The 115343-nt window shown below is 58.9% G+C and carries 94 protein-coding genes and 1 other annotated feature (1 of these 95 running past the window's edge); of the genes, 68 read left to right on the top strand and 26 right to left on the bottom strand.

The features are described 5' to 3' along the window. The 7 genes from RWS31_RS04480 to RWS31_RS04450 form a co-directional block, all read left to right on the top strand. A protein-coding gene (locus RWS31_RS04480) for a glycoside-pentoside-hexuronide (GPH):cation symporter (RefSeq protein WP_314596418.1) crosses the window boundary here: on the top strand, positions 1–1190 show its 3' portion. The gene continues 232 nt to the left of window position 1, outside the view; the window shows 1190 of its 1422 coding nt (coding positions 233–1422); its start codon lies beyond the left edge, outside the window; it ends in the stop codon at positions 1188–1190. A 113-nt stretch (positions 1191–1303) separates the two neighbouring features. After that, positions 1304–4420: a glycoside hydrolase family 2 TIM barrel-domain containing protein gene (locus RWS31_RS04475; protein ID WP_314596417.1), complete on the top strand. Its 3117-nt coding sequence runs from the start codon at positions 1304–1306 to the stop codon at positions 4418–4420. Between the two features lie 160 nt (positions 4421–4580). Further along, entirely contained in the window at positions 4581–5747 is a 1167-nt protein-coding gene (locus tag RWS31_RS04470; RefSeq protein WP_314596416.1) for a galactokinase, read from the top strand. 24 nt (positions 5748–5771) lie between these two features. Then, positions 5772–6761 (top strand): UDP-glucose 4-epimerase GalE, encoded by a 990-nt coding sequence (galE, locus tag RWS31_RS04465; RefSeq protein ID WP_006190744.1) that lies wholly within the window; start codon positions 5772–5774, stop codon positions 6759–6761. A 17-nt stretch (positions 6762–6778) separates the two neighbouring features. Continuing rightward, positions 6779–8284 carry a UDP-glucose--hexose-1-phosphate uridylyltransferase gene (locus RWS31_RS04460; RefSeq protein ID WP_314596415.1) on the top strand — a complete coding sequence of 502 codons (1506 nt, stop codon included), beginning with the start codon at positions 6779–6781 and terminating at the stop codon, positions 8282–8284. A 33-nt stretch (positions 8285–8317) separates the two neighbouring features. Then, the gene (locus RWS31_RS04455) at positions 8318–9337 is read left to right on the top strand and encodes a LacI family DNA-binding transcriptional regulator (RefSeq protein ID WP_314596414.1); all 1020 of its coding nucleotides are present in this window, start codon (positions 8318–8320) and stop codon (positions 9335–9337) included. A gap of 49 nt (positions 9338–9386) precedes the next feature. Beyond that, positions 9387–11612 (top strand): alpha-galactosidase, encoded by a 2226-nt coding sequence (locus RWS31_RS04450; protein ID WP_314596413.1) that lies wholly within the window; start codon positions 9387–9389, stop codon positions 11610–11612. Between the two features lie 247 nt (positions 11613–11859). Here the strand turns inward: RWS31_RS04450 and amrS are convergent, their stop codons facing one another. Both amrS and amrA read right to left on the bottom strand, forming a co-directional pair. Then, positions 11860–12729, bottom strand: coding sequence for an AmmeMemoRadiSam system radical SAM enzyme (gene amrS, locus RWS31_RS04445; protein ID WP_314596412.1), 870 nt, complete (start codon positions 12727–12729; stop codon positions 11860–11862). Next, a complete protein-coding gene (gene amrA, locus RWS31_RS04440; protein ID WP_314596411.1) occupies positions 12726–14111 on the bottom strand; it encodes an AmmeMemoRadiSam system protein A in 1386 nt (461 codons plus the stop codon). Before amrA ends, amrS begins: the two co-directional genes overlap by 4 nt. A 252-nt stretch (positions 14112–14363) precedes the next feature. Here amrA and RWS31_RS04435 point away from each other — a divergent pair, with 252 nt between their 5' ends. The 3 genes from RWS31_RS04435 to RWS31_RS04425 all read left to right on the top strand — a co-directional run bounded on the left by RWS31_RS04435 (position 14364) and on the right by RWS31_RS04425 (position 15969). Then, positions 14364–14552, top strand: coding sequence for a hypothetical protein (locus RWS31_RS04435; protein ID WP_314596410.1), 189 nt, complete (start codon positions 14364–14366; stop codon positions 14550–14552). A gap of 50 nt (positions 14553–14602) precedes the next feature. Further along, a complete protein-coding gene (locus RWS31_RS04430; RefSeq protein WP_314596409.1) occupies positions 14603–15454 on the top strand; it encodes an aldo/keto reductase in 852 nt (283 codons plus the stop codon). Between the two features lie 77 nt (positions 15455–15531). Next, positions 15532–15969, top strand: coding sequence for a cupin domain-containing protein (locus tag RWS31_RS04425; protein WP_314596408.1), 438 nt, complete (start codon positions 15532–15534; stop codon positions 15967–15969). 121 nt (positions 15970–16090) lie between these two features. Here RWS31_RS04425 and RWS31_RS04420 read toward each other — a convergent pair whose 3' ends face one another. After that, on the bottom strand, positions 16091–16951 hold the full coding sequence (locus RWS31_RS04420; RefSeq protein ID WP_314596407.1) for a LysR family transcriptional regulator: 861 nt from the start codon (positions 16949–16951) through the stop codon (positions 16091–16093). Positions 16952–17107: 156 nt separating this feature from the next. Here RWS31_RS04420 and RWS31_RS04415 point away from each other — a divergent pair, with 156 nt between their 5' ends. After that, on the top strand, positions 17108–18307 hold the full coding sequence (locus RWS31_RS04415) for a multidrug effflux MFS transporter (protein WP_314596406.1): 1200 nt from the start codon (positions 17108–17110) through the stop codon (positions 18305–18307). A 335-nt stretch (positions 18308–18642) separates the two neighbouring features. Further along, positions 18643–20034, top strand: a complete 1392-nt coding sequence (locus RWS31_RS04410) for an aspartate ammonia-lyase (protein ID WP_314596405.1) — start codon at positions 18643–18645, stop codon at positions 20032–20034. Between the two features lie 49 nt (positions 20035–20083). Here RWS31_RS04410 and RWS31_RS04405 read toward each other — a convergent pair whose 3' ends face one another. From RWS31_RS04405 to RWS31_RS04395, 3 genes are read right to left on the bottom strand one after another with little or no spacing between them, the layout of a single operon-like run. Then, positions 20084–21082, bottom strand: coding sequence for a radical SAM protein (locus RWS31_RS04405; RefSeq protein WP_314596404.1), 999 nt, complete (start codon positions 21080–21082; stop codon positions 20084–20086). Continuing rightward, the gene (locus RWS31_RS04400; RefSeq protein ID WP_314596403.1) at positions 21079–23091 is read right to left on the bottom strand and encodes a sulfatase-like hydrolase/transferase; all 2013 of its coding nucleotides are present in this window, start codon (positions 23089–23091) and stop codon (positions 21079–21081) included. Before RWS31_RS04400 ends, RWS31_RS04405 begins: the two co-directional genes overlap by 4 nt. A 22-nt stretch (positions 23092–23113) precedes the next feature. Continuing rightward, positions 23114–23890 (bottom strand): DeoR/GlpR family DNA-binding transcription regulator, encoded by a 777-nt coding sequence (locus tag RWS31_RS04395; RefSeq protein WP_314596402.1) that lies wholly within the window; start codon positions 23888–23890, stop codon positions 23114–23116. A gap of 231 nt (positions 23891–24121) precedes the next feature. Between RWS31_RS04395 and RWS31_RS04390 the strand changes: the two genes are divergently transcribed. The 6 genes from RWS31_RS04390 (at position 24122) to RWS31_RS04365 (ending at position 29323) form a co-directional block, all read left to right on the top strand. Further along, the gene (locus RWS31_RS04390; protein WP_314596401.1) at positions 24122–24658 is read left to right on the top strand and encodes a biotin transporter BioY; all 537 of its coding nucleotides are present in this window, start codon (positions 24122–24124) and stop codon (positions 24656–24658) included. Between the two features lie 42 nt (positions 24659–24700). Further along, positions 24701–25384: a dethiobiotin synthase gene (bioD, locus tag RWS31_RS04385; RefSeq protein ID WP_314596400.1), complete on the top strand. Its 684-nt coding sequence runs from the start codon at positions 24701–24703 to the stop codon at positions 25382–25384. A gap of 30 nt (positions 25385–25414) precedes the next feature. Next, positions 25415–26761, top strand: a complete 1347-nt coding sequence (gene bioA / locus RWS31_RS04380) for an adenosylmethionine--8-amino-7-oxononanoate transaminase (protein WP_314596399.1) — start codon at positions 25415–25417, stop codon at positions 26759–26761. A 158-nt stretch (positions 26762–26919) separates the two neighbouring features. After that, positions 26920–27333 carry a mannose/fructose/sorbose PTS transporter subunit IIA gene (locus tag RWS31_RS04375; RefSeq protein WP_314596398.1) on the top strand — a complete coding sequence of 138 codons (414 nt, stop codon included), beginning with the start codon at positions 26920–26922 and terminating at the stop codon, positions 27331–27333. 29 nt (positions 27334–27362) lie between these two features. After that, complete coding sequence (gene pfkA, locus RWS31_RS04370; RefSeq protein WP_314596397.1) at positions 27363–28322, top strand: 6-phosphofructokinase; 960 nt, start codon at positions 27363–27365, stop codon at positions 28320–28322. 20 nt (positions 28323–28342) lie between these two features. Further along, positions 28343–29323, top strand: coding sequence for a diaminopimelate dehydrogenase (locus tag RWS31_RS04365; RefSeq protein ID WP_314596396.1), 981 nt, complete (start codon positions 28343–28345; stop codon positions 29321–29323). Positions 29324–29599: 276 nt separating this feature from the next. Here RWS31_RS04365 and RWS31_RS04360 read toward each other — a convergent pair whose 3' ends face one another. Then, the gene (locus tag RWS31_RS04360) at positions 29600–30298 is read right to left on the bottom strand and encodes a hypothetical protein (RefSeq protein WP_314596395.1); all 699 of its coding nucleotides are present in this window, start codon (positions 30296–30298) and stop codon (positions 29600–29602) included. Positions 30299–30632: 334 nt separating this feature from the next. Further along, complete coding sequence (locus tag RWS31_RS04355; protein ID WP_314596394.1) at positions 30633–31892, bottom strand: diaminopimelate decarboxylase; 1260 nt, start codon at positions 31890–31892, stop codon at positions 30633–30635. Between the two features lie 283 nt (positions 31893–32175). Here RWS31_RS04355 and RWS31_RS04350 point away from each other — a divergent pair, with 283 nt between their 5' ends. The 6 genes from RWS31_RS04350 to RWS31_RS04325 all read left to right on the top strand — a co-directional run bounded on the left by RWS31_RS04350 (position 32176) and on the right by RWS31_RS04325 (position 41595). Continuing rightward, positions 32176–34407: a DNA topoisomerase 3 gene (locus RWS31_RS04350; RefSeq protein WP_314596393.1), complete on the top strand. Its 2232-nt coding sequence runs from the start codon at positions 32176–32178 to the stop codon at positions 34405–34407. A 43-nt stretch (positions 34408–34450) separates the two neighbouring features. Continuing rightward, positions 34451–35866 (top strand): hemolysin family protein, encoded by a 1416-nt coding sequence (locus RWS31_RS04345; protein ID WP_314596392.1) that lies wholly within the window; start codon positions 34451–34453, stop codon positions 35864–35866. Positions 35867–35952: 86 nt separating this feature from the next. Then, a complete protein-coding gene (locus RWS31_RS04340; RefSeq protein WP_314596391.1) occupies positions 35953–38181 on the top strand; it encodes a DEAD/DEAH box helicase family protein in 2229 nt (742 codons plus the stop codon). A gap of 9 nt (positions 38182–38190) precedes the next feature. Further along, positions 38191–38556, top strand: a complete 366-nt coding sequence (locus tag RWS31_RS04335) for a VOC family protein (protein WP_314596390.1) — start codon at positions 38191–38193, stop codon at positions 38554–38556. A gap of 256 nt (positions 38557–38812) precedes the next feature. Beyond that, positions 38813–40123: an NAD(P)/FAD-dependent oxidoreductase gene (locus tag RWS31_RS04330; RefSeq protein WP_314596389.1), complete on the top strand. Its 1311-nt coding sequence runs from the start codon at positions 38813–38815 to the stop codon at positions 40121–40123. 2 nt (positions 40124–40125) lie between these two features. Then, on the top strand, positions 40126–41595 hold the full coding sequence (locus RWS31_RS04325; protein ID WP_314596388.1) for a GDSL-type esterase/lipase family protein: 1470 nt from the start codon (positions 40126–40128) through the stop codon (positions 41593–41595). Positions 41596–41643: 48 nt separating this feature from the next. Here the strand turns inward: RWS31_RS04325 and RWS31_RS04320 are convergent, their stop codons facing one another. Further along, a complete protein-coding gene (locus RWS31_RS04320) occupies positions 41644–42285 on the bottom strand; it encodes a YigZ family protein (RefSeq protein WP_314596387.1) in 642 nt (213 codons plus the stop codon). A 268-nt stretch (positions 42286–42553) separates the two neighbouring features. Between RWS31_RS04320 and RWS31_RS04315 the strand changes: the two genes are divergently transcribed. Further along, positions 42554–43918, top strand: coding sequence for an amino acid permease (locus RWS31_RS04315; RefSeq protein ID WP_314596386.1), 1365 nt, complete (start codon positions 42554–42556; stop codon positions 43916–43918). A 56-nt stretch (positions 43919–43974) separates the two neighbouring features. On the opposite strand, the gene RWS31_RS04310 is transcribed toward RWS31_RS04315, so the two are convergent. Next, positions 43975–44631: a hypothetical protein gene (locus tag RWS31_RS04310; RefSeq protein WP_314596385.1), complete on the bottom strand. Its 657-nt coding sequence runs from the start codon at positions 44629–44631 to the stop codon at positions 43975–43977. Between the two features lie 149 nt (positions 44632–44780). On the opposite strand from RWS31_RS04310, the gene RWS31_RS04305 reads away from it, so the two are divergent. The 12 genes from RWS31_RS04305 to RWS31_RS04250 all read left to right on the top strand — a co-directional run bounded on the left by RWS31_RS04305 (position 44781) and on the right by RWS31_RS04250 (position 64149). Then, the gene (locus tag RWS31_RS04305) at positions 44781–46127 is read left to right on the top strand and encodes a methyltransferase domain-containing protein (protein WP_314596384.1); all 1347 of its coding nucleotides are present in this window, start codon (positions 44781–44783) and stop codon (positions 46125–46127) included. 10 nt (positions 46128–46137) lie between these two features. Then, complete coding sequence (locus RWS31_RS04300) at positions 46138–47853, top strand: ABC transporter ATP-binding protein/permease (protein ID WP_314596383.1); 1716 nt, start codon at positions 46138–46140, stop codon at positions 47851–47853. 51 nt (positions 47854–47904) lie between these two features. Continuing rightward, complete coding sequence (locus tag RWS31_RS04295) at positions 47905–48480, top strand: N-acetylmuramoyl-L-alanine amidase (RefSeq protein ID WP_314596382.1); 576 nt, start codon at positions 47905–47907, stop codon at positions 48478–48480. Between the two features lie 9 nt (positions 48481–48489). After that, positions 48490–48786, top strand: coding sequence for an antibiotic resistance protein MarC (locus RWS31_RS04290; protein ID WP_314596381.1), 297 nt, complete (start codon positions 48490–48492; stop codon positions 48784–48786). A gap of 244 nt (positions 48787–49030) precedes the next feature. Next, positions 49031–50185 carry a glucose-1-phosphate adenylyltransferase gene (locus RWS31_RS04285; RefSeq protein ID WP_314596380.1) on the top strand — a complete coding sequence of 385 codons (1155 nt, stop codon included), beginning with the start codon at positions 49031–49033 and terminating at the stop codon, positions 50183–50185. 40 nt (positions 50186–50225) lie between these two features. After that, positions 50226–51332, top strand: a complete 1107-nt coding sequence (gene glgD / locus RWS31_RS04280) for a glucose-1-phosphate adenylyltransferase subunit GlgD (RefSeq protein WP_314596379.1) — start codon at positions 50226–50228, stop codon at positions 51330–51332. Positions 51333–51574: 242 nt separating this feature from the next. After that, positions 51575–54016 carry a glycogen/starch/alpha-glucan phosphorylase gene (locus RWS31_RS04275; protein ID WP_314596378.1) on the top strand — a complete coding sequence of 814 codons (2442 nt, stop codon included), beginning with the start codon at positions 51575–51577 and terminating at the stop codon, positions 54014–54016. A 225-nt stretch (positions 54017–54241) separates the two neighbouring features. Next, positions 54242–56524 (top strand): 1,4-alpha-glucan branching protein GlgB, encoded by a 2283-nt coding sequence (gene glgB, locus RWS31_RS04270; protein ID WP_314596377.1) that lies wholly within the window; start codon positions 54242–54244, stop codon positions 56522–56524. A 134-nt stretch (positions 56525–56658) separates the two neighbouring features. Continuing rightward, a complete protein-coding gene (gene glgA, locus RWS31_RS04265; protein WP_314596376.1) occupies positions 56659–58095 on the top strand; it encodes a glycogen synthase GlgA in 1437 nt (478 codons plus the stop codon). A 181-nt stretch (positions 58096–58276) separates the two neighbouring features. Continuing rightward, positions 58277–61726, top strand: coding sequence for a 4-alpha-glucanotransferase (malQ, locus tag RWS31_RS04260; protein WP_314596375.1), 3450 nt, complete (start codon positions 58277–58279; stop codon positions 61724–61726). A 74-nt stretch (positions 61727–61800) separates the two neighbouring features. Continuing rightward, positions 61801–62523 carry a DUF2225 domain-containing protein gene (locus tag RWS31_RS04255; protein ID WP_314596374.1) on the top strand — a complete coding sequence of 241 codons (723 nt, stop codon included), beginning with the start codon at positions 61801–61803 and terminating at the stop codon, positions 62521–62523. A gap of 18 nt (positions 62524–62541) precedes the next feature. Next, a complete protein-coding gene (locus RWS31_RS04250; RefSeq protein WP_314596373.1) occupies positions 62542–64149 on the top strand; it encodes a DUF4127 family protein in 1608 nt (535 codons plus the stop codon). A gap of 70 nt (positions 64150–64219) precedes the next feature. Here the strand turns inward: RWS31_RS04250 and serC are convergent, their stop codons facing one another. Continuing rightward, the gene (gene serC / locus RWS31_RS04245) at positions 64220–65308 is read right to left on the bottom strand and encodes a 3-phosphoserine/phosphohydroxythreonine transaminase (RefSeq protein WP_314596372.1); all 1089 of its coding nucleotides are present in this window, start codon (positions 65306–65308) and stop codon (positions 64220–64222) included. Positions 65309–65511: 203 nt separating this feature from the next. On the opposite strand from serC, the gene serA reads away from it, so the two are divergent. The 3 genes from serA to RWS31_RS04230 all read left to right on the top strand — a co-directional run bounded on the left by serA (position 65512) and on the right by RWS31_RS04230 (position 69101). Beyond that, a complete protein-coding gene (gene serA / locus RWS31_RS04240) occupies positions 65512–67095 on the top strand; it encodes a phosphoglycerate dehydrogenase (protein WP_313972626.1) in 1584 nt (527 codons plus the stop codon). Between the two features lie 7 nt (positions 67096–67102). Beyond that, positions 67103–68326 carry a flagellin lysine-N-methylase gene (gene fliB, locus RWS31_RS04235; protein WP_314596371.1) on the top strand — a complete coding sequence of 408 codons (1224 nt, stop codon included), beginning with the start codon at positions 67103–67105 and terminating at the stop codon, positions 68324–68326. Positions 68327–68459: 133 nt separating this feature from the next. Further along, positions 68460–69101, top strand: a complete 642-nt coding sequence (locus RWS31_RS04230) for a flavodoxin (protein WP_314596370.1) — start codon at positions 68460–68462, stop codon at positions 69099–69101. 52 nt (positions 69102–69153) lie between these two features. On the opposite strand, the gene RWS31_RS04225 is transcribed toward RWS31_RS04230, so the two are convergent. The 4 genes from RWS31_RS04225 to RWS31_RS04210 are packed head-to-tail and all read right to left on the bottom strand — an operon-like array spanning position 69154 to position 73869. Then, complete coding sequence (locus RWS31_RS04225) at positions 69154–69927, bottom strand: ABC transporter ATP-binding protein (RefSeq protein WP_314596369.1); 774 nt, start codon at positions 69925–69927, stop codon at positions 69154–69156. Continuing rightward, complete coding sequence (locus RWS31_RS04220) at positions 69924–70685, bottom strand: ABC transporter permease (protein ID WP_314596368.1); 762 nt, start codon at positions 70683–70685, stop codon at positions 69924–69926. The genes RWS31_RS04225 and RWS31_RS04220 overlap by 4 nt, the downstream gene beginning before the upstream one ends. 14 nt (positions 70686–70699) lie before the next feature. Next, positions 70700–71659: an ABC transporter substrate-binding protein gene (locus RWS31_RS04215; protein ID WP_314596367.1), complete on the bottom strand. Its 960-nt coding sequence runs from the start codon at positions 71657–71659 to the stop codon at positions 70700–70702. Next, a complete protein-coding gene (locus RWS31_RS04210) occupies positions 71656–73869 on the bottom strand; it encodes a carbon monoxide dehydrogenase (protein ID WP_314596366.1) in 2214 nt (737 codons plus the stop codon). Before RWS31_RS04210 ends, RWS31_RS04215 begins: the two co-directional genes overlap by 4 nt. A gap of 202 nt (positions 73870–74071) precedes the next feature. Between RWS31_RS04210 and RWS31_RS04205 the strand changes: the two genes are divergently transcribed. The 17 genes from RWS31_RS04205 (at position 74072) to RWS31_RS04125 (ending at position 89761) form a co-directional block, all read left to right on the top strand. After that, positions 74072–75967, top strand: coding sequence for a sucrose-specific PTS transporter subunit IIBC (locus RWS31_RS04205; RefSeq protein WP_314596365.1), 1896 nt, complete (start codon positions 74072–74074; stop codon positions 75965–75967). Between the two features lie 4 nt (positions 75968–75971). Then, positions 75972–77441, top strand: a complete 1470-nt coding sequence (locus tag RWS31_RS04200; protein ID WP_314596364.1) for a glycoside hydrolase family 32 protein — start codon at positions 75972–75974, stop codon at positions 77439–77441. Then, on the top strand, positions 77426–78442 hold the full coding sequence (locus RWS31_RS04195) for a LacI family DNA-binding transcriptional regulator (protein WP_314596363.1): 1017 nt from the start codon (positions 77426–77428) through the stop codon (positions 78440–78442). Before RWS31_RS04200 ends, RWS31_RS04195 begins: the two co-directional genes overlap by 16 nt. Before the next feature lie 151 nt (positions 78443–78593). Further along, positions 78594–79223: a 4Fe-4S binding protein gene (locus tag RWS31_RS04190; protein ID WP_314596362.1), complete on the top strand. Its 630-nt coding sequence runs from the start codon at positions 78594–78596 to the stop codon at positions 79221–79223. Positions 79224–79239: 16 nt separating this feature from the next. Then, on the top strand, positions 79240–80790 hold the full coding sequence (locus RWS31_RS04185; protein WP_314596361.1) for a glycine betaine ABC transporter substrate-binding protein: 1551 nt from the start codon (positions 79240–79242) through the stop codon (positions 80788–80790). Next, complete coding sequence (locus RWS31_RS04180; RefSeq protein ID WP_314596360.1) at positions 80787–81515, top strand: ABC transporter ATP-binding protein; 729 nt, start codon at positions 80787–80789, stop codon at positions 81513–81515. Before RWS31_RS04185 ends, RWS31_RS04180 begins: the two co-directional genes overlap by 4 nt. 116 nt (positions 81516–81631) lie before the next feature. After that, positions 81632–82186, top strand: coding sequence for a hypothetical protein (locus tag RWS31_RS04175; protein ID WP_314596359.1), 555 nt, complete (start codon positions 81632–81634; stop codon positions 82184–82186). Beyond that, positions 82132–82512 (top strand): hypothetical protein, encoded by a 381-nt coding sequence (locus RWS31_RS04170; protein ID WP_314596358.1) that lies wholly within the window; start codon positions 82132–82134, stop codon positions 82510–82512. Before RWS31_RS04175 ends, RWS31_RS04170 begins: the two co-directional genes overlap by 55 nt. Continuing rightward, positions 82502–83413 (top strand): protein-ADP-ribose hydrolase, encoded by a 912-nt coding sequence (locus tag RWS31_RS04165; RefSeq protein ID WP_314596357.1) that lies wholly within the window; start codon positions 82502–82504, stop codon positions 83411–83413. Before RWS31_RS04170 ends, RWS31_RS04165 begins: the two co-directional genes overlap by 11 nt. A gap of 136 nt (positions 83414–83549) precedes the next feature. Continuing rightward, positions 83550–84350: an ADP-ribosylglycohydrolase family protein gene (locus RWS31_RS04160; RefSeq protein WP_314596356.1), complete on the top strand. Its 801-nt coding sequence runs from the start codon at positions 83550–83552 to the stop codon at positions 84348–84350. Positions 84351–84424: 74 nt separating this feature from the next. Further along, positions 84425–84895 (top strand): hypothetical protein, encoded by a 471-nt coding sequence (locus RWS31_RS04155; protein ID WP_314596355.1) that lies wholly within the window; start codon positions 84425–84427, stop codon positions 84893–84895. Between the two features lie 331 nt (positions 84896–85226). Beyond that, positions 85227–86093, top strand: coding sequence for an ABC transporter ATP-binding protein (locus RWS31_RS04150; RefSeq protein WP_314596354.1), 867 nt, complete (start codon positions 85227–85229; stop codon positions 86091–86093). After that, on the top strand, positions 86094–86831 hold the full coding sequence (locus RWS31_RS04145; protein WP_314596353.1) for an ABC transporter permease: 738 nt from the start codon (positions 86094–86096) through the stop codon (positions 86829–86831). A 54-nt stretch (positions 86832–86885) separates the two neighbouring features. Further along, positions 86886–87755, top strand: coding sequence for a metal ABC transporter ATP-binding protein (locus RWS31_RS04140; protein WP_314596352.1), 870 nt, complete (start codon positions 86886–86888; stop codon positions 87753–87755). Beyond that, positions 87755–88594: a metal ABC transporter permease gene (locus RWS31_RS04135; RefSeq protein WP_009646150.1), complete on the top strand. Its 840-nt coding sequence runs from the start codon at positions 87755–87757 to the stop codon at positions 88592–88594. Before RWS31_RS04140 ends, RWS31_RS04135 begins: the two co-directional genes overlap by 1 nt. 63 nt (positions 88595–88657) lie before the next feature. Then, positions 88658–89110: a DUF3290 domain-containing protein gene (locus RWS31_RS04130; protein ID WP_265070360.1), complete on the top strand. Its 453-nt coding sequence runs from the start codon at positions 88658–88660 to the stop codon at positions 89108–89110. A gap of 12 nt (positions 89111–89122) precedes the next feature. Then, positions 89123–89761, top strand: coding sequence for a DUF421 domain-containing protein (locus RWS31_RS04125; RefSeq protein WP_009646156.1), 639 nt, complete (start codon positions 89123–89125; stop codon positions 89759–89761). A gap of 341 nt (positions 89762–90102) precedes the next feature. Here the strand turns inward: RWS31_RS04125 and RWS31_RS04120 are convergent, their stop codons facing one another. The 11 genes from RWS31_RS04120 to pfkB all read right to left on the bottom strand — a co-directional run bounded on the left by RWS31_RS04120 (position 90103) and on the right by pfkB (position 100988). Next, positions 90103–90681 carry a hypothetical protein gene (locus RWS31_RS04120; protein ID WP_037370113.1) on the bottom strand — a complete coding sequence of 193 codons (579 nt, stop codon included), beginning with the start codon at positions 90679–90681 and terminating at the stop codon, positions 90103–90105. Between the two features lie 11 nt (positions 90682–90692). After that, positions 90693–91340: a CheB methylesterase domain-containing protein gene (locus tag RWS31_RS04115; RefSeq protein ID WP_314596351.1), complete on the bottom strand. Its 648-nt coding sequence runs from the start codon at positions 91338–91340 to the stop codon at positions 90693–90695. A gap of 49 nt (positions 91341–91389) precedes the next feature. After that, complete coding sequence (locus RWS31_RS04110) at positions 91390–91581, bottom strand: DUF951 domain-containing protein (RefSeq protein ID WP_009646157.1); 192 nt, start codon at positions 91579–91581, stop codon at positions 91390–91392. A 17-nt stretch (positions 91582–91598) separates the two neighbouring features. Further along, positions 91599–92981: an MFS transporter gene (locus RWS31_RS04105; protein WP_314596350.1), complete on the bottom strand. Its 1383-nt coding sequence runs from the start codon at positions 92979–92981 to the stop codon at positions 91599–91601. Between the two features lie 79 nt (positions 92982–93060). Then, on the bottom strand, positions 93061–94167 hold the full coding sequence (gene ychF, locus RWS31_RS04100) for a redox-regulated ATPase YchF (RefSeq protein ID WP_314596349.1): 1107 nt from the start codon (positions 94165–94167) through the stop codon (positions 93061–93063). Next, complete coding sequence (locus RWS31_RS04095; protein ID WP_314596348.1) at positions 94164–95894, bottom strand: IS1096 element passenger TnpR family protein; 1731 nt, start codon at positions 95892–95894, stop codon at positions 94164–94166. The genes ychF and RWS31_RS04095 overlap by 4 nt, the downstream gene beginning before the upstream one ends. Positions 95895–96053: 159 nt before the next feature. Beyond that, positions 96054–97040, bottom strand: coding sequence for an asparaginase (locus RWS31_RS04090; protein WP_314596346.1), 987 nt, complete (start codon positions 97038–97040; stop codon positions 96054–96056). A 25-nt stretch (positions 97041–97065) separates the two neighbouring features. Further along, positions 97066–97626, bottom strand: coding sequence for a hypothetical protein (locus RWS31_RS04085; RefSeq protein ID WP_314596345.1), 561 nt, complete (start codon positions 97624–97626; stop codon positions 97066–97068). Positions 97627–97695: 69 nt separating this feature from the next. Beyond that, positions 97696–98058 (bottom strand): helix-turn-helix transcriptional regulator, encoded by a 363-nt coding sequence (locus RWS31_RS04080; RefSeq protein WP_009646141.1) that lies wholly within the window; start codon positions 98056–98058, stop codon positions 97696–97698. Between the two features lie 54 nt (positions 98059–98112). Further along, positions 98113–100050 carry a fructose-specific PTS transporter subunit EIIC gene (locus RWS31_RS04075; protein WP_314596342.1) on the bottom strand — a complete coding sequence of 646 codons (1938 nt, stop codon included), beginning with the start codon at positions 100048–100050 and terminating at the stop codon, positions 98113–98115. Between the two features lie 29 nt (positions 100051–100079). After that, complete coding sequence (gene pfkB, locus RWS31_RS04070; RefSeq protein ID WP_314596341.1) at positions 100080–100988, bottom strand: 1-phosphofructokinase; 909 nt, start codon at positions 100986–100988, stop codon at positions 100080–100082. Between the two features lie 251 nt (positions 100989–101239). Between pfkB and RWS31_RS04065 the strand changes: the two genes are divergently transcribed. From RWS31_RS04065 to RWS31_RS04015, 11 genes are all read left to right on the top strand, one after another. Then, a complete protein-coding gene (locus RWS31_RS04065; RefSeq protein ID WP_314596339.1) occupies positions 101240–101791 on the top strand; it encodes a hypothetical protein in 552 nt (183 codons plus the stop codon). Positions 101792–101865: 74 nt separating this feature from the next. Then, a complete protein-coding gene (gene hslO, locus RWS31_RS04060) occupies positions 101866–102750 on the top strand; it encodes an Hsp33 family molecular chaperone HslO (RefSeq protein WP_314596336.1) in 885 nt (294 codons plus the stop codon). 60 nt (positions 102751–102810) lie between these two features. Further along, positions 102811–103055 (top strand) — a binding site (T-box leader). Positions 103056–103180: 125 nt separating this feature from the next. After that, positions 103181–105841 (top strand): valine--tRNA ligase, encoded by a 2661-nt coding sequence (locus RWS31_RS04055; protein ID WP_314596334.1) that lies wholly within the window; start codon positions 103181–103183, stop codon positions 105839–105841. A 13-nt stretch (positions 105842–105854) separates the two neighbouring features. Then, positions 105855–107150, top strand: a complete 1296-nt coding sequence (locus RWS31_RS04050; RefSeq protein WP_314596332.1) for a folylpolyglutamate synthase/dihydrofolate synthase family protein — start codon at positions 105855–105857, stop codon at positions 107148–107150. Then, positions 107140–108486, top strand: coding sequence for an O-antigen ligase family protein (locus RWS31_RS04045; protein WP_314596330.1), 1347 nt, complete (start codon positions 107140–107142; stop codon positions 108484–108486). The genes RWS31_RS04050 and RWS31_RS04045 overlap by 11 nt, the downstream gene beginning before the upstream one ends. Before the next feature lie 249 nt (positions 108487–108735). Further along, entirely contained in the window at positions 108736–110235 is a 1500-nt protein-coding gene (locus RWS31_RS04040; RefSeq protein WP_314596326.1) for an acetyl-CoA hydrolase/transferase family protein, read from the top strand. Positions 110236–110379: 144 nt separating this feature from the next. After that, entirely contained in the window at positions 110380–112029 is a 1650-nt protein-coding gene (locus RWS31_RS04035) for a methylmalonyl-CoA mutase family protein (RefSeq protein WP_314596325.1), read from the top strand. 89 nt (positions 112030–112118) lie between these two features. Beyond that, the gene (locus tag RWS31_RS04030; RefSeq protein ID WP_314596324.1) at positions 112119–112511 is read left to right on the top strand and encodes a cobalamin B12-binding domain-containing protein; all 393 of its coding nucleotides are present in this window, start codon (positions 112119–112121) and stop codon (positions 112509–112511) included. A 139-nt stretch (positions 112512–112650) separates the two neighbouring features. After that, positions 112651–113589, top strand: coding sequence for a methylmalonyl Co-A mutase-associated GTPase MeaB (gene meaB, locus RWS31_RS04025; protein WP_314596322.1), 939 nt, complete (start codon positions 112651–112653; stop codon positions 113587–113589). A gap of 34 nt (positions 113590–113623) precedes the next feature. After that, positions 113624–114046 carry a methylmalonyl-CoA epimerase gene (gene mce, locus RWS31_RS04020; protein ID WP_006193512.1) on the top strand — a complete coding sequence of 141 codons (423 nt, stop codon included), beginning with the start codon at positions 113624–113626 and terminating at the stop codon, positions 114044–114046. Positions 114047–114160: 114 nt separating this feature from the next. After that, on the top strand, positions 114161–115343 hold a 1183-nt coding region (locus RWS31_RS04015), incomplete at its 3' end, for a carboxyl transferase domain-containing protein (RefSeq protein WP_314596319.1).

The following is a 115343-nucleotide window of genomic DNA, read 5'->3' as shown; positions in this document are numbered from 1 at the left end:
TTGACAAGACGAAGACGCGCTGGGGCAAGTTCAAACCTTGGGTGATTGTGGGTGCGTTTGTCGCGGCGATTTCCCTTGCGATCCTCTTTACGGATATGGGCGGGCTGACAGTGTCGAATCCGATGCTCTACCTCGTCCTCTTCGCATTGCTCTATCTCATCATGGATGTGTTCTACTCGGCAAAGGACGTTGCGATCTGGTCGATGATTCCCGCCCTCTCGTTCGACTCGCGCGAGCGTGAGGTGACAGCGACTTATGCGCGTATCGGCTCGGTGTTCGGCGGTCAGTTGGTGACGGCTATCGTCATGCCCGTTGTCCTGTACTTCTCACTGAATGAAAATGGCGGCGCGGGAGACTCTGCGGGCTGGTTTGCGTTTGCCGTCATCGGCGGCGGCATCGCGACCCTCGGGGCGATCATCCTCGGCCTTGGCACGAAGGAAGAGGATTCCGCATTGCGCGAGAACAAGACGGAGACTTCGTTCAAGGACGTGTTCTCCGTGCTTATCAAGAACGATCAGCTGCTCTGGATCGCGATTGCGTATCTTGTTTTCGTTCTTGGGCAGAATATCATCAACAATTTCAACCTCTACTATTTCATCTATGTGCTTGGCGATGCAAAGCAGTTTTCGTTCCTCGGCGTGATCAACGTCATCATCGGTCTGCTCGCTGTGGCGCTTTTCCCGACGCTGACGGAGAAGTTCAGCCGTCGCAGGCTCTTCTTCGGCTCGGTCGCCGTGATGCTCGCCGGCATTGTTCTTTACGCGATGGCGGGCACGAGCGTCGTCATGACGCTCTTTGCCGCAGGTCTGTTCTCCCTGCCGCAGCCGCTGATCTTCCTCGTCGTGCTCATGACGATTACGGATACGGTCGAGTACGGGCAGCTGAAGCTCGGGCATCGCGACGAGGCGCTTGTTCTCTGCGTGCGTCCGCTGGTGGACAAGCTCGCAGGTGCGATTGCGAGCGGCATGATCGGCCTTACCGCGATCTGGGTCGGCATGACGAGCGGTGCGACAGCGGAGACGATTGCTCCGGAGAATCTCTTTCACTTCAAGCTCGTGATGTTCGCTGCGCCGTTTGCCCTCATCCTGCTCGGCACGATTCTCTACCGTGCGAAGGTGACGCTCACGGAGGCGGAGCACGCGCGCATCGTGGAAGAACTCGAAGAGAAATGGGATGAAATGAACAAGTGATTCTATTTTAGGAGATGGGAAAGCGGTCGGCGGCGGCCGCTTTCTTTCGGAAGCGCTGATAAGACGGGTGGCTGCATTTATCCGTGCTTCCTTTACAAGATCGGAGGTTTCACATGGCTGCATTCGACTTTGAGAAATTGAAAGATCCGTGCTACTTCGCAGAGAACCGTCTGCCTGCGCACAGCGACCACGTCTTCTATCGCGACGAAGCGGAGCTTGCGCGCGGCGTGTCCTCATTTTACCGCACGCTCGACGGCATTTGGCATTTCGCCTATGCGCGAAACACCGAGCACATCCCGCAGGGATTCGAGGCGGCGGATTATGACTGCCGCGATTGGGAGACGATCCGTGTGCCGGCGCATATCCAGATGGAGGGGTACGGAGCGCCGCATTACACGAATACGACGTACCCGTGGGACGGGCATGAGAGCATCGTGCCGGGCGAGATTCCCGTGCGCGATAATCCCGTCGGCTGCTATGTGAAGTATTTTGCCGTGCCCGAGGATTGGGAGCGCGTCTATATCTCCTTTGGCGGCGTGGATGCGGCGCTCGCACTCTTCCTCAACGGTCATTTCGTCGGCTACAGTGAAGACAGCTGCACGCCTGCAGACTTCGACCTGACGCCGTATCTCGTGACGGGGGAGAACAAGCTGGCAGCGATGGTCTTCCGCTATGCGAGCGCGAGCTGGCTTGAGGATCAGGACTTCTGGCGCTTTTCGGGCATCTATCGCGACGTCCTTCTCTACACGAAACCGCAGCATCACATCGAGGATGTTGCCGTTCGTGCCGTGCCGTTTGAGCGGGATGGCTATACGCACGGAAAGCTTGATGTGCACCTCACATTCGGCGATGCGGCAGAAAAGCATGTCGAGATCCTGCTCTGCGATCCGGAAGGAGATTGCGTAGAGGGGGAAAAGGCGGTCATCACGGCAAAGAGCCATGCGTGCTCGATGGAGGCTGCCTGCGTGCTTCTTTGGAGCGCGGAGCACCCATGGCTCTACCATCTTATGATCCGCGTGCGTGATGCGGCGGGGGTTTTGCAGGAGATCGTGCGCGTGCGCGTCGGTTTCCGTGAGTTCTGCATCCGGGACGGAGTCATGCAGATCAACGGCAAGCGCATCGTGTTCAAGGGAGTCAACCGTCACGAGTTTGACTCCGATCATGGGCGGGCGATGGATCCCGCGCTCTTCGAGCAGGATCTCATCGCGCTGAAGCGTGCGAACGTCAATGCGATTCGCACGTCGCACTATCCGAACAGCAGTCGTCTCTACGAGCTGGCAGATATTTATGGCTTTTATGTGATCGATGAGACGAACCTTGAGACGCACGGCACATGGATGAAGAACGGCGCGTGTGTGAAGGACGCGCATACCGTTCCCGGCGACAGCGAGGAGTGGCTGCCCGCCGTGCTCGACCGCGCGCAGTCGATGTACGAGCGCGACAAGAATCACCCGTGCATCCTCATCTGGTCGTGCGGCAACGAGTCCTGCGGCGGCCGCATCATCTACGAGATGAGCGAGTACTTCCGCCGCGTCGATCCCACGCGCCTCGTGCATTACGAGGGGATTTTCTGGGATCGCAGCTATCCGGCGACGAGCGATATGGAGAGTCAGATGTATACGAAGGCGGCGGACATCGAAGCGTTCCTCAAGGAGCACCGCGACAAGCCCTTCATTTGCTGCGAGTATACGCATGCGATGGGCAATAGCTGCGGCGGCATGCACAAGTACACGGAGCTGACGGAGCGCGAGCCGCTCTATCAGGGAGGCTTCATCTGGGATTTCGGCGATCAGGCGATCCGTAGGCGCGGGCGTTATGGCGAGGATGTATTCCTCTACGGCGGCGACTTCGGCGATCGTCCGTCGGACTACAACTTCAGCGGCAACGGCATCTTCTTTGCCGATCGTCGCCCGACGGCAAAGCTGCAGGAGGTGAAGTACAACTATCAGAATTTCACGCTCCGTCCTTCATGGAACGGCGTAGAGATTGAAAACAAGAGCCTCTTTTCGGATGCGGGCGACTATGATCTGTGGCTCTCGCTCCTCCTTGACGGGCGCGAGATCTGGCAGGCGTATGCAGGGGAGCATGATGTGCCGCCGGGAGAAACACGCTTCATCAAGAATAGGCTGCCTTACGCAGGCGAAGGCGAGTATGTGCTGACGGCATCGCTCCTTGTCAAAGAGGAGGAAATATGGGCGCCTGCAGGCCATGAGATCTCCTTCGGGCAAGCAGTCGTCGTGCCGCCTGAGGATGCAGGAACACGCCTTTTGGATGTCCTTGGCTTTGGCGTCGCCGCTCCTGCTTATATGCCGTTGGAGGCGTCGGGCAGCCTGCGCGTGGTGCAGGGAGATATCAACCTCGGCGTGCAGGGGGAGGGCTTTTCCCTCATGTTCTCAAGCGCGCAGGGCAATCTCGTCTCCTATCGCCATGGCGGACGGGAGCTGATCGAGGAGCTGCCGCAGCCGAGCTTCTGGCGTGCGCCGATCGACAATGACTACGGCAGCGGGCGCATGGCGAATACGGCGCAGTGGAAGCTCGCGAGCCTCTACCGCCGCTGCACGCGCATCGAGTACAGCGTGGACGGCGAAGATTTCGAGACGGTGAACGGTTTCTTCGGCAGACGTGATGAGCGGCATGCCAAGCGCGTCACCGTGCGCTTTACTTATGCGCTTGCCACGGAGCCTGCTGCTGCGTGCGTGGTCTCCTATACGGCGGAGGCGAGCGGGGAAGTTGGCGTCACGATGGAGTATGAGACGGCGGGGATGCCCGAGATGCCCGACTTTGCCATGATCTTTACGCTAGATGCGGACTATGATCGCATTCGCTTCTATGGCTATGGGCCGAAGGAAAACTACATCGACCGCTGTTACGGCGCACGTCTCGGCGTCTATGAGAGCACGGCGGCGGACGAGGTCGAGCCGTATCTGCGTCCGCAGGAGACGGGCAATCACTGCGGCGTGCGCTGGATCGAGGTCACGGATCATGGCGGTCACGGAATCCGTTTAGCGGCAGATGTGCCGTTTGAGGCATCGGCGCTCCCGTACAGTCCGCACGAATTGGAGAATGCGCGCCATGCGTACGATTTGCCGCGTCCGCAGCATACATATCTGCGTGCGTCGGCGGGCATGTGCGGCGTGGGCGGCGACGACAGCTGGGGCGCACCCGTGCTTGCGGAGTATACCTATCCGAATGGGAAGAGAAGGCTCTCGTTCACGATGAAGGGGATTTGACGGCGGGGGCATCCGTCTTTTGCTGAACCTATGAAAATTTCGGAAAACGCTTGCGTTTCTTTGCGAAAGAGGATAAAATAGGAAGCGGGAAAAGAAAACGTTTACTTTCATACGAGCCAAAATATAGACGGACAAATGAAGATATATGGAGGAGGAGCCAATGGCAATCTTGGATGAGATGAAAAAAGTATTTCGTGAGAAATTCGGTGCGGCTGAAACGCATGCGTATTTCTCGCCGGGGCGTGTGAATCTCATCGGCGAGCATACGGACTACAACGGCGGGCACGTCTTTCCGTGTGCGATCTCGCTCGGCACGTATGCGCTCGCTGCGCCGCGTGCGGATGATGTGTCGCGCCTCTACTCGATGAATGCAGAGGAGCAGGGCGTGGTGGAGTTCCCCATGCACGGTGCGGTGAAGAGCGCGGCCTATGGCTGGGCCAACTATCCCATCGGCGTCGTGCGCATGATGGAGGATGCGGGACATCCTGCAGCGCACGGTTTCGACATCCTCGTCTATGGGACGCTGCCCAATGGCGCGGGGCTTTCTTCTTCCGCTTCCATCGAGGTCTTGATGGGGGTCATTCTGAACGAGGAGCTTGGTCTCGGCATCGACATGGTGGAAATTGTAAAGCTCGCGCAAAAGGCGGAGAATGAATTCGTCGGCATGAACTGCGGCATCATGGATCAGTTTGCCGTCGGCATGGGCAAGAAGGACTGCGCGATCCTGCTCGATTGCAATACGCTTGAGTACCGCTACAGCAAGCTCGATCTCAAGGGGTGCAGCATCGTCATCACGAATACGAACAAGGCGCACAGCCTCGTTTCTTCTGCATACAACGAGCGGCGCATGCAGAGCGAGGCGGCGCTGAAAGCTCTGCAGAAGGTCAAGGCGATCAAAACGCTCGGCGAACTGACGAATGCAGAGTTCGATGAGAATGCCGCCGTCATCGAGGATGAGGTCGAGCGCAGACGTGCGCGCCACGCGGTTTACGAGAACCGCCGCACACTTGAGGCAGTGGAGGCGCTTGAGCAGAACGATGTGAAGCGGTTTGGCGCACTGATGAACGATTCCCACGTTTCCCTGCGCGACGATTACGAGGTGACGGGGCCCGAGCTGGATACGCTCGCGGAACTCGCGTGGCAGCAGGAGGGAGTGCTCGGCTCGCGCATGACGGGAGGCGGCTTTGCAGGCTGCACGGTCAGCATTGTGCGCGACGAGGCGATCCCTGCATTTGAGAAGAATGTTGCAGAGGCATATACGGCGAAGATCGGCTATGCGCCGAGCTTCTATGTGGCGAATATTGCGGACGGCGCACACCGTCTGTAAGAGCGGAGCGAAAGGAGAACTCACATGGCGATATTGGTATGCGGAGGCGCGGGCTACATTGGCTCTCATGCCGTGCACGCGCTCATCGAAAAGGGCGAGCAGGTTGTCATTGTCGACAATCTGCAGACGGGACACCGCGGCGCACTGAATCCGAAGGCGAAGTTTTATGAGGGCGACATTCGCGATGCTTCGGTTCTCGACAAGATTTTTACCGAAAACAAGGTCGAGGCGGTCATCCACTTTGCGGCGAATTCTCTCGTCGGCGAGAGCATGGAAAAGCCCCTGCTCTACTTCAACAACAATGTCTACGGGATGCAGGTGCTCCTTGAGGCGATGGTGCGTCATGGCGTCGACAAGATCGTATTCTCTTCGACGGCGGCGGTCTACGGCGAGCCGAAGCGCGTGCCGATTCACGAGGACGATGAGACATGCCCGACGAACACCTATGGCGAGACGAAGCTCACGATGGAGAAGATGATGAAGTGGGTGAGCCGCGCCAACGGCGTGCGCTATGTGTCTCTGCGCTACTTCAATGCGGCGGGGGCGCTGCCGGACGGCTCGATCGGCGAGGATCACGCGACGGAGACGCATCTCATTCCGCTGATCCTGCAAGTGCCGACGGGGCGGCGTGACCATATCACGGTGTTCGGAGATGATTATCCGACGCCGGATGGGACCTGCCTGCGCGACTACATCCACGTTGTCGATCTCGCGGACGCCCATGTGCTGGCGCTCGAATATCTGCGAAAGGGCGGTGCGAGCGACATCTTCAACCTCGGCAACGGGCAGGGCTTCTCGGTCAAGGAGATGATTGCGGCAGCGGAAAAGGCGACGGGACGCTCCATCAAGGTGGAGATTGGCGCACGGCGCGCGGGCGACCCGGCGCAGCTCATCGCGTCCAGTGAGAAGGCGCGTTCCGTGCTCGGCTGGAAACCGCAGTTCACAGATGTGGAGCAGGTCATCGGCACGGCGTGGCGCTGGCATGAACATCATCCGCATGGCTATGAGGACTAGGTGCAGGAGGGGTTATCATGTGTGATATGCAGCATGAAATATGCCGCCTCCTGCACTTTGCCCGTCAGAAGGGGCTGATTGCGCCGGAGGATGAAGTCTATGCCGCGAATCGTCTGCTCGACGTGCTCGGTGTGGAAGAATATGTTCCGGAGCAGGTGGATGAAACACTTGAGACGGCGACGCCCATCTTGGAGCGCATGCTCGATTATGCGGCGGGGAAGGGGCTGATCGAGGGCACGACGGATGAGCGCGATCTCTTTGATACGCGCATCATGGACTGCGTGATGCCGCGTCCGTCCGAGGTCGTGCGTCAGTTTCGCGCCCTTTATGCGGCATCGCCGCGTGAGGCGACGGATTACTATTATGACCTGAGCATCGCCTCGAACTACATCCGCAAGGCGCGCATCGACAAGAATATTGCGTGGCAGACGGCGACGGAGTACGGCGCTCTCGATGTGACGATCAATCTCTCGAAGCCGGAGAAGGATCCGCGCGACATCGCAAAGGCAAAACTCGCGCGGTCTTCCGCCTATCCGAAATGTCTGCTCTGCCGCGAGAATGAGGGCTACGCGGGGCGCGTGAATCACCCTGCGCGCGAGACGCATCGCCTCATTCCGCTCGATCTTGCGGGGCGTTCGTGGTTTTTGCAGTATTCGCCCTACACCTACTACAACGAGCACTGCATTGTGCTGAACAACGAGCATGTGCCGATGGTGATTTCGCGCGAGACGTTTGAAAATCTTGCGGCGTTCCTGGAGCTTTTTCCGCATTATTTCGCGGGCTCGAATGCTGATCTGCCGATCGTCGGCGGCTCGATCCTCTCGCACGACCACTACCAGGGCGGGCGCTATACGTTTGCCATGGAACGCGCGGCGGTGGAGCAGGAATACCGCTTTGCGAACTATCCGAATATCCGCGCGGGGCGCGTGAAATGGCCGATGTCGACCCTGCGCCTCACGTCATCCGACAAGGGAGCTCTCATCGACCTTGCAACGAAGATTCTCGCCGCGTGGCGCACATACAGCGACGCTTCGGTGGAGATTCTGGCGGAGACGGATGCGCCGCACAACACGATCACGCCGATTGCGCGGCGGCGCGGCAAGGATTTTGAGTTCGATCTCGTCTTCCGCAACAATCGCACGACGGAGGAGCATCCGCTCGGGTTGTTCCATCCGCATGCCGATGTGCACCACATCAAGAAGGAGAACATCGGCCTGATCGAGGTGCTGGGGCTGGCAATCCTGCCCGCGCGGCTTAAATCAGAGATGGAACAGGTGCGCACGGAACTCTTGAAGGGAACGGAGGACATCTCCGGCATCGCGGACATTGAAAAGCACGCGGACTGGTATCGCTCGGTACGCGCGTCGCATCCCGCAGTGACGGAGGCGAATGCAGATGAAATCCTGCGCGATGAGATCGGCGCCGTGTTTTTACGGGTGCTCACGAACGCGGGCGTTTTCAAGCGCGATGCGGCGGGGATGGCGGCGTTCGATCGCTGGATCGACAGGATAAAGGACGTTTGAAATCGGGAGTATGAGGGAGCAGAGGAGAATGAGATGAAGGCGACGATCATCGATGTGGCAAAGGAATCCGGCGTTTCGGTGGCGACGGTCTCGCGCGTGGTGAACGGAAATTATCCCGTGCGTGAAAAGACACGGCTCAAGGTGGAGGATGCCATCAAGAAACTGGAGTATGTGCCGAATTTGCAGGCACGTGAGCTGAACATGCAGCGCTCATCGAGCATCGGCGTCGTCGTACCGAGCTTTGACAATATGTTCTTTGTCGAGGTGCTCGACGGAATCGAGGAGCATCTGCGGCAGAGCTCGTACTCCCTGCTCCTCGCGTGTGCACAGAACGATGCGGCGCGCGAGGAAGAGTGCGTGAGGGATTTCATCACGCGCAATGTTTCGGGCGTCATCGATGTCAGTCCGAATACCGAGATGGCTGTGTCGGACTTCTACGAAAATACGGCGGCGCGTCTGCCTCTGGTCTTTGTCAACAGTGCGCGGGAGATCGCGGGCATATCATATGTAACGAGTGATCAGAGCGGCGGGACACGCGCGGCGCTGGAGCATCTCTTCCGCTACGGGCACGAACGCATCCTCTTCGTGCAGGGGGAAAACAGTGATTCCTACCGCATCAAGGAGAAAGTTTACCGTTCCGTCATGCAAGAGCGCGGGACATTCCATGAAGAGGATATTGTCAATATCGGCGAGGGCAATCGCATCGAGACCGTCGAGAACACGATGTTCATCCTGATGGACATGATGCTGGGGTTTGCGCCGACGGCAATCTTCTGCTGCAACGATCTCATGGCGATGGGGGCGCTGAATGCCTGTCAGCGCATGGGGCGGCGCGTGCCGCAGGATATCTCGTTGATCGGCTATGACAATACGGCACTCAGCCGATATACTGCGCCCAACCTTACGACCGTCGACCAGCACATGGGCGATCTCGGGCGGGAGGCGGCGCGCCTCATGCTGGCAAAGATCGAGGATGGCGTGACAGAGAACGTCGTGCTTGCCAATACTGTGGTTGAGCGCGGGACGACAGGGTTTCGCGTGGAAGAAAGTTGAAATGCGGGGGACTTGCATGGAAAAGGCTGCAAGTGAAGGGGGAAATTGCATGAACATCGTTTATCATGAGAAGGGCAAGGTTTTTCATCTCTTCAACGATTCCGTGAGTTACATCTTCATGGTGCTGCCCCATGGCGGGTTGGGTTCGCTCTATTACGGCAAGGCGCTTCGCGACCGTGAGGGTTTTGAGCACATCTTCGAGCGCGTGCACCGCGGCATGACGGCATGTGTCTTTGCGGATACGCGCAGTTACTCGCTGGATGCGATTCGCCAGGAATTGCCGACGTACGGCTCATCGGATTTCCGCCGCCCTGCGCTGAACGTTCTTCAGGAAAACGGCAGCCGTATCCTCGATCTGCAGTATGCAGGCTATCGCATCATGGACGGTAAGCCGAAACTCGCAGGGCTGCCCGCGACATATACGGAGGCGGAGACGGAGGCAAAGACGCTCATCGTCGAGGTGAAGGACGAATTGACGGGACTGCGTGCCGAGCTTCTCTATACCATATTTGCCGAGGGCGGTGCCATTGCGCGCAGTGTGCGTTACATCAATGAGGGCACGGAAGTGCTGCATTTGCAGAAGGTCATGAGCATGTCGATTGACTTGCCCGATACACAGTACGATTGGCTGGAACTGACGGGGGCTTGGTCACGCGAGCGTCATATTGAGATTCGTCCGCTCACAACGGGCATCACGGCGATTGGCAGCCGCCGCGGGCACTCTTCCGGGCAGTACAATCCTTTTGCAGCGCTCCTGCGCCGCGGGACGACGGAAACATGCGGTGAGGTGTTGGCGATGAGTCTCGTCTACAGCGGGAATTTCGAGATGCTTGCCGAGGCCGACAACCACGGCGTGACACGTCTGCAGGCGGGTATCCACAGCACGGATTTTGACTGGAAACTTGTGCCGGGCGCAGAGTTCCAGACGCCCGAGGCGGTTCTCGTCTGGACGGATGCGGGACTCAACGGCATGAGTCAGACGTATCACCGTCTCTATCAGAAGCGGTTGGCGCGCGGGCCGTGGCGCGAAAAGGTGCGTCCGATTCTCATCAACAACTGGGAAGCGACGTATTTTGACTTTACGGAGGAGAAGCTGCTCAAGATAGCGGACAAGGCGGCGGAGTGCGGCATCGAGCTCTTCGTTCTCGACGATGGCTGGTTCGGTGCGCGCACGTCCGACTATGCGGGGCTGGGTGACTGGACGGTAAACCGCGACCGTTTGCCGAACGGCATCGACGGACTTGCGGAGAAGATTGAGGCGCGCGGCATGAAGTTCGGCATCTGGGTCGAGCTTGAGATGGTCAATGAGGACTCTGACCTCTATCGTGCGCATCCCGACTGGGTGCTTTCCGTACCGGGACGGCGCAAGTCGCTCGGGCGCTCGCAGTGTGTGCTCGACTTCTCGCGCCAAGAAGTGGTCGACAACATCTATGGGCAGATGGAGGCGATTCTCGCAAGCGGAAAGGTCTCCTATGTGAAATGGGACATGAACCGCAGCATCACGGAATGCTGGTCGCACACGCTGCCCGCAGATCAGCAGGGCGAGGTGTTCCATCGCTATATCCTCGGCCTTTACGAGCTCTACGAACGCCTGATCGCGAAATTCCCGCATGTGCTCTTCGAGTCCTGCGCTTCGGGCGGCAGCCGCTTTGACCCTGGTATGCTTTACTATGCGCCGCAGGCGTGGACGAGCGATAATTCGGATGCCGCCGAGCGGCAGAAGATCCAGTACGGCACATCCATGTGCTATCCTGTGAGCAGTATGGGAAGCCATGTCTCCGTCGTGCCGAACCATCAGATGAACCGCATGACGCCGCTGCACACGCGTGCGAATACGGCATACTTCGGGACGTTCGGCTATGAGCTTGATTTGAACAAACTGACGGAAGAGGAGATTGCGGAGGTCAAAGAACAGGTTTCCTTTATGAAGGAGTATCGGGAAATCTTCCAGTACGGGACGTTCTATCGCCTGCAAAGCCCCTTTGAAAATAATGTCATGGCGTGGATGAGCGTGAGTGCGGATCGGAAGACGGCGATTGTCGGCTGGTATCGCACACTGAATCGCGTGAATTATCGCTTCGAGCGCGTGAAGCTTGCGGGACTCCTGCCGGATGTCCTCTATGAAAATCGCCGCAGCGGTGTGCGCTGCTACGGCGATGAGCTGATGAACTACGGGCTTATCACGACGGACGGCACGGCGGGCGAACCGATTGCGGAGAACGGATTGACAGTGGATTTTGAGTCGCGCATTTATGTGCTGAAGGCTGTCGAATAGATTTGTATTGCCGGAAGGCAGCGAGGGAAACCGGACTGCACCCCAAAATACGGACAAAAATCCCTCCTGTTGTAGAAGAACTACAACAGGAGGGATTCCCTATACTCGGGAAATAATATACAAAGTTGGTGTCCAAGATCGTGTCGGCGAGCGGCTGTGCGAGGTTCATTCTGTTATCGCTTTGCGCCGTATCTTGAAAGCACCGCGCAGCAGCTATTACGACGGGGAGCATCCGCCGTGGTTTTTGTCAGCAGTTCCCCTTGTGCACGAATCGAAGATGCTTCCCCGCGATGGCAGCGAGTCGCTCGATCGTCTCGATGGGCGTCGCGGGAGTATTCTCGTGCCAGCGCGGGAAGTAGCGGCTGATGTGAAGCGGCAGGTCGGGACTCAGCGAGGCGAGCCAGTGGAATTCCTCTTCCATATCGCCTGCACTGTCGTTCTGACCGGGGATGACGAGAGTCGTGACTTCGACGTGGCAGCTCTTCACAGCGCGGGCGATCGTATGCTTGACCGCAGCGAGGTCTCCGCCGAGGCGGCGGTAGAAGTCCGGCTGCCAGCCCTTGAGGTCGATGTTCATGGCATCGACGTGCGGGAGGAGCGCTTCCAAAGGCGCAGGCGCAATCATGCCGTTCGTCACGAGGACGACGAAGAGGCCGGCTTCGTGCAGCAGCGGCGCCGTGTCCATGATGAATTCATAGCTTAGAATCGGCTCGTTGTAGGTGAAGGCGACACCGATATTGCCGTGCGGGCGGCGGCTGAGGTCATGGGCGAGCGCGGCAAGCTCTGCGGGCGTGACGTCCTGTGTTTCGCTTTGCCCGTCCGCCATGGAAATCGCGTAATTCTGGCAGAAGGGACAGCGGAGGTTGCAGCCGAAGCTGCCGACGGAGAGGATGAAGCTGCCCGGGTGGAAGTGATAGAGCGGCTTCTTCTCGATGGGGTCGAGGGCGACGGAGGTCAGCCTGCCGTAGTTCTTGCAGCGGATGGCGCCGCCTTCGTTCGCGCGGGCGCGGCAGAAGCCCGTCTCGCCGTCGGCGAGGCGGCAGTGATGCGGACAGAGGGAGCAGACGATGCGTTCGTCTGCTCCCTCTGTCTTTGCGGTGCGGCTATCCGCGCTCAATGGTGACGCTCCACTTCGAAGCGCCAGATGCGCACATCGTCGTCGGCGCCGATGCCGCCCTTCTTGCGTGCGATCTTGAGCTGGTCCTCGATCGTGTCGACGCCTTCGAGGTCGGGCAGCAGAAGCCCCTTGCGGCCCCGCGCCTCGACGATGACGCCGTAGCGCTTCGGGTCGAGGTCCTTCGCGGCGTCATGAACCAGCTCAGGTTCTGTGAGCACGTCGACGCTGTAGACGATGTCGGGCAGTTCGTCTTCTTTGAGTGGCGAGAAGCGCGGATCGTGGAGGGCGGCGGAGACGGCGTTGTAGAGGATTTCTTCGGCGACGTCCTTCTGCGTGGGTTGGAAGGTGCCGATGCAGCCTCTGAGCTCGCCGTCCTTCTTGAGCGATACGAAGACGCCCGCACGCGCCTGCATTTCCTCGGGCAGATCGTCGGGAAGCGAGGCGTACTGTCCCGTCACGACGAATTTCTCCACGCTCTCGCGCGCGAGTTTCACATAGGCGTCTTCCGCCGCCTTGATGTCGTCGAGAGCGCGCCTTTGGGCAATCTCATAGCGCATGCCGAAGTTGCGCTTCAGGTCCTCGCGCTTGACGACGAAGGAAAGAAGCCCGTAGCCGACGCCGAAAGGCCCTTGGTAAGAAAGCTTCTTGATCTTCAGCGCCTGGCAGTCGAGCGCTCCCGCCATGATCCAGAAGGAGCGCAGGCCGCACTCCGCCGCCTTCTTGGCGAGTGCGGAATCCATCTGCAGAAGCTTCAGGAATGTGCCCTCTTCGAGGTACTTCATGCATGCCTTATCGAAGCGCGGCCCTTCGGCGGCGAAGCCGTAAGGCCCGTCAGGCGTGAGCTTGTGCGAGAGGTCGCCGCTCGCGATGAAGACGGTCTTTCGGTCAAGTTCCTCGGCGGTGCGAGCGATGCACATGCCGAAGCGATAGTGGTCGAGCGGCGTCAGCCCCGAAAGTCCGACGCGCACGAGACGGAAGTTCTCTGTGTGCGGCTGCAGGAAGCGCAGCGGGATCATCGTGCCGTGATCGAGCGCCGCATTGCGCCCGCCCAAAGGCCCTGCATCGAGTCCGGCTTCGCTTGCGACGGTCGCGAGCGTCTTGGCGAACGCCGTGTCGTACTCGGCGCGAACTTCGACATCGGGTGCGCCGAACTGCGCGAAGCTTCCTGCGCCTTCGTCGCCCGGCGAGATATGGAAGTAGTCGGCGTACATGACGGCGTGCGGACTCGCGACGACGACCGTATCCGGCTCGAAGGAAGCCGCCTCCTTCATCGCCCGTTCATAAGCGTTTATCGTCAGCTGAATCTTGCGCTCCTCGCCCTTGCCGATTTCCGGCAGAATGATCGGCGGATGCGGCACAGCATAAGCAGCTAGAATTGCCATGGGTAAGACCTCCTCGAAGTGCGGTGTTCATTAAAAGATGTATTCGATATGAGAAGGGAAAAGCCCTTTATTTGCAGGAAATTTTTGAAAGGCCATATTTTTTGCAGTGCTGCGGGGAAAAGCCGTGTCCGGGAGGATTTGCTATACGATTGTGATATAGCAGGTTGCATGATTGGCATTGTACAAAGCACGATATTTTGCGTAGAATAGGCTTATAGAGAGCAATGAGGTGTTTTGAAAGGGGCTTTCACTATGGAATATACGACACTCGCCAACGATTTGAAGATGCCGCTCCTAGGCATTGGCACTTTTATGATCAGCCCGGCGGATGCGGAGGTTTCCGTCTACAAGGCATTGAAGAACGGCTATCGCCTCATCGACACGGCGAATGCCCAACGAGGCGACGGAAGAAAAGTACGCCTCGATGCAGCTCGCGTTTGATGCTTGATTTCTGGGATATAATGAACGAAGGAATTTGATGGGAGGAAACGATGATGGAATTTGTCACTTTGAACAATGGCGTCAAGATGCCGCAGATCGGCTATGGTGTTTACCAAATGCCGCCGGTGGAGACGGAGCGCGCGGTCAATGATGCACTCTCGGCGGGCTATCGCCTCATTGATACGGCCGCCGCCTATATGAATGAAGAAGGCGTTGGTGCCGCAATCAAGAAGAGCGGCATCGCGCGCGAGGAACTTTTTGTCACGACGAAACTCTGGGTGCAGGATCACAGCTACGAGAATACCTTGAAGGCGATTGAGACTTCGATGAAGAAGCTCGGGCTTGACTATCTTGATCTCTACTTGATTCACAAGCCGTACGGTGACTACTATGGTGCCTGGCGCGCCATGGAACGGCTTTATAAGGAAGGGCGCATCAGGGCGATCGGCGTCACGAGCTTCTGGAACGAGCGTCTTGCCGACCTTTTCAACTGCAACGAGGTGAAGCCCGCCGTCAATCAGATCGAGACGAATGTCTGGCATCAGCAGTGGGCGGCAGGAGACTTCATGAAGAAGCACGGCATCACGCACGAGGCATGGGCGCCGTTCGCCGAGGGCAACAACGATGTTTTCCATAATGAAGTTCTGCAGTCGATTGCGGATAAGCACGGCAGGACGGTGGGGCAGGTCATGCTGCGCTGGCTCATCGAGCGCGGCGTCGTCGTCATCCCGAAGAGCGCGCACAAAGAGCGCATGGAGGAGAATATCAAGGTCTTTGACTTCGCACTCGATGCGGACGATATGGAAAAGATCAGGACGCTTGATACCAAAAAGAGCACGATCTACGACGAGATGGATCCAGAGATGGCGCTTGCCATCGGGCGGCATGCGATCCACGACTGAGGGGAATCTTTGGCGAACAGAAACAGGGCAAGCCGCAGCGGTTTGCTGCGGCTTGTCGCACAGAAAGGAATGATATCATGAAAGCGAAAAATATGGTGCACGAAGAAGAGCACGGTGGCGCTTTTGGTCTCGGCGTGCCGAACGATGCCTATGCGAAGTATTTCAGCGGACAGTCGTATCTGAATATCTTGACGCAGAAGGGGGCGGTCGTGTCGATTTACAACGTGACCTTCGAGCCGGGCTGCCGCAACAACTGGCACATCCATCATGCAAAGAAGGGCGGTGGTCAGATCCTCATCTGCGTCGCGGGCGAGGGATGGTATCAAGAGGAAGGCAAGGTGGCGAGGAGCCTTGCGGTCGGCGATGTCGTGGAGATTCCGGCGAACGTCAAGCATTGGCACGGCGCGAAGAAAGACAGCTGGTTCAGCCACCTCGCCGTCGAAGTGCCGGGCGAAGAGACGTCGAACGAATGGTGCGAACCTGTGACGGACGAGGCGTACGGGAAGCTCGAATAAAGCAGGCATGGCTTGCGATGGTTCGCGGTTCAGGGAGGAGCGAAAGAGTATAGAAAGCGCCCCTGCATCAGCTGGGGCGGAAGGGATGGAAAAGATATTTGATATTTGCATGGCGGCTTTTTCATGCGATCGTCTTTTCCGTCACTTTGTCGAACAGCCTGCGATACTTCGGCAGGTCTTCCTTTAGGCATACGAGCCAGTAGTCCGTGTGGCATTCGGGGTCGGCGAGCGGTACACAGATGCGGCCTTCGATTGCTTCGCCTCGCGCGATGAAGTAGCCGGACTGAAAAATCGGATAGGGGGAGTTTGCGGCGAGTTCGGTGAGCGTCGTGCGCTCTTCCTGCATGAGATAGCGCGTTTGCGGCGTCTTTTCGTGCACGGCTTTCATCCAGAAGCCGACGCGGTTGAGGAGCAGCAGCGTTTCGCCCTTGAGATGTTCGAGATGAAGGAGGGGATGAAAGGCGAGCGGGCTCATCGTGGGCAGCGAGAGAAAGAGATCCTCGTGCCCGCATTTTTTTGCATGGAAGACGTCCGCATCCTCGGGCGGCGTATGCGTGACGGCAAACTGATATGTACGGTCCTTGAGCTTCGCAAAGAAGTCGGTGTCGTCCTTCATGTCGGCGGAAAGCGTCATGCCCTCGAATACGTTGTTCAGAAGCGGTGTCAGAACAATCTGCGGCAGGGGCGAGCAGAAGGCGATGGAAATGGTGCGCAGACTGCGCTCGTAGGCGCGCAGGCGCTCCGTCATGTCGGCGGCCTCCTGCAGGATGCGGCGCGCATGGCGTACAGCGAGCTCGCCGACTTCGTTCAGCGCCAAATGGTTCTTGCTGCGTGCAAAAAGCGAAAGGCCAAGCTCTTCTTCGAGTTTCTTCATGGCGCGCGTTACGGCGGGCTGCGACGTATGCAGCTTCTCCGCTGCCGCCGACAGTGTGCCGCAGTCGGCGAAAGCGACGAGTTGGGCGAGCACAGACATTTCGATCATGTTGCACCTCCGGATCTTGACGTACACGTTTCACTATGCGCACAGCGGATAACAGATGTCGTTATTGGCATTGTACATGATTCCATAAAGGCTGTAAACTAGAACTTGTCAAACGACATACAGCGTTTTCAAGATTATAAGGGATGTGTATGGCAAATGGAAATGAAGAAACAGCTGTCTTTCATGATGATTCTGAGCGCGCTCATGGCATGCTCTTCCCTATCGACGGACATCTACCTGCCGGCGATGCCTGAGATGCAGATGGAGCTTGGCGGCAGGGTCGCCCTGACGATCACGAGTTTCCTCATCGGTTTTTCCGTCGCACAGCTTGTCTGGGGACCGATCAGCGACCGCATCGGGCGCTTGAAGCCGCTCGCCATCGGCATGGCGCTCTTCCTCGTCGGTTCGGTCGGCTGTGCGCTCGCTTCTTCGATGGAGGCGGTCATCTTCTGGCGCATCCTGCAAGCCGTTGGCGCCTGCACGGGGCCGATGCTGAGCCGCGCCATGATTCGCGACCTCTATACGAGCACGGAGGCGGCCGAGATGCTCTCGACCCTCATGGTCATCATGGCGGTCGCACCGATTGTCGGACCACTCGTCGGTGGTTATGCTTTGGGCGTCGGCTCATGGCGCACCATCTTCTGGCTGATGATGGCGATTGCCGCCGTGCTTCTCGTCTCCCTGCGCCTCTTGCCCGAGACGCTGCCGCAGGAGAAGCGCGCGAAGGAGTCCATGGGGGATGCACTTAAAAGCTACGCGCACTTGTTGAAGAATCCGGCATTCATGCGCAATACGCTGAGCGTCACCTTCTTTTATGTCGCCGTTTATGCGTTCATCACGGCTTCCCCCGAAGTCTATATCCGTCATTTCGATGTGGATCCGCAGCTTTACGGGCTGTTCTTCGGCGTGAACATCGCCGGCGTTTCCCTCGTGAGCTTCTTCAACCGCAGCTTTGTCAACCGCTTCTCGCTTTTGACGCTTCTCAAGACGGCGACGAGCATCGCCTTCATCTTTTCTCTCGTGGTTCTTTCAGACGGTCTCAGCGGTTTCGGCGGCAAATGGGGCATCGTTGTGCCGATGTTCTTTTTCTTCAGCACGAACGGCATCATCGCTGCCTGCTCCAATGCCGCAGCGCTTTCGAGCGTGCCGGATGACCTCATCGGCTCGGCGGCGGCGCTCATCGGTGCTTTGCAGTATGGCAGCGGCATGATCTCCTCGATTCTTCTCGCCGTTTTCTCCGATGGTTCGCCCGACGCCATGTGCGCGATCATCGCCGTCTTCGCCTTCCTCGCAGCCATCATGGCATTCAAGGCGAAAAAAATGCAGCGCAGAACGATTTCTGTAGCGCAGGAGTGATATATTCCAATAGAGAAAAAGCGCAGTACATCTTGATGCTGCGCTCTTTGCGTGCAATTGATTGTATGCTTTGAAAAGGATATAATTAGGGTATAGCTTATAGGAATCGCTGCTCCGGCTCCATGTGTTGTGTCACAACGCTTGGCGCATCTGTGCAAATCTGGGCGACCTCATTTTATCAGCGCTTCCATAAAGATGACGGTGTTCGCTTATGGAAACAAGACTTTTCCAAGACTTTCCATGCGATGTTTCTTTTCCGAGACAAAGTGACAGAAAAGTTGTATAATGTATACAAGAGATAGACGATTCGCACAAAAGGAAAGGATGGGATTGCAATGCGCAAGGAACATGATTTTCTCGGCGAACTTGAGGTGCTGGATGAAGCGTATTACGGGGTGCAGACACTGCGTGCCATAGAGAATTTCAGCATCACAGGCAATCGGCTCGACGTCGACTTCATTCAGGCGCTCGCCAAGGTGAAGAAGGCGGCGGCGCAGGCGAACATGGAGACGGGAAGGCTAGAAAAGCGCATCGGCAACGCGCTCGTCGAGGCGGCGGAGGAGATCATCGATGGAAAGTTCATCGACCAGTTCCCCGTCGACCCGATTCAGGGCGGCGCGGGCACATCGATCAACATGAACATGAACGAGGTCTTGTCGAACCGCGCACTTGAGATCCTCGGCGAGCCGAAGGGCAGCTATGACATCATCTCGCCGAACAATCATGCCAATATGGCGCAGTCGACGAACGACGCTTTTCCGACGGCGATCAAGGTCTGTCTGACGCACAAGGGACACAAGCTGACGGCGGCGCTCGACTATCTGGCGACGGAACTGGAAAAGAAGGCGGAGGAGTACAAGGACATCCTGAAGATGGCGCGCACGCACCTGCAGGATGCCGTGCCGATCACTCTGGGACAGGAAATGGGCTCCTATGCGTCCGCCGTGCGCCGCAGCATCAAGCGCGTCGGCTGGTCGATGGAGAGCATCCGCCTCATCAATATGGGCGGCACGGCGGTCGGCACGGGACTCAATGCCGAGCCAGCCTACATCAACGCGGTTGCACGCAAGCTGCGCGAGATTACGGGTGAGAATTTCGAGACGTCGACGAACATCATCGACGCGACGAATAATACGGACGGCTTCGTCGACGTGTCATCTGCGCTCAAGAACACGTCGCTCGTGCTCATCAAGATGGCGAACGACTTCCGTCTCATGGCATCGGGACCGCGCTGCGGACTCAACGAGCTGAACTTGCCGAAGCGCCAGCCCGGCTCCTCCATCATGCCGGGCAAGGTCAATCCCGTCATCGCAGAGGTACTCGACCAGGCGTGCTATCAGGTCATCGGCAACGATCTCGCCGTATCGTTCGGCGTCGAGAACGGGCAGTTCGAGCTGAACGTCATGGAGCCGATCATGGCGTACAACCTTTTCAACTCGATGAACTACCTGACAAATGCCGTGCGCACTTTCGTCGACAAGCTGCTCATCGGTCTTGAGCCGAATCGCGAGCAGTGTCAGCAGTGGGTCGACCGAAGCGTAGGCGTCGTCACGGCCCTTCTGCCGCACATCGGCTATGAGCAGTCGGCGATTCTCGCGAAGGAGGCCTATACGACGGGCAGGCCGATTCGCGAGGTCATCTTGGAAAAGCAGCTTTTGACGAAAGAGCAGCTCGACCACATCATGTCGCCCGAGCAGATGACGCATCCGGGCATCACGCATGAGTGAGGGAGGGGAGGCGCACAATGCCCACAGAGTGGACGTTTGTGCGTGTAGGTTACTGTTTTTCCACACCTTGTCCGTCGAAGTGCGGGACGAAGGAGGCGGAGACGGTGCCGCCTTGTTGGATGTAGCAGTTTTCGATGCCGAGACTGCGTGCGTGGTCGACGACACTCTCGTATTCGAAGGTCGTGAGACGGCGGTTGAGTTCGGGGACTTTTGAGAGGTCGCCTATAGGCGTGTATTGGTTCATGAGGCTAATGTAAATGGTATCAGAGAAGTTCTGCCAGAGCCAGTCGAGGATCTTCATGCTTTCCTTGCGCTGTCCCGGCAGAACGAGGTGGCGCACGAGGACGCCGCGCTGCATACGATTGGTATCATCGAAGATGGGACGGCCCGCGATCTCGCGCATACATCGTATGGCGGCGCTCGCCGTCTTGAAGTAGTCGGGGGCTGTGCTGTAGCGAAGAGCCGCCTCTTCCGCCATGTATTTGAGGTCGGGCAGGAAGATGTCGACGAGTCCCGCCAGGCTTTTAATGGTATCAACGGTCTCATAAGCGGAGGAGTTGTAAACGACGGGTATGGAAAGCCCCTGCGCTTTGGCGAGGTGAAGCGCGGCGGCGATCTGGGGTGCGAAGTGCGTCGGCGTCACGAGGTCGAGCGTCGCCGCGCCGCGCTCTTCCTGCTCTAGGAAGATGTCGGCAAGGCGATCCTCCGTGACGGTGATGCCGAAATTTTCGCGGCTGATTTCGTGGTTCTGGCAGAAGGCGCAGCGCATGTTGCAGCCGGAGAAAAATACCGTTCCCGCGCCCTTCTCGCCAGCGAGGCAAGGCTCTTCCCACGCATGAAGCGATACGAGGCCGACGCGCGCGTATCTGCCCGCGCCGCAGAAGCCGTGCGCATCGTGCAGGCGGTTCGCGCCGCAGCCGCGCGGACAGAGGCGGCAGGTGGCGAGCGGTGCGAGAGTGTTCTCTATGATTTTTGCCGTGCGGCTCTTTGATGCACGGCTTTTTGGCGCGTCAGCGTCGCTTTTCTTTTCGCGTTCCGTCGCCATCATTCGCGACCTTCAAGCTTCGCCTCGTCGAGCATGGGGCCGTACTTCGGACGCCACCATGAAAGGGCGCGTACGGCATTGATGTAGTCTTGCATCGCCTCTTCGTCGAGAGCGGCCGGGCGGTCTTTGATCGGTTCGGCGACGAGTGGAACGGTATCTGTCCTGCCGATGGCGCTGTGCGTGATCCAAAAGCCGTAGTTGACGCCCTGCCGGTTGCCGCGCGTGAGGCTTCTTCCTACGGCTTCGTAGCGAAAGCCCCGAGGCGCAATCAGCTCGATGAGTGTCGGCGCGATGTCGATCTGACTGCCCGCAGCTTCTGAGTCGAGCAGACACTTCTTTACGCCGTGTCCCGTGAGGATGAAGGGGATGGCGTAGCGCTCGTAGAGCGACGGCGTCTTCTCGATGTTGTAGCGGTCGGCATGGTCGCCGACGATGACGAAGAGAGATTCGGGAAATTTTTCCTTCGCTGCACGAATGAAGGCGGCGAGTTCCTGCGTCGCGTACCAGTAATGACCGAGTTCCTTGAGGAGGGCGTCATCTCCTTGCGCCTCCTGGGGGAGCGCGGCACGCACCTCTTCTGCGGGAAAGCCTTTGGCAGCGAGATCGACCGTGTACGGAGAATGGTTCGAGACATTGAGGAGCACATGAAGCCCGGGCTGTTCGGGATCGATGCGCGAGAGAACTTCCCCGTAGAGGACTTCATCGTCGACGCCCCAGACGCTTCCCTCGTCGGAGGAGAAGTCGCCGCGGCTGTAGAATTGCTCGAATCCCTGCGCGCGGCAGAACGGATCGATGCGCTCCCATGTCGCAGGGCCTGCATACCAGAAATCCGTGTGGTAGCCGAGGCGGGCGAAGGTGGGCGCGATGGCGGTCGGATAGGGCGCAGCGAAGGATTCGGGCATCGTCGTGAGGTAGAGGTTGGCGTCGGCGAATCCCGTGACGACGCCCGTGACGGCGGACACCGTGCTCGAACCGTTCGGCAGAAAGGTATCACAGTAAACGGTATCAGCTGCGTTCAGCAGTTCCTTCGTAGGGTCGGCGATGTGCAGGCTCGCATACTTTTCCAAGAGCGGCCAGTTGGCGTAGCTTTCGGAGATGATGAGGAAGATGTGGCGCGGCTTTTCGATCTGTGCGCCTTCGGCTTCACGCGTGAGGTAGGCGTCGAGGTCGCGCGTATCGGCAGGACGGCCTGCGTGGAGCGCGGCGAGGCGCTCGATCTCCTCGACGGTGAAATCGAGACCGTTGCACGCGAGGAAGCGGCTGTTCAGCACATAGGCGCGATAGAGCGCCTGGAAATTGTCGAGGATGGCTTCGTTCAGGAAGGCGTCGTTCGTGACGCCGGCATTCTCCCAGTTGACGGCGTCCTGCCAGCGCAGACTGCCGCCGAAGGCGCTCAATAGGGCGACGAGTGCGAGAATCAGGAGGAAGAGGGCGCGGCGAAGAGAGCGCCAGGGAAGCAGGCGCTCGGCGAGAGCGGAAAAATCGCACGCGAGCAGAAGGCACAGCGCACGATAGAGAAGGAAGGCGAGCAGGAGTGCGCCCGTGAGCCGTACGGGCAGGTAGAATTCCTGCACGAGCGAGATGAAGAGCGCGTAGATGTCCTCGTTCACCGTATTGAAGATGAGTTGATGAAAGCCCGTGTGATATTGGCGGTAGTAGGGAAAGCTCGCGGCGTAGAGGATGGAGAGCGCCGTGAGGGAAAGGGCGCTCGTCACGCGCCATGCGAATTTTTCAAGCGGTGCATGAAGAAGACGTGCGAGCGCGGCGGGCACGAGGGAAAAGAGCGTAAGAAGACCCGCCGTCTGAAAGCTCAGGCGCATGCCGCGCCAGAGTGCGAGCGCGATGTCCGCGCTGCCCGTTGCCGCCGCCATGTAGTCGTGCATCCAGAAGATGAAGAAGGCGCGGCAGAAAGAAAGGACTGCAAGGTAGAAAAGAAACACCTTGAGTCCTTTTATGGCAACGGAAGAGAACGCCTGCCAAGAAGGCAGGCGCAAAAAAGATGCGTTTTGCATGGAGCAGGGAGTCCTTCCTTTTTCAGTCGATTTGCGGCAGGATGATGTCCACGCCGTAGTCCTCTGCCGTCTGGCATATATCGGCGGCGGGGCGCGAGTCGGTGATGAGCCCCGAGAGCGTGTCGAGCGTCACATAGTTGTAGTTGCCGTCCGAGCTGAGCTTTCTCGCTTCGGCGACGACGTAAGCACGCTTGGAGACGCGGATGATCGCCGCCTTGTTGATGCCGTCCTCGATGTCGTAGGTCGATACACTGTTTTCCTTGACATCGACGCCGACGGCGCCGACGAAGGCGATGTCGGGCTTCAGGCGCGAGATGAGGTCAAGCGTCATGCCGCCCCAGAAGCCGTCGCGGCTCTTGTTGATGACGCCGCCGACGAAGACGACGCGGATCTTCGGGTTCTGGGCGAGGATTGAGAGGATGTCGATCATGTTCGTGACGACGGTCAGCTCACGCTCGTCGTGCACGAGAAGCTCGGCAATCGCGAGGTTGCTCGTCGAGATGTCGAGGAAGACCATGTCATGCTCGTGGATGAGATGCATGGCGGCGCGCGCGATGCGGCGCTTGGCCTCGACGTCGATGTTGCGGTGCTTGCTGACCTCGACGGTGTGGGGATTCTCGCGTCGGATGACGGCGCCGCCGTAAGTGCGCTTGAGCCGCCCCTGTTTTTCGAGCGCACCGAGATCCTTGCGTATGCAGTCCTCCGTCACATGAAAACGGTCACTGAGATCCTTGACGCGCACCTTGCCGTCGCGTGCAAGGATGTCAAGGATGGCATCATGGCGTTCTACAAGAAACATATTCTCGCCTCCGTTGCTATTGGTTTATCGTATTTTTTCCAATTTTACCCGAAAGGAAAAAGTTTTTCAAGCCCTAAATTTTCTTTATGCCAGCGCATCAAGGTAAACTTTTCAAAAATGTTAAGTTGACAATGATCATGTAAGGGCGTATGATAAGGAAGATTTATGGAACGATAGATATGAAGGGGCGCTGGCGGATTCAGCGCTTCCCAAAGGGAGGGGTCAAATTTCATGAAAGTGAGAGAAATCGTTCTCTGTGCGCTCTTCATCGCGCTCGTCGCCGTCGGCGCCTTTATCCGCATCCCCGTTGGCACGGATGTCTACACGCTGCAGTTCCTCTTCACGCTGTTGGCGGGCGTCCTGCTCGGGGCGCGGCTCGGGGCTGTGGCGGTCGGCGTCTATGTGCTCATGGGGCTTGTCGGCATCCCCGTCTTTGCGTCGGGCGGCGGGCCGAGCTACGTTCTGCAGCCGACCTTCGGCTATCTCGTCGGCTTCATCTGTCAGGCGTATCTCACAGGTGCGCTCGTGCGCGGCGGCGAGCCGACCTTCGGGCGCGTGCTCGGCGCGTGCCTCGCGGGCATGGCGGTCGTCTATCTGTTCGGCATTTCCTACTTCTACATCGCGTCGAACTACATCGTCGATGCGCCCATCACGCTGTGGCTCGCGCTCTGGTACTGCGGCATTTTGCAGGTCATGCCGGACTTTTTGCTGTGCCTCGCCGCCGCTTTCATTGGCATTCGCTGCCGCAAGGCGGGACTTTGGCTCTGAGATGCATCGCTCGATGCTGTCTTTGCAAAGGAGAAAATTTTCATGGGAAAAGCATTGTTCATCACGGGAACGGGAACGGACATCGGCAAGACGTATGTGACGGGACTCATCGTCAAGCGCCTGAGGGAGGCGGGACTTCGCGCGGGCTACTACAAGGCGGCGCTGTCGGGCGCTGAGACGAGCGCGGACGGCTCACTCCTGCCCGGCGATGCGCTTCATGTCGCACGCACGGCGGCTCTGGCAGAAGACGAGGCAATCGTTTCTTATATCTATCGGGATGCCGTATCGCCGCATCTCGCCGCGAGAATCGAAAATCGTCCGATCGACTTCGGCAAGGTCGAGCGTGATTTTCGCGCGGCGAAGGAGCGATTCGACTATCTGACGGTCGAGGGCAGCGGCGGCATCATCTGCCCTTTGCGCTGGGACGAGCATGAACACGTCGTGCTCGACGACCTCGCCGTGCGCCTCGGCCTTTCGGCTCTCGTCGTCGCTGATGCGGGACTCGGCACGATCAACGCCGCTGTCTTGACCGCCGAGCACTTGAAGATGCGAGCCATTCCCCTGAAAGGATTCATCTTCAACAACTGGCAGGCCGGAGACGTCATGCAGGAGGACAACAAGAAGATGGTCGAGGAGATGACGGGGGCGCCCGTCGTCGCGTGCGTCGCGAAGGGGGCAGAGGAATTGCCTCTCGCGGCGGCGGCGCTCGCCGCGCTGTACGACTGAACATCCGAAAGCATAGAGGGAGAGGATTTCATGCCAACGATTGAAGAACGCGACCTTCGCCATATCTGGCATCCGTGCGCCCAGATGAAGGACTACGAGGAGCTTGCTCCCATGGTCATCGACCATGCGAAGGGCGCATGGCTCTATGATGTGCACGGCAAGGCTTATCTCGACATCGTCAGCTCGTGGTGGGCGAACCTCTTGGGGCATGCGAACGAGAAGATCAATGTGCGCATCAAGGCGCAGCTCGACCGCCTGGAGCACGTCATCTTTGCGAACTTCTCGCACCGTCCCGCCATCGAGCTGGCGGAGCGTCTCGCTGCGCTCGTGCCGGCAGGTCTCACGAAGTTTCATTTCAACGACAACGGCTCGTCCGCCGTCGAAGCGGCGCTCAAGATGGCGTTTCAATACTGCCAGCAGACGGGACGCACGAAGAAGACGCGCTTCATGTGCCTTTCTGAGGGCTATCACGGCGAGACGATCGGTGCGCTCTCCGTCGGCTCGATGGATCTTTTCGCCGAGATGTACAAGCCCATGATGATGGACAACATCCACGTCGAAGCGCCCGATTGCTACCGATGTCCTTTTCAAAAGACGCGCGAGACGTGTGCGTGCGAGTGTTTTTCCTATGCGGCAAAGGCGTTTTCCGAGCACGCCGAAGAGTGTGCGGCGATGATCGTCGAGCCGCTTCTGCAGGGCAGCGCGGGCATGCGAATCTATCCTGAGCTTTACCTCAAGAAACTGCGTGCGCTCTGCGACGAGCATGACGTGCTCCTCATTGCCGATGAGATCGCGACGGGCTTCGGCCGGACAGGCAGGCTCTTCGCAACGGAGCGTGCGGGCATTACGCCCGACATCATGTGCCTCTCCAAGGGCTTGACGGGCGGCTACATGCCGATGTCCATCACCATCGTCAAAGAAAAGATCTATGACGCCTTCTACGCGGACTGGAGCGAAGGGAAGGCATTCATGCACAGCCACACCTACGCGGGCAATCCGCTCGGCTGCGCGACGGCGCTCGCCGTGCTCGACATCCTCGACGAGGAAAATGTCCTGGAGAAAGCGGAAGAGACAGCTCTTTGGCTGACTGCACGCATGGAGGAAGTCTTCGGTGCGCACCGAAATGTCGGCGAGATCCGTCATATCGGCTTGATTCATGCCGTAGAGCTTGTCGAGGACAAGCGGGAGAAGCGCCCGTTCGACGCGAGCCGCCGCCTCGGCTACGCCATCTACCGGGCGGCTCTTCGTAGCGGCCTCCTGCTGCGCCCTTTAGGCGACGTACTCTACTTCAACCCGCCGCTCAACATCGAGAAGGAAGAACTTGACACCGCGATCTGCCGCATGAAACAGGCGATGGACGAGGCCTTGGAAGCGTAGCGTGAAATCCACCGCAAATATTGGAAAGAAAAGCCGCCGTCGCAGAAGATGCGACAGGCGGCTTTTTTTACAGGACATATAGGAAAAAATTTGCTATAATAAGAATGATAAGCGCTGGATTTGATGCTTGGGCAAAAGCTCAGCTGGGGGGTATGGATATGTTTGCAATCATCGTTGGCACGCACGGCCGGCTGGCCGAAGAGCTGCTCTCTTCCGTCGAGATGATCTTCGGCGAGGTGCAGAACACGGCGGCGGTCACGTTCCTGCCGGGCGAAGGGCCGGCCGACATCACGGCGAAGTACGAAGCCGCCCTGGAAAAGCTCGATACGTCGGGCGGCGTGCTCTTCCTCGTCGACATCTTCGGCGGTACGCCGTACAATGCCGCCTGCCGCATCGTCATCAACAACGAGCAGTACGGCATCGTCACGGGCGTGAGCATGCCGATGCTCGTTGACATGGCGAACACGCAGGCGATGGACGAGGGGACGGACATCCGTACGCTGATGGAGAAGGCGGCGGGCGTGGGTCAGAAGGGCATACGGCTCTTCCACGCGAGCGCAGTCAACAGCTGAAAAAAGGCAATAGGATAGGAGAGAGATACATGATCAGTACGATTGGTGTTGTGACTTCGGGCGGTGACAGCCCGGGCATGAATGCGGCGGCGCGCGCCGTCGTGCGCACGGCTATTTCCGAGGGCGTAAGGATTTTCGGCGTCTACGGCGGCTATACGGGGCTTTTGGACGGCGACATCAAGGAGCTTTCGACGCGCAGCGTCAGCGACCTCATTCAGCGCGGCGGCACTTTCCTCGGCACGGGGCGTTCCAAGCGCTTCCATACGGAGGAGGGGCGCAAGGAGGCGATGGAAAAGCTCAAAGAGCATGGCATCGAAGGCCTTGTCGTCATCGGCGGCGACGGCAGCCTCACGGGCGCGGCGCATCTCTCACGCCACGGCATGCCGATCGTCGGTCTGCCGGCGACGATCGAGAACGACGTCTGGGGCACGGACTACACGATCGGCGCTGACACGGCGGCGAACACGGTTCTGGAGGCCATCAACAAGCTGCGCGACACGGCGTCGGCGCATCGGCGCATCATCCTCATCGAAGTCATGGGCAAGAAGTCGGGCTGGCTCGCGATGATGGCGGGTGTCGCGGGCGGCGCTGAATACGTTCTCGTGCCCGAAGTCAAATACGATCTCGACGCGATCTGCACGGAAATCATGGACGCTTATGAGGCTGGAAAGAAGTACAGCATCATCGTCGTGGCGCAAGGGGCAGGCTCTGCTGTCGAGATGGGTAAGTTCATCGGCGAGACGACGAAGATCGACACGCGCGTATCCGTCTTGGGCTACATCCAGCGCGGCGGCGCGCCGACGGTAGAGGATCGCATGAAGGCGTCGCTTCTCGGCGAGCGTGCAGCTCTCGCCCTGATGTCGGGCGCGAGCGACATCGTCTTCGGCTTTGACATGGGCAAGGTCGTGAGTATCAATCTGCACGACGCCGTGACGAACCGCAAGACGCTCGATCCCGAGATCGTGCGCCTCGCACGCGTTCTCGCCTGATTTGGGAGGAAGAGAGAAATATGAAAATTGCCATTCTCGGCTACGGAAACCTCGGGCGCGGTGTGGAGTGCGCCGTGCGCGAAAACAGCGATATGGAGCTTGTCGCCGTCTTTACGCGGCGCGATCCGAAAGATGTGAAGATCCAGACGGAGGGTGTGCCCGTCGTCCGCGTCGAGGACATCGAGGCATGGAAGGACAAAGTCGACGTGCTGATCCTCTGCGGGGGCAGCGCGACGGATCTGCCCAAGCAGACGCCGCAGTATGCGAAGTTCTTCCACGTCGTCGACAGTTTCGATACGCACGCGAAGATTCCTGCGCACTTTGCTGCTGTAGATCAGGCGGCAAAGGCGACGAATCATGTCGCCGTCATTTCCGTCGGCTGGGACCCTGGGCTTTTCTCGCTCGCGCGCGTCTATGCGAATGCCGTCCTGCCGAACGGCAAGGACTACACCTTTTGGGGGCGCGGCGTCAGTCAAGGACATTCCGATGCCATCCGCCGCATTGCAGGCGTGAAGGACGCGAAGCAGTATACTGTCCCTGTGGTCAAGGCGCTCGCCGCTGTGCGCCGCGGCGACAATCCCGAGCTTACGACGCGCGAGAAGCACACGCGCGAATGCTTCGTCGTCCTCGAAGAGGGCGCGGACGCTGCGAAGGTCGAGAAGGAAATCAAGGAGATGCCGAACTACTTCGCCGACTACGATACGACCGTGTACTTCATCACGGAAGAGGAGCTGAAGGCAAGCCACAGCGGCCTCGCGCACGGCGGCTTCGTCATCCGCACGGGCGTGACGGGGCTTCATGGCGAGCACAAGCACGCGATCGAGTACAGTCTGAAGCTCGACTCGAACCCAGAGTTCACAACGAGCGTCCTCCTCGCGTATGCAAGGGCGGCATACCGCCTCGCAAAGGAAGGCGCATCGGGCTGCAAGACCGTCCTCGACATCGCCCCCGCCTACCTCTCGCCGCTTTCGGCAGAGGAGCTTCGGGCGAAGCTTTTGTGAGAAGTGAATATATTGTGAATGATGTAGCGCATAGAAGAAGGGCGCCGTCGGCTGACGGCGCCCTTCTTCTATGCGCTACATGGCGTCACATGCGATCATCGCCCCAGTGACTGGCGATAGTTGGTTCTCCTCCAGGAGAGGAGGTGATGCGCGTGACGCTTTACAATGAAAGTCCAAGAGGTCAAATCCGAAGGACGCAGACCGATTGGCTAGGTTTCTGTAAGGAGGACGCACAATGTCCACAACGTGGATGTTTGTGCGTGTAGTTTACTGTGATTATTTTTCAGAATCCTCGCGGAGTAGTATGGAATCGAGAAGATAATGTTCATGGTTGTCGATGTTCTTGTCATTCGGGTCGTAGTTTATCTGAATGAACCAAGTTCCCTTTTCCGAAGAGATGACCAAGACATCAAAAACAGTGTCGGCTTCTTCGATATTGGCTCGCATGGTGAGGTGTCGAGTAGGATGTCCGTCCTGTATCGTTGGTTCGTTGACAAGGATCTTCAGGTTCTTTATACGAGAGTTTTTCTGATACGAATGGATAAAACCATCGACTGTCTCTTGCAGTCCTTGTTCGGCAGGAACGTTGGTCTTGGCGTTGGGCGGGATGCGAAGGATGAGAACGGACATCGGCAATTGTACGCCTGCATTCAAAAAATTCGCGTTGATGAATGTAGTGACTCCGGTGGCAAGTTCGTAGACCGCGAATGGCTCGCCAAGAGGCGGCAGCTCCATGATGAGTTGCTCGTCGTGGGTGCGCAGAGCAATGGGCTCTAGTTCGAGCATCGACTCCGGGGTGATGGTCTCCCCTTCGGAAAGCGTGGATAAATCCTTTGGCATTTTCATGATTTTCGGAGGCGGAGTCTGATTGCCCGACTCGGCATGTTCTGCTGCCTGTGTCGGTGCTGTATAGCCTTCCGTTAAGAGAAGCAGAGCGCAGATGAGGATGCGCATACGGGATTTTGGAATAAACATGGAATCCTCTTTTCTTGTAATGAAAACTTAAGATCTACAGAATTTATAGAATACGAACGGAAAGTGCAGCGAGTGCAAAGACGCATTCTTTCACAAGAACTTGCCGTAGACTCGCTGCAATAGATCGTCAAAGTACTGCCGTTCTAATGCATATGTACTGTGCAGATCCAACGGCTTATTGATGGCGTCAAATCGAATATGCGCACCTTGGGTCTGATGAGAAGGGATCTGCAGGTAAACATTTTGTAATACACTCACGCCCTAGAGAAAGCTGAAAAAGATATGAGCTATGCGATGATCTTTTCATATCTTCGCATAGCCCTGTTGTGATACTCTACTTCATTAAACCGCCGGGGATGTCAAGGGTGGCGAAGTAGTCGCTCAAGGTTTCGGCGCGGCGGATGAGTTCGACGCTGCCGTCTTCTCTCAAAAGCAGCTCCGCACTTCTGAGCTTGCCGTTGTAGTTGAATCCCATGGCGTGGCCGTGTGCGCCGGTGTCGTGGATGACGATGCGGTCGCCGATGTCGATCTTGGGCAGTTTGCGGTCGATGGCGAATTTATCGTTGTTCTCGCAGAGCGATCCTGTGACGTCGTAGATGTGATCGCAGAAGGCGTCTTCCTTGCCGACGACGGTGATATGGTGATAAGCGCCGTAGATGGCAGGGCGCATGAGGTTCGCCATGCAGGCGTCGAGTCCGATGTAGTCCTTGTACGTCTTCTTTTCATGCAGCGCCGTCGTGACGAGCCAGCCGTAGGGTCCCGTGATGTAGCGCCCCGATTCGGTCTTGATGGCGAGTCCAGCGAGACCTGCCGGCTCGATGATCTTCTTATAGAGCGCCTCGATGCCGCTTCCGACGCGTTCGACGTCGATGGCTTCTTCTTCGGGGCGATAGGGAATACCGAAGCCGCCGCCGAGGTTGACGAATTCGAGCGAGATGCCGAGGCGCTTCTTGATTTCTACGGCGAGGTTGAACATGAGCTCCGCCGTGAAGAGAAAAGCTTCATTTCTAAGCTCGCTCGATATGACCATGGTGTGCAGGCCGAAGCGCTTGACACCCTTTTCGTGCGCGATCTTGTAAGCGTCGAAGATCTGGTGGTGCGTGAGCCCGTATTTCGCCTCGGTCGGCTTGCCGATGATGTCGTTGCCTTCGATGAGCGGGCCGGGGTTGTAGCGGAAGGAGAGGCAGTCGGGGAAGCCCGCGCACTTTTCGAGGTAGTCTATGTGGCTGATGTCATCGAGGTTGATGATGGCGCCGAGTTCGCGCGCCTTCTGGAATTCCTCGGCGGGCGTGTCGTTCGAGGTCAGCATGATCTCTTCGCCCTTGACGCCGGCGGCCTCGGAGAGGAAGAGTTCGGCGATGGAGCTGCAGTCTGTGCCTGCACCCTCTTCGTGCAGGATCTGCAAGAGACGTGGGTTCGGTGCAGCCTTGACAGCGAAGTGCTCGGTGAAGTGCGGCGCCCACGAGAAGGCTCGCTTGAAACGGCGGAAGTTCTCGCGAATGGCCTTTTCGTCGTAGATGTGAAAGGGCGTCGGATATTGTTCGATAATTTCCTCAAGCCTCTCATGGCTTACGGGGAAAACTTTTTCTGTCATAAGGATGCCTCCCAAAATGTTTCTGATGGAGTGAAAAGCCGCCTGTGTGGCGGCGCTGATTCTTTCGCCATTATAACAATGCTGCGCAGGGCTGTCAATGAAGGCGATTTGTGGTATAATAAAAGAAAATATTTGATTTGCATGAGAAGATACACGCACAAATGTCCGCTTTGTGGACAAAAGTGCACCGCCCTTAAGGAAAGTTACCCAATCAGCCTGCGCCTTCGGCTTGGCTTCTTGGACTTTTATAAATCATCGCTGCGCGAGGAAAGGAGGAGAAGCCTTGCGGCTCTACATTGCGGAGAAACCAAGCATGGGGCGCGAGATTGCAAAGTGCCTCGAAGGCCCTGTACGCTCGCACGACGGCTGGCTGGAAACGGCGGAAGGCGCGGTGACGTGGGGCTTCGGTCATATTCTGCGTCAGAAGGAGCCGGAGGAGTACAGCGAGAAGTACAAGTTCTGGCGCACGGAGGATCTGCCCATCGTGCCTGCCGAGTGGCAGCTTGTCGTCGCTTCGTCGGCAGCGCGGCAGTTCCGCATCGTCAAGGATCTCATCGCGCGTGCCGATGAGATCGTCCATGCGGGCGACCCCGACCGCGAGGGGCAGCTTCTGATCGATGAGGTGCTCGACTTCGTCGGTAATAAAAAGCCCGTCAAGCGCATCCTTCTGAACGCGCTCGACGAGAAGAGCATCCGCGAGGCGAATGCGGATCTTCGCGAGAACAGCGACTTCTACGCGCTCAAGCAGTCGGCGCTGGCGCGTGCCCGCGCCGATTGGCTCATCGGCATGAACCTTTCGCGCGCCTATACGCTCGCGGCACGCCGTGCAGGGCACAAGAAACTCGTTCTGCCCGTGGGCAGGGTCAAGACGCCGACCTTGGCGCTCGTCGTGCGCCGCGAGCGCGAGATCGAGGGCTTCAAGCCCGTTGATTACTTCGAGATTCGCGCGAAGTTCCGCCATGCAGACGAGGATTTCACAGCCGTCTGGAAGCCGCGCGAGGAGGAGTCGGGGCTTGACCGCGAGGGAAGGCTCGTCGACGAGGCAGCGGCGAAGACGCGCCTTGCGGGTTTCGCTGAGCCGCCTGCAGACGGGCGCGTGACGGAAGTGAGCCGCGCGAAGAAAACGGAGGGGCAGAGGCTGCCATTTTCGCTGTCGTCGCTTCAGGTGCTCGCGGGTAGGAAGTACGGCTACGAGCCGCAGCTCGTGCTCGATACGGCGCAGAAGCTCTACGAGAAGAAGCTCACGACATACCCGCGCTCGGACTCGGAATATCTGCCGCTGAACCAGCGAAAGGATGCGCCTGCGATCCTCGCGTATCTCAGGGACGGCGACGATGCGGCTCTGTCGCATTGGGCGGGCGGCGCGGACGCGAAGATCAAGAGCCGCGCATGGAACGACAAGAAGGTGACGGCGCACCATGCGATCATTCCGACGCGCGTGCGTGCGCGGCTTGGGACGCTCACGGAGACGGAACAGAACATCTACCGCCTGATCGCGCAGGCGTTCATCGCGCAGTTCTATCCCGAGCATGTCTACGAAAAGACGCGTGCGGCTCTCGACTATCACGGCGAGGTATTCGCTGTGAATGGGCGGCGCGAGATTCAGGCGGGCTGGCGTGCCATTTACCGCACGACGAAGAAGGGCGCGGGCGAAGAAGCTGATGCGGACGATGTAGACGGCGAAGAAGACGGCGGCGTCCTGCCGCCCTTGAAGAAGGGCGACGTGGTCGCGTACGCAGGCGGCGCGCTCAAGAAGCGTGCGACGAAGCCGCCGCCGCGCTTCACGCCGGCGACGCTTCTACAGGGCATGAAGGAGATCCACAAGTACGTGCTTGACCCCGAGGCGAAGAAACGCCTGAAGGATGTCTACGGCATCGGCACGGAGGCGACGCGTGCGGCGATTATCGATGACCTCATCAAGCGGCGCTTCCTTTTGGCTAAGGGCAAGAAGAAGTTGCTTTATCCGACCGATACGGCTTACATCCTCGTCGATGCCCTGCCCGATGATCTCGTCTATCCCGACGCCACGGCGCTTTGGGAGGATAAGCTGCATTCGATGGCAGACGGTGAGGGCACGCTCGAAGAGTTTCTTTCGGCGCAGGTCGCTTTCACGCGCCGCCTTGTGGCGAAGGCGCTCGACGCGAAGATCGAGCGCGGGGGCGAGCATCCGTGCCCACGCTGCAAAAACGGCGTCCTCGTGAAGCGCAGCGGCAAAAATGGCGACTTCTGGGGCTGTTCGAACTACCCACGCTGCCGCATGAGCTGCGATGACAAGGAGGGAAAGCCCGATCTCGACTCGCGTGCGCCACGGGCAGCGTCGGCGAGGTCTGCACCGTCTCGCGCAGGTCAGAAGGATGTGCGCCCTGCCCGCAGTTTTGGTGCACCTGCGCTTTCGGAGGAGGAGATGGCGGCGTTCCTCGCTGAGTATGCGCCGCTGCCGTCTGCACAAGAGATGATGAATTCCCCTTCGGACGGCAAAAAGGGAGCAGGAAAAGCAAAAGCGGTTGTAGAATAAACGAAAGTAAGATATGTCAGTGCATTTTGATGGGGGAGAGTTCTTGGAAGATCCTTTTTTATTGTCTTTGAAAATTCTTGTCGTCTTTCTGCTGGTCTTCGGCAATGCGTTCTTCGTTGCGGCGGAGTTTTCCATCGTCAAGATGCGCAGTTCGCGGCTCGACGTACTCATCGCCGAGGGCAACCGCCGCGCATCGTATGCGAAGAAGCTGGCCGATCGACTTGACGTGGCGCTTTCTGTCACGCAGCTTGGCATCACCATCGTCTCCTTGGGCTTGGGCTGGCTCGGCGAGCCTGTCGTCGCTTCCTTGCTGCATCCGGCATTTTCGTGGTTCGGCGTGCCCGAGAGTGCGGTTGAAACCGTCTCTTTCGCCATTGCGTTCTTCCTCATCACCTCGCTGCACATCGTGGGCGGCGAGCTGATTCCGAAGAATGTCGCGATCCGCAAGGTCGAGAGTGTCGCGCTCACGGTCGCCTTGCCGCTCCTCGTCTTCCAGCGCATCATGTATCCTTTCGTCTGGCTGCTGAATCACGTCGCGAACTGGGCGGAGGAACGCATGGGCTTCTCCGTCGTGACGAAGGAGGAGGATGTGGCGCATACGGAAGAGGAGATCCGCGTCCTCATGGAGGAAAGTCATCGCCAAGGCTTCATCGATAAGACGGAATTGGAATTTGTCGACAACGTCTTTGACTTCGCCGATCTCTCCGTGCGCGAGATCATGATTCCGCGCACGGACATGGTCTGCCTCGATCTTGAGGACTCCTTGGAAGAGAGCATTGAGACGGCGATGGAGGAGAGGCTCACGCGCTATCCAATCTGCGACGGGGGCAAGGACAACGTCATCGGCTTTTTGCATATCAAGGACTTTTTACAAACGCTCTACAAGAAAGAAGCACCCGATCTTCGGAAGCTCGCGCGCCATGCGCTCATCGTGCCCGAGGCCATGGCCGTCAGCCGCCTTTTGCAGACGATGCAGCAGGAGCGCTCGCAGCTCGCCATTGTCGTCGATGAGTACGGCGGCACGGCGGGCATGGTCACGATCGAGGATGTCATCGAGGAAATCGTGGGAGATATTCAGGACGAGTTCGATACGGATCGCCCGCTGGTGGAAAAGAAGGGCGCGTGCCTTTACTCCGTCGACGCCAAGATGCTCTTGGAGGAGCTTGAGGACATCTTGGAGGTCGTGATTGACGAGGAGGAGATCGACAGCGTGGGCGGCTGGCTCTCGGCGCATGTCGACAACCCGCCTCGTATTGGGCAGAAGGCAGCGTTTGGTGATGCACAGTTCTTCGTCGAGGAAACAGAAGGCGTGCGCATCACGCGCGTCCTTTGCCGCCTCGGACACGAACCGCAGAAGGAGCATGATGAGATCGTCGATCTCACGCAGTCGCGCAAGACCGACGGCATAAGATATATGAGCGGGCGTCGCAGGGATGGAAAGGGCGTTCGCGCGAATTGAGATTCTCGTAAGTCTCGTAAGGGAAGCCGGGGCTGGCGCAGGAGATGATTGCGCAGCAGCTCGATTAGGGAAAGAACGGTGAGGACATGGCATCAAATTTTGATTTCCTGATGGTGCGAAAGGATTACAAGGCGATCGTGAAGACGGCGATGGAGGCGGAGCGGCGCTTTGGCACGTCATACCCGGAGTGTGCGATCTTGGCGGAGCGTGCAGTGAAGCTGGCGGTGCACTGGATGTTCACGCACGATGCAGGACTCGCACTGCCGTATCGCGAGGCGATCGCCCGCCTCATTCATGAACCGACGCTCAAAAAGCTCCGTCCGGCTGGAATGAATTATCTTGTGCATTACATCCTGCATCTCGGCAATGTCGTCGCTTATCGCGGCATGGACGTCTCACGTGAGGAGGCCTTGCTCGCGCTGCGCGGACTGCATGTAGCCCTTTCATGGTTGGCGGCGTGCTACGAGGAAGGTTTTTTGCCGACTCCTTTCAATGAGAGCCTTTTGCCAGCGGGCGGCAAGGAATACAATGCGAATCCTCTGAAACTCCTGGAGCTCTACAAGGAGCCGTTCGAAGGCGGCGCTCTGCTGCCGCGACGCAAGAAGAACCGCGAGGCTTCGGAGAAGTTTGCCGCTCTGCGGGAAAAAAACAGGAACGGCAGCGTCGTCAAGGTGTCCGCCGACCTCCTTGCCGAGACGCGCGGCCGCTACATCCTGGTGGATAGTGCGCAGGCGGGATGGACTTTGGGTGAGGACTTCTTCATGAACGCGCAGATCGAGGGCGCGGGGAAAAAGGCGCCGTCTGTCGACATCCTCTTTACCGATGCCGAGAAGAAACCGCTGGCTGTCATGGCGGTCAAGGCAGCGGAGCATTCCGCAGAAGACGGCGTCACTCAGGCAAAGGAATGGGCATCGCTCATGGAACAGAGGTACGGCGAGCGGCCTTATATTTTTCTTCTGCGCGAGGGAGGATACTGCTATCTGGATGAGGCGAGCGGCACATTGCGTCCGATTCATGGATGCTTTTCGCGTGCCGGTTTGGAGCGGCGCCTGTGCTTCCGCCGTCTTTACGATCCGGACGGACATCCCGACCTTGCCGGAGACATTGTGAACCGCCCGTATCAGCGGGAGGCCGTCTGGCGCATCTGCGAGGACGTGCATCGGGGCGTGCGTCGGCTTCTCGTTTCCACGCCGCCGGGCACAGGGAAGACGCGCATGGCGGCGGGCGCCATTGAGGCGCTGCTCCACCAGAAAGCCGTCGGCAAGGTACTCTACCTTGCTGATCGCGAGGAACTTGTGCATCAGGCCTACGAGCAGTTTCGCATGCTGCTTCCCGACGCGAAGCTCGTCGATCTCCTAGGCGATGTGCGCGAAGAGGCGCAGGCAGACATCGTTTTCGCGACGGCGACCATTATGATGGACGCTGTGAACGAGAGTCGGACAGAAACGGGAGCGCGTCTCTATGATCCGGCGCACTTCGATCTCGTCGTCATCGACGAATCACATCCGAGCATCTACGACGATCATCTTGTCATCCTCAACTACTTCGATGCGATCCTCTTGGGTTTCTCGTCGCTTCCACCGACAGCTCCGGGTGAAGCGGAGGTCTATCGCTTCTACGACCTTGCGCCGGGCAAGCCGACCTTTGCCTATAGTTTGGCAGAGGCGCTGCGCGATGGATGGCTCGTCGACTTCACGCTGCGCGACGAAGCGCCCGAGGGCATCATGGAGCCGCACCTTCGCTATGCCGATCTCACAGAGGAGCAGCGAACGATCGCGGAGATGGAGTATTCTGATACGGGCGTGATCGTGAGCAAGGATTTCGACGTGCCAGCCGTGAACAATTGGCTCTTCAGCGAGGAAACGATCCAGACGATGCTCGAAAACCTTTTGCAGCATGGTCTCAAGATGCCGGACGGCAAGCTCGGCAAGACGATCATCTTTGCGAAGAACAGTCTGCAGGCGAAGGCAATCGCCTTCATTTTCCAGCGTCTCCATCCCGAGTACGGTGCAGACTTCATCCGTGCGCTCGATGCCCGTACACCCGATCTTGCCGAAGCGGTGCAGGCTTTTTCACTGTCCGATGAGCAGTTGACGATTGCTGTTTCCGTCGATGTCTTGGACACGGGCTTTGACATTCCTTCTGTTGTGAATCTCGTCTTCTTCCGCAAGGTGCATTCACTGAGCAAGTTCAGCCAGATGCTTGGCAGGGGCATGCGCTTCTGCGCCGACTTGAACGGTGAGGGAAAGGACAAGGACAAGTTTCTCGTCATTGACTATTGCAAGAATTTTGCATTCTTCGATATGAAGAAGTGAGGGGAGTTTATGAAATTCAAGTTTTTACACAATAACCTCAATGTGCGTGATCTCGCGCGTTCGCTTGCCTTCTATGAGAAGGCGCTCGGACTCAAAGAAGTGCATCGCGTGGAAATGCCTGATTTTACGCTCGTCTACCTGGGCGATGGAGGCTCGACGCCACACGAACTTGAACTGACGTGGCTCAAGGATCGCGAGGCGCCCTACAATCTCGGTGACAATGAGTTCCACCTCGCCTTCGGCGTCGACGACTTCGCGGCAGCGCACAAGCTGCACGAAGAGATGGGCTGCATTTGCTATGAGAATGCGGAGATGGGTATCTACTTCATCAGCGACCCCGACGGCTATTGGCTTGAAGTCCTGCCGAAATGGTGATCGCGCAGTTCGAGCGGACTGCCGCATGGGGAAGGGGCACGCCAAGAATGCAGAATATGAGAGATAAGACGAACAGTCATAAGGGAACGAAAGCGGCGCGGACGGCATGAGCCTCCGCGCCGCTTTATCAATATATAAAATTTATATATTGATAAGTTTTTTGGCGCGAAACGAATGACGGCTGTCGAAGAGCCGATGCGCTTTCGCGCCGCTGCCAAGTCGGGAAGTTTCCCGCACCCAGGAAGGGAGAAAGAACATGAGCAAGAAAACACGCATCGTCGTTGTCGGCGCAGGATTCGGCGGAGTCAAGGTCGTACGCGAATTGGCAAAGGATAAGAGCCTTGACATCACGATCATCGACCGCCGCAACTTCCATCTTTTTCAGCCGCTGCTCTATCAGCTCGCGACGTCACTTCTTTCGACCGATGAGATCGCCTATCCGATCCGCGCGTTTTTCCGTCATAACAAAAACGTCGATCTCTTCATGGCGAAGCTTCGCGGTCTCGACAGGGAGCGCAAGGTCGTCATCACGAATCACGGCGAGATTCCCTACGATTATCTGGTTCTCGCGGCGGGCGCGACGACGAATTTCTTCGGCATGGAGAGCGTCGAGGAGCATTCCTTCCCGATGAAGACCTTGCAGGAGGCGCTGCACATCCGCAATCATGTCATCCATATGTTCGAACGCGCCAACAAGATCGAGCATAACGAGGAGGAGCGCCGCCGTATGCTGAGCTTCGTTGTCGTCGGCGGTGGCCCGACGGGCGTCGAACTCGCAGGCTCTCTGGCCGAGGTCATCAACCTCATCATGAAGGACGAGTATCACAATCTTTCGCCCGATGAGATCAGCGTCAAGCTCGTCGAGGCGACGGGCGGACTTCTGCCCATGATGCCGCCCGATCTGCAGCAGGAAACGGTGCGCGTCTTGGAGAAGAAAGGTATTGACGTCATGCTCAATACGCAGGTCGCAGGCTGCGACAAGAACAGCCTGATCTTGAAGGATGGCCGGGTCATTCCGACGAATACGGTCATTTGGGCGGCGGGCGTCAAGGCAGTGCCGATCATCAGTAAGCTCGGCTTCGCATGTGACCGCGCAGGACGCGTCATCGTCAACGAGAAACTGCAGGTCGAGGGCGAACGCGACATCTTCGCCATCGGCGACTGCGCCTCCTTCTGCCACGGCACGGAGCGTCCGTTGGCGACGGTCGCACCTGTCGCGACGCAGGGCGGCGTCGTTGCTGCGCGCAATATCAAGCGCCTGATCGCGGGCGACGAAAACCTGGAGACGTTCCATTACAAGGATCAGGGTGCGATGGCGACGATCGGCAGGACGGAGGCCGTCGTCAATATGAACGGCACGAAGATGAAGGGCTTCATCGCCTGGGTCGTCTGGATGTTCGTCCACCTCCTGCGTCTTGCGGGCGCACATACGAACACGACGGTGCTCTTGAAATGGACATGGAATCTCCTGTCGGGCACACGTCTTGGCCGCATCATCACGAATATGCAATACGACGAGTCGCGCGAGCTTCGGCCCATGCCGCTCGATCCAGAGGAGAAGGGTTAATCTTGCAAAAAATATATAGCTGTTTTTGGGAAAAAAGTGCCGCCGCTCTGGCGCTGTGCCTTGCGGCAGCGGCCCTTTCGCCGCAGGGAGCGGAGGCTGCAGCGACCTTGGGCGAAGCGCACATGACGGCGTATGCCGCGACGAAGGACCGTACGGTCGTGCTGGAACGCGATGCGGCGCGGAAGGAGGTGGGCGCTCCCATGGAAGAGGATGCGAATGCAAAGAATGAACGGATGGACGAGAGGATGGCGGCAGGCACGAGGCCGCCGATGCCTGTGAATCCTGAGGGGAAGGAAACGGTGCGCAAGCTGCCGAAGAAGCTGCGCTTCTTGTGGCAGCCTGTCGCCGACGCCGTGCGCTATGAGTTCGTCATCGAGGAGGGCGCGGGAGAGAAGGCGAAAGTCGTTTACCGTGACACGCATGTCTTCAACAACGGCGTGGAAATCGCGCTCGCAGGACGCGGCTGGCTCGATGCGAACCACTATTGGCGCGTGCGTGCGCTTGATTACGATGGCAATGCACGCTCAGCTTTCACGCCACCCGCTGCCGTCGAACTGGCCGAAAAGGATCCGGCAGCGCCACATCCGACGAGCGAGTTCCAGAAGATGGACTATGTGCCGCTCTATCCGACGTACTCGTGGATTCCTGTGCAGGGGGCTGCTGAGTACGAGGTCTCCGTCTGGAAGCGAGGCAGGACGGAGCCCGCGCTCCTACACATGCTTTACGCGACCGACCTCACCTGTTACGATACCTATGGTTTCACGACGCCCGGCATTTACTACTGGAAGGTTCGTGCCCTCGACACTGCACGCCAGCCCATCAGCGGCTGGTCGGAGAACGTGCCGTTCGAGGTCAAATCTCCCGTCGTCGTCGCCGCGCTCGGCGACAGCATCACGCACGGTGGCGGCGCCATCGTCTACGGCCCTGACCGCGCACTCTACGATTGGGAAACGTACGCGGCATTTCCCATCAAGAACCTTGGCTACTCGGGCGATACCGTTGAGGCGATGGAAGCGCGTTTCGAGCGCGACGTGCTGCCGTTCCGCCCGAAGATCCTCGTCATCATGGGCGGCGTGAACAACTATCGCGTGGGAGGCAGGGCGACGGATATCATCTCTGTGCTCGCACGCATCCGCGACAAGTGCACGGCGCACGGCATTACGCCGGTCTTCTCTACAGTCACTTCGCTCAACCCCGCGAAGATCGCGAAGCTGCAGTATGCGCAGAATCCGCCCGCCAACTGGAGCGACGAGCAGGCGGCGCTCAACCGCTGGATCTTGTCGCAGCCCTACTGCGTCGACATCACGACGGTTCTCTCCGATGAACGAGGGCAGCTTGAGGATATTTACACAACGGACGGCCTGCATCCCGACAGCGCGGCGAAGCGCTTCATCGGCGAGACGATCAGCAACTACCTGCGCGCACGGTTTCCGCAGGTGGTCGAGTCGATTTTACGCGAGCCGAAAGTGTGAAGAAGGGCTGTACAGAAGCCGATTTCAGCTTTTGTACAGCCCTTCTTTCTATTTTTCGCTTCCAAGCGGTACTCTGCCCCAGACCGTGCCGCGTTCCTCGAAGACGGCTCTGCCCGCAGTGAGGTCTGTCAGAGCCGTCTGAATGGGAGCGAGCTGCTGCTCTTCCAACAGCAACAGCAAGGTGACCTTTTCCTCGTAAATCGCATCTTCTGTGCGAAGATTCTCCTGCCGCACGAAGTTTTCGACGAGCGCGAGAAGCGTGTAGTCGAACGTCACGGCGAGACGCGCAAGCTGCAGGCAGCGCACGAGGGAGGAGGCTTCGAGCGCGAGGTGTGCGGCGTGGCCGTAGGCGCGGATGAGGCCGCCCGCGCCGAGTTTGATGCCGCCGAAGTAGCGCGTGACGACGACGACGGTATCGACGAGGCCGCGCTTCTTGATCGCTTCTAAGATGGGATTGCCCGAGGTGCCGCCCGGCTCGCCGTCGTCGTTTGACTTCTGCTTTTTGCCGCCCGCACCGAGCACCCAGGCGCTCGGGTTGTGGCGTGCGTCATAATACTTCTTCTTGCAGGAAAGCAGGAAGGCGCGCGCTTCCTCTTCCGTTGCCGCGTGAGCGGCTTCGGCGATGAAGCGCGATCGCTGAATCTCATATTCGGCTGTGCCGCCCGTTTCGATCGTCGTGAAATTTTCCATGTGCTTTCGGATCTTCCTTATGATTTAATTCCGCAATGTTCGTTGCGGATGCTTATGCATCTACTATATACTATATATAGTAACACATCTCCCAGTGAAAGACGAGAGGGATCAAAATTCTTGCGATTTCTCAGAAATATTCGCTTGGCATTTCCCCGCGTTTGGTGTAGTATTGTCCTTAAGCTGTATTCGTGCAGAGAGTTTCTCTAGGGGGTTTTAACTTCATCATACGGAAGGTTGTGTTATCAAGGCCATGAATGGGACACAGATGAACAGAGGGTTGAAGAACAGGCATGTGCAGATGATTTCGCTCGGTGGGGTCATCGGCAGCGGCTATTTTCTCGGCACGGGGTATGTGCTGGAAAAGGCAGGGCCGGCGGCGATCTTAGCGTATCTTTTGGGTGGAGTCATCGTGCTCTGCGTCATGCTCTCCTTGGCGGAGCTGGCGGTCGCCAAACCTGTTTCGGGGTCTTTTGTCGCCTATGCACGCGAGAATATCTCTTCGACGTGGGCGTGCGGCGTGGGCTGGGCATACTGGCTCAACTGGATGGCGTACGTGCCGTCCGAGATGATTGCCGCGGGCATCATCATGAACAATTTCGTGCCCGAAGTCAGCCAGCTGTGGTGGGCCGTGTTTTTCGGCCTCGTCGTGACCGTGCTGAACCTCTTTCGCGTCGACAAGTTCGGCGAGAGCGAGTTCTGGTTGTCCCTTGTGAAGATCCTGGCCTTGGTTGCCTTCAGCGTCGTGGCAGCGCTCATTTGTCTCGGACTTTTCGGTGGGGAGGGATTCATCGGCACGCGCATTCTCCTTTCGAGCGGCGGCTTCACGCCGAACGGCTGGTGGGCGATCGTCCTGACGATGGTCATCATCCTTGTGAATTTCCAAGGCACGGAGATCATCGGCCTCGCGGCGGGCGAGTGTAAAGAGCCAGAAAAGAGCATACCCATCGCCGTGCGCAACGTGACGTGGCGCATCATCGCGCTCTACATTGTCCCGATCTCCCTTCTGATCTCCATCCTGCCGTGGGAAGAGGCGAGCATCTCCGAAAGCGTCTTTGCGGCGGCACTCGCCGCGCATGGCCTTGATTCTTTGGCGGCCGCGCTCGCCTTCGTCGTTTTGACGGCCGCCGTGTCGTGTTCGAATTCGGGTCTCTATTCGAGTGCGCGGGCGCTCTATTCGCTTGCACGCATGGACATGGCGCCGGCCTTTCTCGCCCAGATCAACAGCAAGGGCGTGCCGCGCAATTCCATTCTCATGTCGGTTGCGGCATGCTGGCTCGTCATTCTGCTCTACACGTTCAATCCCGATTCGGCGGTCTATACGTATCTTCTCGCTGTATCGGGCTGCACGGGGGCGATCGCGTGGATCTCGATCTGCTGGAGTCAGTATCGCTTCCGCCGCCGCCTCATCGCCGAGGGATTGGAACATACCCTGCGCTACAAGACGCCGTTCTTTCCTTATGTAACGCTCTTCGGCATCTGGGCGCAGGTCTTCTGCCTCGTCGTGCTCGCTTTCACGCCCGACCTGCGGCAGGCCTTCTACATGGGCGTGCCGATGCTCGTTGTGCCGATGCTCTGGCATAGGCTGCGCAGCCTATACCGCGCACGCGTCGCAGCGGCGAGAAATGGCTGAATGAAATAAAATGGGGGCTTCGCATACGTCCTTGACGTATGCGAAGCCCCCATTTTTTATTCGTCCTTTTCCGAAGGAATCGTGAGATTTTCGCGCAGTGCGCTGATTTCTTCGGCGAGGAAGAGACCGGGGGGCGATTCGCGGATCATCGTGTCCTCCAGGATGCGGCTCTGCTCGACGGGGTCGCGCGTAAGGAGCTGCGCGGGGTCGGCGGCGTTCTTCGTGCGGCTGATTGCCTGCTGCTGCGCTTCGGCGTAAGCGAGCGTCTTCTGCCGCACGGCGGCGCAGAGATCGTAGTTGATGCCGCTGAGTGCGAGCGGCGGGATGTGTGCGTCGACGGCGTCACGCGTGTGTTTGGCATCTTCGGTGAGCTGTGTGAGACGCACGTAGGCTGTCTGGATGTCGATCGCGCCCTCCTTGAAACTCTCAAGGATGTTGTGGTACTGCTGCCAGTTGTAGTCGAGCTGCGTGATGTTCTTCTTGTGCTCGTCGTACCAGGCGGTGAAGATTTCTTGCTGCTGATGAATCTCGCTGCGCTCTTCCGCCGTCATCTTGGGCGTGGGCGGCGGCGGGAAGCTCCAGAACGCCGCCGCTCCCGCGAAGAGGAGCGTGAGGGAGAAAAGTGCCCAGATCTTTCGGTTGGGAAGCCAGCGGTAGAGCAGCACGAGGGATAGGAAGATGAGAGCGAGCAGGATGTATTTGTAAGAAGGCATAGGTTTCTTCCTTTCTCGGCGGGAGGAGCGGCAGATAAAACTTTCCTCCATTGTAGCACAAGGAAGTCCTTGCGTGAAGCGGCGAAAATCGTTATACTGAAAGATGGCGTGAAGTAATGAGAAAGATTCGCGCAGAAAGGTGGAAGCGCATGCTGACGATCGTTTTGCTTTTGACGGGGGACAGCCAGGAAGCTCGTATGGCGCAGACGTATCTGCGCGAAAATTATTCGGGAGAGGAATACGAGCGAATCCTTGTCTATTGCGGTGAGGATGCGGCGACTGCAGCGCTTCTGGATCAAGACGCTTCCAGTGTGCTTGTTGACGGCAGGGGGGCAGGCATAGCGGCTTCGTGTAATGCGGCTCTTCAATATGCGCATGGACGGGAGATTTTGTTTGCTGCAGCACCCTACATCCTTATGCGTCCGGCACTTCACTCCATGCAGCGGGCAGCGCGCGCCGTTGATGGTGTCTCGCTCGTTGTGCCGATGATGAAGAAGCCTTTGGGCTGGGATCAGGTGCAGAAGCTTCCCGCAGATCGTAGCTCTCTTTATCAAGATGCAGAGGGTTTGCGCCGCTTTTCCGAAGATTTATCCATGAATTTGGACGTTTTGCCTGCTTCGGTTTCCCTGGATTTCTGCTTCTTGACGCAGCGCCAAGCTCTGCTGGACATGGGAGGCTTCTCGGAGGAGTTTCGCACGACTCCGTTCCTCATGCTTGATTTTTGCCTGCGTTTTTGGCAGGCAGATCGGCCTTGCATTGCAGCGTGCGGGGCGTTTGTCCATGAAAATGCTTTTGAATTGTTCTATGATGCACAAGATGATGCGAGATTTACACAAAAGTATGGCTTGAGTTATCCGTATTCTTTCATACCGCGCACGGAACTTTTGGAGCATATGGACCTCCAAAAAGATGGACTCAATGTGCTTGAAGTTGGTTGTGCCTGCGGGGCAACGCTCCTTGCTATTCGCAATGCGAATCCTAAGGCGGAAGTCTATGGCATTGAATTTGATAAAAAAGCGGCGGAGATGGCACGCCACTTTGCCGTCGTTGAGGCGCTCAATGTGGAGAAGCTGGATCGACCTGCGTGGCATGAGAAGTTTGACTACATCATCTTGGGCGATGTTATTGAGCATCTGCGAGAACCTTGGCAGACGATGAAAAATCTTGCCGCAGTTTTGAAGCCCGGCGGATGTGTCATCATCAGTGTTCCAAATGTCATGCATTTCTCTGTCTTCCGCATGATGCTGAAAGGCCGCTGGCAGTACGAGGAAGCGGGAATCCTTGACCGCACGCATCTTCGCTTTTTCACGCGCACGGAGGTCGTTGCGCTTTTGCAGGAGGCTGGTCTTGAGCCGCAGGAGGTTTTTGATTCAAAGATTACAGAAAGTGAGCAGGATCAAGACTTTATTGCGCAGCTTGCCACCCTTTTGCCGCCAGATGTCGATGCGAAAGAGCTGCATGCTTTTCAATGGAAGGTCGTAGCAAAGAAGAGATAGGGGAGAGTTTGTGGAGAAGAAGAGCGTCTGGCGTATCTGCCGCGCAATCGTTCGCGGCTATTGGTTTTCCGAGGAGAAGTGGAAGGCGCGAGGCCTTCTTGCCGTCGTCATTGCGCTGAATTTCGTTGCGGTTGGCATGCTCGTTCTGATCAACGATTGGTACAACGAGTTCTACAACGCTTTGCAGGCTTACGAGTACGAGCTTTTTTGGCCGCTCGTCGGCAAGTTTGCATTCCTCGCCTTCGTGCATATCGCCGTCGCCGTCTACGCTATCTATCTGCGGCAGATGCTGCAGATCAAATGGCGCACATGGCTCACGGATCGCTACCTCGCACGCTGGATGGAGAATCGCGCCTATTACAAGCTCGAAACGCTTGCCGAGGGTACGGACAATCCCGACCAGCGCATATCGGAGGACATCGGGCAGTTCGTCGAGCTGACGCTCACGCTCTCCGTGGGATTCTTGAAGCAGCTGACGACGCTCGCGGCGTTTGCCGTCGTCTTGTGGAATCTGTCGGGAATTTTGACCGTTCCCATCGGCAGTTGGGAGTTCCACATCTACGGCTACATGCTGTGGTTCTCGCTCATCTACTCCGTCTTGGGAACACTTGGCGCGCACCGCGTCGGCAGGAAGCTCATCGGGCTGAACTTCGAGAAGCAGCGCTTCGAGGCGGATTTCCGCTTCAGCATGATGCGCGTGCGAGAAAACAGCGAGAGCGTCGCTTTCTACGGCGGCGAGACGCAGGAGGTGCGCGGCTTTTCCGAGCGCTTCGCGCGCGTCATCGGCAACTTCCGTGAACTCATGCGTCAGACGAAGATCCTGAACTTCTACATCAACGGTTACGCGCAGCTCGCGATCATCGTGCCGCTCGTCATGGCGGCGCCGCGCTACTTTGGTGGCGAGATGGCCCTGGGCGGACTCATGCAGACGATTTCGGCCTTTGGCAAGGTGCAGGACGCGCTTTCCTACTTCGTCGAGGCATACGGCTCGATCGCCGAGTATGCGGCTGTCGTGCGCCGACTGAGCGGCTTCACGGCGCATATGGAGGAGGTCGATGCCAAGGAGAGCGCGGTCACGCTTTCACCGTCTTCGGGAGGTCTCGACGTGGAAGGGCTTTGTGTCTCCCTGCCCGATGGTACGAAGCTTTTGCAAGGCTGCTCGTTTTCGCTCGCACCGGGCGAAGCTCTTCTCGTCACGGGCGCGTCAGGCGCAGGCAAGTCGACGCTCCTGCGCGCCCTTGCAGGACTTTGGCCGTTCGCGCATGGCCGCACGGCATTCCCCGCGAACGAAAAGCGGCTCTTCCTCTCACAGCGCCCCTATCTGCCGCTTGGCACGCTGGCACGTGCCGTCGCTTATCCTCTGACGGCGCAAGGCCCGCGCGAGGAGATGGAGCGTGCGCTGCGGCTCGTCGGCATGGAAGCCTTTCTCTCGCGGCTCGATGAAGTTGCCGATTGGAGCCACATCCTTTCGCTCGGCGAGCAGCAGCGCATCGCCTTTGCACGCATCTTGCTCGTGCGCCCCGCGTGGGCGTTCCTCGATGAGGCGACGAGTGCGCTTGACGAGGCGCGCGAGAAGGAACTTTATGAAATGCTCGCGCATGAGCTGCCCAAGATGGGCATCGTGAGCATCGGACATCGCTCGACGCTTCGAGAGCAGCACGGAAGAGAACTTCATCTCGACGGGACGGGCGGCTTTTCAACGTGCGTGCTTACAGAATCAGCATGAACCCAAAATGAACCAAGAGTGAACCAGAAACAGAAAGCGGGTATCTCCTATATGAATCGCAGAAATTTCCTCAAGAGCGCTGTCCTCCTTGCTGCGGGCGCCTATGTCGCACCGAGTCTCCTCGTGCCCGAGGAGGCGAAGGCAGCCATTTCGAATGGTGTACATGTCGTGGAGACGAATTTGACGTTCTTGGAGCTTGACAAGCGAAGCTTCACGGATAGTATCATTCTGCACCATATCGGCGACACAGATCGCGAGGTGTCGGCAGCGACGATTCACCAGTGGCATCTGCAGAACGGTTGGTCGGGCATCGGCTATCACTTCGTCGTACACAAGAACGGCATCATCGAGCGTGGACGTCCGCTCGACGCCGTTGGCGCGCATTGCTGGCACCACAACGCGACGTCGATCGGCATCAACCTTGTCGGCAATTTCGAGCAGGCGGAACCGACGACCGTGCAGCTTGATTCCGCCATGCGACTCATCGCGGAACTTTCGCATCGCTACAAGCTAAAGCCCGGCGCGGGTACGGTCTTTGGACATCGTGATTTCAACTCGACGCTCTGCCCGGGCAAGAACCTCTACGCGAAGCTCTCGGGGCTTTGCGCGAGCGCTTCGCGCCTGTAGGAGGACGACATGAGCGAATCGTATCATTATCGGCGAATCCCGAAGCCGCCGCCGGAGGCGAAGGCGCAGGAAAAGACGCGCGGACGAAACACGAAGCGCAACCTTACGCTCGTCATCCTCGGACTTGGCTACGCACTCTACACGCATGATGTGCCGCTTCTCATCGCTGCGGTCTCCATACTGCTCTTCTTCTTGCAGCCGCTCGCGGAAAAGTACCTCGGGAGCTTCGGCAAGGCGACATCAGGTTTCTTGCGCGGCATCGGCATAGCGCTCTTTATCGGGGCGATCGCCATGCTTTTCCTTTGACGGGCGGCGTGCGGCCGCCCTTTTTTATGTGATGCCTTCCGTGGACAAGCGTCTGAAAAATCGAGAAAAAAACATTTTCCGCGGCTATTACAGCAGGAAATCTCCGTGTTTTGTGGAATAGGTATAAAAACGTAAGAAAATGCGAAAGAGCAAGACATTTGTTTCCTCCGCATGGGCGGAAAAGCGCGATGGTTAGCAAGGTGAAATATGGGCGCGGCAAAGTGCGCCCCGAGGAGGGATTTTTATGAGAAAAACAGAGTATCTGGCCATGATCTTGGCGGGCGGGCAGGGAAGTCGACTGGGCGCCTTGACAAAGAAGATCGCAAAGCCCGCCGTGCCGTTTGGCGGTAAGTACCGCATCATTGATTTTCCCTTGAGCAACTGCGCCAATTCCGGCATCGACAAGGTCGGCGTCCTCACGCAGTACCGTCCGCTGGAGCTTCACAATTATCTCGGCACGGGAAGTGCGTGGGATCTTGACAAGAAAGACGGTGGTGTCTTCATCCTGCCGCCTTATGCGCGCGAGAAGGGCGCCGACTGGTATCAGGGTACGGCGGACGCCATCTATCAGAACATTAACTTCATCGACATCGTTGATCCCGACTATGTGCTGATCCTTTCGGGCGACCACATCTACACGATGGATTACTCGTGGATGCTTGAGGCACATAAGGGGCACAAGGCGGAGGCGACGATCGGCGTCATCGAGGTGCCGTGGGAAGAGGCGTCTCGCTTCGGCATCATGAACGCCGACAAGGATGGGCGCATCATCGAGTTCGAGGAGAAGCCGTCCGAGCCGAAGTCGAATCTCGCCTCGATGGGCATTTACATCTTCAACCGCAAGTTCCTGCAGCAGTACCTGGAAGAGGATGCGAAGGACACCATGTCGAGCCACGACTTCGGCAAGAACATCATTCCGAAGATGCTCGCCGACAAAGCTCGTCTCTTCACCTACGCTTTCGACGGCTATTGGAAGGACGTCGGCACGATCGAGAGTCTGTGGCAGGCGAACATGGACCTCTTGCAGGATGAGCCGCCCTTCGCTCTCGACGGCAATTGGCGCATCTATTCGTCCAATCCGTCACTGCCACCGCACTACATTGGCCGCGAGGCGCATGTGAGCCGCTCGATGGTGAGTGAAGGCTCGATGGTCTTTGGCGAGGTGAAGAACTCCGTGATCTTCCAGGGGGTTCGCATCGGCAAGGGCGCACGCGTCACGAATTCGGTCATCATGCCGTTCGCGAAGATCGAGGACGGCGCTGTTGTCGATCATGCAATTCTCGCACAGGGGGCGACGATTGCAGCCGGCGCGAAGGTTGAGGGCGAGGAAGGTGCGATCGCCGTCATTCCCGAGAATGAGGTCATAACGGCAGAGTCCGGAAGCAAGCAGGCGGGCTGAGACACTTGCAGCAAGATTTCGAGGAACGGAGTGAAGCATTGTGAACACGGTCATGGGACTCATCAACCTGCAGGAAGACAGCGGGCGCATCAAGGAGCTGACCGAGAGCCGGCCCATCGGCTCCATGCCGTTTGCGGGGCGCTACCGCGTCATTGACTTCGCGCTTTCGAGCATGGTCAACTCCGGTATCAGCCATGTCGGCATCGTGCTGCCTGAGCAGTCTCGTTCCGTCATGGATCACCTGCGCTCGGGCAAGGACTGGGATCTTGCGAGGCGTCATGAGGGCATGTTTTACCTGCCGCCCGCAAAGGGTGACAAGGACACGCGCCCCGGCGACCTCAAGACCTTCTATCAGAACATCGACTTCGTCGAGCACAGCGCACAAAAGTATGTGCTTCTCGCAAACGCGAGCTACATCTACAACATGAACTTCGCGCCCGTGCTGCGTTTCCATCAGAATACGAATGCGGACATTACAATGGTCTATAACATCGCGAAGGAGGAAGTGCCGGGCGAGAGCGTCGTCATTGAGACGGCGGAGAATGGCCTCGTCGAGGATATCGCCATGAAACCCGTCGTCTACCAGGGGTCGAAGGTGTCAAACGGAGTACTGCTCATGGAGAAGCGCATCTTCGTCGATATGGTGCGCTCGACGTACGAGCACGGCGGCACGGATCTGGTGCTCGACGGCATCATCCGCCGCGCTGACCGCTACACGATGTACGGTTGTATGCACGAGGGCTATACGGCATGTGTCGCTTCGACCGCCTCGTACTACCGTGCGAACATGGAGGCGCTCGAACCTGCGAATTGGGACGAACTCTTTATGCAGAACGGCTTCATCTTCACGAAGTCGAAGGATGGCGTACCCGTGCAGTACAAGGAATCCGCGCACGTACAGAACTCGCTCGTCGCCAACGGCTGCGTCGTCTACGGTGAGGTCGAGAACAGCATCCTCTTCCGCGGCGTGACGGTGGGCGAGGGCGTCAAGATCCGGAATTCCATCATCATGGAGAAGTGCGACCTTGAGGATGACGCGCTCGTCGAAAATGTGATCTGCGACAAGAACGTCGTGATCACGAAGGGGCGCTGGCTCAAGGGGGCGCCAAACTACCCGCTGATCGTCAGCAAAAATGCCGTAGTCTGATAGAAGGGTGCGCCAGCGGTGCGCCCGCAAGGAAGCCGCTCCTGGGCGCTTGCCTCGTGGAAAAGATGGGGCGCACGGGGCGGCTTTTCGTCAATGAAATCATGGAGCAAGAAAGCAGTCTGCATTTCGTCCGCGTCTCTGTGCGTCGAAGCGCTCGGGAGAGTTTCACTGCGCGGTGATCCGTTTTGTGAAAGGCGTGTAGATCCAAGTGGCTGCCAATGTAAGTTAGGAGGACTGATCTCATGGCAAACAAGAGGAATGAGCTGGGGCTGGCAAAGGAAGGTTTGAAACAAAGGTTTCTGGCTACGGCGCATATCCTGTGGGGCAGCGATTTCGCCGACCTCACGTCGCATGAGGTTTATGCGACCATTGCTGCCGTCGTGAAACAGTACATCAGCGAGAACTGGGTCAAGACGAATAAGGCGTACACGAAGCGCCGTGACAAGCAGATCTACTATTTTTCGATCGAATTCCTGCTCGGGCGGCTCATGCGCTCGAATCTCGTCAACTTGGGCGAGATGGAGCTTTTCTCCGATGCTTTGGAAGAACTCGGCGTCAACCTCGACGAGGTATTCCCCGAGGAGCCGGACGCGGGTCTCGGCAATGGCGGCCTTGGGCGTCTTGCAGCCTGCTTTATCGACTCGATGGCCTCTTTGGGGCTTCCCGGTCACGGCTGCAGCATACGCTACCAGTACGGACTCTTCGAGCAGAAGATCATCAAGGGCAACCAGGTCGAGATTCCCGACAATTGGCTTGGCAACGGCTTCGAGTGGGAGTATCGCAAGGCAGATAAGGCGGTCAACGTCAAGTTCAATGGCAATGCCTACATGAAGGAGGAGGAGGACGGCAGCCTCTCTCTTGTACACGAAGACTACATGACGGTCATGGCTATTCCTTACGACGTGCCGATCGTCGGCTTCCGCAACAATACGGTCAACACGCTGCGCCTGTGGAACGCCGAAGTCAACCGCGATTTTTCCGACTATGGAACAATGACGCACGAGCAGATTCAGGCGAAGAAGGAATACCGCAACTTCGTCGAGAGCATCACGGAGTACCTGTACCCCGACGACAGCTCCTACGAAGGCCGCCGCCTGCGCCTCATCCAGGAGTACTTCTTCGTGTCGGCGGGCGTGCAGAGCATCGTGCGCCACTACCTGCTCGCGGGCATGGATATCAAGGATTTCGCGAAGAAGATCGCCATCCACATCAACGACACGCATCCGGCGGTCGCCGTCGCCGAGCTCATGCGCATTCTTGTCGATGAGCAGAGGATGGGCTGGGACGAGGCGTGGGAGATCACGTGCGAGACGATGGCGTACACGAACCACACGATCATGCCGGAAGCTTTGGAGAAGTGGCCGATCGACATGTTCTGCCCTCTTCTGCCGCGCATCTATATGATCGTCGAGGAGATCAACCGCCGCCACCTTGAGGAGGTGCGCAGGCGCTTCCCGAACGACGAGCAGATGGTGCACGAGCTTTCCATCATCGAGGACGGGCAGGTGCACATGGCGCGGCTCGCCATCGTCGGCAGTCACAGTGTCAACGGCGTCGCGGCGATTCATACGGACATCCTGAAAAAAGACACGTTGAAGTTCTTCCATCGCTACTATCCGACGAAGTTCAACAATAAGACGAACGGCATCACGCATCGCCGCTGGCTCATCGGCGCGAATCCTGAGCTGACTGCGCTCATCGACGAGACGATCGGCGATGCATGGCAGAAGGCGCCCGATCAGCTCTCTCACCTCAACGATCATGTGACGGACAAAGCGTTTTTGACGGAACTTTCGAAGATCAAACGCCTCCGAAAGGTCGATCTTTCCGACTATATCCACACACACGGCGGCATCCTCGTCGATCCCGACATGATCTTCGATGTCCAGGTCAAGCGCATTCACTCGTACAAGCGCCAGATCATGAACATCCTGCATATCATGTACCTCTACCATGAGCTGAAGACGAACAAGCGCTTCCGCATCCCCCCGACGGCACGGTTCTTCGGTGGCAAGGCGGCGCCCGGCTACTACATCGCGAAGGAGACGATCCGCCTGATCAACGCCGTCGCTGACAAGGTCAACAACGACAAGGTGGTCAGCGACATGCTCAAGGTCGTCTTCATCGAGAACTTCGGCGTTTCTATCGGCGAGATCGTCTATCCGGCAGCCGACATCTCTGAGCAGATTTCGACGGCTTCGAAAGAAGCCTCAGGCACGGGCAATATGAAGTTCATGATGAACGGTGCTCTGACGCTCGGCACGCTCGACGGCGCGAACGTTGAGATCAGCCAGGCGGTCGGCCGCGAACACTGCGAGATCTTCGGCCTTCGTGCAGAGGAGGTTCTGAACTATTACGCGACGGGCAGTTACAAGGCGTGGGACGAGTACAACACGAACCCTGCCGTGCGCCTTGTCGTCTCGCAGCTCGTTGACGGCACCTATGGTGACTTCCACTCGCTGCGCGATTATCTGATTCAAGGCAACGATGAGTTCTTTGTGTTGAAGGATTTCGGCGCGTACGACAGGGCGCACAAGAACATGAACCGCAAGTACGAGGATCAGGCTGCGTGGCTCAAATCGTCGGCGATCAACATCGCCAACTCGGGCGTATTTTCTTCGGATCGCACGATCAAGGAGTATGCGGACGACATCTGGCATGTGAAGCCCGCGATCATCGTCTGACGGAAGGTCGGTTTGCTGCCCCTTACGCGAAGCCGCAGGGGCGGCGGTCGAATATCGCATCTGGTCAGTAATCTGCAAAGCAAAGCCGCAGGCCCGGACAGCGGGAGTGTCTTCCCGCATCGAAGCGAGGGCTGACGGAAGTGCGGAAGAATGCAGCGTCACATCTCGACACATGCGTGTTCTCTCCGCGTTTCCTAGAGTTTTTCTAAGCTGGGAGGAATTTTTGTGAACGTATCTGCTTTGAGTGAGTTCGATTTATTCTTATACCACCAAGGAACTAACTACCACGCTTACGAGATGCTCGGCGCCCACTTCATGGAGAAGGACGGCAGGAAGGGCGTGCGCTTTTCTGTTTGGGCGCCCCATGCGAAGTCTGTGAGTGTCGTCGGCGACTTCAATAATTGGGACACGCGCACGCACATGATGGAAAAGATCGGCGACGGCGAAATCTGGGTGACGTTCATCGAGGGACTCGAAGAAGGCGAGGTCTACAAGTATGCGATCGAGCCGCCGTGGGGCGGCCCGCACATCATGAAGGCCGATCCTTATGGCTTCTACGCGGAGAAAAAGCCTAAGACGGCGTCACGCCTCTACGACTTGAGCAAATATCAGTGGAACGATGCCGCTTGGCAGGAGCGCAAGAAGACGCATCCGTCTTACTCCAACCCCATGCTGACATACGAGGTTCATCTAGGCTCGTGGCGACGCACGCTTGAAGGCGGCTATCTGTCGTATCGCGAGCTTGCCGATCAGCTCGTCAGCTACGCGAAGAAGATGAACTATACGCACATCGAAATCATGCCGCTTTGCGAGCATCCGTTCGACGGATCGTGGGGCTATCAGGCAACAGGGTACTACGCGGTCACGAGCCGCTACGGCGAGCCGGATGACTTCCGATACTTTGTCGACACGGCGCACGCGAACGGCATCGCCGTCATCATGGACTGGGTGCCCGGACACTTCTGCAAGGACGAGCAGGGACTTCGCCACTTCGACGGCATGACGCTCTACGAATCGGACAACGAACAGCGTGCCGAGAACTGGGAGTGGGGCACGACGAACTTCGACTACGGTCGGACGGAGGTGCAGAGCTTCCTCATCTCGAACGCTATGTTCTGGTTCGAAGAGTACCACATCGACGGCCTGCGCATCGACGCCGTCGCCAACATGCTCTATCTGAACTATGGCAGGAAGGATGGCGAGTGGCAGCCGAACAAGTACGGCGACACGGGAAATCTGGAGGCCATGGATTTCATCAAGAAGCTCAACGAGGCGATCTTCAAGTTCCATCCCGACGCTCTGATGATCGCCGAAGAGTCGACGGCATGGCCTCTGATCTCGAAGCCCGTCTACATGGGCGGCATGGGATTCAACTACAAGTGGAACATGGGCTGGATGAACGATATGCTTTCGTACATGAGCCTCGATCCCATCTACCGCAAGTGGAATCAGGACAAGGTCACGTTCTCCTTTATGTATGCCTTCAGCGAAAACTTTGTGCTGCCCCTGTCGCATGACGAGGTCGTGCATGGTAAGTGCTCGCTCGTGAGCAAGATGCCTGGTGACTACTGGCAGAAGTTCGCGGGATTGCGCGGCTTCTTTGGCTATTGGATGGCGCATCCGGGCAAGAAGCTGCTCTTCATGGGTGGCGAGTTCGCGCAGTTCATCGAGTGGAATTACGACGACAGCCTCGATTGGCATCTCGTCGAGGAGTACCCGATGCACACGAAGATGCTCGAATACTCGCGTACCTTGAACAAGTTCTACAAGGAAAACCGTCCGTTCTGGGAAGTCGATTTCGATTGGAACGGTTTTGAGTGGATCGACTGCAACGACAGCGAGAACTCCATCATCACTTTCGTCCGGAAGGCCGACAATGACGCGGATTTCCTCGTTGTCCTCTGCAACTTCACGCCCGAGGTGCGGCACGATTACCGCATCGGCGTGCCGAAGAAGGGCGAATACCGCGAGGTCTTCAACAGTGACGCCGAGGAGTTCGGCGGCTCGGGCGTGAAAAACGAGGGTACTCTCCATACGGAGGACGTATCATGGCACGACCGCGAACAGTCGCTCGTCATCACGGTGCCGCCGATGGCCACGATCTATCTGAGACACAAGGATACGCTCCCTTTTGTCAAACGCTCCACGCCTGAAGAGGAGACGGAAGTCCTCGTCGTCAAGGGTGTGGAGAAGAAGAAGGAAAAAGAGCCGAAGAAGCCGGCGGCGAAGGTGAGCGATTCGGCGCAGAAAGAAGCGCTGAAGGTAGAGCAATCGCCCCGCGAAGCGGCAGAGGGGAAGAGGAAGAAAGCGCACGAAGAGAAGGCGGCGCCTTCCGAAACCGAAGCGGTGAAGAAGTCGTCCGCTGCCCCACAGAGAAAGCCGAAGGGCGGCGAGACGAAAAAGACTGCCGCCAAGGCTCGTCCGCGCAAGACGGAGACAACGAAGGGGACGAAGAAGTCGGCGAAACCGCCGAAGAAGAGCAGCAAGAAGAAAGCGGCTGCCCAATGATCGTGGGGAAATGACAGCTGCGTCTGCCTTGGGAAAGGCGTGAGCCTTCCGAGGAGGGCGCGGGCGATATAGAAACGATGGTGCGCTGCGGGGCAGGGGCTGGAAGCCTCGCAGAAGAGAAGGGGGTTCATATCATGCGGGTACTTTATGTTGCTGCTGAAGCGGTGCCGTTCGCCAAGACCGGGGGTCTGGCAGACGTCGCGGGATCTCTCCCAAAGGAACTCGTCAAGCAGGGCGTCGACATCCGCGTCGTCATGCCGAAGTTCGGCAAGATCTCCGCGGAATACATCGACAAGATGGAGCATCTTTATGACGGCACGCTGAATGTCGCGTGGCGTGACAAGTTCGTTGGCGTCGACCGACTCGTCATGGATGGCGTGACCTACTACTTCATCGACAATGAAGAATACTTCTACCGCGAGGGCTTTTACGGTTACGACGACGATGCGGAGCGATTCTCCTTCTTCGCGCGCGCCGTCCTAAACCTCTTGGAGGCGATGGATTTCTGGCCCGACATCATCCATGCGAATGACTGGCATGCCGGACTCGTTCCCGTGCTCTTGAAGCTTGAGCACATGGGGGATGCGCGCTACGAGAAGATCCGCACGATCTACACGATTCACAACCTCAAGTATCAGGGCGTCTTTCCGAAGAATGTCATGCAGGATGTCTTGGGACTCGATTGGAAGTATTTTACGAACGGCGATCTGGAGTTCTACGATGCCGTCAACTTCATGAAGGGCGGCTTGACCTACGCCGACTATATTTCGACGGTGTCGCGCACCTACGCGAAGGAAATCCAGTACGAATACTTCGGCGAGATGCTCGATGGGCTTCTTAGGAAGAGGAGCGCGGATATCTACGGCATCGTTAACGGACTCGACTACGAAGTTTACAATCCGGCGACGGACAAGGCGATCTACGAAACATTCGACATTACGTCCATCGATCGCAAGATCGATAACAAGGTCGCGTTGCAGAAACAGCTTGGACTGCCCGTAAATCGCCAGATTCCGATGGTCGCTCTCGTCTCGCGCCTCGTATCGCCCAAGGGTCTCGATCTCATCGTGCGCGTCATGGATGAGATTCTGCAGCACGAAGACATCCAGTTCGTCGTCCTCGGCACGGGCGATAAGGTCTATGAGGATTGGTTCAAGGGGCTCGCATGGCGTTTCCCGAGCAAGGTCTCGGCGAACATCCGCTTCTCGAACGAGCTGGCGCAGCGCATCTATGCGGGTGCGACCGTCTTCCTCATGCCGTCGAACTATGAGCCGTGCGGCATTGGCCAGCTCATCGCCATGCGTTACGGCACGATTCCCGTCGTGCGCGAGACGGGCGGACTCAAGGATACGGTCACCCAGTTCAGCAACAAGACGGGCGAGGGAACGGGCTACCTCTTTAGCAACTACAACGCGCACGAAATGATGTACGCCGTCAAACGTGCCATCCGCGAATGCAGCACGCTCGAAATCTGGCAGAAGATCGTCAAAAACGCCATGCAGGCGGACTTCAGCTGGAAGAAATCGGCGGGAGAGTACAAGGCGCTCTATGAGAAACTCTTGGCGAAGTGAGATTTGGCAAAGCCCAACGCTTGCGTTGGGCTTTCTTGCCTTTCTCGCCTATTAATTTTCTGCGAAGAAAAGACGAAACAAAGTAGAGAAGGGGACGAGGGAAGTGCGTTTTCTATCGGTGCTTTCCTAAGCTGCGGAAGTGGATTTCCCCGCTGTTTCGAAGAATTTAGGAGGCGATATTATGGCGCAGCGAGAAGCGGAGCACAACTCGCAAGATGTGTTTTACCGCTCGCCCGTGGGACCCGCCGAGGCATTATCCTCCGTCCAGCTCGGCATTCGCATCCGAACGCAGGACGAAGTGTCGAAGGTCATTCTGCGCCTTTGGCGAGAAGGCGCGGGGGAAAGACTCATCGAGCTGGAGGCAAAGTCGGCGGAAGGCGTCCAGGACCGCTTTTATGTCGCGCGCATCGATTTGCCTGATACCGGCTGCCTGCTATGGTATTATTTCATCGTTGCCACGAGTTCCGGCACATGGTATTACGGCAACAACAACGAGCATCTGGGCGGTATGGGCGACATCTACGACAATGCGCCGCCGTCTTTCCAGATCACCGTGTTCAATAAGGGCGCAAAGACTCCCGACTGGGCAAAGCACGCCGTCATGTACCAGATCTTCCCCGATCGCTTCTGCCGTGAGGGTGATGCGATCATCGAGAAGAAGGGCGCCGTCGTGCACGCACATTGGGGAGATCAGCCTTGCTACTACAAGGATGTCGATACCAAAGAAATCGTGCAGTACGATTTCTTCGGCGGCAATATCAAGGGGCTGAAGTCGAAGCTTCCCTACCTGAAGGAGCTTGGCATTTCCGTCATCTACCTCAATCCCGTTTTTGAGTCGCCGAGCAACCATCACTACGATACGGGCGACTACCACAAGATCGATCCGATTTTCGGCACGAATGAGGAGTTTCAAGATCTCGTGAAGGCGGCGAAGGCTGAGGGCATCCGCATCGTCCTCGATGGCGTATTCAGCCATACAGGAAGCGACAGCATCTACTTCAACCGCGAGGGCAGCTACGATAGTCTCGGCGCGTTCCAGTCGCAGGAGTCGCCCTACTACAGCTGGTACAATTTCCATAAGTATCCTTACGAATACGACAGCTGGTGGGGATTTTCCACGCTGCCGAACGTGACGGAGACGACGCCTTCCTATATGGACTTCGTGATCCGCGACGAGGACAGTGTGCTGCACCATTGGACGAAGACGGGCATCGGCGGCTGGCGTCTAGATGTCGTCGACGAACTGCCAGCGAAGTTCACGCAAGCTTTCTACCGCGAACTCAAGGCGACGAATCCTGACGCGATCCTCATCGGCGAGGTCTGGGAGGACGCGTCGAACAAGATCAGTTACGGCGTGCCGCGCGAGTATCTTTGCGGGCAGGAGATCGACTCGGCGATGAACTATCCGTTCCGCAAGACGGTTTTGGACTTCCTGCTCAACTACGTTGATGGACGCCAGGCGATGCGCCTTTTGGAGAGCCTCCGAGAGAACTATCCGAAGGAAAACTTTTATGTAATGATGAACCTCATCGGCAGCCACGATGTCGAGCGAGCGATCACGCTCTTGGGTGAGGCGCCGTTCTACGACGGCATGCCGGCGATCCATCAGTCGCGGTTCAAACTCGATGCCGAGCACTACAAGCTCGGAACGGATCGGCTGCGTCTCGCGGCGCTTCTGCAGATGACGTATCCAGGAATGCCGTGCATCTACTACGGCGATGAGATCGGCATGCAGGGATTTCGCGACCCGTACAACCGTAGTCCGTACGCATGGGAGAATCCTGACGTTTCTGTGCGCGACTGGTACCGGAAGCTCATCCGCCTGCGAAACGAGCATACGACGCTTCAAACGGGCGACCTCCTGCCGCTCGCGGGTGAGGGCAACATTCTCGCCTATGCGCGCACGATCCGAAGCGGCACGGACGAGTTCGGTGCACCAGCAAAGAACGAAGCCTTCGTTGTCGTCATCAACCGCAGTCGTACGCAGGAAGAGAAGGTCATGCTCAATGTCGGCGATTTTTTGCAGGGAACATTGCAGGAAGCTCTTGAAGGGGAGGAACGTGTGCAGGTTCAGCGCGGCGTCCTGACCGTGAAGATCCCGCCCCTTTCGGCTCGCATCTACGAGGCCGTGCAGGAGAAAAGGCGCTTCCCGCGCGAAGCGGGCGTCCTGCTTCATCCGACGTCCCTGCCGTCGAAGTACGGCATCGGCGATCTTGGCGGCGACGCTTATCGCTTCGTCGATTTCCTCGCCGCTGCCGGGCAGAAGGTCTGGCAGGTCTTGCCGCTGTGCCCCGTCAGCGATTTCGGCTATTCGCCTTATCAATCGCCGTCGGCGTTCGCGGGCAATCCCATGCTCATTTCGCTCGACATGCTCATCGACGACGGACTGCTCGCGGCGCGTGACGTGAAGGTGGCGGCCGACAGTACGACCGCTTTCATCGATTATGAGCGGGCATGGGCGTTCAAGAAGAAGCATTTGGAGCGTGCGTGGAAAAACTTCCAAAAACAGGAAGAAAACGACGCGTTCCGGGATTTTTGCGAAAGGGAGGCAGCCTGGCTTGATGACTACGCTCTCTTCGAGGCATTGAAGGCTGAGAACAAGAAAGCGCCGTGGTTCGAGTGGAAGCCCGAGCTGAAAGAGCGACAGAACGCCGCTCTTCATGCGGCGCGAGAGCGCCTGGCGGACGAGATCGGCTGCCAGAAGTTCTGGCAGTATCTGTTTGCCAAAGAGTGGAAACACCTGCACGAATACGCGCACAAAAAGGGCGTCAAAATCATGGGTGACATGCCCATCTTCGTCTCGCACGACAGCGTCGACGTCTGGGCGAACCAAAACTTGTTCTCGCTCAACGAGGATGGCACGGCGAAGACGGTTGCGGGCGTGCCGCCCGACTACTTCAGCGCGACGGGACAGCTGTGGGGCAACCCGCAGTACGACTGGACGGCGATGAAGGAGGACGGCTACGGCTGGTGGAAGGCTCGCTTCCGGAAGCTTTGCTCGTTCGTCGACATCGTGCGACTTGACCACTTTCGCGGCTTCGAGGCGTATTGGGAGATCGACGGCAAGGCGAAGACGGCGGTCAACGGCTGCTGGCGCAAGGGTCCCGGCAAGGCGTTCTTCGAAGAGATGGAGAAGTCAGTCGAGAACCTTTCCATCGTCGCCGAGGATCTTGGCATCATCACCGATGAAGTCGAGAGACTGCGTGACGACTGCGGCTATCCTGGCATGAAGGTTCTGCACTTCTGCCTGAACTTCAACGAGATGCGCCGCGTCGGAATCGCCGTGCCCGAAAACTCCATTGTCTACACGGGTACGCACGACAACAATACGACGGTTGGCTGGTTCACACAGGATCTCGATGCCCCTGAGCGGGCGGCGGTCGCGGAGCTTCTGAACGCACGTGCCGACCGGCCGAAGGACATCTGCGATAAGCTCGTCGAGTTCGCCTATGCGTCGAACGCGCGTCTCGTCATCATCCCCATGCAGGATGTACGCGCCCTTGACAGCCGCAGCCGCATGAATGTGCCCGGCACCGTCGGCATCAACTGGCGCTGGCGGCTCAAGGACTTCGCGCATGCCGAAGAGGACGCGAAGCGTCTTAGGGGCTTGTGCGAACTGTACGAAAGGTAGCGTATGCAATGGGCCGGCGGAAAAGATCCGCCGTCCTTGCAGATATATGATTACAGCAAAGGAGATCTGATACAATGGCTGAAACGGATTATCTCTATGTGGTGAAGAAGCCCTGCCCGATCTGCAGCATGGAAACGCGCGCGACGAAGGTGCGCTCGCGCCTCATTACCGAGACGGTCGACAACGACCTCTGCACGCACTACAAGGACATCAATCCTTATTACTACCGCATCTGGGTCTGTGAGCACTGCGGCTACGCCGAGGACGAGCGCCACTTCCTAAACGGCGTTGCACCGAAGGCGAAGAAGGAGATCCAGGAATTCCTCGCCGGGCATCATGGGACGAGTGAGTTCAAGGAGCAGCGCACGCGCGACGATGCCATCAAGGCGCTGAAGCTCGCGATCTTCTACACGAAGTTCACGACGGAGACATTCGCCCACAAGGCGGGACTGAACCTCACGCTCGCATGGATTTACCGTGAGGCAGGCGACAAGGAGAACGAGGAAAAGTTCCTAGCGGAAGCCGGCAAGCTCTACATCGAGTCACGCTCGCGCGAGGTTTTTCCGCAAGGGCAGATGACGGAGGCCGACTGTATCTACCTGATCGGTGCGATCCACTTCCGCCTCGGCGACTACGATACGGCTGGCCGATATCTATCGATGCTCATGCACAACAAGGAGCTTGAGACAAAGGAACGCGTGATCGTTGACCGTGCGAAAGATCTGTGGTCAGACATGCGCGATAAGATGAAGGAAGAGCGTGCTGGGACATCAGATGATGCGGCTCCCGTAGAGTGAAAAGAAAGGAAGTGCAAATTGCAGAAAACATACAAGATCTTAGCGCTTTTGCTCGCGCTCGCCTTCCTCGTTCTGCCTGCTGCTGAGGCTGGCAAGAAGGACAAGGCAGAGGAGATGTCGCGCCAGAAACGCATCATGTTCATTCCGCACGACAACCGTCCGATCTCGGACAAGCAAACGGCGGACGTCGTGCGCGAACTTGGCTATGAGGTCATCGTGCCGCCCGACGACATGCTCGGCAGCCGCACCGATCTCGGTCATCCCGAGGAGCTTTGGACTTGGGCGGAGGAAAATGCATCCAGGGTCAGTGCCGCCGTCATCTCGTCGGACTCTATGCTCTACGGCAGTCTCGTAGGATCAAGGAAGCACGACTGCACGCGCGGTGAGATCATGGCGCGTCTCAAGAACTTCGAGGACTTCCGCGCAGCGCATCCCGCGCTGCCGCTCTACGTCTTCGGTTCGATCATGCGTACGCCGCGTTCGGGTGAGGCGTCGGGATCGGAAGAGCCGGGCTACTACAAGAACTACGGCGCTGACATCTTTCGCTATACGCTCCTGACGGACAAGCAGGAAGTCGAAGGCCTGACCTCCAGGGAAAAGAAGGAATATGCCTTCTTGAAGGAGCTGATTCCTGAAAAGTCCATGGAAGACTGGATGAGCCGCCGCACGAAGAACTTCGCGGCGAACGAAAATCTCATCGACTATACGAAGAGCGGCGTTTTTGACTACTTCGTGCTCGGGCGCGACGACAATGCGCCGTATTCACAGACGCACATGGAAGGCCGGAAGCTTCTCGCCTATAGCGCGGGGCTGGGCTCCTCGAAGTTTCAGACGATGTCGGGCATCGACGAGGTGGGACTTCTCCTGCTCTCGCGCGCCGTCAACAACATCGAGCACAAGATGCCCTTCATTCATGTTCATTACAACAAGGGCACGGGCGGGCGCACCGTGCCCGCCTACTCCGACGAGCATATCCAGGACTCGGTGCGTGCCGCCGCCACAGCGGCGGGTGCCGTCCTCATCCAGCGCCCCGAGAAGTCGGAGTATGTCCTGCTCGTCAACACGAATCCAAATGGCAAGACGTATGAAGCGAATGACCGCACGAACGATGGCAAGGTGCGTGATGGCACGCAGTACTTCCTTGACCTGCTCAAGGACTATATCGCCAAAGGCTATCCCGTCGGCATCGCTGACGTCGCCTATGCGAATGGCGCGGACAACGCACTCATGGAAGGCTTGAAACGCGAGGATCTGCTGTTCAAGCTGCGCGCTTACGCCGGCTGGAATACGCCGACGAACAGCACGGGCTTTGCCGTTGCTGAGGGACTTCTTGCCGAGCGCATGACGGATGACGCGCGGGACAGTCTGCTTCTCACGCGTTACCTCGATGACTGGGCATATCAGGCGAATGTTCGCAATAAGATCGCGCGTCAGCTCGGCTGGCTGCGTGGCAGCGGTGTCTACATGAGCCTCGACGACAAGATCCTCGGCGTTCAGTACCGCGCCGACCGCATGATGCGCGAGTTCGCCGACAACAATCTGCCGCCCCTGCCCGCACTGCGCGAGATAAAGGTCAACTTCCCGTGGAATCGCATGTTCGAAGCCGACATCGTGACGGCACAGTGATGTAAGAAAAGCGTATAAAAGAGCCGCCCGAAGCTGGAATCCAGCTTCGGGCGGCTCTTTTGTATGTACTTTAGTTTTCCTTGCGGAACTTCTGCATGAAGTCGACGAGGGAGGCTACGCCTTCGTAGGGCATCGCGTTGTAGATCGATGCCCTCATGCCGCCAACGGAGCGGTGTCCCTTGACGCCGCCGAGTCCGTATTCTGCGGCTTCGGCGACGAATTTCTTCTCAAGCTCCTCACTCGGCAGGCGGAAGGTGACGTTCATGAAGGAGCGGCTGTCCTTGTCCGCATGCCCCTTGTAGAAGCCGTCGGAGCTGTCGATCGCATCGTAGAGCAGCGCCGCCTTCTTCTCGTTGTGCTTCGCCATCTCAGCGAGGCCGCCCTGCGCCTTGATCCATGCGGCGACCTTGCCGACCATGTAGATGCCGAAGGCGGGCGGCGTGTTGTAGAGGGAGTTCTTCTTGTAATGCGTCGAGTAGCGCAGCATTGTGGGAAGCGTCTCGGGGCTCTTTTCGAGCAGCGACTTCTTCGCGACGACGAGGCAGGTTCCGGCAGGGCCGAGGTTCTTCTGCACGCCTGCATAGATGAAGCTGAATTTCTTGAAGTCGAGGGGACGCGAGAGCATGTCGGACGACATGTCGGCAAAGAGCGGAACTTCGCCCGTCTCGGGAATGTAGTGATACTCCGTGCCGTAGATCGTGTTGTTGTAACACAGATGAAGATATGCTGCATTCGGATCGAGTTTGATTTCTTCCTGCGTCGGCACATGGCGGAAGCCGCTGTCCTTCGAGGAAGCCGCAATCTCGCCGACACCGAGGAGCGCGGCCTCGTCGTAAGCCTTCGTTGCGAAGCTGCCCGACAGCACATAGCTGCCCTTTTTCTCCTTCGTCGCATAGTTCATCGCGACCATGGCGAAAGCGAGGCTCGCGCCGCCCTGCACGAAGAGCACGTCGTAGTCGTCGCCGAGACCCATGAGCGAGAGGATGTCCGCCTTTGCCTGATTGTGCACCTCGTCGTACGCCTTGGCGCGGTGTGAGATCTCGAGGATCGACATGCCAGAGTTGCGGAAATTGAGAAACTCTGCCTGCGCTTCCTTGAGCACATCAAGCGGCAGAGTGGCAGGGCCGGGATTGAAATTGTAAATGCGATTCGCTTCCACAGAAAGACCTCCTGACAGAGTGAAAAAGTGACTCCTATACAAATATACACTCAATTCTACCCCCTTTTTCGTGTTTTCGTCAAGTGAATCTTTGTTTTCTCGGTAAGTATGCTTGCCGTACGATTGTCCACTGGATAAGTTGCTGAAAAAATGATATGATATTACCCGTGGAGTGAACATCTAGTCGTAGAGGAGCGATGGATATGAAAATTCTCGTAGCAGACGGCGTATCTCAGAAGGCGATTGACATCCTTTCCCCGAAGTTCGAGGTTGTCGAGAAGCCGAAGCTTTCGCATGAGGAGCTTCTGGACATCATCGGCGATTTCGAGGCCGTTATCGTGCGCTCGGCATCGAAAGTGACGAAGGACGTCATCGACAAGGCGGCGAAGCTCAAGATCATCGGCCGCGCGGGCGTCGGCGTCGACAACATTGACGTGGCGGCGGCGACGGCGCGCGGCATCATCGTCATCAATTCGCCGGGCGGCAATACGATCGCGGCGACGGAGCATACGATGGCGATGATGCTCGCGATGAGCCGCAACATCCCCATCGCCAACGAGACGATGCAGAAGGGCGAGTGGAATCGCAAGAAGTATGTCGGCGTCGAGCTGCGCGGCAAGACGCTCGGCGTCATCGGCATGGGGCGCATCGGCTCGGGCGTCGCCAAGCGCGCTCTCTCCTTCGATATGAACGTCATCGGCTACGATCCGTACATCAACGAGGAGCGCGCCAAGGCGATGGGCGTCGTCGTCGGTACACTCGATGAAGTGATCGAGAAGTCGGATTTCATCACGGTGCACATGCCGCTCAATCCCGATACGAAGGACATGCTCGACAAGAAAGCGATCGCACGCATGAAGAAGGGTGTGCGCCTCGTCAACTGTGCGCGCGGCGGCATCATCAACGAGCAGGATCTCGCTGACGCCGTGAAGGCGGGGCATGTCGCGGGCGCGGCGATCGACGTCTTCACGAGTGAGCCTTTGGAAGAAGGCAACCCGCTCGTCGGCGTGCCGGGCATCATCCTCACGCCGCATCTTGGCGCATCGACGGTCGAGGCGCAGATCGGCGTCGCCCTCGACGTGGCGGAGGGAATCCGCGCGGCTCTTTCGGGCGAGCCTGTCTTGACGGCGGTCAACATGGCGCCCGTCTCGGCGGACGTCATGCACGTCATCGCTCCTTATCTCGACCTCGCCGAGCGCCTTGGCTGTACGGTATGCTCGCTGGCTGACGGCGCAATCACGGAGCTTGCCGTCGAGTACAGCGGCGACATCACGGAGGTCAACACGCAGATGCTCACGACGGGCGTCATCAAGGGCATGCTGAATCCCGTCCTGGAGTTCAACGTCAACTACGTCAACGCACCGAGCCTCGCCAAGGAGCGCAGCATCAAGGTGCGCGAGGTAAAGCACAAGGAGTCGCAGGACTTCCAGAACCTCATCACCGTCTGCGTCAAGACGGCGAAGGGAGAGACGGTTGTCAAAGGCACGCTCTTCGGCACGGAAGGCCGCATCGTCTCGATCAACGGCTACCGCGTCGACGTCGATCCGCACGATCGCATCCTCATCTGCCCGCACATCAACCGCCCCGGCGTCATCGGTACGGTCGGCACGATGATGGGCGAGCGCGGCGTCAACATTTCGAGCATGCAGGTCGGCCGTACAGATAAGGAAGGAACGAACGTCATGGTGCTGACCGTCGATCACGACATCCCCGAAGATCTCTTGCAGAAGATCACCGCCGTCGACGGCATCTTCGGCGCACGCCTCGTGAACTTCCATGCCATCTGAGGAGCAGATGGTTTTCGATACCCTGCGTCCTGCCTGTGTGACAGAGTTTCGGTGCGACGGCAGCATTTGCGGCTCGAAGTGCTGTCATGGCTGGAGTGTTCCTGTAGATGAAGAGCATTATTCGCTCTATCAGAAAATCCCGAACACTAAAATTCGGCGGCGTGTTCTCTCTGCTGTCAAACGAAGCGAAAATGGTAAATATGTCATGAAACTGCGCGCTGAAGAGGGAAAAGCCTGCGCACTGATTGAGGACGATGGGCTTTGTTTCCTGCAAAAAAATCTGGGGGAGGAATACCTGTCGTCGACCTGTGCGCTTTATCCGCGAGTGGCGTATTTGCTTGGCAATATGGCGTCAGGCTCTTTGACGCTTACCTGCCCAATCGCGAGGAAACTTCTTTTGCTCGGCAAGAATCCTATGCGCCTGGAGCGCGTGCAGGCGCCGCTTTTACGCGATGCTTGCTGGGCGGTGCAGCCGAAGATGGACGCGGGCGCTTTTCGCATCGTGCAGGAGACGGCGCTTGCTCTCCTGCAGCAGCGCCGCTATGCGCTGGATGATCGCTTGGCTCTCTTGGGTTTCTTCATTGACCGTGTGGACGAGGCTCTCGGCGCGGGGACGGAGGAGCGGGAGCTGTCGGGCATCGCCGAGTTTTATCTGACGCCCTCTGCCGCAGAGCTTTTAACGTATGTGCCATTTGACAGTGCGGCGTATATGCGCTGGCTCTTCGGCTGGATGGATGAAGTCAAGAGGCGAGACTGGGATGCGCTCTTTTGGGGGCGTCGCGCAGGTATAGAGGAAGCCTCTTTCAATCAAGTGGCAGAGGTCTACGAACTGCAAGGAGAGAATAGCCTCACACGATTGGAGGCGCTTTATGCAGAATATCGGGCGCTTTATCGTGAGAAATTCTTGCCTGAACATGACCATGTTTTAGAGAACTACCTTGTCAATGAAATTTTCCTCATGGCTTTTCCGTGTAAATACGAGGGATCGCTTCTCGTCGACTGGCGGCTTCTCGTTGCGCGTTGGAAACTCTTGGAGTTTTTCCTCATCGCCTGGGTGAAGCGCTACGAGGGAGACGTTGGAGAGGAAGAGGTTTTGAGTCTCATTGAATGTGCAGAGCACAGCACAATGCACTTCCCACGCTATACAGAGGCATGGAATGCCTATATTCAAGCGGGTGAGCAGGAACTTCTCCCTTGGATGCGGCAGATGCTCGCCTGCGGCGAGTGCTGACGCACACTGCAGGTGTGATGAAAAGCAAGATGGGGAGAATATTCCTCAAAATGGAGGCGGCATAGGCATGTCGCCTCTTTTCTTGTGCCCTTATATCGTTTATAATGGAGGAGGAAAGAGAGAGGAGGCCATCATGAATTTGAGAAAAGCAATGCTGATCGGCGCTGTCTTGCTGACTGTCCTGGCTGCTGCGGCGTACAGTCTGCAAGGTTCCTTTGCCGGTTTCGGTTTTGGCGGCCCTAAGGTGCTTGTCGCGTATTTCTCTCGCGCGGGTGAGAATTATGCCGTCGGCCGCACCGAGAAGGGAAATACGGCGGCACTGGCGGAGATCATCGCCGACGAAACAGGCGGCGATCTTTTTGAGATCAAGACGAAGGAGGCGTATCCGGAGAAGCTCAAGGAGGTGCTTGAGGTCGCACGCCGTGAGCAGAAGGAGAACGCGCGGCCGGAGCTTGCGGAGAAGGTGAATCTCGCCGACTACGACATCATCTTCCTCGGCTACCCGAACTGGTGCAGCGATATGCCGATGGCGGTCTATACGTTCCTCGAAACGAATGATTTCGAGGGTAAGACGATCATTCCGTTTTCGACGTCCCTGACGGATTCTCTGACGGGAAATGAGAAGAACATTCCGCTTCATGCGAAGGGTGCGAAGGTTCTCGACGGTCTCGGCCTTGAAGGGAAGTTTGTCCACGATACGCCGAGGCTCGTGAAGCCGCTGGTCAAGGAATGGCTCGACAACCTCAAATGGAAAGAGGCTGCGAAAAGCGAATAGGGATGGGAAAGGGAAGAGGCGTCCTCTGCGCGCAGAGGATGTCTCTTCCCTTTTATATGTAGTATTCCGTCTTGTCGGCGGGCTTCAGGGAGAATTCCCGGAAGATGCGGTCACGGATGTGGAGAAAGTCGGGACTTGTGCGGTCACGTTTGCCGTGGAGGTCGACTTCGATGATGCTCTTGACCTTGCCGGGGTTCGGCGTCATGACGACGACGCGGTCGGCGAGCACGACGGCTTCGTCGATGTCGTGCGTGACGAAGATGATGGTCTTGCCCTGCTTGCGGCAGATGGCGGAAATCTCGTCCTGCAGGCTCATGCGCGTGATGGCGTCGAGGGCGGCAAACGGTTCATCCATGAAGATGATGTCGGGATCGACGGCGAGGGCGCGCGCGATGGCGACGCGCTGCTGCATGCCGCCCGAGAGTTCCGCGGGATGGTGCGAGGCGAAGCGCTCCAAGCCGACGAGGGCGAGGTAGCGGCGCGCGATCTTTGTGCGCTCTTCGGGCGCTGTGCCGAGGCTTTCAAGCCCCAGTTCGACGTTCTTTTCTACCGTGCGCCACGGCAGGAGGCCGTAGTTCTGGAAGATCGTGACGTTCTTGATGCTGGGCGAGGTGACCTCCTCGCCCGCGATGCGCACGCTGCCGCTCGATACGCGGTCAAAGCCCGCGAGCGCCGCGAGGAGCGTGCTCTTGCCGCAGCCCGAGGGGCCGAGGAGGCAGATGAATTCGCCGCGTTCGATGGCTAGGTCGACGTGGGAGAGCGCCGTGAAGCGTGTGCCCTTCTGCTCGTAGTGGCGGCAGACGTCTCGTATTTCGATGTAGCTCATGACTTCCCTCCTCGTATGCCCCAGACGCGGTAAAGCTGCCTCTCGGCAAGGCTCATGGCGCTGTCCAAGAGAAGTCCGAGAAGCCCGATTGTGAGGATTGCTGCCATCAGAAGGTCGGCTCTGAGGTTGTTTCGCGCATCGATGATGAGGAAGCCCAGCCCCGACTGGGCGCCGACCATCTCGCCGGCGACGAGGAAGACCCAGGCCGTGCCGAGGGCGAGGTGAAGCCCCGTGGCAATCTGCGGGAAGATGGCGGGCAGGATGATCTTTGTGAAGACGGCAGGCTCTTTGATGCCGAAGTTTTGCGCGACCTTCAGATAGACGGGGTCGAGCTTCTGCACGGCGGCGACAGTCGCGAGCAGCACGGGGAAGAACGCTGCGAGGAAGATGATGACGATGGCAGGCGCTTCGCCGATGCCGAAGAAGAGCACGATGAAGGGCAGCCAGGCGACGGGTGAGACGGGGCGAAGCACCTGCGCGATGGGGTTGAGGTACGCCCATAACTTGGAGTACCAGCCGAGAATGAGACCTGCAGCGAGCGCGAGGAGGACGGAGGCGAGGTAGCCGACGGCGAAGCGCACGAGGCTCGCCGCGACGTCCTCGAAGAGCACACCATCCTTGATGAGCTCGCCGAATCCCAGGAAGGCGGCGAGCGGTGAGGGGAAAAGCGCCTCGTGCCAGCCGCCAAACGCACAGATCGCCTGCCAAAAGAGGAGAGTAACGGCGGCCGCGCCGATAAGATGCCGGACGTTTTTCATAAATCACAAACCTTTCAGGGGAGAAGGCTTCGGTCGACGAAGGCTTCGTAGGGCGGCGCTTTCTGCAGCAGCCCCGCCGCTTTCATGCGTGCGGTCAATGCATCGTAGGCCTCTTCACTGATGGCGAGATCGTCGTAGGAGATCCAGCCGAAGGATTTTTCCAGCACGGCGGGCTTCGTCTTGAGAAAATGGCCAGCGATCTCCGCCTGGCTTTCGGGATGTTCGCCCAGATGTTCGCTCGCCTCCATGTATGCCTTGACCGTAGCGCGTGCAAGCTCCTCATTTTCGCGCACGAAGCCGCCGTTGAAAACGAGGGCGCAGCACGGGCTTTCGTTCCAGAGTTCGTTATCACGCGCGAAGAGCTTGCCCGCGCCGAGAGCGATGGCTTGCGAGCCGAAAGGCTCGGCGACGCAGTAGCCGGCGATTTGTTTCTGCGCGAGCGCGGCGGGCATTTCGGGCGGCGTCATCTCGACGACTTTCAGATCGCGTTCCGTCATGCCGTGGGCGGCAAGAAGCTCGTCGAGTAGCAGCTTGTGCGTCGATTGCTTGTGCGGGATGGCGAAGACTTTGCCCTTGAGGTCTTCGACGCGTTCGATCTCGGGCAGGGTGACGACGATGTTGCCGTCCTTATGCCCGAGAGTCGCCGCCTTGAGATCGATGCCCTGTTCGCGCGCTTTGACGGCAAGCTCGATGAGCACCGAGGCGCCGTCGACGCGCCCTGTGTTGAGCGCGTCCATAAGCTCGGGCCATGAACCGTACTTGATCAGCTCGATCCGGACAGGACCGTCGGGCGATTCCATTTCCTTTTCGGCAAAGAGCGGCAAGGCATGGGTGGTCGGCAGGTAGGCGAGGCGTACGGTGCGCATGTCTCGCGGCTCGGCTTCGCTTCGATAGCTGCCGAAGGCGGCGAGTGCGCCGACGATGACAAGGAGCGAAGCGAGGACGAGGATGCGCTTTCTTGCTGCTTGTTTCATGCGTTTGCCGCCTTCGCTGCCGGGATGGAATCCGTCTTGCCGCTCTCTTCCGGGGCGGAAAGCTGCAGCGGTGCGCACGCCTTCCAGCCGAGCGCCCGACGCGCTTCGTCGATGTCTTCGAGCATTTTCTTCGCGAGCGCCTTGGGATCGGTGATGACCGTCATGACGGCGCCGAGCGTTTCCTGCGTGTCCTTCTTGAGGAAGTTCTCGACGTTCGTCGAGCCCTGTACGGGCGGTTCGACGCAGTGGTAGGAGTTGATGCCGAAGAGACGGAAGGCGAGCGAGGCGTCAAGTCCCTTCTCGTTCGCCCACTCGGGACTCGCAAACGCGAACGGCATGTCCTTGATGTCCTTGCCTGCCGCTGCTGCCGTGCCGCCGAGGATCGTCGAGGCGCGCGTGTTGTCGACGCACTCGCCCATGTGCCATACGGGCGGCTGGTCGTCGCCGAGGAATTCGCGCAGATTCCTGCCCGTCTTGGCGAGCGCCGAGAGGCTGCAGTAGCCAAGCTTCAAGAGCGGGAACGAGGCGCAGCCATTGGTGAAGATGAGGACGTCGTTCTTTATCAGCTCCTCAGCGATGTCGATGATGGCGCGCTCGTAGACGACGCGCGGGTTGTTGCAGCCGACCATGTTGACGATGCCGCGGATCTTGCCGCTCTTCAGCGCTTCTGCAATCGCGCCGAATCCCTTGTAGCGCTCGCTGACGGATTCGGCGCTGAAGCCGATTTCCGCCGTGACCTCGTAGGCTGGGATGAAGACGGGCACATCGCGCCGCGCGGCGAAGCTCTCGATGGCGCGCGTGACGATCTTGCGTGCGATCTTCTCCGTGTCGGCGACGTTCGAGTGATGGTGGTCGTAGGCGTAGTGCTCCGCGCCAGGGAGACGAGCCGCATCGCTCGTCGTGACGACGGTCGTCTTGAAGCAGCGCGCCACGTCCATGATAGAAGGGAAGACATCCTGTACGTCGGCGACCCAGAGATCGAGCGCACCCGTGCCGAGCACGAGCTCTGCGCCGACGGCGTTCGAGAGCGGGATGACGCCTTCGTAGCGGTACATGGCGGCGAGGCACGAACAGCAGATGCCGTAGAACTGGATGCCCTCTGCGCCGTGCTTCTTCGCGAGGTCGATGAATTCCTGCGTACGGCCGATGCGCACGATCTCGCTGACGAGCGTCGGCAGGTGGCCGTGCACGGCGATGTTGACCCAGCCTTTCTTGAGTGCGCCGACGTTGACCTTCGAGGTCGCGCGATGACCGACGCCGAAGAGCGCGTCGGTCGCGATGTTGGCGGCGACGACGCCCGTGTAGCAGAAGGCGAGGCCGCAGCGCAGGAATTGCTTCATGACGCTCTGCCAATCGCCGTCCGTGCCGCAGCCCGTGCGGTGGAAGGCGTCGAAGACCTCGTTGTAGGCGCTGATCGGCAGGATGTCGAGCTTCTGCCAGACCTCTTTTCGTTCGGCGGGAGCGAGCGCAGCGATGGAGCGATATTCTTCGGGCAGGGCGCGCGAGAGGTCAGCGAGCAGCACGTCGGCGAGGCGGCTCGCGAGGCGGCGCGTGCTCTGACCGCGCGTATTGATGCCGAAGGCACGGCAGACCTCGCGGATGCGGTTTGCTCCGAGGAGCGGCAGTTTGAGCTTGCCTTCGGCGGCGAACTTCAGCGACAGCAGCACTTCGCGCGCGTGTGCGCCGTGCTGGGCGACGCCGCCCGCAGCGCTCCGAAGGAGGTTGCGCGAGACGATGAGATCAGCATCGGCGCCGCAGACGCCGCGCGGGCTCTTCGCCGTGATCTTGCACGGCCCCATGTTGCAGTTCTTGCAGCAGACGCCGGCGAGGCCGAAGGAACACTGCGGCTTCTGCTGATCGAAGCGGTCGAACGCCGTATCGCAGCCGATCTGTTCCATGTGCAGCAGCATCTCGCGCACAGCGGGATCGGGCGTCTTGTCGAGCACATCCTGCTTCGAGGCGAATGTCTTGCGGTAGGCGGAGACCGCCTGCATGTAGTCGTTGACGCCGCCGTGCGTGTGCGGATGCGCCGCGTCGTGCGTGTGCGGCTGCCAGGCAGGGTGCGCGTGGTCATGATCATGTGTGTGCTCATGGTCGTGCGTGTGGCCATGCGCTTGTTCGTGGTCATGACTATGGCTGTGGATATGGATATGGCTATGGCTATGGTCGTGGCTGTGCGTGTGCTCGTGGCTGTCAGTCATCTTCTTCATGTCGGCGCTCCTTTTTTGCAGAAGGTATTATTCATACATGTTTAGTATACAATAGACATAATATAACATACTGGATTACGTGTCAATGGGGGCGGAAAAATTCTTTTGCTGTGCATTCCTTCTAATCTATTGACAATGATTCTTGCGCGGGGTAAGATAAAAGTGGAGTTATGAAACCGATTTCATAGAAAGGGGAATGAGAATGGCGGACTTATTGTTGGAAAGCCCCTTGGAGGGCGAGCTTATCGCCCTCAAGGAGGTCAATGATCCTGCGTTCGCCAGTGAGGCCATGGGGCGCGGCGCGGCGGTCAAGAATCCGCAGGGCAAGGTTCGCGCGCCATTCGACGGCGAGGTCACGGTGCTCTTTCCGACGAAGCATGCAATCGGCCTTCATTCGACGGAGGGCGTCGACCTGCTCATTCACGTCGGACTCGACACGGTGAACCTTGAGGGCAAGCACTTCACGGCGCATGTGGAGCAGGGGGCGCAGATCAAGAAGGGCGATCTCCTCATCGAGTTCGACGAGGCGGCGATTCGCGCGGCCGGCTACGATACGACGACGCCCATCGTCGTGACGAATGCGGCGGACTACGGCACGATTACGCTCTCTTTGGGTGCACAGAAGGTCTCCTCGCCGGGCGAAGGCGAGGAAGAGGCAAGCGAGGCGGCAGCGCCTGCAGCGGCGGGAATACCTGCGGCGGCTGCAGCACCGGCAGGGCCGAATCCCGCCTACGCCTCGATGCCTGCTGAGGAGCGCGTGGCGCGAGAGATTCTCGACCACATCGGCGGCATGGCGAACATCCGCTCCGCCGAGCACTGCGCGACGCGTCTGCGGCTGATCTTGAACGACAAGGATAAGATCGAGGACAAGGCGGTCGAGAACATCGACGGCGTCAAGGGGCAGTTCTTCGCGGCTGCACAGTACCAGATCATTCTCGGCACGGGCTTCGTCAACAAGGTCTACGACGTGCTCGTCGGCATGAATCCCGCGCTCGCGGGCGGCTCCAACAAGGAAGCCGCCTATGAGCAGATGACGACGGCGCAGAAGATTTCGCGCACGTTCGGCGACGTCTTCGTGCCGATCATTCCCGTGCTCGTCGCTACCGGTCTTTTCATGGGTCTGCGCGGCATGCTGCAGAACCTCGGCGTCGAGATGAGCGACAACCTCGTGCGCATGAGCCAGATCCTGACGGATACGGCGTTCGCCTTCCTGCCGGCGCTCGTCTGCTGGTCGACGATGAAGAAGTTCGGCGGCACACCTGTCATCGGCATCGTCCTCGGACTCATGCTCGTTGCGCCGCAATTGCCGAATGCCTACGCGATCGCGGGCGGGGAAGCGCAGCCCATCTACATGAATCTCTTGGGGCTTTCGATTCCCGTCGTCGGTTACCAAGGATCGGTCTTGCCGGCGCTTGTCCTCGGCATCCTTGCCGCAAAGGTTGAAGCGGGACTCAAGAAGTTCATCCCCGATGTCGTCGATCTCATCTTCACGCCGTTCCTCACGCTCTTTTCGTGCATGATCGTCGGCCTTCTCATCGTCGGCCCCATCATGCACACGCTGGAACTCGCCGTGTTCGGCGCGGTGCGTGCGTTCCTTGAACTGCCGTTCGGCATCGGCGGCTTCATCGTCGGCGGACTGCATCAGGTCATTGTCGTCAGCGGCATCCACCATGTATTCAACGCGCTTGAGATTCAGCTCCTCGCCTCGACGGGGCGCGACGCCTTCAACGCGATCATCACGGGCGCGATCATCGCGCAGGGCGGCGCTGCCGTCGCCGTCGCGGCACGCACGAAGAATAAGAAGAAGCGCGCCCTCTACATCTCGTCGGCGATTCCGGCGTTCCTCGGCATCACGGAGCCGGCGATTTTCGGCATCAACCTGCGCTTCATGAAGCCCTTCCTCTACGCGCTCGCGGGCGGCGCCTGCGCGGGAGCGGCGTCGGGCATCATGCATCTCGCGGGCACGGGCATGGGCGTGACGGTTCTGCCGGGCACGCTGCTCTACATGGATCATCTCCTCGAATACCTGATCGTCAATGTCATCGGCTTTGGCATCGCTTTCGGCCTGACGTACACGCTCTTCGATCCGAAGGAGTGAGATCATGGCAAAAGAAGCGTTCGACAAGGCGTTTGACAAGGAAGCGATCGACGCGAAGGTGCGCGAGGGATTTCCCCTGCAGCACCGCTGGCACAACGACTTTCATCTCGAAATGCCGTTCGGCCTCGTCAACGATCCCAACGGGCTTTCGTGGTTTGAGGGAAAGTACCACATCTTCTTTCAGTGGAATCCCTTGGGCGTCGAGCACAAGCACAAGTGCTGGGGGCATGTGGAAACCGAGGATTTCGTGCATTACAGCCTGCCTGGGCTTGCGCTCTGGCCGAGCGACGTGCACGACAAGGACGGCTGTTACTCGGGCGCGGGCTTCGTCGAGGACGACGCCCTGCGCCTCGTCTACACGTGCAACCGCAAGGAGGACGGCGTGCGCACGCCTGCGCAGAGACTCGCCACGTGGCAGCCGGAAAAGGGGATCGCGCAGAAGGATGAAATCATCATCGAGCACGAGCCGAAAGGCTATACGGCGCATTTTCGCGATCCGAGCCGCTTCGTAAAGGACGGGCGCGAGTTCCTCGTGCTCGGCGCGCAGACGGCAGAAGAGAAGGGACGCGCCGTGCTCTACGAGAAAAAGGAGGGCGCGTGGCAGCTTGCGGGCGAGATTGAGACGGAGCTATCGGACTTCGGCTACATGTGGGAGTGCCCGACGCTCCTGCAGCTCGCGGAAGGCGATGTGCTGCTCTTCTCGCCGCAGGGGCTTCCCGTCGAGGACTATCGCTGGCAGAACCTCTACCAGTCGGGCTACGTCGCAGGAAAGCTCGACGTCGATGCGCTGAAACTGCAGCACGGCGCATTTCATGAGCTTGATCACGGGTTCGATTTTTATGCGCCGCAGGCGTTCGTGCACGAGGGGCGTGCGATTCTCTTCGGCTGGATGGGAATGCCCGAGCGCGAGGAAGAGTACCCGACGCGCGAAGAGGGCTGGCTCTTCTCGCTGACAATGCCGCGAGAGGTGCGACTTTCGGACGGCAGGCTCTTTTTTGCGCCGCTTGAAGAGATGAAGGCTCTTCGCAAGGGCGCGGCGCAGAAGTTCGGCGCTTGCCGGGCAGAAGAGTTGGGGCAGGATCTCGCGGAGAAGTCGGAAATCGAAATGGAACTTGCCTTCGGCGATGCGCAGGAGGTGCATGTCGATCTCGTTTATAGGGAGGCAGGCGAATATGTGCGGCTTTCCTATATGCGGCCGACCGCCGTCATGACGCTCGACCGTACGGGAATGCGGCTCGGCGGGCGCGGCGTGCGCCGCTTCCGGCTCGCTGTGCGCGATTCGCTGAAACTGCACATCTATCAGGACAAGACCGCCGTTGAAGTCTTCTTCCAAGACGGCGAGGAAGCTGCCTCCTTCTTCGTCTTTCCGACGAAGAAGGAGAAGCCGAAGCTCGTGATCTCGGCGGATAGGAAGCTCGAACGCATAGAGGGAAGTTTGTGGGAATTGGGGGAATTTACATGGAACGCAAGGTGACGATCCAGGATATCGCAGCGATTGCCGAGGTATCGAAGAGCACGGTTTCACGCTATTTGAACCATGGCTACGTGAGCGAGGAGAAGGCGGAGCGCATCCAGAAGGCGATCGCGGCGACGGGATTTTCCTCGAACGCCTTCGCGCGTCGGCTGAAGGCGAAGAAGAGCGGCGTGATCGGCATCGTCATGCCGCGCGTCGATTCGCCGACGGGCGGCAAGCTGCTCACGGGAATTGCGAAGGCGTTCGACGAGGTCGGCTGCCGGACATTGTTCGAATCCTCGTTTCTGGAAATGCCGCGTGAAATCAAGAATATCGAGCATCTCGCGCAGTTCGGCGTTGACGGCATCCTCGTATCTTCTCTCGGCATCACGGACGAGCATATCGCGCTTGTCAAGGAACTGAAAGAGCGGGACATACCTGTGCTCTTCATCGGACAGCAGCATGAGAAGGTGCGCTATATCAAGGCCGACGATTTCGGCGCGGGACGCCTGCTCGGCGACTACATCCGCCGCATGGGGCATGAGCGCGTCGTCTTCGTGGGCGTCACGGAGAAGGACAAGGCCGTCGGCGTCGCGCGCAAGGACGGCTTCGTCGAGGTCTTCTCGCGCGGCAACCGCAATGCGAGCGTGAATTTCGTGGAGACGGACTTCGGCTTTGACGACTCCTATAAGAAGAGCGAGGAGATTTTCGCCTATCGCCCCAGCGCCGTCATCTGCGCGACGGACGGACTGGCCATCGGCGTCATGCGTGCGCTGCATGAGAACGGCGTCGCCGTGCCCGGAGAAGTCTCCGTCGTGGGCTTCGGCGGCTACGAACTGGGCGCTGTGACGTATCCGCCGCTGACGACCGTCGCTTTCGACTACGAAGCGCTCGGCCGCCGCGCGGCGAAGATGCTGTTGAAGATGCTTGCAGGAGAAGTCGTCGAATCCGTCAGCGACTTCCCCGCCCAACTCATCGAGCGCGGCAGCGTCGGCAAGGTGCTTTGGGGCAGTGAGAGGTAAGCAAGATGAAGAAAACCCACCTACGATTGTGAGTCGAAGGCGGGTTTTCTGTTTTTCGAGTGACAATGGGGACGAAGCCGATAAGAGAAAAAATGTTTCGTATGGCGAGTTTTATGCTACAATGAATATATGAATGAAAGGAAGCGATAGCATGATGGGTGTTCAAGAGTATCTGGAAATCCTGCGCAATATCCGTGACTGCGCCTTTGCGACCGTCGATTGCACGGGAGCGCCCACCGTGCGCATCATCGACGTGATGCTGGTGGAAGAGGGGCGGCTTTACTTCTGCACGGCGCGCGGCAAGAATTTCTATGCCGAGCTTATGGCGAACCCTGCCGTCGCTGTTACGGGGCTTAACAAGGAATGGCAGACGGTACGTCTTACGGGACGCGCCGAAAGGCTTGCGGACAGCGAGCAGAAGGCGATGATCGACCGTATCTTTCATGAGAATCCCTCGATGGAGGGTGTCTATCCGGGCGAGGCGCGTTACATCCTCGAAGCCTTCGTCATCGCGGAGGGCAGACTCGAATTTTTCGACCTCGGCAAGAGTCCAATCTGTCGTGAGAGCAGTTCCTTCGGCCGTGCAGAGCGCGAGGAAAAGGGCTTTCGCATCACTGAGAACTGCATCGGCTGCGGCACCTGCGCGGCGGTCTGTCCGCAGCAGTGCATCGCGGAAGGTGAGCCGTACAAGATTGCGGCCGCACACTGCCTGCACTGCGGACTTTGTTTTGAAAGCTGTCCTGTGGAAGCGATCGAAAGGCTGGGCGGCGAGGCGCATTGACTGAGGAGGAATCCCCATGTTTGCAGAGATGATACGACTTTTCCATGAGCGCAGCGATTTTTTCCTGCAGCTTACCCTGGAGCATATTGCCATAGCGCTGGTGGCAATCGTCCTTGCCATCGTGATTGGCGGCGCGATGGGCATTTTGATCGCCGAGGTTGACCGCATGGCGCAGCCGACGCTTCTCGTTGTCAATTTTCTCTACACGATTCCGTCAATCGCGATGTTCGGCTTTCTCCTGCCTTTTTCGGGCATCGGCAACACGACGGCGATCATCGCCTTGACGCTCTACGCGCTCTTGCCGATGGTGAAGAATACGCATACGGGCTTGAAGAATGTCGATCCGCTCCTCATCGAGGCGGCGGTCGGCATGGGATCGACGCGCTTTCAGGTGCTCAGGCGCATCGCCCTGCCGCTCGCCATGCCCGTCATTCTCGCAGGCATCCGCAACATGACGACGATGACAATCGCGCTCGCGGGCATCGCGTCCTTCATCGGTGCGGGCGGCCTCGGCATCGCCATCTACCGCGGCATCACGACGAACAATGCGGCGCTCGCCTTCGACGGCTCGCTCCTCATCGCCTGTCTGGCACTCCTGGCTGATACCGTTCTTGCTCGCCTCGAAAAGCGTGTCTTTCTCCGCCGAAGCGATACGAGGGGGCGGAGGAGACGTTCGTGGCGGCGTCTAGCGGCGATTTCCCTCGCGCTCGTCGCAGCGGGCGGCGCTTATGCGTTCTTCCAGAGCACGAAGGCTACCGTCATCCGCATCGCGACGAAGCCGATGACGGAGCAGCTGATTCTCGGAGAAATGCTCAAACTCGTCATCGAGCAGAACAGCAGCTTGAAGGTCGCCCTGACACCGGGCGTCGGCGGCGGCACATCGAACATCATGCCGGCGATGGAGCACGGCGATTTCGACATCTATCCCGAGTATACGGGAACGGGCTGGCTGCAGGTCTTGAAACGCACGGACGCTTACGACGAATCGCGCTTTGCCGAGCTGCAGGAAGAGTATCGCAATCGTTATCACATGGAGTGGCTCGGCATGACGGGCTTCAACGATACCTTCGGCATCGCCGTGCGGCGTGATCTCGCCGAGCGGTATCAGCTCAGGACGTATTCCGACCTCGCACGCGTCGCAGACAAGATGAATTTTGGCGCCGAGTATGATTTCTTCGAGCGCGAGGACGGCTTCCCTGCGATGTGTCGCGCTTACGGCATGAACTTCGCTTCGACCGTCGATATCGACATCGGTCTCAAGTATCAGGCGCTCGACGAGGGCAAGCTCGATTCGATGATCGTCTTCACGACGGACGGGCGGCTTTCCAAGGTCAATGGAATCGTGCTTGAAGATGACAAGAAATTTTTTACTTCGTATGAATGCGGCATGGTCGTGCGCGAAGAGGCGCTCTCAGTACATCCTGAACTTCGCGCTTTGCTCGCGCATTTCGACGGGCTGATTTCGGAAGCGGAGATGGCAGAGATGAACGACGCGGTCGAGTCGGGCGGCGAGGAGCCGCGCGCGGTTGCACGCCGCTTCTTGGAAGAAAAGGGGGTGCTCCGATGAGCGCGGTCATCACGTTTCGCAATGTAAGTAAATCGTATGGAGGGGCGGAGGCCGTCCGTGACCTGAGTCTTTCCATCGAGACGGGCGAGTTCATCACGGTGCTCGGGGCATCGGGCGGCGGCAAGACGACGTTTCTCAAGATGATCAACGGACTCGTCGAACCGACTTCGGGCGAGATCACGGTGCTCGGCGAAAGCCTCAAGACAGCGGATCTCGTGCAGCTGCGCCGCAAGATCGGCTATGCGATTCAGGGCAGCGTGCTCTTCCCGCATCTGACGGTCGAGGAAAACATCGCCTATGTGCCGAACCTTTGGAACAAGAGCGACAAGGCACGCACGAAAAAGGCCGTGGCGAAGTGGATGGCGATCGTCGGCCTTGCCGCAGAGCTTGGCGAACGCTATCCCGCTGAGCTTTCGGGCGGGCAGCAGCAGCGCGTCGGTATCGCGCGCGCCTTGGCGGCATCGCCCGAGCTTCTGCTGATGGATGAGCCGTTCGGCGCAGTCGACGCTCTCCTTCGCCGCCAGCTGCAGGACGAGATACGCGCCATTCATGCGCGCGGCGGTCTCACGATCGTCTTCGTCACGCACGATGTCGAAGAAGCTCTGCGCCTTGGCACGCGCGTCCTCATTTTGAAGGATGGCTGCATCGAGCAGTTCGCCGCGCCCGAGGAGATCGAGGAGAGTCCTGCGACGGACTTCGTGCGGCAGCTTGTGGAAAAAGTGTAGGGCGTATAGGCAGGAAGCGCTGCCTGTGGTACGGCGGCGCTTTTGCGTCATGAGAATCTTATGACATCGCAATGAGGCGAGAAATGGTATCAGAACATCGAAATGAGGGAAAGTAAATGGCATCGAATCCTCCGATGGTTCAGCAGATCGAGCGCCTGCGGCAGGCGCTTTTTGAGGCGGAGGCGGTCGTTGTCGGTGCGGGCGCAGGGCTTTCGACGGCTGCCGGTTATCTGTACGACGGCGCGCGCTTTCAAAAGCATTTTGTCGACTTTATCGAGCGGTATCACTTCCGCAATATGTATGAGGGCGGCTTCTATCCGTTCCCGACGCTTGAAGAGAAGTGGGCGTATTGGAGCCGCTATATCTGGATCAACCGCTACGAGGAGCGACAGAATGCGCTCTATCAGCGTCTCCTTTCGTTGCTTTGCGGCAAGGTCTTTTTCGTCATCACGACGAATGTCGATCATTTTTTCAAGACAACGGCTTTCCGAAGGAACGGCTCTTTTATACGCAGGGCGACTACGGCCTTTGGCAGTGCTCCGTGCCCTGTCACGATGCGACGTATGACAACTATGATACGGTGCGCCGCATGGTCGCCGAGCAGGAGGCGATGCGCGTGCCGCGAGAGCTTGTGCCGCATTGCCCTCGCTGCGGCGAGCCGATGGGGATGAATCTGCGTGCTGACAGCACCTTTGTCGAGGATGCGGGCTGGCATGAGGCGGCGAAACGGTATCAAGAATTTTTGCGTGCGCATCAGACGGGGTGCGTGCTCTATTGGGAATTCGGCGTCGGTGCGAATACGCCGGGTATCATCAAGTATCCGTTCTGGGCGCTGACGAAGGAGAATCCCGCAGCTGTCTATTGCGTGATGAATCGGGGGGAAGCCGTCGCGCCGCAGGAGATCGCCGCGCAGAGTATCCTCGTCGACGAAGATATTGACATCTCCTTGAAGGCACTGCAGAAGGCGATGGAAAGGAGTGCAGGGCATGACGATTGAAGCGCAGGAAAGCGCGGAAGGCCGCAGGGAGAAGGTCGCGTTCCTCATCGAGCATCTTCTGACGGAGATGCCTGTCTATCGCGAGGAAGCCGCGCGTATTCCTCGCGATAGGCAGGCGCAGCGCGACTTCCTGCGCGCCTTGATGAACGTGCGTCCGCCGATTCCCTTGCAGGCGGAATTCTTGCGCGTGCAGGACGCTCTGCTCACCGAAGAGCGCGAGGCGCGAGGCGTCGTCAACGGCGCGGCTCTGCCGACGGTGGCGGAAGAGAGGCGCACGGCTATGGCACACGGCGCGGTGAGCGGTGCGAGTATGGAGGACAATGCGGATGAAAACTTCGTGCTCTGGCAGGGCGACATCACGCGCCTTGCCGTCGATGCCATTGTCAATGCGGCGAATTCCGCCCTGCGCGGCTGCTTCGTGCCGCTGCACCGTTGCATTGACAATGCGATCCACTCGGCGGCGGGACTCGCCCTTCGCGCTGTCTGCGATGAAATCATGCGGGAACAAGGGCATCCGGAGCCTGCCGGGCGCGCGAAGATCACGCCGGGATTCAATCTGCCCGCGCGTTATGTGCTTCATACGGTCGGCCCGATCATCGCGCCTGCGGGAAGTCATGTTCATGAGCAGGGAGTATTCGCGGGCGTCACGCACGAAGCACAGCAATGTCTCGCCTCGTGCTACCGCGCGTGCCTCGACCTCGCGGCGGAGCGAGGATTGGTCTCCGTCGCCTTCTGCTGCATCTCGACGGGCGAGTTTCACTACCCGCCGCAGGAAGCCGCCGAGACAGCCGTTGCAACCTGCCGCGCGTGGCTTCAGACGCATGATGCACCGATGCGCATCGTGTTCAATGTGTTCAAGGACGAGGATTTGGCGATTTATCGCAGGATCTTTCAGCTTTGATGTTTTGATGCTTTTTGAGAAATTCTGCGCGATCATCAAATTGCACGCACGAACGCCCGTGGTTTGTGCAGAAATATTGGACGTAAGACGATGAAAGTTGTTGGGACAAACGGGGAAGTGGAAAGGAGACCGTCTTATGTATGGAGCAATCTTAGGCGATATGATCGGTTCACCGTATGAATTTGATCGCGGCGGCAAGACGAAGGATTTTCCTCTGTTCAGTCAAGGCTCGCGCTTTACGGATGATACAGTGATGACGATCGCCGTGGCCGACGCCTTGTTGGAAGTGGGAGAAGAGGCGGACGAAGCGGCGGTTTGTGCGGCGATCGTTCGCTCGATGCAGCGCTGGGGCAGGAGGTATCCTCGCGCCGGCTACGGAGGACTCTTCCGCCGCTGGCTGGCAAGTGATGAGCCTGAGCCGTACGGCAGTTTCGGCAACGGCTCGGCGATGCGCGTCGCCGCTGCGGGCTGGCTCTACGATACGCTCGCAAGGACGCGCGAGGTAGCGAGGCAGACGGCGGTCGTTACGCACAACCATGAGGAGGGAATCAAGGGCGCGGAGGCGACGGCGAGCGCTATATTCCTCTCGCGTGGGGGAAAGTCGAAGGAAGGGATCAAGGATTATATCGTGCGGGAATTCGGCTACGATTTGTCGCGCACGCTCGATGAGATTCGCCCCTTTTACTCGATGGACGCTACGTGCCAAGGATCTGTGCCTGAGGCGATCCTCTCGTTCCTCGAAAGCATGGATTTTGAGGATACCGTGCGAAATGCCGTGTCGATCGGCGGTGATACGGACACGGTCGCCTGTATCGCGGGCAGTATTGCCGAAGCTTTCTACGGCGTGCCCGAAGAGCTGAAAGCGGAATGCCGCCGCCGTCTGCCGCAGGAAATGCTCGCGGTGCTCGCTGCGTTTGACGAGGCGCGGCAGAGGTGAGCGCGTCGGATGGGGGTGAAGAAGGTAGTGCTTCAGCAGACTGAAATCGATTTTTGAAAGGGAGAGTGAACCTCATGCGTAAGTTTTTTTCTGCAATCGCTGTGTTCGCATTGTTTTCGACGATGAGCGCGGCGTCCGCTTCCGTTCCCGATGAGGAAGTGTCGCTCGGCGGCATCCCTTATGGAGCGTCGGTGGATTATGTGCGCGGCATATACGGCGCACCGTCGAAGGTGTCGACGACGAGTCAGCATCCGCTTTGGCGGGGCTGGGTCGACACATATCATTATGGAGCGAGCGTGGATGTCATTTTTTGCAACGCCGCAATGGTGCACGCGGACTGCAAGGGAAATAACGGCTGGGCCACACCTGCGGGCATCACGGTCGGCATGACGAAGGAAACCGTGCTGCGCCTCTATGGCGAGCCGGACAGTCAAGGGAAAGGGAGCTTCTTTTATCAGAGCGAATCCAATGGCAATCTTGGCATCAAGTTCCTGTTTAACGGGGCAGGAAAGATCACGAGCATCCATGTAGGCGCTTTTGATTGAAAAAGTGCTGGAAGCACAATTGAAAAAGCCCTCGATGATTTTCGTCGAGGGCTTTTTCCTGTGAATTTTACTGGCTTGTGTTCCATGATATTTTTCGTACGGTACGAAAAAATATTTCTCGTGCTATCGTTCGCACGTAAATGGAACGAAAGAGTTTTTCGCATCATTTACGTGCGCACGAAAAATTTTTCTGTGCGATACGATTTTTGGCAGCGGACGTGGTACGAAGTACGGCAGGCGGTGATTTTTCTCCTCGCATGGTTGACGCGGCGTGCTTCCTGTAGTAATCTACCAACGAAGAGAAAAAGTTGCAGGCTGAGGAGGTGCTGTCTTGGTTCGCGTGGAAAATCTCGTCAAGGAGTTCCGTCATACCGACGCTGCGGGAAAGGCAGCGGTGAAGCGTGCGGTAGACGGGCTTTCGTTTGCCGTCGCACGCGGGGAAATCTTCGGGCTTCTAGGGCCGAACGGCGCGGGCAAGACGACGACGATCCGCATGCTGACGATGCTCACGCAGCCGACTTCGGGTACAATTTTCTACGAGGACAGACCGCTTGAGGGAAATGAAGCGGCGGTCAAGGAGCTGATCGGCGTCGTGCCGCAGCAGGTGAACTTCGACCAGGATTTGACGGCGGGCGAGAATCTTGAGCTGCACGCTCGCCTGCATCATATCGGGGCGGCGGAGCGCCGCGCACGCATCGCGGAGCTGCTCGCCTTCGTAGAGCTTGAAGGCGTGCGGCGCGATCCCGTGCGGCGTCTGTCGGGCGGCATGAAGCGCAGGCTTCTCATCGCGCGCGCCCTCGTGCACCGCCCGCGCATCCTCTTTCTCGACGAGCCGACGGTCGCGCTCGACCCGCAGGTGCGGCGGCGCATCTGGGAGCTGATCCGGCAAATGGCGCACGAGGGCGTGACAGTGCTGTTGACGACGCACTACATCGAGGAGGCGGAGAGTCTCTGTGCGCGCGTCGCCATCATGAATCGCGGCAAGCTCGCGGCGCTCGATGCGCCTGCCGCCCTGCGCGAACGGCTCGGCGATTTCGTCGTCGAGTGGGACGGCGAGGCGGGGCGTGAGTACCGCTACTTCGCAGGGCGCAAAGACGCCGCCGCGTTTGCCGCCGCGCTCGACGGCGCGGCGAGCATCCGCCGCTCGAATCTGGAGGACGCCTTCATCGAGCTGACGGGGCGAAAGGAGGGGCTGTGATTGCTCTATGATATATGGACGGTCTTCTGGCGCGATTGGATCGTCTTGAAGCGCCGCTTGGCGAAGTTCATCCTGAGCCGCATGGTCGCACCGCTCCTCTACCTCGTCGCCTTCGGCTGGGGTCTGGGCAGGAGCATATCGGTGTCTTCCGGCACCTATCTCGACTTCCTCGTGCCGGGCATCCTCGCGCTCAATTCCATGAACATCAGTTTCAACAGCGTGATTCCCGTGCATGCCGAGCGCATTTACCACAAGAGCCTTGAAGAGTACCTCGTCGCGCCAATCCGTCCGGCAGCCTTCGTCATCGGCAAGGTGCTTGCGGCCGTATTGCGCGGACTCATTTCCTCTGCCATCATCGTCGCGCTCGCCTGCCTTTTCGGCGCGAAGCTCTCTCTTTCCCCGCTCTTTCTCCTCGTGCTCGTGCTGAACTGCGTGATCTTTGCGGAGATCGGCTTCATCGCGGCGATGAAGATTGAGACGTACGAAGAGATGGGACAGGTCAATACATACATCCTGCTGCCGATGTCGTTCCTCTGCGGCACGTTCTTCTCGACGAAGGCCTTACCCGAGGTCGTGCGCGTCCTCATCGAGCTTCTGCCGCTCACGCATACGAGCGTGCTCCTGCGTGCACTCGCGGGCGGCGAGGCGGCGTCTGCGCTTTCTTTCGGTGCGCTCGTTTTCTACGCGCTCCTTTGCTTCTGGATTGCGAACCGGTCTTTCTCCCAGTTGACGCGCTAGGCGCTTTTGCGTTCCCGCATTTTTATCTATGCTTCCTTAGAAAGGGGCGTCTCCTTGTTCAAGAATATCTTGCATCACCGTGCGCGTTCCGCGGACGACTGCGGTCATCTCTGCTGCACGAAGATCGAAGACTTCGCCGTATCCTTTGGGCGCGTGGAAATCTTTTCGGGCGTGAACCTTCATGTCCACTGCGGACAGCTCACGGCGCTCATCGGGCCGAACGGCGCGGGAAAATCGACGCTCCTTCGCGCCATCCTCGGCGAAGTGCCGCACAAGGGGAGGCTTTCCTATGCGGACGCTGCGGGACGGCGCACGGGGCAGCCCGTCATCGGCTATGTGCCGCAGTACCTGCGCTTCGACGTCAGTTCGCCGACGAGCGTCATGGACATCTTCATGGCGTGCCTCTCGCGCCGCCCCGTCTGGCTTTTTCCCGCGAAGTCTTTGAGACCGCGCGTCTTGAAGAGCCTCGCTCGCGTTCATGCCGAGCATCTCATCGACCGGCGGCTCGGCGCACTGTCGGGCGGCGAACTGCAGCGCGTGCTTCTTGCGCTCGCGCTCGATCCCGTGCCCGACCTGCTGCTCCTCGATGAACCTGTCTCGGGCGTCGATCAGAACGGCTTGGAGCTTTTTTATAATATCGTTGCCGAGCTTCGCGCCCAAGAGGACATGGCGATCATTCTGATCTCGCACGATTTGAACCTCGTTGCAAAGTATGCCGACCAGGTCGTGCTGCTCGACCATAAAGTTGTCACGAGCGGCACGCCCGCCGAGGTCTTCGGCGATGCGCGGACGAAGAAGATCTTCGGCATGCTCGCGGGCGCAGCGCCGCAGAAAATGGAGACGGCGCCCGATGCGCTGCAGGATGAAGCTCTGATAAATGAGTCACTGCAGGTCGAGTCGGAGAAGGAAGGGGTGAGGCACTGATGGAAATCCTCTATACGCTTCTCGGCGCTCTGCCCTTCGATTGGCTGCAGCACGGCTTCATGAAGAACGCCTTTCTCGCCGTGCTGCTCGTGACGCCGCTCTTCGGGCTTCTGAGCACGATGGTCGTGTCGAACCGCATGGCGTTCTTCTCAGACTCTCTGGGACACGGCGCTTTCACGGGGCTTGCCGTCGGCGTGCTCTTGGGTTGGCTCTCGCCGCTCCTCTCGCTCGTCGCATTCTCCGTTGTCTTCGCGCTCCTCATCACCTACATCAAGAACCGCAGCAGCGCGTCGACGGACACGATCATCGGCGTCTTCTCGTCTACGGGCATCGCGCTCGGCCTCATGCTCATGAGCCGGGGCGGCGGCTTCAACAAATATTCCTCGTACCTGATCGGCGATCTTCTTTCCATCTCGCCCGAGGAAATCGGCTCGCTCTTCTTCGTCTTTCTCGCCGTCGTCCTCGTCTGGGCTCTCGTGTTCAACTCGCTTCTCGTGCTCTCGATCAACGCGTCGTTCGCCAGAAGCCGCGGCGTCGCCGCCTTCCTCACGGAGGGGCTTTTTGCTTCCGTGCTCGCCGTCGTCGTTGCCGTCAGCATCCAGTGGGTCGGGCTTCTCATCATCAACTCGCTGCTCGTGCTGCCCGCAGCCGCCGCGAGAAATATCGCGCAGGACGTCAAGAGCTACCATCTGCTCTCCGTTGCCATCGCGCTCCTTTCGGGCGTTGCGGGACTCTTGCTCGCTTACTACTGCAACATGGCGGCGGGCGCGAGCATCGTCGTCGTCGCCGCCGCCGTCTTTTTCCTCACATTGCTGTTGAAACCGTACTTTGTGCGCTGAGGCTGCGCTCTCGCGGCAGTTCTTTTTTTGCGGCGGCTCACCGCACTATGGGAGGTGCTTTTCTTGCAGTTCTATACCTATGCTTACATTGTGCAGCACAGTCAGATCAACGACGCTGTACGGTACGGCGTGTCTTTTCTCATGCTTTTCGCGCTGCTCGTTGCCATCATCAAGTATTTTCGCAACCGTCTCGTCACGCGCTATCGCGACCTCATCGTCATCCTCTTCCTCGCCGTCGCCTTCCTGGGCGGTGCACAGTGGAATAGCTTCAGCCAGACGAAGAGTGATCGCGAACAGACCTCGCGCATGGCGGGATTTTTGCACAATCTCGGCGAGGAGATGGAGGTGCCGCCCGAGGAGATTCGCACGAGTTCCACCCATCTCAAGCAGGGACTTCTCGTCGAAGCGGAGGGCAAGTATTACGAGATCACGTTCAACGGCGACTACACGTCCTTCAAGTACGAGGAAACGCATCTGATGACGCGTGACGTGAAGATCGTTGACAAGGATTCTTAGGAGGGACGCGCAATGCTCACATATTCGCTGGTCTTGGCAAAACTTGCGCTCGGGCTTCTGTGCCTCGTGCTGCAGATGAATCTCCTCGGCAAGGGAAATCTCGCGCCTAGCTCCGCGACCGATCAGGTGCAGAACTACGTTCTCGGCGGCATCATCGGCGGCGTCATATACAACGAGAATATTTCTTTCATGGACTTCATCCTCGTGCTCATCGCTTGGACAATGCTCGTCCTGCTCCTGAAATACATGAAGTCGAACAGCAGCGCCGTCAAATCCTTCGTCGACGGACATCCCGTGCGCATCATCGAGCGCGGCAAGCTCGACGTCGAAGAGTGCATGAGGCGGGGACTCCTCGCGCACGACATCCATCTGAAACTGCGCACGGCGGGCGTCTATTTCGTCAAGGACGTCAAGCGAGCCGTCCTTGAGCCGAACGGTCAGCTCACGGTCATCCAGTACGGCGAGCAGAACGCACGCTATCCCGTCGTCGTCGACGGACAGGCAGATGAGGAAGCCTTGGAACTTGCCGACAAGGATCGGATCTGGCTCGACGCGGCGCTTCGAGAGCAGGGATATGAACTCAAGGATGTCTACATCGGCGAGTACAAGGAGGGCGCACTCACGGTCTATCCGTACGAGGCGCGGGCGTGAAAAGGCACGAAGGAGGAATGTGACGGATATTCAGGGGGGAAATAAGGTGGGAAGAGCGTATTATTCCAGTGAAATCCAAGGTTTTCTTGCATGTGAAGCAGATCAGATTTTGCCTATCGGGTTCTTCTGACGAGAGCGAGACAGGGACTGGTCATTTTCATACCGCAAGGTGACTTAAGTGATGCTACGCGTAGACCAGAATATTATGATGGAACATATAATTATCTGCGCAGGATCGGGATTTGTGAGATATAAGGGATTTGTAGAGAAGAAAACGAGCTATTGTATGAAACGGGGAGATGTCTCATACAGTAGCTCGTTTTGGTTTACTCGGAAGGAGGCTATGGCTTAAAGATATGACCACAGCGCATGCAGATGAAGAGTTTTTCCCACTCCGCAAGACGGCGCGTATATTCTTCCATGGCCTGATCATATTCTTCTTTCCGTGCGCGATTTTTCTTGTTTGTAGTTCTGCGGTCGTTCCAGAGTTTCCAAATGACGAGTGCCGCAGCGATATAGGTCAAGGTATTTTCCAGACCCGAGAGCTTTGAAAATTTGTAGGCCACTAGGCTTATGACAAGCGACAGGATTGGTAGCAGGCAACCAAAAGAAACGCAGCCAACCGTCATAGTGTCATGTTCAAGTTGCTTGAGCTTTGGCTCGGGCGGCGGAGCGATCTCACGGGCAAGATCCGTGACCGTGTAAGTTGGGCGCGTGACATCGCCGTAGACGGCATGCCGGCCGGTCTCTTCTGTTTTTTTCGAGCCGTCTGAATAGGTGGTTGTCGTCGTTTCTACGTCGTAGCCGACGATTTCCTTATGCGTTGCCGTTCCCGTGGCGTGGCCTCTCTTGTACATGAGAGGAACGGATACTGTGTTTTCACTGCCGCAGTTGGGGCAGGCGAGGTTGCTGATTTCCATAAAAGTCCTTTCTATCGCCCGCGCACGGCCTGCGTGATCGCGCCGGCCATCATCGCGAGCGGCAGTTGGCGTTCGACTGCTCCCAACTCGAAGGCCGCGCGCGGCATGCCGTAGACGACGCATGAGGTTTCGTCCTGACCGAACGTCATGGCGCCCGCGCGGCGCATGGCGAAGAGTCCCTTCGCGCCGTCCGCGCCCATGCCCGTGAGGATGACGCCGAGCGCTGCGTCACCGACGAGTTCGGCGACGGTGAAGAAGAGGACGTCGGCGGACGGGCGCACCCAGTTCACGGGGTCGCCCTTCGTGCATGTGACGACGAGCCTGCCCGAGCGCCTTTCGAGCTTCATGTGCTGGCCTCCCGGCGCGATGTAGGCGGTCGAGTCCTTGATGGGCTCGCCGTCCTCGGCTTCCTTGACCGTGAGCTTCGATATGGCGTTGAGTCTGTGCGCGAAGTGGTTGCTGAAGATGGGCGGGATGTGCTGCACAATGACGATGGGAGGGAGCGGCGGCGCGAGGTTCTTGAGGATGGCGGCGATCGCTTCCGTGCCGCCCGTCGAGGCGCCGATGGCGATCAGCTGCTTTTCCTTCGTCGATGCCGGAGGCATGGCGACAGGAAAAAGGCTCGTCTTGCCACTCTTATCGCTCTTGCCGCTTTCCATGTCGCTTCTCCTCCTTTCATTCATGCTTTTATCACCCGAAGGAATGGCTTTAAGTGTCCGGTTTTTCCTTGACCTCGCGCACGAGGCGCAGGAATTTCTCGCGCCCGATCTGTACGAAGCGCCCGCAGCCTTCGCACTTGAGTCCGAAGTCCGTGCCTGTGCGCAGGATGCGCCAGAGGTCGCTGCCGCACGGGTGGCGCTTCTTCATGCGCACGATGTCGCCCGGTTCATAGCGCTGCATGGCTACACTCCTTTCCGTCAGTCATATCCGTTCGCGTCCTCTTCGGCTGTTTTCCTCCTGCCGCGCATGAGCGAGGCGACGACGCCGGCGGCGCATGAGACGGTCAGACAGAAGAAGATGAGGCGGATCGCCGCTGAAAGTTCCTCCGTCCAGTCGGCAGTTGCGGGAAGCGCCGCTTGTGCGAGCAGCAGGGTCACGACCGCCATGGAGACAGCCTGTCCCGAGAGGCGCATGACCGAGACCATGGAAGAGGCGACGCCGTAGAGTTTCTTGGAAACGGCGCCCATGATGGCATTATTGTTCGCCGGTGAGAAGAAGCCGAAACCAATGCCGATGATGACGCAGGCAGCTGCGATGAGGGGAAGCGGCGTCCCGGCATCGAAGAGCGAGCAGAAGAAGATGCCCGCGGTCGTCAGTGCCATGCCGAAGCTCGCGACGAGGCGCGGCTCGTGCTTGTCGGAGAGCGCTCCCGCGATGGGCGAGAGGATCGCCATCATCAAGGGCTGCAGGAGCAGGACGACGCCCGCTGTCGAAGCGTCGAGACCTCGCACGAGCTGCAGATAGAGCGAGAGCAAAAAGCCGATTGCATACGTCGCGCTGTAGTTCAAAAACGCGGCGAGGTTGCTCATGGCAAAGACCGTGTTTTTAAAGAGCGAGAGATGAAGGAGCGGCGTGCTCGCCCGCCTCTCTTGCCAAAGAAAGAGCGCAAGAAAGATGAGTCCCGCGAGAAGAACGAAGCGCATCCAAGGGAAAGCGGCAAGCGAGGAAAGCCCGTAGAGCGTCAGCGTGCTCGCCGCCGTGTAGAAGACGGCGCCGGGCAGATCGAAGCCGCCTTCCCGCTCGCCGTACCAATCTTCTTTGATTGTGCGCACGAGCAAGCTGCTCACGAGGATGACGATGGATGTGAGGACGAAGAGAAGCCGCCAGTCCAAGTGCTGCGTGACGAGACCGCCGATCACAGGCCCCAAGGACAGTCCGACGTAAGTGGCGGCGGCGGAGTAGCCGATGGCGCGCCCGCGCTGCTTCGCGGGATGTGCCGCCACGAGGAGCGCCATGCCGCTCGAAAAGACGAGCCCCAGGGACAGTCCCTGCAGGGCGCGCATGGCGATGAGGAAGGCGGCCGATGGGGAAAACGCCGCGATGAAGGAAACGGCGGCCATTGCCGCCGTGCCGATCGCATAGATGCGACATCGGCCGAGGATGTCCGCCATGCGGCCAAAGGGTAGGAGCAGGGCGACGGCGCCCAGGAGGAAAGCGGTCGCGAGCCACGAGAGATCCGTCGCGGGGCATGAGAACTCCACGGCGATCGTCGGGATGGCGATGTTGATGCAGCTGCCGAGAAACGGCCCCATGAAGGATGTGAGCAGGACTGCCGAAAAGATCCGCTTCTGTGCTGTCATGGCCGCCGCCTCCTATTGCGATAGAAATAGATCGGGGAAGTAGCGCACGCGCCCCGTCCTCGTTTCACGCGCTGCAAACTCACACGTTGAAGCGGAAGTACGTCACGTCGCCGTCCTGCATCACATAGTCCTTGCCTTCGAGGCGCACTTGCCCCTTTTCGCGGGCGGCCGCCGTGCTGCCCGCAGCGACGAGGTCGTCGTAGTTGACGATCTCCGCGCGGATGAAGCCGCGTTCGATGTCGGAGTGAATCTTGCCCGCCGCTTTGGGGGCTGTCGTGCCGCGCACGATCGTCCAGGCGCGGCACTCGTCCGGCCCTGCCGTCAAGAACGTCAAGAGTCCCAGAAGCTCGAACGCCGCCTTGATCAGACGGTCGAGTCCGCTCTCCGTAAGGCCGAGTTCTTCGAGGAAGGCCTTCGCGTCCTCTGCGTCGAGTTCGGCGATTTCCGACTCTACGCGCGCCGAGACGACGACGACTTCCGAGCCTTCCTTTGCCGCGTAGTCGCGCACGGCGGCGACGTGCGCATTTCCCGCGCCGTCTTTTGTCGCCTCGTCCTCGGCGACGTTGGCGACGTAGAGCATGGGTTTCAAGGTCAGGAAGTTCATCTCTTTGATAAGCGAGAGCTCGTCCTCCGTGAGGTCGAGGCTTCTGGCCGACTTGCCCTCTTCGAGGCAAGCCTTGATGCGGCGCAGCACCTCATCCTCCGCCTTCGCCTCCTTGCTGCCGCTCTTGGCAAGCTTGGCGAGCTTCATGATGCGCTTTTCGAGGACTTCGAGATCGGCGAGGCACAATTCCGTGAGGATCGTCTCGATGTCGCGCACGGGGTCGATCGTCGCCGCGACGTGCGTGATGTTCGTATCCTCGAAGCAGCGCACGACGTGGGCGATGGCGTCGACCTGCCGGATGTGCTCGAGGAACTTGTTGCCGAGTCCTTCGCCCTTCGACGCGCCAGCGACGAGGCCGGCGATGTCGACGAAGCGCACGGAGGCGGGCGTCGTCTTCTTCGACTGGTACATCTCGTGCAGCACCGCAAGGCGAGCGTCGGGCACGTCGACGACGCCGACGTTCGGCTCGATCGTGCAGAAGGGATAGTTCGCCGCTTCTGCGCCCGCCTTCGTGATCGCGTTGAAAAGGGTGCTCTTGCCGACATTCGGCAGACCTACGATACCTACGTCCAGATTGCTCAATGTGATTTCTCCTTGTTCCTGTCTTTCAAAAAAACGACCTTTTGGCGCGAGGCCTTCTTGCGCTCTTCCTTCTTGGCGCGGGCTGCCTGCTGCAGCTCCTTGATCTCGTTCGTCGTGAAGCCGCGGTTCGCGACGGAGCGCGTGCTGTCGTGCAGTCGGTTCAGCAGGCGGCGCAGGGTGACGTCCTGTTCCTTCGTCAGAGCGTCGAAATAGCCGTCGTCCTTAAGCATGTCGCGCACGAAGGAAACGGGAGCACCCGCGAGCAGCGTCCAATGGATGTGCCGCATGATTTCCACGGTTTCCTCCTCATCGTAGGAGAGCGTTTCGTGGAAGAAGAGACCAAGCGCCTGTTCGTCGTTCGGATCGGAGAGCGCAAGCCCCTGCGCGAAGAGAGGGATTTCTTCTGTGGCAGGGATGTAGAAGTCGCCGTCGCCCTGCGATTCCAGGATGACGCGGATCTCCTCTTCGTCCAGCCCTTCGGAGATGAAGACGTCGCCTCGCTGCCAGTAGCCGGCGATGAACTCGGGCGGAATCTTTTTCATTTCCTTTTTGAGTTCCGCAGGCTTCAGGTCGCCGATGCCGCCTTGGTTGTAGATGCGGCACAGGATGTCGAGCGGCGTCACGCTGTAGAGGACGTTCGCTGTGAGAATCGTGTTGATGAGCCAAGTGCGCCTTCTGCGCTTGTTGTAAAGCTCCTCTCCCATGTCCACGGCGAAGGGGATGAACCCTGCGGCGACGTCGCGCGAGATGACGAGTTCAAATTCGGGCGTTTCGGCGATGTAGCCCGCAGTCGAAAGGGTCTCGAAGTTGTGCTGCGGTTCTTCCTCGAAGTCGTCGGGGTTCGCGAGCAGCTGCTGCAGGGAAAGAACCTCTTCGTCGCTCAGGCAGAGGAAGTACTCTTCCATGACGCGAGGATCGAGCATCTGCTTCGTCAGCTGCTGGATGATGTCCTGCTTGCGCATGCCGTGGCGCACCTCGATGCCTTTTTGCTCGGCAATCGAGAGCAGCTCTTCCTTGGCGAAGCCTGCGAACATGTCGCGAAGCGTCGGCGGCACGCGCTCTTCGTCCTCCGTATCCTGCAGGCGCTGGTGAAAGACCGTGGAGAAGAAAGTCTTCTGCGCTTCCGGTGTGGCGTTCGCCCCCTCGATGGAGCGCATCTTGTACTTGTAGGCGGAAAAGCCGTATCTCCCCGCCTCCATATCCTCGTACAGCTTTGTCAGCGGGCGATCCTCGTAGCGCCGTCGGTCAAGGCGGCACCAAAGGGCGAGCTTCTCGTTCACGGCGTCCATATCGTAGCGGACGCTGTCTTCCGCATCTTTCGCGCCTTCGAGTACTGCTGCCGCCGTGCGCGCACCGCTCCATTCGAGCACCTGCGGCGCTCTGCCGCTCCACGGCTCGACAATCTTTTCCAGATGCACGTCGTGGCGCATTTCGCGCCGATTTGCGTAGAGGTAAAGAAAAGCGCCCGCACGTTCCAGATGGCAGCAGATTTGCACCACGGCAGCTTCTTTCAGGCGCTCGCCATGCGCCTGCTCTTCCGACAGTTCGGTGATGACCATCTTCTTGTGCGGCAGCAGGAAGGAGAACACCGTTTCCTTCTCCCAACCCATCGCCAAATTGAAGACGAGCGCGAGCTGCGAAAACGTCAGCTCCTCGGGCACGAGAACGCGCCGCCAAACCTCCGGCGACTGTCCGCGCAAAGCGATTTTCAACTCATAGGCCTTCATGTAACTCTCCCTTCGGACGGCACACGACCCCAAATCATACTCTCTCTATTATACTCCATCGCGGGCAGTTATTCCAGTGGGACGCACAAGACTTCTTCACGCGTCTTTTGGGAAAAGGGCTTTCATGCGCTGTTGTTTGTGCATGAAAGCCCTTTTGTGTCAATATTCGCGGAACATGCGCCGGATTTCGTCGCGGTCGTTTGTCTTCAAGAGCGCGAGCGCGAGCAGGATGCGCGCCTTGGCGGGCGGCAGCGTGTCGGCGTCGATGAAGCCCGCGTCCGCGTAGGCGCTCTCGGCGAAGAGCACCGCGCCCGCGCCCGTGCGGCTCGCGCGCACGACGGGGATGCCTTTTCCTGCGGCATCGGCGAGCGTCGCGAGCAGCGCTTCGTGTATGCTGCCGTTGCCTGTGCCCGCGTGGACGATGCCCGCCGCGCCGCTGTCGATGGCGGCGCGGGCGAGACGGACGTCCGCGCCTGCATGGCCGTAGAGGATCGGCACATAGGGAAGAGCCGTCACGCCCGCAAGATCGAATTCGCTCTCGCGCGTATGACGCGTGATCGCGCGGCGACGAAAATGCGGCGTCCCGTCTTCCATGCGGCCGAGCGCACCGACATCGGGCGAGGCGAACGCCTGCACGGCCGTCGTATGCACCTTTTGGACGTCGCGTGCGCTATGGATTTCGCCGTTCAGCACGACGAGCACGCCCTGTCCTCGCGCTTCGGGGCTGGCAGCAAGTCGCACAGCATCGAGGAGGTTCAAGGGGCCGTCGGCGGAGAGCGCCGTCGCGGGACGCATCGCGCCCGTCAAGACGACGGGCTTTTCGCTCTTTACGACAAGATGCAGGAAGTACGCCGTCTCCTCGAGCGTATCCGTGCCGTGCGTGACGACGACGCCCGCCGCGCCCGCAGCGAGCGCCGCCTCGATGCGGGCGGCAAGATGTAGCCAGACCGCCTCTGTCATATCCTTGCTGTCGATGGCGGAGACCTCCTCGCTCTCGATGGCGCAGACGTCTGCAATTTCGGGCACGGCGGCGAGAAGTTCGCCCGCGCCGAGTGCGCCTGCGCGATAGCCTGTGAGCGCATCCGATCGTGCCGCCTTGCCTGCTATCGTGCCGCCTGTCGTCAGTATGCAGATTTTCGGCTTCATGCGAATTCTCCTTTCCTCGTGCGCGTCAATGCAGCGGAGCGCCCTTGAGTGCGAGCGGAATCTCCCAGACGACGGCGGCCTTCTCGCGCATCTCGGCGGGACTCATGCGCTTCCAGATGCTTTGCACGCGCACGGCGAAGTCCTGCGGCGCGAGAGGCGCTTTTAAGGCGGAAAGCGTGTGGCGGCGCAAAAAATCGGCGAACGGGGCGGGCATCTGCGCCTCGCGCTGTGCGAGCAGCAGGGAAAGCCGCGCGTCGACGAGGCAGAGGTGCAGCGATGCTCTCGCGAGCGACTCCTCTGACGGCAGATGCCCCTTGGAAAGGCCGCCGAAAGAAAGCGGCGCGTCGCCCCAGCCGTCCTTGAAGATGCCGGGAATCCGATAGAGAAGGAAGAGGACGCCTTCCGTCTCGTAGAGGGCAAGCTCCATCTCTCCCGTGCGAAAGGCCTCGATGGCGATGATGTCGCTCTTGGCGAGCTGCAGGATGAACATCGCGCCGTTCGCGTCGACTTGAAAAAGTCCGCCCTCGCCTTGCTGGCGGATGGGCAGGGGAAATTTCTCGCCGATTTGAAAATCCGTATATGACATGAAATCCTCCTTTACTTTTTATGGAAAACAGGCGCAAGGCAAGCACGCTTGCCTTGCGCCTGTTTTTCCTTATCGCGGGCATGAGATGCGTCCGACTCGTTCAACTGTGTGGTGCAGCTCCTCGACGAGCGGCGTCTCGGCCGCGCGGTAGTACATCTCCTTGCCTTCGCGCCGCGAGGTGATGAGGCCGCTCGCCTTCAAGAGCCGCAGGTGGTGCGAGATCGCCGGACTCGACATCTGCATGTAGGCGGCGATGTTGATCACACATTCCTCGTAATGGCACAGGAACCAGAAGATATGCAGCCGCGTCGCGTCGCCGAGCTGCTTCATGGCCGCCGATACCGTGGCGAGCGTATCCGCATCGGGCATGTGCGGCAGGGCGGCCCCTTGATGGCCGTGATCGTGCGGCAGGCGCACGGGAGTTTCCTGCATGGTTTCCAGTCCCTTCAAGTGAATTTCAGCGTGCGCCGTCCTTCTTCAGCGCCGTCATTCCGCGACCTTTTTCTTGACGATGCCGAGGCAGAGCGCGCTGAGGACGGCGCCGGCGAAGATCGCGACGAGATAGAGCAGCGGGTTGCCGATCGTTGGCACGACGAAGATGCCGCCGTGCGGGGCGCGCAGCGTGCAGTCGAAGAACATCGACAGGCCGCCCGCCGTCGCCGAGCCAATGACGCACGACGGAATCACGCGCAGGGGATCGGCCGCTGCAAACGGGATCGCGCCCTCCGTGATGAACGAAAGACCCATGATGTAGTTGACGACGCCCGATTTCCTCTGCTGTTCCGTGAAGCGGTTCTTGAAGAACGTCGTTGCAAGAGCGATGGCGATCGGCGGCACCATGCCGCCCGCCATGACGGCTGCCATGATGCCGTATTCGCCCGATACGAGCATGCCCGTGCCGACGACGTACGCCGCCTTGTTCACGGGACCGCCCATGTCAACCGCCATCATGCCGCCCATGAGGACACCGATGAAGATGCGGCTTGACGTGTCCATGCCCTTCAAGGTCTCGATCATCCAGTTGTTGATGCCCGCGACGGGCGGGTTGATCACGAAGATCATGATGACGCCCACGAGGAAGACGCCGAGGAGCGGATAGAGAAGCACGGGCTTGATGCCTTCCAAAGAGTGCGGCAGATCGGCGAAGACCTTCTTGAGCGCGTTGACGACGTAGCCCGCGACGAAGCCCGCGATGAGGGCGCCCAAGAAGCCCGCGCCGCTCGATGAGGCGAGGGCGCCGCCCACGAAGCCGACGGCAAGGCCCGGCCTGTCCGCGATGCTCATGGCGATGAAGCCCGCGAGCACGGGCAGCATGAAGCCGAAGGAGATGCCGCCGATGTCCATGAAGGTCTTGGCGTACCAGAGATTCGAGCCGAAGTTGCCGGGATTGGCGGGGTCGAATGTGTCGAGGAGGAAGGCGAGCGCGATCAGGATGCCGCCGCCGATGACGAACGGCAGCATGTGCGAGACGCCGTTCATCAGATGCTTGTAAATCTGGCGCGTGATGCTCTCGTCGTCCGCCGCGCTCTCTTCGGCCTTTGCCGCGCCGCCCGCATGGTGGTAGATCGGCGCCGTGCCCGCGAGCGCCTCGTCAAGAAGCTCGTCCGCCTTGTTGATGCCGTTGGCGACCTTCGTCTGAATGACGGGTTTGCCGTCGAAACGCGCCATCTCGACGTTCTTGTCCGCCGCGACGATGATGCATGCGGCGTCGCGAATCTCCTCTGCCGTCAGGATGTTCTTCGCGCCGCCCGAGCCGTTCGTCTCTACCTTGAAGGGGATGCCCCGCTTCTTCGCGTGCTGCTCAAGGCTCTCCGCCGCCATGAAGGTGTGCGCGATGCCCGTCGGGCACGCCGTGACGGCGAGGATCTTTTTCGTAATCTTCGCGGGCGCGGCGCTTGTCTCCGGCGCGGCTTCCTTTGCGTCCGCTTCCGCCGCAGCGGGCGCAGAATCTTTCGCCGCCTCGAATTTGCCATCCTCCTTCGCGTCGATGAGCGAGAGGAATTCTTCTTTCGACTTCGCCGCGATCAGGGCTTCCTTGAAGTCGGGATCCATGATCATCGTCGCGAGCTTGCTCAGGACTTCGAGATGCACGTCGGCTTCTGTCGCGGGCGCGGCGATCTCGAAGAAGAGGCGCGAGGGCTTGCCGTCCATCGCCTTGAAATCCATGCCTGCAGGCACCGTCATCGCCGCGAGTCCAGGCGCCTTGACGCCCGCGCTCTTGGCGTGCGGCGTCGCGATGCCGTCGCCGAGTCCCGTCGTGCCCGAGGCTTCGCGCGCGAGCACGTCCTTTTCGTACTGCGCCTTGTCTGAGAGATTGCCGCCTTTTTCCATCAGTCCCGTCAAGATGGCGATGGCGTCATTCTTGTCCTTCGGCTGAGCGCCGAGCATGATGCTCTCGCTCTTCAATAAGTCCGTAATACGCATATCGACCGTTCCTTTCTTTCAGCCGGCGTTCAGCCGATGGTCTTCAATAGCGCCTCGACTTCGGGGCGTCGTGCGAGGTTTTCGGAAAAGGCCGAGGCAGATCCCGTCGCGACGCCCATGAAGAAGGCGTCACGCCACGAGCCGCCCGACTCCTCGTAGCCGGCGAGGAAGCCCGCGACCATCGAATCGCCCGCACCGACGGAGTTCACGAGCGTTCCCTTGGGCGCGGGACTCTTGAAGGATTCTCCGCTTTCCGTCAGGAAGAGCGCGCCTTCGCCCGCCATCGAGATCAGCACGTTCTTCGCGCCCATCTCCTGCAGCTTCTTCGCGTGCGCGATCAGTTCCTCTTCTGTCTTGAGCTCCATTTCGAACATCTCGCCGAGTTCGTGGTTGTTCGGCTTGATGAGCCACGGTCCGTACTTCAAGACCTTGAGGAGCAGCCCCTTCGTCGCGTCGACGATGATGCGGATGGAGCGTCCTCTGAGTCGCTCCATGATGCGTTCATAGATGTCGTCGGGCAAAGTGTTCGGTATGCTGCCCGCCAGAACGAGCGTATCGCCCGCCTGGAGTTTTTCAAGCTTTTGGAAAAGTTCCTCCTGCGCCGCCTCTGTAATCTGCGGCCCTTGTCCGTTGATTTCCGTCTCTTCCTTCGACTTGATCTTCACGTTGATGCGCGAAAATCCTTCGGCGAGGTGTACGAAGTCCGCCTCGCAGCCGAAGCTCTCGAACTGCTTTTTGACAGCCTCGCCCGTAAATCCCGCCACGAATCCCAGTGCACGGCTCGCGTGGCCGAGGTTCTTCAAGACCATTGACACGTTCAGCCCCTTGCCGCCGGGCAGGATATGCTCGTACGTCACGCGGTTGATCTCGCCCGTTTCGAACGAGTCGAGCCGCAGGATGTAGTCGAGCGACGGGTTGAATGTCACGGTGTAAATCATATTCTTCACCTCAATCCAATATGACACCGATTATCATGATTTCAGTATACCTTAGGGACGGATAGAAAGGCAAGAAGAATCGAAGTCTTTTGCGTCTGGGACATGCGCGGCAAAGGTGTGTGCGGCAGATCGTTCTGCGCTCATCTGGCGTAGACGAGCGGCGTGATTTCCCTTGAATCCCCGCTCCGTTGTGCTATAATGGAGTTTACACATTGAAATAGTGGCTTGGATAGTCTTTGGGGAGGCGTCTTTTGACCTTGTGGCATGACTTTTTGCGCGGCATTGCGCTTGCCAGCGTATTTTTTGTGACGAGCGCAGGCATCTGTCTGGCGAACCATGCGGTGCGTGTTTCGGATCTCGATGCAGCGGCCTTTGTCGCGCGTTACAACGACACAGCTCAGTGTGAGGATTCCGTCGTGCGCCTTGCTGCGCCTTTTCTGTCGAACGATGTGAAACTCAAGAATTATCGCGTCTATGAGGCTGAGCTCCTCGGCATTGAGGAAAAGGGGCGGCTCTTTCTGAACGTCAACGAGGCGGGGGCGCTTTCGAGCATCGTCGTGAAGAGCGAGAATGTGTCTGTGCCGCGCTCTTTGGCTCTGCGGCGCGTGCTGACGCTTGCCTTGGAGTCGCTGGGGCTGACGGAGGCGGAGCGTGCGGACTTCTTCAGCTCGGAAGAGAAGTCACCAGACAAGAGCGGCGCACTGCGCCATGCGTGGTGCAAGGCGGCAGGGCGCAAGATTGTCGCCTTCTACGACGCCGTCCATGCGCCCGACATCCTGGTGCTCTACGCGTGGGATGAATGATGAATATAAGAGATAAGGCGGGTGGACACGCTGCGTGTTCACCCGCCTTGCTTGAAGAAGGAGGAATTTTCCCGATGAAAGATACCTTGGTCAAGGCGATGGCAGGCGACTTCCGCATCTATGCGGCGCGGACGACGCATCTCGTCGGTGAAGCCGTGCGCCGCCACGACTGTCTGCCCGTCGCGGCGGCGGCTCTCGGCCGCACGATGACGGGGGCGCTGCTCCTCGCGGCGAACCTCAAGAACGAGGAGGCGCTGACCGTGAAGTTCGCGGGCGCAGGACTCTTGGGCGCCATCGTGGCGGATGCCGTGCCCGAGGGCTTCGTGCGCAGCTATGTCGAGCATCCGCATGTGAATCTGCCACTGAACGCGAAGGGAAAGCTCGATGTCGGTGCGGGTGTCGGCGCGGGACTCGTCACGGTCACGCGCTTCACGGGACTCAAGGAGCCTGTCACCGGCTCGTCCGAGATCGTCACGGGCGAGATCGCCGAAGACTTGACGCGATACCTGTATGATTCGGAGCAGACGCCGTCTTCCGTCGCGCTCGGCGTGCTCGTTGCGCCCAATCTTTCGGTGTTGGCGGCGGGCGGCTTCTTTGTGCAGCCATTGCCAGGTGCGTCGGAGGAATCGCTTTCCCAGTTGGAGGAGAATCTTGCCGCGCTTCCCGCCGTCTCCGACATGGTGCATCAGGGCATGACAGCGCACGAGATTGCCGAGCGCGTCATGCAGGGCTTGGGCGAAATGCAAGTCCTCGCCGAGACCGAGCTCGCCTTTCGCTGCTCATGCTCGAAGGAGCGCGTCGAGTCCATGCTCTTGAGTCTCGGACATGATGATCTTGCGTCCCTCGTCGCCGACGGCAAGGCGGAGGTCTGCTGTCACTTCTGCGGCGAGAAGTACGCGTTCACGCGCGAGGACTTGGCGGCTCTGCTCGCGGAGAAGGAGCGGGCGGCGAAGGGATGAACGGCAAGGGAGCACTGCCGCATCTTGCCAAAAAGCCATTCTTATGGTATCCTTTTGTCGATAAAGGCGATGAAGAAGAGGAGTACGCTGCAAGCGCCGCTTCAGAGAGGGGATGGTCGGTGAGAATCCCTGCGGTGGGCAGCGGAAGGTCACTTCGGAGCTTTCGGGCTGAAGCTGCATGGCGCATTTTGCTGTTCGGTGTGTAGGCGCGGGCGCGGCGGCGGCGTTATGCCTTGGAGCTGCAGGGTGTCTCGCCCTGCGGGAAGTTAGGTGGTACCACGGAAGCAGGCTCTTCCGTCCTTTCGGACGGGAGAGCTTTATTTTTTTGTTTGCGGGAGGTTTCCTGCGGGCTGTGGGAATTTGTCTTGCGGCTGTCCGTGCTTCCTGCAGAGGACTTTTGCGTCAATACGACATGTATGGAGGTTTTTTCATGGCAAAGGATAATATCCCGAAGGTTTATGAGCCGCAGTCGTTTGAGAAGAAATGGTACGAGTTCTGGGAGAAGAACGATCTCTTTCATGCCGAACCCGAGGAGGGAAAGAAGCCGTTTTCCATCGTGATTCCGCCGCCCAATGTGACGGGGCAGCTGCACATGGGGCATGCGCTCGACAATACCTTGCAGGACATTTTGATCCGCTGGCGGCGCATGCAGGGCTATAATACTCTTTGGATGCCGGGCTGCGATCATGCGGGCATCGCGACGCAGGCGAAGGTGGAGGCGGCGCTTCGCGCAGAGGGGACGAATCGCTACGAACTCGGACGTGAGAAGTTCACGGAGCGCGTCTGGCAGTGGAAGGAGGAGTACGGCAGCCGCATCATGTATCAGCTCCGAACGCTCGGCTCTTCGTGCGACTGGGCGCGCGAGCGCTTCACGATGGATGAGGGCTGCTCGCGTGCCGTGCGCGAAGTTTTTGTGAGCCTTTACGAGAAGGGGCTGATCTATCAGGGGACGCGCATTACGAATTGGTGCCCGTCGTGCAATACGGCAATCTCGGATATCGAAGTCGAGCACGAGACGGAAGCGGGGCATCTCTGGCATCTGCGCTATGCTTTCGAGGACGGCGAGGGCTATGTCGAGATCGCGACGACGCGCCCGGAGACGATGTTCGGCGATACGGGGATCGCCGTGCACCCCGATGATGCACGCTACAAGGATCTCGTCGGCAGGAACGTCATCCTGCCCATCGTCAACCGCCCGATTCCCATCTTTGCCGACGAGTACGTCGATCCCGCCTTCGGTACGGGCGCGGTCAAGGTCACGCCTGCGCACGATCCGAACGACTTCGAGATGGGGCTTCGTCATGACCTGCCGCAGGTGCGCGTCATAGAAAATGACGGCACGATGTCGGAAGGTCTCGGCAAGTACACGGGACTCGACCGCTACGAGTGCCGCAAGATGCTCGTCAAAGACCTCGAAGAGGCGGGCGTCCTCGTCTCCATAGAGGAGCATGAGCACGCCGTCGGCCACTGCTCGCGCTGCCATACAACGGTCGAGCCGCTCGTCTCCAAGCAGTGGTTCGTGAAGATGGAGAGCCTCGCGAAGCCCGCGATCGAGGCGGTGCAGGACGGCCGCATCAAGTTCGTGCCCGAGCGCTTCACGAAGATCTATGTGAACTGGCTCGAAAACATCCGCGACTGGTGCATCTCGCGCCAGCTCTGGTGGGGGCATCGCATCCCTGCATGGTATTGCGAAGACTGCAAGGAGACGGTCGTCTCGCGCGAGGACGTCGAGACCTGCCCGAAGTGCGGTGGCCATCATCTGCACCAAGATGAGGACGTGCTCGACACATGGTTCAGCTCGGGACTCTGGCCGTTCGAGACGATGGGCTGGCCTGATGCCACGCTTGAGCTCAAGCAGTTCTACCCGACGAGCGTCCTCGTGACGGGCTATGACATCATCTTCTTCTGGGTCGCACGCATGGTCATGATGGGCTTGGAGTTCGGCAAGGACATCCCTTTCCGCCACGTATTCATCCACGGTCTCGTGCGCGACAGCGAGGGGCGCAAGATGTCGAAGTCGCTCGGCAACGGCATCGATCCCGTCGAGGTCATCGACAAGTACGGTGCGGACACGCTGCGCTTCATGCTCATTACGGGCAACACGCCGGGCAACGACATGCGCTTCTACTGGGAGCGCGTCGAAGCGGCGCGGAATTTCGCAAACAAGCTGTGGAACGCCTCGCGCTTCATGCTCATGAATTTGGAGGACTTCGATGCGGGCTTCACTCCGACGGTGGAGGACTATACGCTCGCCGATCGCTGGATCTTGTCGCGCTGCCAGAAGACGGCGGCGGGCGTGACGGAGAATCTGGAGAAGTTCGAGCTGGGCGAAGCGGGGCGCATGATCTACGAGTTTATTTGGAGCGAGTTCTGCGACTGGTACATCGAGCTGGCGAAAGCGCGGCTCTATGACAAAGATGCGGCGGGCGAGCGCTCGAAGAAGACGGCACAGTATGTTCTCTCGTACGTCTTGGAGCGCACGCTTCGCCTGCTGCATCCCTTCATGCCGTTCCTCACGGAGGAGATTTGGCAGCGCGTGCCGCATGAGGGCAGGAGCGTCATGATCGCGCCGTGGCCCGAGACGGATGAGAGTCTCGTCGACGAGGCGGCGGAGCGCGAGATGGCGAGCATCATGGAAGTGATCGTGCGCATCCGCAACATGCGCGCCGAGGTCGAGGCCGCGCCGGGCAAGCGGAGCGAGGTCATTTTGCACTTCGCGGACAAGGCGCTCGCGCCCGTATTCACTGCGCACGCTGCGTACTTCGCCGCGCTCTCGTGGGCGGAGCCTCTGACCGTCTTGGAGGATGGCGCGGCGAAGCCCGAGAACGCCATGGCGGCGATCGTCGCAGGCGTCGAGGTCTACCTGCCTTTGAAGGGGCTCATCGACGTCGAGAAGGAAAAGGCGCGTTTGGAAAAAGAATTGGCGAACCTCATCGGCGAGGAGAAGCGCCTCGGCGGCAAGCTCGCGAACGAGGGATTCGTCAAGAAGGCGCCGCCCGCCGTCGTGGAAAAGGAGCGCGAGAAGCTCGAAGCGGCGAAGGAGAAGAAGAAGGCCGTCGAAGAGCGCCTCGCCTATCTGGCGAAACTCTGAGGAAGGTGGGGAAATGGACTACAAGGAAAGTCTTTCTTACATCGAAAGTCTCAACGTCTTCGGCTCGAAGCTCGGCCTTTCGCGCATCGAGCGGCTCACGGAGCTGCTCGGATACCCTGAAAGGCGGTATCGGACGGTGCACGTCACGGGCACGAACGGCAAAGGCTCCGTCAGCGCCATGACGGCGGCGATTTTGACGGAGTCGGGCTTTAGGACGGGACTCTACACGTCGCCGCATCTCACTTCTTACACGGAGCGCTTCGTCATCGACGGCGAGCAGGCGAGCGAGGCGGATTTCGCGGCAGCGATCTCGGCTGCAAAAGAGGCGGCGGAGGCGATGCTCGCCGAGGGACTGGAGCAGCCGACCGAGTTCGAGGTGCTGACGGCGGCGGCGTTCTATTATTTCGCCGAAAAGCACGTCGACTATGCCGTCATTGAGGTCGGTCTGGGCGGGCTTCTCGACTCGACGAACGTCATCATCCCAGAAGTCGCCGTCATCACGAACGTCGCCATGGAGCACGCCGACCGCTGTGGCGGTACGCTCGAAGGTGTCGCGCATCACAAGGCGGGCATCATCAAGCGGGGCGTGCCCGTCGTGACGGCGGCGGAGGGAATGCCGCTCGACGTCCTGCGGCAGAAGGCCGCGGCGGAGGAAAGCGAAATCTTCGCCTATGGCGAAGATTTCCGCGCGGCCGCAGGTGTTGAAGGAATCGACTTCTCATCGAAGGACGGCGGCGCAGCGCACTACGCGCTCGCGCTTGGCGGCGCATACCAGCGGCAGAACGCCGCGCTCGCCATTCGGACGGCGATGCTCCTCGCCGAGAAGCATCGCGCCGTCACGCACGAGACAATCGCCCGCGCCTTGAAGTCCGTCGCCTGGCCGGGGCGCTTCGAGCGCTTTGCGCTCGAAGGCGTGCGCATCGTCGTCGACGGCGCACACAACCCGGCGGGGGCGGCGGCTCTCAAGGAGAGTCTTGACGCGGCATTCGCGGGCGAGAAGCGCGTGCTGCTCCTCGGCATCTTGGAGGACAAGGACTACCGCGCGATGCTTCGGACGCTCGTGCGTGCGGATGATCGCGTCGTCATCACGCCGCCCGCTTCTTCCCGCGCGGGCGACCCCGAGAACCTTGCCCGCGTCGCGCGGGAAATCACGCAGGAGGTCGAAGTCGTCCCAGCGGCGGATGCGGCTCTCTCGCGTGCGCTCGACCGGGCGTCCGGGCGGCGCATCCTCTGCGCGGCAGGCTCTTTGTATCTCATAGGAAACTTGCGGCGTCTGCTTTTGGAGAGGGGGGCGCACCATGACGGCTAAGGGCAGCCTGTCGGATTATCTTGCGGGCGGCATCTACTACGCCATCTTGCTTGAAGCCTTCCTCATCGCGCTCTCGCCGCCCCTGGCGACGGCGGCTCTGCTCCTCGGCGTCATCTTCTGGCTCGCACGCCTCGTCGTCGACAAGGAGTGCCGCCGCTTCCGCCGCCTGCCCTACGACGTGCCCGCCGCGCTCTTCGCGCTTTTGGGCGCGGTTTCCATCTTCGTCTCGCCCGATCGCGGTTTCAGCTTCTACAACTACTATAACCTCGTCGGCGTCTACCTTCTGACGTATCTTCTGATCGGACAGAACGTCCAGGCGTCGCAGGACATCCGCAAGATCGTCTACGCACTCGGCCTTTCGTGCGTGCTCGTTCTGCTCTACGGCTTCTACCAATTCGCCTTCGGCATCGACACGAGCACGATGAAGTGGGTCGACGGTGACGCCTTTCCAGAGCTCAAGAAGCGCGTCTTCTCGACGTGGGAGAACCCCAACATCCTCGCAGGCTATCTCGATGTCGCCATGTGCTTTGCCTTCGCCTTTTTCGTGAAGATGCGCGATCAACGACGGCGCATCGCACTCGGCGCGGCTCTCGTGCTCTTAGCGGCGTGCCTCGCGATGACGTATGCACGCATGGCGTTCCTCGTCGTCGCCTTGATTTTCATCCTCTATGGCATGTTTCGCGATGGGCGCGTGCTGCTTGCGGTCGGCGTCGTCGCGGGCGCGCTCTTCCTCCTTGATCCCGCGCTTCTTGACCGCGTGACGTCGGTCTTCACGCGCATCGACACCTCATCGGAAATGCGCCTTGCGCTGTGGGAGAGCACGCTCGCCATGATCGGCGACCATCCGTTCTTCGGCATCGGCTGGGGCGCTTACTGGATGGTCTACCCCGAGTACGACTTCTATCTGCAGGGCGCGGACGTGCTCATCGTCCACGCGCACAACATGTATCTGAACTACGCGGCAGAGATCGGCGTCGTCGGCGCCGTATCCTTCCTGTGGTTCTTCTTCGGCACGATGAGGCTGGCATTCTTCTCGAAGGTGCACGACAGCGAGGGTTTCCGCCAAGGACTGATGTTGGGGATCAGCCTCGCCTTCTTCTCCGTCGCGCTGAACGGCCTCACGGACGACGTGCTCTTCAACATCCCGTCGTCGATGCTCCTGTGGCTTCTCGCGGCGCTTGCTGCCGTTACGGAATTCGCGGGAAACGAGGAGGACGAAGCCATCGTCATGGACGAACTGGCGGCGAGGAAGCGGCAGAAGCTTCGAGAGCTTCGTCAGAGAGCGAAGAAGGGCGGCGAATCGCCCAAAAATAGCGGCGAAGAGTCCGAAAATTGACTTGACGCTAAAGCGTCGAAGTGGTATTCTTTAGCTTAGGATATAATTGTCGCATAGTAGTACGATAAGCCTCAGTTATCCCATTTTCATGCAATAGCGGAAAGCTATCGAGTGAAAATGGACGCAGGGGCGGACTTGGCTGCGGCGGCAGTTCATCATCGGAAGCCCGGCTATCCTGCTTTCCCGGGAGAAGCGGCGGTTTCCTTAGATTACACGGGCCGGACGGCCTTGTGAGGGAGGATGTATTGAATGATTGACATCTCAGATCGCGTACGCAACAAAGACCTGCAGGCGAAGATCGTGAGCGCGGAGGAAGTGGCTGCCTACATCAAGCCGGGCATGAGCATCGGTATGAGCGGCTTCACGGCCTCCTCGTACCCGAAGGCCATTCCGCTTGCTCTGGCCGAGCGCATGAAGAAGGAGCCCTTCAAGATCGACCTCTGGACGGGCGCTTCGACTGGCCCGGAGCTTGACGACACGCTTGCAGCCGTCCACGGCATCGCGAAGCGCCTGCCGTACCAGACGGACGCCATTCTCAGGGGCGAGATCAACGATGGCTCCGTCGATTACCTCGACCTTCATCTGAGTGAATCCGCACAGCTTGGACGCGTCGGCTATCTCGGTAAGCTCGATCTCGCCATCGTCGAGGCCGTCGCCATCACGGAAGAGGGCAACATCATCCCCTCGACGTCGCTCGGCAACGCCGCCTCCTATGTGCAGCAGGCCGACATCGTCATCGTCGAGGTCAACACGACGCAGCCGCTGGAGCTTGAGGGCATGCACGACGTCTACGTGCCGCTCGACCCGCCGCATCGCCTGCCGATTCCCATTGTGAAGGCGGACGACCGCGTCGGCACGCCGTTCATCCCGTGCACACCGGACAAGATCAAGTTCATCGTGCCGTGCGACATCAAGGATCACACGCGCGACCTCGCGCCGATTGATGAGAATTCGAAGAAGATGTCGCAGTTCACGCTCGAATTCCTCAACGCCGAGATCAAGGCAGGGCGTATGCCGAAGAACCTCCTGCCGCTGCAGTCGGGCGTCGGAAACGTTGCGAATGCCGTCATGGCGGGCTTCGTTGACTCCGACCTCGAAGACCTCACGGTCTACACCGAGGTCATCCAGGACGGCATGCTCGACCTCATCGATGCAAACAAGCTGAACTTCGCCTCGGGCACGGCGTTCTCGCCCTCGCCAGCAGGTATGGAGCGCTTCTACAAGGACGTCGCGAAGTACAAGAAGTATCTGCTGCTGCGTCCGCAGGAAATCTCCAACAGCCCGGAAGTCGTCCATCGCCTCGGCGTCATCGCCATGAACACGGCGCTCGAAGTCGACATCTACGGCAACGTGAACTCCACACACGTCACGGGCACGAAGATGATGAACGGCATCGGCGGCTCGGGCGACTTCGCGAGAAACGCCTTCCTGACGATCTTCTACACGCCTTCGATTGCGAAGAACGGCGCGATCTCGTCCATCGTTCCCATGTGCTCGCATATCGATCACACGGAGCACGACGTCGACGTCATCATCACGGAGCAGGGCATCGCCGACCTGCGCGGCCTTGCACCGAAAAAGCGCGCGTTGGAAATCATCAACAACTGCGTGCATCCCGACTACAAGCCGGTGCTGCTTGACTATTACAACAGAGCCGTAGAGGCCACCAAGCATGCACATACGCCGCACATCATCAAGGAAGCGCTTTCCTTCCATGAGAAGTTCATCGAAACGAAATCCATGAAATAAGGCGCAGAAAACATTTTTTGAATGGATCGGAAATCAATTGGGGAAAAGGAAGCGGCTATAGACCGCTCGGACTTCTGTGGCAAAGACACGCAGGAGACGAGCGGGTGCGCCCCTTTTTGCATTCCCTGACAGGAGGAAAACAATATGAGCAATGAGAAAATCCAGGCCGAGTTGGAAAAGTACGAGGCTGACCTGAAAAAGACCACCGCGAAATTCCCGCTTCGCCCGCACGTTCCCGAGCAGGGTCTCTACACGCCGCTCGACGTCGAGGGCGAGAACTACGTCGAGGATCTCGGCGTTCCGGGCCAGTTCCCCTACACGCGTGGCGTGCAGCCTACGATGTATCGCGGCCGCTTCTGGACGATGCGTATGTACGCCGGCTTCTCCACGGCCGAAGAGTCCAACAAGCGCTACCGCATGTTGATTGAAACGGGCGCGTCGGGCCTCTCGTGCGCCTTCGATCTGCCGACGCAGATCGGCTACGACTCCGACGATTCGATTTCCGAAGGCGAGGTCGGCAAGGTCGGCGTGGCGATCGATTCGCTCGCTGACATGGAGACCCTCTTCGACCAGATTGATCTCGGCAAGGTCTCGACGTCCATGACGATCAACGCCCCGGCTTCCGTGCTTCTTGCGATGTACATCGCCGTTGCTGAGAAGCAGGGCGTGCCCGCAGACAAGCTCACGGGCACGATTCAGAACGATATCCTCAAGGAGTATGCGGCTCGCGGCACCTACATCTTCCCGCCGCGCCCGTCCATGCGCCTCATCACCAACATCTTCGCTTACTGCTCGAAAAACGTACCGAAGTGGAATACCATTTCCATCTCGGGCTACCATATCCGCGAAGCTGGCTCTACGGCTGCCCAGGAAATCGCGTTTACGATTTCTGACGGCATCGCCTACGTCAATGCCGCCATCGAGGCGGGACTCAACGTCGACGATTTCGCGGGTCGTCTCTCCTTCTTCTGGAACGCGCACAACAATGTGCTCGAAGAAGTCGCGAAGTATCGTGCATCCCGCCGCATCTGGGCGAAGATCATGCGCGACCGCTTCGGCGCGAAGAAGGACAAGTCCATGAAACTCCGCTTCCATACCCAGACTGCAGGCTCCATGCTCACGGCGCAGCAGCCGGACAACAACATCGTCCGCGTCGCGCTGCAGACGGCGGCAGCCGTCATGGGCGGCACGCAGTCCCTCCATACGAACTCCCGCGACGAGGCGCTTGCGCTTCCGACGGAAGAGTCCGTCTCCATCGCTCTGCACACGCAGCACATCGTTGCGCATGAGAGCGGCCTCGCTGACGTCATCGATCCTTTGGCAGGCTCCTACTATGTAGAGGCCATGACGAACCGGATCGAGAAGGAAGCGATGGAGTACATCAAGAAGATCGACGAGATGGGCGGCGCTGTCGCTGCCATCGAGAAAGGCTACATCCAGAAGGAAATCCAGGATAGCGCTTATGCCTGGCAGATGGATGTCGAGTCCGGCGCTCGCGTCATCGTCGGTGTCAACAAGTATCAGAAGGAAAACGAGGAGCCGCCGAAGGATCTCCTGAAGGTCGACGCCTCCGTCGGCGAGAAGCAGAAGAAGAAACTCGCCGAGGTCAAGGCGAAGCGCGACAACGCAGCTGTGAAGTCCGCGCTCGAAGCCCTCAAGAATGCGTGCGAGGATGAGAAGGAGAATCTCATGCCGCACATCCTCACGGCTGTCAAGACGTATGCGACGCTCGGCGAAATCTGCGGCGTCATGCGCAGCGTCTTCGGCGAATACGAGGCTCATACGTCCCTGTAATCCGCAGGACTTTTTGGGGGAAGCCGTCCGTTTTTCGGACGGCCGCACCCTGCATTCCTTTCTCTACTTGAACTTGGAGGTAATTTCAAATGGCAAAAATCAGGGTATTGGTAGCAAAACCGGGCTTGGACGGTCATGATCGCGGCGCGAAAGTTGTCGCGCGCGCTCTTCGCGATGCAGGATTCGAGGTCATTTACACAGGTCTTCGCCAGACTCCGGAGCAGATTACGGAAGCAGCTCTGCAGGAAGACGTCGATGTCATCGCGCTGAGCATCCTCTCGGGCGCTCATCCGCATCTCTTCCCCAAGGTTGTCGAGCTTGTGCGCAGCAAGGGCATGAAGGACACGCTGATCATTGGCGGCGGCGTCATTCCTGAGACGGACATCCCCGCACTCAAAAAAGCGGGCATTGCCGCCGTCTTCACGCCGGGCACGCCGACGGGCGACATCGTCGATTTCATCAACGAGCATGTGAAGAAGTAAGAGTTCGATATGGGGCTGGCAGCAGTTCGTCTGTCGCCAGCCTTGCTTTTATCCGTATCATGCGTGAAATTTCGGGAAACAACGGGCAATTCTGTGTTTTTCGAGATTTTCCGGAACAATGGCATAGGTGGTGCATTCCATGGACATAGCCAAGGAACTCCTGCAAGGAAATCGCCTCGCACTTTCGAGAGCCATCACGGCGATCGAGAACGAGGCGGAAAATGCCATCGACATCATGAAGGCGCTCTACCCGCATACGGGTCACGCCTATGTGCTCGGCATTACGGGGCCTCCGGGCGCTGGCAAGAGCACGCTGACGGACAAGCTCGCGAATGAATACCGCAAGCAGGGCAAGACCGTCGGCATCATCGCCATCGACCCGACCAGCCCGTTTTCGGGCGGCGCCATCCTGGGTGACCGCATCCGCATGGCGAGTCTGGCGATGGACGAAGGCGTATTCATCCGCAGCATGGGGACACGCGGCAGTTTGGGCGGCCTTTCGCACAAGACGGCGGACGCCGTTAAGGCGATGGACGCTTTTGGCAAGGACATTATCTTTGTCGAGACCGTCGGCGTCGGGCAATCCGAGGTCGACATCGTTCGGGCGGCCGATACGACGATGGTCGTATTGATTCCCGGCATGGGCGATGACATCCAGGCCATCAAGGCGGGTGTCTTGGAGATCGGCGACGTGTTCGCCATCAACAAGGCAGATCTCGACGGCGCGGACAAGCTCGTGCGCGAGATCAACATGATGCTCGATTTGGACGGCGTGATGAAAGACTGGCGTCCGCCCATCGACAAGGTCATAGCAAACCAACAGATCGGCGTCAAGGAACTTGTCGCATCCGTCGACAAGCACCGCGCCTACATCGAGGAGAAGGGGATTCTCGCCGAGCGGCGCACAAAGCGCACGAAGGACGAGATGATCGACATCCTCGAAAGCAGTATCGGCTCGTACGTCAAGAGCAAGGTCGTCGATTCGGGCAAGCTCGACGCGTTCGTTGCCGACATCAAGGCAGGCAGGACAGATCCCTACACCGTCACGCAGAACATCATGAAAAATATGCTCAAGTGACGGCAGATCTTTCTATATTTAGGAGGTAATCCATATGTTCAAAGTTTTGGGTGTAGACCACATCGGTATTGCTGTCAACGATCTCGACGAGGTCGGCAAGTTCTGGACGGAGCAGATCGGCATCCCGTGCACGGGCAAGGAAGTCGTCGCTGAGCAGAAGGTCGAGACGAGCTTCAACCCGACGCCGAACGGCTCGGAAATCGAGCTTCTCGCGGCGACCGACCCGACGAGCCCGATCGCGAAATTCATCGAGAAGAACGGCGGCCGCGGCGGCATCCAGCACATCGCTCTTCGCGTCGACAACATCGAGAACGCGATTGCTGACCTCATGGCAAAGGGCGTGAAGATGATCGACGAGAAGCCGCGCTACGGTGCGGGCGGTGCTAGAATCGCCTTCCTCCATCCGAAAGCCACGCACGGCGTCCTCCTCGAAATCTGTGAGCACGAAGACCGCTGAGCCCTTTCCTCTGGCCTGCGCCTGGGAAGAGCGGGACGGAAAAGGTCGGGCTTGACCGCCCGGACTTTCATAAGGTAAGATATAAGAGAAGATTCGACATAGAGGAGGAAGAGTATGGCTACAGTTCAGGAAAAAATCGCTCTCATGCATGCCAAGAAGGAGCATATCCAGCAGGGCGGCGGGCAGAAGCGCATCGACAAGCAGCATTCGCAGGGCAAGATGACGGCTCGCGAGCGCATCGAGAAGCTTTTCGATGAGAACACCTTCGTCGAGCTTGACATGTTCATGAAGCATCGCTGCACGAACTTCGGTCAGGATCAGAAGGATCTGCCAGGCGAAGGCGTCATCACGGGCTATGGCACGGTTGACGGCCGCCTTGTCTACGCATTCGCGCAGGACTTCACGGTCGAGGGTGGCTCCTTGGGTGAGAAGCACGCGCACAAGATCTGGAAAGTCATGGATCTCTCGATGAAGATGGGTGCTCCGTGCATCGGCATCAATGACTCGGGCGGCGCACGCATCCAGGAAGCCGTTGACGCGCTTTCTGGCTATGCGGGCATCTTCTACCGCAACACGGCGGCTTCGGGCGTCGTGCCGCAGATCTCCGTCATCATGGGACCGTGCGCGGGCGGCGCTGTCTACAGCCCGGCCATCACGGACTTCATCTACATGGTTAAGAACACGAGCCAGATGTTCATCACGGGACCTGCCGTCATCAAGTCCGTCACGGCGGAAGAAGTCACGGCGGAAGCCTTGGGCGGCGCTATGACGCACAACTCGGTCTCGGGCGTCGCGCATTTTGCGGCGGAGAACGAGGACGACTGCATCCAGCAGATCCGCTACCTGCTCTCCTTCCTGCCGAGCAACAACATGGACGACGCGCCGATCGTCGAGACGGGCGATGACCCGTCGCGCATGGACGAGTCCCTGAACTCGGTCATTCCGGACAACCCGAATGCACCGTACGACATGAAGGACGTCATCCGCAGCATCGTCGACAACGGTGAGTTCTACGAAGTGCATAAGTATTTCGCGACGAACATCATCACCTGTTTCGCGCGCTTCGACGGCCGCTCCGTCGGCATCATTGCGAACCAGCCGAACGTCATGGCGGGCTGCCTCGACGTCAACGCTTCCGACAAGTCCGCGCGCTTCATTCGCTTCTGCGATGCGTTCAACATCCCGCTCGTCAACCTCGTCGATGTTCCGGGCTTCCTGCCGGGCGTTGGCCAGGAGCATACGGGCATCATCCGCCACGGCGCGAAGATGCTCTACGCCTACAGCGAGGCGACGGTGC

This window comes from uncultured Selenomonas sp., from assembly GCF_963528755.1.
Classification (GTDB): domain Bacteria; phylum Bacillota; class Negativicutes; order Selenomonadales; family Selenomonadaceae; genus Selenomonas.
Note: the sequence above shows the minus strand (reverse complement) of the source record. Positions and strands in the feature narration are given on the sequence as shown.

Bases quoted from the DNA above. Each gene is read 5' to 3' on its own strand.
- RWS31_RS04205 (WP_314596365.1), top strand. From the start codon at position 74,072: ATGGCGGACTTATTGTTGGAAAGCCCCTTGGAGGGCGAGCTTATCGCC.
- RWS31_RS04045 (WP_314596330.1), top strand. From the start codon at position 107,140: ATGACGGCTAAGGGCAGCCTGTCGGATTATCTTGCGGGCGGCATCTAC.
- bioA (WP_314596399.1), top strand. From the start codon at position 25,415: ATGCCAACGATTGAAGAACGCGACCTTCGCCATATCTGGCATCCGTGC.
- RWS31_RS04080 (WP_009646141.1), bottom strand. From the start codon at position 98,058: ATGCAGGAAACTCCCGTGCGCCTGCCGCACGATCACGGCCATCAAGGG.
- RWS31_RS04395 (WP_314596402.1), bottom strand. From the start codon at position 23,890: ATGTTTCTTGTAGAACGCCATGATGCCATCCTTGACATCCTTGCACGC.
- RWS31_RS04340 (WP_314596391.1), top strand. From the start codon at position 35,953: ATGGCATCAAATTTTGATTTCCTGATGGTGCGAAAGGATTACAAGGCG.
- bioD (WP_314596400.1), top strand. From the start codon at position 24,701: ATGGGAAAAGCATTGTTCATCACGGGAACGGGAACGGACATCGGCAAG.
- RWS31_RS04410 (WP_314596405.1), top strand. From the start codon at position 18,643: ATGCGCAAGGAACATGATTTTCTCGGCGAACTTGAGGTGCTGGATGAA.
- RWS31_RS04415 (WP_314596406.1), top strand. From the start codon at position 17,108: ATGGAAATGAAGAAACAGCTGTCTTTCATGATGATTCTGAGCGCGCTC.
- RWS31_RS04210 (WP_314596366.1), bottom strand. From the start codon at position 73,869: ATGAAGAAGATGACTGACAGCCACGAGCACACGCACAGCCACGACCAT.
- pfkA (WP_314596397.1), top strand. From the start codon at position 27,363: ATGATCAGTACGATTGGTGTTGTGACTTCGGGCGGTGACAGCCCGGGC.
- mce (WP_006193512.1), top strand. From the start codon at position 113,624: ATGTTCAAAGTTTTGGGTGTAGACCACATCGGTATTGCTGTCAACGAT.
- RWS31_RS04075 (WP_314596342.1), bottom strand. From the start codon at position 100,050: ATGCGTATTACGGACTTATTGAAGAGCGAGAGCATCATGCTCGGCGCT.
- RWS31_RS04085 (WP_314596345.1), bottom strand. From the start codon at position 97,626: ATGTCATATACGGATTTTCAAATCGGCGAGAAATTTCCCCTGCCCATC.
- RWS31_RS04360 (WP_314596395.1), bottom strand. From the start codon at position 30,298: ATGTTTATTCCAAAATCCCGTATGCGCATCCTCATCTGCGCTCTGCTT.
- RWS31_RS04030 (WP_314596324.1), top strand. From the start codon at position 112,119: ATGGCAAAAATCAGGGTATTGGTAGCAAAACCGGGCTTGGACGGTCAT.
- galE (WP_006190744.1), top strand. From the start codon at position 5,772: ATGGCGATATTGGTATGCGGAGGCGCGGGCTACATTGGCTCTCATGCC.
- RWS31_RS04190 (WP_314596362.1), top strand. From the start codon at position 78,594: ATGATGGGTGTTCAAGAGTATCTGGAAATCCTGCGCAATATCCGTGAC.
- RWS31_RS04185 (WP_314596361.1), top strand. From the start codon at position 79,240: ATGTTTGCAGAGATGATACGACTTTTCCATGAGCGCAGCGATTTTTTC.
- RWS31_RS04035 (WP_314596325.1), top strand. From the start codon at position 110,380: ATGAGCAATGAGAAAATCCAGGCCGAGTTGGAAAAGTACGAGGCTGAC.
- RWS31_RS04120 (WP_037370113.1), bottom strand. From the start codon at position 90,681: ATGGAAATCAGCAACCTCGCCTGCCCCAACTGCGGCAGTGAAAACACA.
- RWS31_RS04165 (WP_314596357.1), top strand. From the start codon at position 82,502: ATGACGATTGAAGCGCAGGAAAGCGCGGAAGGCCGCAGGGAGAAGGTC.
- serA (WP_313972626.1), top strand. From the start codon at position 65,512: ATGAAAATTCTCGTAGCAGACGGCGTATCTCAGAAGGCGATTGACATC.
- RWS31_RS04435 (WP_314596410.1), top strand. From the start codon at position 14,364: ATGGAATATACGACACTCGCCAACGATTTGAAGATGCCGCTCCTAGGC.
- RWS31_RS04375 (WP_314596398.1), top strand. From the start codon at position 26,920: ATGTTTGCAATCATCGTTGGCACGCACGGCCGGCTGGCCGAAGAGCTG.
- RWS31_RS04160 (WP_314596356.1), top strand. From the start codon at position 83,550: ATGTATGGAGCAATCTTAGGCGATATGATCGGTTCACCGTATGAATTT.
- RWS31_RS04055 (WP_314596334.1), top strand. From the start codon at position 103,181: ATGGCAAAGGATAATATCCCGAAGGTTTATGAGCCGCAGTCGTTTGAG.
- RWS31_RS04195 (WP_314596363.1), top strand. From the start codon at position 77,426: ATGGAACGCAAGGTGACGATCCAGGATATCGCAGCGATTGCCGAGGTA.
- RWS31_RS04125 (WP_009646156.1), top strand. From the start codon at position 89,123: ATGCTCACATATTCGCTGGTCTTGGCAAAACTTGCGCTCGGGCTTCTG.
- RWS31_RS04430 (WP_314596409.1), top strand. From the start codon at position 14,603: ATGATGGAATTTGTCACTTTGAACAATGGCGTCAAGATGCCGCAGATC.
- RWS31_RS04115 (WP_314596351.1), bottom strand. From the start codon at position 91,340: ATGGAAAGCGGCAAGAGCGATAAGAGTGGCAAGACGAGCCTTTTTCCT.
- RWS31_RS04390 (WP_314596401.1), top strand. From the start codon at position 24,122: ATGAAAGTGAGAGAAATCGTTCTCTGTGCGCTCTTCATCGCGCTCGTC.
- RWS31_RS04255 (WP_314596374.1), top strand. From the start codon at position 61,801: ATGGCTGAAACGGATTATCTCTATGTGGTGAAGAAGCCCTGCCCGATC.
- hslO (WP_314596336.1), top strand. From the start codon at position 101,866: ATGAAAGATACCTTGGTCAAGGCGATGGCAGGCGACTTCCGCATCTAT.
- RWS31_RS04335 (WP_314596390.1), top strand. From the start codon at position 38,191: ATGAAATTCAAGTTTTTACACAATAACCTCAATGTGCGTGATCTCGCG.
- RWS31_RS04135 (WP_009646150.1), top strand. From the start codon at position 87,755: ATGGAAATCCTCTATACGCTTCTCGGCGCTCTGCCCTTCGATTGGCTG.
- RWS31_RS04405 (WP_314596404.1), bottom strand. From the start codon at position 21,082: ATGATGGCGACGGAACGCGAAAAGAAAAGCGACGCTGACGCGCCAAAA.
- pfkB (WP_314596341.1), bottom strand. From the start codon at position 100,988: ATGATTTACACCGTGACATTCAACCCGTCGCTCGACTACATCCTGCGG.
- RWS31_RS04225 (WP_314596369.1), bottom strand. From the start codon at position 69,927: ATGAGCTACATCGAAATACGAGACGTCTGCCGCCACTACGAGCAGAAG.
- RWS31_RS04330 (WP_314596389.1), top strand. From the start codon at position 38,813: ATGAGCAAGAAAACACGCATCGTCGTTGTCGGCGCAGGATTCGGCGGA.
- RWS31_RS04095 (WP_314596348.1), bottom strand. From the start codon at position 95,894: ATGAAGGCCTATGAGTTGAAAATCGCTTTGCGCGGACAGTCGCCGGAG.
- fliB (WP_314596371.1), top strand. From the start codon at position 67,103: ATGGTTTTCGATACCCTGCGTCCTGCCTGTGTGACAGAGTTTCGGTGC.
- RWS31_RS04050 (WP_314596332.1), top strand. From the start codon at position 105,855: ATGGACTACAAGGAAAGTCTTTCTTACATCGAAAGTCTCAACGTCTTC.
- meaB (WP_314596322.1), top strand. From the start codon at position 112,651: ATGGACATAGCCAAGGAACTCCTGCAAGGAAATCGCCTCGCACTTTCG.
- RWS31_RS04460 (WP_314596415.1), top strand. From the start codon at position 6,779: ATGTGTGATATGCAGCATGAAATATGCCGCCTCCTGCACTTTGCCCGT.
- RWS31_RS04175 (WP_314596359.1), top strand. From the start codon at position 81,632: ATGGCATCGAATCCTCCGATGGTTCAGCAGATCGAGCGCCTGCGGCAG.
- RWS31_RS04420 (WP_314596407.1), bottom strand. From the start codon at position 16,951: ATGATCGAAATGTCTGTGCTCGCCCAACTCGTCGCTTTCGCCGACTGC.
- RWS31_RS04475 (WP_314596417.1), top strand. From the start codon at position 1,304: ATGGCTGCATTCGACTTTGAGAAATTGAAAGATCCGTGCTACTTCGCA.
- RWS31_RS04215 (WP_314596367.1), bottom strand. From the start codon at position 71,659: ATGAAACAAGCAGCAAGAAAGCGCATCCTCGTCCTCGCTTCGCTCCTT.
- amrA (WP_314596411.1), bottom strand. From the start codon at position 14,111: ATGGCAATTCTAGCTGCTTATGCTGTGCCGCATCCGCCGATCATTCTG.
- RWS31_RS04305 (WP_314596384.1), top strand. From the start codon at position 44,781: ATGCTGACGATCGTTTTGCTTTTGACGGGGGACAGCCAGGAAGCTCGT.
- RWS31_RS04040 (WP_314596326.1), top strand. From the start codon at position 108,736: ATGATTGACATCTCAGATCGCGTACGCAACAAAGACCTGCAGGCGAAG.
- RWS31_RS04290 (WP_314596381.1), top strand. From the start codon at position 48,490: ATGAGCGAATCGTATCATTATCGGCGAATCCCGAAGCCGCCGCCGGAG.
- RWS31_RS04400 (WP_314596403.1), bottom strand. From the start codon at position 23,091: ATGCAAAACGCATCTTTTTTGCGCCTGCCTTCTTGGCAGGCGTTCTCT.
- RWS31_RS04470 (WP_314596416.1), top strand. From the start codon at position 4,581: ATGGCAATCTTGGATGAGATGAAAAAAGTATTTCGTGAGAAATTCGGT.
- glgA (WP_314596376.1), top strand. From the start codon at position 56,659: ATGCGGGTACTTTATGTTGCTGCTGAAGCGGTGCCGTTCGCCAAGACC.
- RWS31_RS04180 (WP_314596360.1), top strand. From the start codon at position 80,787: ATGAGCGCGGTCATCACGTTTCGCAATGTAAGTAAATCGTATGGAGGG.
- RWS31_RS04230 (WP_314596370.1), top strand. From the start codon at position 68,460: ATGAATTTGAGAAAAGCAATGCTGATCGGCGCTGTCTTGCTGACTGTC.
- RWS31_RS04285 (WP_314596380.1), top strand. From the start codon at position 49,031: ATGAGAAAAACAGAGTATCTGGCCATGATCTTGGCGGGCGGGCAGGGA.
- RWS31_RS04090 (WP_314596346.1), bottom strand. From the start codon at position 97,040: ATGAAGCCGAAAATCTGCATACTGACGACAGGCGGCACGATAGCAGGC.
- RWS31_RS04365 (WP_314596396.1), top strand. From the start codon at position 28,343: ATGAAAATTGCCATTCTCGGCTACGGAAACCTCGGGCGCGGTGTGGAG.
- RWS31_RS04320 (WP_314596387.1), bottom strand. From the start codon at position 42,285: ATGGAAAATTTCACGACGATCGAAACGGGCGGCACAGCCGAATATGAG.
- malQ (WP_314596375.1), top strand. From the start codon at position 58,277: ATGGCGCAGCGAGAAGCGGAGCACAACTCGCAAGATGTGTTTTACCGC.
- RWS31_RS04200 (WP_314596364.1), top strand. From the start codon at position 75,972: ATGGCAAAAGAAGCGTTCGACAAGGCGTTTGACAAGGAAGCGATCGAC.
- RWS31_RS04425 (WP_314596408.1), top strand. From the start codon at position 15,532: ATGAAAGCGAAAAATATGGTGCACGAAGAAGAGCACGGTGGCGCTTTT.
- RWS31_RS04355 (WP_314596394.1), bottom strand. From the start codon at position 31,892: ATGACAGAAAAAGTTTTCCCCGTAAGCCATGAGAGGCTTGAGGAAATT.
- RWS31_RS04105 (WP_314596350.1), bottom strand. From the start codon at position 92,981: ATGACAGCACAGAAGCGGATCTTTTCGGCAGTCCTGCTCACATCCTTC.
- RWS31_RS04275 (WP_314596378.1), top strand. From the start codon at position 51,575: ATGGCAAACAAGAGGAATGAGCTGGGGCTGGCAAAGGAAGGTTTGAAA.
- RWS31_RS04295 (WP_314596382.1), top strand. From the start codon at position 47,905: ATGAATCGCAGAAATTTCCTCAAGAGCGCTGTCCTCCTTGCTGCGGGC.
- RWS31_RS04450 (WP_314596413.1), top strand. From the start codon at position 9,387: ATGAACATCGTTTATCATGAGAAGGGCAAGGTTTTTCATCTCTTCAAC.
- RWS31_RS04315 (WP_314596386.1), top strand. From the start codon at position 42,554: ATGAACAGAGGGTTGAAGAACAGGCATGTGCAGATGATTTCGCTCGGT.
- RWS31_RS04110 (WP_009646157.1), bottom strand. From the start codon at position 91,581: ATGCAGCGCTATGAACCGGGCGACATCGTGCGCATGAAGAAGCGCCAC.
- RWS31_RS04310 (WP_314596385.1), bottom strand. From the start codon at position 44,631: ATGCCTTCTTACAAATACATCCTGCTCGCTCTCATCTTCCTATCCCTC.
- RWS31_RS04155 (WP_314596355.1), top strand. From the start codon at position 84,425: ATGCGTAAGTTTTTTTCTGCAATCGCTGTGTTCGCATTGTTTTCGACG.
- RWS31_RS04455 (WP_314596414.1), top strand. From the start codon at position 8,318: ATGAAGGCGACGATCATCGATGTGGCAAAGGAATCCGGCGTTTCGGTG.
- RWS31_RS04220 (WP_314596368.1), bottom strand. From the start codon at position 70,685: ATGAAAAACGTCCGGCATCTTATCGGCGCGGCCGCCGTTACTCTCCTC.